The sequence below is a fragment of the Rhodococcus sp. F64268 genome (genome assembly GCF_023015605.1).
Classification (GTDB): Bacteria; Actinomycetota; Actinomycetes; order Mycobacteriales; family Mycobacteriaceae; genus Rhodococcus.
Genome location: NZ_JALKAI010000005.1, coordinates 1 through 114,440 on the forward strand (window position 1 = coordinate 1; position 114,440 = coordinate 114,440).

Annotated in this window: 110 protein-coding genes (1 of these 110 running past the window's edge); 77 read left to right on the forward strand and 33 right to left on the reverse strand. The window is 65.7% G+C overall.

Features of this window, described 5'->3' with window-relative positions; all coding sequences use genetic code 11:
* Positions 1-238: 238 nt before the first annotated feature.
* Positions 239-1,234 carry an ABC transporter ATP-binding protein gene (locus MWU77_RS14925; RefSeq protein WP_169688692.1) on the forward strand — a complete coding sequence of 332 codons (996 nt, stop codon included), beginning with the start codon at positions 239-241 and terminating at the stop codon, positions 1,232-1,234.
* Positions 1,235-1,249: 15 nt separating this feature from the next.
* Here MWU77_RS14925 and MWU77_RS14930 read toward each other — a convergent pair whose 3' ends face one another.
* Both MWU77_RS14930 and MWU77_RS14935 read right to left on the reverse strand, forming a co-directional pair.
* Positions 1,250-2,026: an SDR family NAD(P)-dependent oxidoreductase gene (locus MWU77_RS14930; RefSeq protein WP_247274141.1), complete on the reverse strand. Its 777-nt coding sequence runs from the start codon at positions 2,024-2,026 to the stop codon at positions 1,250-1,252.
* A gap of 91 nt (positions 2,027-2,117) precedes the next feature.
* Positions 2,118-3,629, reverse strand: coding sequence for a class I adenylate-forming enzyme family protein (locus MWU77_RS14935; protein ID WP_247274142.1), 1,512 nt, complete (start codon positions 3,627-3,629; stop codon positions 2,118-2,120).
* Between the two features lie 106 nt (positions 3,630-3,735).
* Between MWU77_RS14935 and MWU77_RS14940 the strand changes: the two genes are divergently transcribed.
* The 3 genes from MWU77_RS14940 to MWU77_RS14950 are packed head-to-tail and all read left to right on the forward strand — an operon-like array spanning position 3,736 to position 6,948.
* Complete coding sequence (locus tag MWU77_RS14940) at positions 3,736-4,914, forward strand: CaiB/BaiF CoA-transferase family protein (RefSeq protein ID WP_247274143.1); 1,179 nt, start codon at positions 3,736-3,738, stop codon at positions 4,912-4,914.
* Complete coding sequence (locus MWU77_RS14945) at positions 4,911-6,179, forward strand: acetyl-CoA hydrolase/transferase family protein (protein ID WP_247274144.1); 1,269 nt, start codon at positions 4,911-4,913, stop codon at positions 6,177-6,179. Before MWU77_RS14940 ends, MWU77_RS14945 begins: the two co-directional genes overlap by 4 nt.
* A gap of 1 nt (position 6,180) precedes the next feature.
* Positions 6,181-6,948, forward strand: coding sequence for an enoyl-CoA hydratase/isomerase family protein (locus MWU77_RS14950; RefSeq protein WP_169688695.1), 768 nt, complete (start codon positions 6,181-6,183; stop codon positions 6,946-6,948).
* Between the two features lie 113 nt (positions 6,949-7,061).
* Here MWU77_RS14950 and MWU77_RS14955 read toward each other — a convergent pair whose 3' ends face one another.
* Positions 7,062-7,307 carry a DUF2631 domain-containing protein gene (locus MWU77_RS14955; RefSeq protein WP_247274145.1) on the reverse strand — a complete coding sequence of 82 codons (246 nt, stop codon included), beginning with the start codon at positions 7,305-7,307 and terminating at the stop codon, positions 7,062-7,064.
* Between the two features lie 154 nt (positions 7,308-7,461).
* Here MWU77_RS14955 and dxr point away from each other — a divergent pair, with 154 nt between their 5' ends.
* From dxr to MWU77_RS14980, 5 genes are all read left to right on the forward strand, one after another.
* The gene (dxr, locus tag MWU77_RS14960; RefSeq protein WP_247274146.1) at positions 7,462-8,616 is read left to right on the forward strand and encodes a 1-deoxy-D-xylulose-5-phosphate reductoisomerase; all 1,155 of its coding nucleotides are present in this window, start codon (positions 7,462-7,464) and stop codon (positions 8,614-8,616) included.
* A 15-nt stretch (positions 8,617-8,631) separates the two neighbouring features.
* Positions 8,632-9,849: an RIP metalloprotease gene (locus tag MWU77_RS14965; RefSeq protein ID WP_247274147.1), complete on the forward strand. Its 1,218-nt coding sequence runs from the start codon at positions 8,632-8,634 to the stop codon at positions 9,847-9,849.
* 45 nt (positions 9,850-9,894) lie between these two features.
* Entirely contained in the window at positions 9,895-11,046 is a 1,152-nt protein-coding gene (ispG, locus tag MWU77_RS14970; protein WP_169688699.1) for a flavodoxin-dependent (E)-4-hydroxy-3-methylbut-2-enyl-diphosphate synthase, read from the forward strand.
* A 123-nt stretch (positions 11,047-11,169) separates the two neighbouring features.
* A complete protein-coding gene (locus MWU77_RS14975) occupies positions 11,170-12,006 on the forward strand; it encodes a GNAT family N-acetyltransferase (RefSeq protein ID WP_169688700.1) in 837 nt (278 codons plus the stop codon).
* A gap of 117 nt (positions 12,007-12,123) precedes the next feature.
* Positions 12,124-13,890 carry a penicillin-binding transpeptidase domain-containing protein gene (locus MWU77_RS14980; protein WP_374229885.1) on the forward strand — a complete coding sequence of 589 codons (1,767 nt, stop codon included), beginning with the start codon at positions 12,124-12,126 and terminating at the stop codon, positions 13,888-13,890.
* Positions 13,891-13,908: 18 nt separating this feature from the next.
* Here MWU77_RS14980 and MWU77_RS14985 read toward each other — a convergent pair whose 3' ends face one another.
* Positions 13,909-14,763: a LuxR C-terminal-related transcriptional regulator gene (locus MWU77_RS14985; RefSeq protein ID WP_247274148.1), complete on the reverse strand. Its 855-nt coding sequence runs from the start codon at positions 14,761-14,763 to the stop codon at positions 13,909-13,911.
* 113 nt (positions 14,764-14,876) lie between these two features.
* Between MWU77_RS14985 and MWU77_RS14990 the strand changes: the two genes are divergently transcribed.
* The 3 genes from MWU77_RS14990 (at position 14,877) to MWU77_RS15000 (ending at position 18,194) form a co-directional block, all read left to right on the forward strand.
* The gene (locus MWU77_RS14990; RefSeq protein ID WP_169688703.1) at positions 14,877-16,502 is read left to right on the forward strand and encodes an AMP-binding protein; all 1,626 of its coding nucleotides are present in this window, start codon (positions 14,877-14,879) and stop codon (positions 16,500-16,502) included.
* An 87-nt stretch (positions 16,503-16,589) separates the two neighbouring features.
* Positions 16,590-17,447: a type I methionyl aminopeptidase gene (gene map / locus MWU77_RS14995; protein ID WP_169688704.1), complete on the forward strand. Its 858-nt coding sequence runs from the start codon at positions 16,590-16,592 to the stop codon at positions 17,445-17,447.
* Positions 17,448-17,627: 180 nt separating this feature from the next.
* A complete protein-coding gene (locus tag MWU77_RS15000; protein ID WP_206040023.1) occupies positions 17,628-18,194 on the forward strand; it encodes an alpha/beta fold hydrolase in 567 nt (188 codons plus the stop codon).
* 75 nt (positions 18,195-18,269) lie between these two features.
* Here MWU77_RS15000 and mtr read toward each other — a convergent pair whose 3' ends face one another.
* Both mtr and MWU77_RS15010 read right to left on the reverse strand, forming a co-directional pair.
* Positions 18,270-19,643 (reverse strand): mycothione reductase, encoded by a 1,374-nt coding sequence (gene mtr, locus MWU77_RS15005; protein WP_247274149.1) that lies wholly within the window; start codon positions 19,641-19,643, stop codon positions 18,270-18,272.
* A complete protein-coding gene (locus MWU77_RS15010; RefSeq protein ID WP_169688706.1) occupies positions 19,640-20,695 on the reverse strand; it encodes an alpha/beta hydrolase in 1,056 nt (351 codons plus the stop codon). Before MWU77_RS15010 ends, mtr begins: the two co-directional genes overlap by 4 nt.
* Before the next feature lie 215 nt (positions 20,696-20,910).
* Between MWU77_RS15010 and mqo the strand changes: the two genes are divergently transcribed.
* From mqo to MWU77_RS15025, 3 genes are all read left to right on the forward strand, one after another.
* Positions 20,911-22,434 (forward strand): malate dehydrogenase (quinone), encoded by a 1,524-nt coding sequence (mqo, locus tag MWU77_RS15015; RefSeq protein WP_169688707.1) that lies wholly within the window; start codon positions 20,911-20,913, stop codon positions 22,432-22,434.
* A 90-nt stretch (positions 22,435-22,524) separates the two neighbouring features.
* Entirely contained in the window at positions 22,525-23,757 is a 1,233-nt protein-coding gene (gene cobA / locus MWU77_RS15020; protein ID WP_247274150.1) for a uroporphyrinogen-III C-methyltransferase, read from the forward strand.
* Between the two features lie 22 nt (positions 23,758-23,779).
* A complete protein-coding gene (locus MWU77_RS15025) occupies positions 23,780-25,228 on the forward strand; it encodes an MFS transporter (protein WP_247274204.1) in 1,449 nt (482 codons plus the stop codon).
* A gap of 51 nt (positions 25,229-25,279) precedes the next feature.
* Here the strand turns inward: MWU77_RS15025 and yaaA are convergent, their stop codons facing one another.
* Positions 25,280-26,023: a peroxide stress protein YaaA gene (yaaA, locus tag MWU77_RS15030; RefSeq protein WP_169688709.1), complete on the reverse strand. Its 744-nt coding sequence runs from the start codon at positions 26,021-26,023 to the stop codon at positions 25,280-25,282.
* A gap of 54 nt (positions 26,024-26,077) precedes the next feature.
* On the opposite strand from yaaA, the gene MWU77_RS15035 reads away from it, so the two are divergent.
* From MWU77_RS15035 to MWU77_RS15050, 4 genes are all read left to right on the forward strand, one after another.
* Positions 26,078-27,820: a proline--tRNA ligase gene (locus MWU77_RS15035; RefSeq protein WP_247274151.1), complete on the forward strand. Its 1,743-nt coding sequence runs from the start codon at positions 26,078-26,080 to the stop codon at positions 27,818-27,820.
* Positions 27,821-27,868: 48 nt separating this feature from the next.
* Complete coding sequence (locus MWU77_RS15040; protein WP_247274152.1) at positions 27,869-28,522, forward strand: O-methyltransferase; 654 nt, start codon at positions 27,869-27,871, stop codon at positions 28,520-28,522.
* A 79-nt stretch (positions 28,523-28,601) separates the two neighbouring features.
* Positions 28,602-29,693 (forward strand): dihydrodipicolinate reductase, encoded by a 1,092-nt coding sequence (locus tag MWU77_RS15045; RefSeq protein WP_169688712.1) that lies wholly within the window; start codon positions 28,602-28,604, stop codon positions 29,691-29,693.
* Complete coding sequence (locus tag MWU77_RS15050) at positions 29,690-30,169, forward strand: carboxymuconolactone decarboxylase family protein (protein WP_247274153.1); 480 nt, start codon at positions 29,690-29,692, stop codon at positions 30,167-30,169. The genes MWU77_RS15045 and MWU77_RS15050 overlap by 4 nt, the downstream gene beginning before the upstream one ends.
* A gap of 16 nt (positions 30,170-30,185) precedes the next feature.
* Here the strand turns inward: MWU77_RS15050 and MWU77_RS15055 are convergent, their stop codons facing one another.
* The gene (locus tag MWU77_RS15055) at positions 30,186-30,620 is read right to left on the reverse strand and encodes a VOC family protein (protein ID WP_169688714.1); all 435 of its coding nucleotides are present in this window, start codon (positions 30,618-30,620) and stop codon (positions 30,186-30,188) included.
* A gap of 185 nt (positions 30,621-30,805) precedes the next feature.
* On the opposite strand from MWU77_RS15055, the gene MWU77_RS15060 reads away from it, so the two are divergent.
* Positions 30,806-31,999, forward strand: coding sequence for a serine hydrolase (locus MWU77_RS15060; RefSeq protein WP_247274154.1), 1,194 nt, complete (start codon positions 30,806-30,808; stop codon positions 31,997-31,999).
* Between the two features lie 43 nt (positions 32,000-32,042).
* On the opposite strand, the gene MWU77_RS15065 is transcribed toward MWU77_RS15060, so the two are convergent.
* Positions 32,043-32,489 carry a ferritin-like domain-containing protein gene (locus MWU77_RS15065; RefSeq protein WP_169688716.1) on the reverse strand — a complete coding sequence of 149 codons (447 nt, stop codon included), beginning with the start codon at positions 32,487-32,489 and terminating at the stop codon, positions 32,043-32,045.
* Positions 32,486-32,905 (reverse strand): hypothetical protein, encoded by a 420-nt coding sequence (locus tag MWU77_RS15070; protein WP_374229881.1) that lies wholly within the window; start codon positions 32,903-32,905, stop codon positions 32,486-32,488. The genes MWU77_RS15065 and MWU77_RS15070 overlap by 4 nt, the downstream gene beginning before the upstream one ends.
* Positions 32,906-33,132: 227 nt before the next feature.
* Between MWU77_RS15070 and rimP the strand changes: the two genes are divergently transcribed.
* The 11 genes from rimP to truB all read left to right on the forward strand — a co-directional run bounded on the left by rimP (position 33,133) and on the right by truB (position 44,021).
* Positions 33,133-33,750 carry a ribosome maturation factor RimP gene (gene rimP / locus MWU77_RS15075; RefSeq protein ID WP_169688718.1) on the forward strand — a complete coding sequence of 206 codons (618 nt, stop codon included), beginning with the start codon at positions 33,133-33,135 and terminating at the stop codon, positions 33,748-33,750.
* On the forward strand, positions 33,747-34,775 hold the full coding sequence (nusA, locus tag MWU77_RS15080) for a transcription termination factor NusA (protein WP_169688719.1): 1,029 nt from the start codon (positions 33,747-33,749) through the stop codon (positions 34,773-34,775). The genes rimP and nusA overlap by 4 nt, the downstream gene beginning before the upstream one ends.
* A 44-nt stretch (positions 34,776-34,819) precedes the next feature.
* Entirely contained in the window at positions 34,820-35,203 is a 384-nt protein-coding gene (locus MWU77_RS15085) for a YlxR family protein (RefSeq protein WP_169688720.1), read from the forward strand.
* A gap of 92 nt (positions 35,204-35,295) precedes the next feature.
* On the forward strand, positions 35,296-38,199 hold the full coding sequence (gene infB, locus MWU77_RS15090; protein ID WP_169688721.1) for a translation initiation factor IF-2: 2,904 nt from the start codon (positions 35,296-35,298) through the stop codon (positions 38,197-38,199).
* 87 nt (positions 38,200-38,286) lie between these two features.
* Positions 38,287-38,577 carry a DUF503 domain-containing protein gene (locus MWU77_RS15095; protein WP_169688722.1) on the forward strand — a complete coding sequence of 97 codons (291 nt, stop codon included), beginning with the start codon at positions 38,287-38,289 and terminating at the stop codon, positions 38,575-38,577.
* Between the two features lie 61 nt (positions 38,578-38,638).
* Complete coding sequence (gene rbfA / locus MWU77_RS15100; RefSeq protein ID WP_169688723.1) at positions 38,639-39,088, forward strand: 30S ribosome-binding factor RbfA; 450 nt, start codon at positions 38,639-38,641, stop codon at positions 39,086-39,088.
* A 7-nt stretch (positions 39,089-39,095) separates the two neighbouring features.
* Positions 39,096-40,088, forward strand: a complete 993-nt coding sequence (locus MWU77_RS15105; RefSeq protein ID WP_169688910.1) for a bifunctional oligoribonuclease/PAP phosphatase NrnA — start codon at positions 39,096-39,098, stop codon at positions 40,086-40,088.
* Positions 40,088-41,452 (forward strand): MATE family efflux transporter, encoded by a 1,365-nt coding sequence (locus tag MWU77_RS15110; RefSeq protein WP_169688724.1) that lies wholly within the window; start codon positions 40,088-40,090, stop codon positions 41,450-41,452. Before MWU77_RS15105 ends, MWU77_RS15110 begins: the two co-directional genes overlap by 1 nt.
* 5 nt (positions 41,453-41,457) lie before the next feature.
* Complete coding sequence (locus MWU77_RS15115; protein ID WP_169688725.1) at positions 41,458-42,396, forward strand: metallophosphoesterase; 939 nt, start codon at positions 41,458-41,460, stop codon at positions 42,394-42,396.
* Between the two features lie 41 nt (positions 42,397-42,437).
* Positions 42,438-43,100: a 4'-phosphopantetheinyl transferase Npt gene (gene npt, locus MWU77_RS15120; protein WP_169688911.1), complete on the forward strand. Its 663-nt coding sequence runs from the start codon at positions 42,438-42,440 to the stop codon at positions 43,098-43,100.
* A 3-nt stretch (positions 43,101-43,103) separates the two neighbouring features.
* Entirely contained in the window at positions 43,104-44,021 is a 918-nt protein-coding gene (truB, locus tag MWU77_RS15125) for a tRNA pseudouridine(55) synthase TruB (protein ID WP_247274155.1), read from the forward strand.
* Between the two features lie 7 nt (positions 44,022-44,028).
* Here the strand turns inward: truB and MWU77_RS15130 are convergent, their stop codons facing one another.
* Positions 44,029-44,676: a response regulator transcription factor gene (locus tag MWU77_RS15130; RefSeq protein WP_169688727.1), complete on the reverse strand. Its 648-nt coding sequence runs from the start codon at positions 44,674-44,676 to the stop codon at positions 44,029-44,031.
* Positions 44,677-44,681: 5 nt separating this feature from the next.
* Positions 44,682-45,857, reverse strand: a complete 1,176-nt coding sequence (locus MWU77_RS15135) for a sensor histidine kinase (RefSeq protein WP_247274156.1) — start codon at positions 45,855-45,857, stop codon at positions 44,682-44,684.
* A gap of 108 nt (positions 45,858-45,965) precedes the next feature.
* Here MWU77_RS15135 and MWU77_RS15140 point away from each other — a divergent pair, with 108 nt between their 5' ends.
* On the forward strand, positions 45,966-46,892 hold the full coding sequence (locus MWU77_RS15140) for an ABC transporter ATP-binding protein (protein ID WP_247274157.1): 927 nt from the start codon (positions 45,966-45,968) through the stop codon (positions 46,890-46,892).
* Between the two features lie 2 nt (positions 46,893-46,894).
* Complete coding sequence (locus tag MWU77_RS15145; protein ID WP_247274158.1) at positions 46,895-47,638, forward strand: hypothetical protein; 744 nt, start codon at positions 46,895-46,897, stop codon at positions 47,636-47,638.
* A 7-nt stretch (positions 47,639-47,645) separates the two neighbouring features.
* On the opposite strand, the gene MWU77_RS15150 is transcribed toward MWU77_RS15145, so the two are convergent.
* Genes MWU77_RS15150 through MWU77_RS15165 form a run of 4 tightly spaced genes read right to left on the reverse strand, consistent with a single transcriptional unit; the run spans position 47,646 to position 50,895 of the window.
* Positions 47,646-48,338 carry a metal-dependent transcriptional regulator gene (locus MWU77_RS15150; RefSeq protein WP_169688731.1) on the reverse strand — a complete coding sequence of 231 codons (693 nt, stop codon included), beginning with the start codon at positions 48,336-48,338 and terminating at the stop codon, positions 47,646-47,648.
* 9 nt (positions 48,339-48,347) lie between these two features.
* Positions 48,348-49,223 (reverse strand): metal ABC transporter permease, encoded by an 876-nt coding sequence (locus tag MWU77_RS15155; protein WP_247274205.1) that lies wholly within the window; start codon positions 49,221-49,223, stop codon positions 48,348-48,350.
* A complete protein-coding gene (locus tag MWU77_RS15160; RefSeq protein WP_206040105.1) occupies positions 49,223-49,948 on the reverse strand; it encodes a metal ABC transporter ATP-binding protein in 726 nt (241 codons plus the stop codon). Before MWU77_RS15160 ends, MWU77_RS15155 begins: the two co-directional genes overlap by 1 nt.
* Before the next feature lie 50 nt (positions 49,949-49,998).
* Positions 49,999-50,895, reverse strand: coding sequence for a metal ABC transporter substrate-binding protein (locus tag MWU77_RS15165; RefSeq protein WP_247274159.1), 897 nt, complete (start codon positions 50,893-50,895; stop codon positions 49,999-50,001).
* 111 nt (positions 50,896-51,006) lie between these two features.
* On the opposite strand from MWU77_RS15165, the gene MWU77_RS15170 reads away from it, so the two are divergent.
* The 12 genes from MWU77_RS15170 to MWU77_RS15225 all read left to right on the forward strand — a co-directional run bounded on the left by MWU77_RS15170 (position 51,007) and on the right by MWU77_RS15225 (position 66,576).
* Complete coding sequence (locus MWU77_RS15170; RefSeq protein WP_247274160.1) at positions 51,007-51,972, forward strand: bifunctional riboflavin kinase/FAD synthetase; 966 nt, start codon at positions 51,007-51,009, stop codon at positions 51,970-51,972.
* A 153-nt stretch (positions 51,973-52,125) separates the two neighbouring features.
* Entirely contained in the window at positions 52,126-52,395 is a 270-nt protein-coding gene (rpsO, locus tag MWU77_RS15175; RefSeq protein ID WP_054713197.1) for a 30S ribosomal protein S15, read from the forward strand.
* 310 nt (positions 52,396-52,705) lie between these two features.
* Positions 52,706-55,006, forward strand: coding sequence for a polyribonucleotide nucleotidyltransferase (locus MWU77_RS15180; protein ID WP_247274161.1), 2,301 nt, complete (start codon positions 52,706-52,708; stop codon positions 55,004-55,006).
* A gap of 253 nt (positions 55,007-55,259) precedes the next feature.
* A complete protein-coding gene (locus tag MWU77_RS15185; RefSeq protein ID WP_308198809.1) occupies positions 55,260-56,507 on the forward strand; it encodes a nitrate/nitrite transporter in 1,248 nt (415 codons plus the stop codon).
* Complete coding sequence (locus MWU77_RS15190; RefSeq protein WP_169688735.1) at positions 56,504-60,202, forward strand: nitrate reductase subunit alpha; 3,699 nt, start codon at positions 56,504-56,506, stop codon at positions 60,200-60,202. Before MWU77_RS15185 ends, MWU77_RS15190 begins: the two co-directional genes overlap by 4 nt.
* Complete coding sequence (narH, locus tag MWU77_RS15195; protein ID WP_169688736.1) at positions 60,202-61,875, forward strand: nitrate reductase subunit beta; 1,674 nt, start codon at positions 60,202-60,204, stop codon at positions 61,873-61,875. Before MWU77_RS15190 ends, narH begins: the two co-directional genes overlap by 1 nt.
* Positions 61,872-62,564: a nitrate reductase molybdenum cofactor assembly chaperone gene (narJ, locus tag MWU77_RS15200; RefSeq protein WP_247274163.1), complete on the forward strand. Its 693-nt coding sequence runs from the start codon at positions 61,872-61,874 to the stop codon at positions 62,562-62,564. Before narH ends, narJ begins: the two co-directional genes overlap by 4 nt.
* Positions 62,561-63,292: a respiratory nitrate reductase subunit gamma gene (gene narI, locus MWU77_RS15205; protein ID WP_247274164.1), complete on the forward strand. Its 732-nt coding sequence runs from the start codon at positions 62,561-62,563 to the stop codon at positions 63,290-63,292. Before narJ ends, narI begins: the two co-directional genes overlap by 4 nt.
* 127 nt (positions 63,293-63,419) lie before the next feature.
* Positions 63,420-64,754: a pitrilysin family protein gene (locus tag MWU77_RS15210; protein WP_247274165.1), complete on the forward strand. Its 1,335-nt coding sequence runs from the start codon at positions 63,420-63,422 to the stop codon at positions 64,752-64,754.
* An 85-nt stretch (positions 64,755-64,839) separates the two neighbouring features.
* Positions 64,840-65,598 (forward strand): 4-hydroxy-tetrahydrodipicolinate reductase, encoded by a 759-nt coding sequence (gene dapB / locus MWU77_RS15215; RefSeq protein ID WP_169688740.1) that lies wholly within the window; start codon positions 64,840-64,842, stop codon positions 65,596-65,598.
* A complete protein-coding gene (locus MWU77_RS15220) occupies positions 65,595-66,086 on the forward strand; it encodes a hypothetical protein (protein WP_169688741.1) in 492 nt (163 codons plus the stop codon). The genes dapB and MWU77_RS15220 overlap by 4 nt, the downstream gene beginning before the upstream one ends.
* 22 nt (positions 66,087-66,108) lie before the next feature.
* On the forward strand, positions 66,109-66,576 hold the full coding sequence (locus MWU77_RS15225) for a flavodoxin family protein (RefSeq protein ID WP_247274166.1): 468 nt from the start codon (positions 66,109-66,111) through the stop codon (positions 66,574-66,576).
* Between the two features lie 18 nt (positions 66,577-66,594).
* On the opposite strand, the gene MWU77_RS15230 is transcribed toward MWU77_RS15225, so the two are convergent.
* Both MWU77_RS15230 and MWU77_RS15235 read right to left on the reverse strand, forming a co-directional pair.
* Positions 66,595-67,035 carry an SRPBCC family protein gene (locus tag MWU77_RS15230; protein WP_169688758.1) on the reverse strand — a complete coding sequence of 147 codons (441 nt, stop codon included), beginning with the start codon at positions 67,033-67,035 and terminating at the stop codon, positions 66,595-66,597.
* A gap of 87 nt (positions 67,036-67,122) precedes the next feature.
* Positions 67,123-67,716 carry a toxin-antitoxin system HicB family antitoxin gene (locus MWU77_RS15235; RefSeq protein ID WP_169688759.1) on the reverse strand — a complete coding sequence of 198 codons (594 nt, stop codon included), beginning with the start codon at positions 67,714-67,716 and terminating at the stop codon, positions 67,123-67,125.
* A 126-nt stretch (positions 67,717-67,842) separates the two neighbouring features.
* On the opposite strand from MWU77_RS15235, the gene thyX reads away from it, so the two are divergent.
* The 6 genes from thyX (at position 67,843) to MWU77_RS15265 (ending at position 76,189) form a co-directional block, all read left to right on the forward strand.
* Positions 67,843-68,598 (forward strand): FAD-dependent thymidylate synthase, encoded by a 756-nt coding sequence (gene thyX / locus MWU77_RS15240; RefSeq protein WP_247274167.1) that lies wholly within the window; start codon positions 67,843-67,845, stop codon positions 68,596-68,598.
* Positions 68,599-68,669: 71 nt separating this feature from the next.
* Positions 68,670-69,575 carry a 4-hydroxy-tetrahydrodipicolinate synthase gene (gene dapA, locus MWU77_RS15245; protein ID WP_169688761.1) on the forward strand — a complete coding sequence of 302 codons (906 nt, stop codon included), beginning with the start codon at positions 68,670-68,672 and terminating at the stop codon, positions 69,573-69,575.
* A complete protein-coding gene (locus tag MWU77_RS15250) occupies positions 69,575-71,386 on the forward strand; it encodes a ribonuclease J (protein ID WP_169688762.1) in 1,812 nt (603 codons plus the stop codon). The genes dapA and MWU77_RS15250 overlap by 1 nt, the downstream gene beginning before the upstream one ends.
* A 55-nt stretch (positions 71,387-71,441) precedes the next feature.
* Positions 71,442-72,065 carry a TIGR03085 family metal-binding protein gene (locus tag MWU77_RS15255; RefSeq protein WP_169688763.1) on the forward strand — a complete coding sequence of 208 codons (624 nt, stop codon included), beginning with the start codon at positions 71,442-71,444 and terminating at the stop codon, positions 72,063-72,065.
* A 117-nt stretch (positions 72,066-72,182) separates the two neighbouring features.
* Entirely contained in the window at positions 72,183-74,972 is a 2,790-nt protein-coding gene (locus MWU77_RS15260; protein WP_247274168.1) for a DNA translocase FtsK, read from the forward strand.
* 191 nt (positions 74,973-75,163) lie between these two features.
* Positions 75,164-76,189, forward strand: coding sequence for a TerC family protein (locus tag MWU77_RS15265; protein ID WP_169688764.1), 1,026 nt, complete (start codon positions 75,164-75,166; stop codon positions 76,187-76,189).
* Here the strand turns inward: MWU77_RS15265 and MWU77_RS15270 are convergent.
* Both MWU77_RS15270 and MWU77_RS15275 read right to left on the reverse strand, forming a co-directional pair.
* Complete coding sequence (locus MWU77_RS15270; RefSeq protein ID WP_169688765.1) at positions 76,179-76,463, reverse strand: YciI family protein; 285 nt, start codon at positions 76,461-76,463, stop codon at positions 76,179-76,181. The genes MWU77_RS15265 and MWU77_RS15270 overlap by 11 nt on opposite strands.
* Before the next feature lie 58 nt (positions 76,464-76,521).
* Positions 76,522-77,049, reverse strand: coding sequence for an amino-acid N-acetyltransferase (locus tag MWU77_RS15275; protein ID WP_206040028.1), 528 nt, complete (start codon positions 77,047-77,049; stop codon positions 76,522-76,524).
* Positions 77,050-77,091: 42 nt separating this feature from the next.
* Between MWU77_RS15275 and pgsA the strand changes: the two genes are divergently transcribed.
* From pgsA to MWU77_RS15295, 4 genes are all read left to right on the forward strand, one after another.
* Entirely contained in the window at positions 77,092-77,760 is a 669-nt protein-coding gene (pgsA, locus tag MWU77_RS15280; RefSeq protein WP_169688766.1) for a CDP-diacylglycerol--glycerol-3-phosphate 3-phosphatidyltransferase, read from the forward strand.
* Between the two features lie 233 nt (positions 77,761-77,993).
* Positions 77,994-78,428 carry a helix-turn-helix domain-containing protein gene (locus MWU77_RS15285; RefSeq protein WP_169688767.1) on the forward strand — a complete coding sequence of 145 codons (435 nt, stop codon included), beginning with the start codon at positions 77,994-77,996 and terminating at the stop codon, positions 78,426-78,428.
* A 209-nt stretch (positions 78,429-78,637) separates the two neighbouring features.
* Positions 78,638-79,450: a PspA/IM30 family protein gene (locus tag MWU77_RS15290; protein ID WP_169688768.1), complete on the forward strand. Its 813-nt coding sequence runs from the start codon at positions 78,638-78,640 to the stop codon at positions 79,448-79,450.
* Positions 79,451-79,483: 33 nt separating this feature from the next.
* A complete protein-coding gene (locus MWU77_RS15295; protein WP_169688769.1) occupies positions 79,484-80,293 on the forward strand; it encodes a hypothetical protein in 810 nt (269 codons plus the stop codon).
* A 38-nt stretch (positions 80,294-80,331) separates the two neighbouring features.
* On the opposite strand, the gene MWU77_RS15300 is transcribed toward MWU77_RS15295, so the two are convergent.
* The 3 genes from MWU77_RS15300 to MWU77_RS15310 are packed head-to-tail and all read right to left on the reverse strand — an operon-like array spanning position 80,332 to position 82,226.
* On the reverse strand, positions 80,332-80,937 hold the full coding sequence (locus MWU77_RS15300; RefSeq protein WP_169688770.1) for an energy-coupling factor transporter transmembrane protein EcfT: 606 nt from the start codon (positions 80,935-80,937) through the stop codon (positions 80,332-80,334).
* Complete coding sequence (locus MWU77_RS15305; protein WP_169688771.1) at positions 80,934-81,614, reverse strand: energy-coupling factor ABC transporter ATP-binding protein; 681 nt, start codon at positions 81,612-81,614, stop codon at positions 80,934-80,936. The genes MWU77_RS15300 and MWU77_RS15305 overlap by 4 nt, the downstream gene beginning before the upstream one ends.
* A 15-nt stretch (positions 81,615-81,629) precedes the next feature.
* Positions 81,630-82,226, reverse strand: a complete 597-nt coding sequence (locus MWU77_RS15310; RefSeq protein ID WP_169688920.1) for a biotin transporter BioY — start codon at positions 82,224-82,226, stop codon at positions 81,630-81,632.
* A gap of 246 nt (positions 82,227-82,472) precedes the next feature.
* On the opposite strand from MWU77_RS15310, the gene MWU77_RS15315 reads away from it, so the two are divergent.
* The 8 genes from MWU77_RS15315 (at position 82,473) to recX (ending at position 89,101) form a co-directional block, all read left to right on the forward strand.
* Positions 82,473-82,649 (forward strand): hypothetical protein, encoded by a 177-nt coding sequence (locus tag MWU77_RS15315; protein WP_169688772.1) that lies wholly within the window; start codon positions 82,473-82,475, stop codon positions 82,647-82,649.
* Between the two features lie 21 nt (positions 82,650-82,670).
* Complete coding sequence (locus MWU77_RS15320) at positions 82,671-83,393, forward strand: PIG-L deacetylase family protein (RefSeq protein WP_169688773.1); 723 nt, start codon at positions 82,671-82,673, stop codon at positions 83,391-83,393.
* A gap of 66 nt (positions 83,394-83,459) precedes the next feature.
* Complete coding sequence (locus MWU77_RS15325; RefSeq protein WP_206040112.1) at positions 83,460-84,605, forward strand: glycosyltransferase; 1,146 nt, start codon at positions 83,460-83,462, stop codon at positions 84,603-84,605.
* A 47-nt stretch (positions 84,606-84,652) separates the two neighbouring features.
* Complete coding sequence (locus tag MWU77_RS15330) at positions 84,653-84,847, forward strand: DUF3046 domain-containing protein (RefSeq protein WP_169688775.1); 195 nt, start codon at positions 84,653-84,655, stop codon at positions 84,845-84,847.
* 191 nt (positions 84,848-85,038) lie between these two features.
* Positions 85,039-87,168: an intein-containing recombinase RecA gene (recA, locus tag MWU77_RS15335; protein WP_247274206.1), complete on the forward strand. Its 2,130-nt coding sequence runs from the start codon at positions 85,039-85,041 to the stop codon at positions 87,166-87,168.
* A 156-nt stretch (positions 87,169-87,324) separates the two neighbouring features.
* A complete protein-coding gene (locus MWU77_RS15340; RefSeq protein WP_169688777.1) occupies positions 87,325-87,810 on the forward strand; it encodes a hypothetical protein in 486 nt (161 codons plus the stop codon).
* A 33-nt stretch (positions 87,811-87,843) separates the two neighbouring features.
* Entirely contained in the window at positions 87,844-88,476 is a 633-nt protein-coding gene (locus MWU77_RS15345) for a GDSL-type esterase/lipase family protein (RefSeq protein ID WP_169688778.1), read from the forward strand.
* Positions 88,477-88,486: 10 nt separating this feature from the next.
* Positions 88,487-89,101, forward strand: a complete 615-nt coding sequence (gene recX / locus MWU77_RS15350; protein ID WP_169688779.1) for a recombination regulator RecX — start codon at positions 88,487-88,489, stop codon at positions 89,099-89,101.
* Positions 89,102-89,118: 17 nt separating this feature from the next.
* Here the strand turns inward: recX and MWU77_RS15355 are convergent, their stop codons facing one another.
* The 4 genes from MWU77_RS15355 to MWU77_RS15370 form a co-directional block, all read right to left on the reverse strand.
* Entirely contained in the window at positions 89,119-90,024 is a 906-nt protein-coding gene (locus MWU77_RS15355; RefSeq protein ID WP_169688780.1) for an amino acid ABC transporter permease, read from the reverse strand.
* A complete protein-coding gene (locus MWU77_RS15360) occupies positions 90,021-90,701 on the reverse strand; it encodes an amino acid ABC transporter permease (RefSeq protein ID WP_169688781.1) in 681 nt (226 codons plus the stop codon). The genes MWU77_RS15355 and MWU77_RS15360 overlap by 4 nt, the downstream gene beginning before the upstream one ends.
* A gap of 102 nt (positions 90,702-90,803) precedes the next feature.
* Positions 90,804-91,637, reverse strand: coding sequence for a glutamate ABC transporter substrate-binding protein (locus tag MWU77_RS15365; protein ID WP_169688782.1), 834 nt, complete (start codon positions 91,635-91,637; stop codon positions 90,804-90,806).
* A 71-nt stretch (positions 91,638-91,708) separates the two neighbouring features.
* On the reverse strand, positions 91,709-92,437 hold the full coding sequence (locus MWU77_RS15370) for an amino acid ABC transporter ATP-binding protein (protein WP_169688921.1): 729 nt from the start codon (positions 92,435-92,437) through the stop codon (positions 91,709-91,711).
* Between the two features lie 235 nt (positions 92,438-92,672).
* On the opposite strand from MWU77_RS15370, the gene miaB reads away from it, so the two are divergent.
* A complete protein-coding gene (gene miaB, locus MWU77_RS15375) occupies positions 92,673-94,202 on the forward strand; it encodes a tRNA (N6-isopentenyl adenosine(37)-C2)-methylthiotransferase MiaB (protein WP_169688783.1) in 1,530 nt (509 codons plus the stop codon).
* Complete coding sequence (locus MWU77_RS15380; RefSeq protein WP_169688784.1) at positions 94,190-94,822, forward strand: hypothetical protein; 633 nt, start codon at positions 94,190-94,192, stop codon at positions 94,820-94,822. Before miaB ends, MWU77_RS15380 begins: the two co-directional genes overlap by 13 nt.
* Positions 94,823-94,904: 82 nt before the next feature.
* Here MWU77_RS15380 and MWU77_RS15385 read toward each other — a convergent pair whose 3' ends face one another.
* Positions 94,905-96,308: a DUF349 domain-containing protein gene (locus MWU77_RS15385; protein ID WP_247274169.1), complete on the reverse strand. Its 1,404-nt coding sequence runs from the start codon at positions 96,306-96,308 to the stop codon at positions 94,905-94,907.
* A gap of 148 nt (positions 96,309-96,456) precedes the next feature.
* Here MWU77_RS15385 and MWU77_RS15390 point away from each other — a divergent pair, with 148 nt between their 5' ends.
* From MWU77_RS15390 to MWU77_RS15420, 7 genes are all read left to right on the forward strand, one after another.
* Entirely contained in the window at positions 96,457-97,179 is a 723-nt protein-coding gene (locus MWU77_RS15390; RefSeq protein WP_247274170.1) for a hypothetical protein, read from the forward strand.
* The gene (gene miaA, locus MWU77_RS15395) at positions 97,176-98,102 is read left to right on the forward strand and encodes a tRNA (adenosine(37)-N6)-dimethylallyltransferase MiaA (protein ID WP_374229882.1); all 927 of its coding nucleotides are present in this window, start codon (positions 97,176-97,178) and stop codon (positions 98,100-98,102) included. The genes MWU77_RS15390 and miaA overlap by 4 nt, the downstream gene beginning before the upstream one ends.
* Positions 98,103-98,203: 101 nt before the next feature.
* The gene (gene dapF, locus MWU77_RS15400; RefSeq protein ID WP_247274171.1) at positions 98,204-99,070 is read left to right on the forward strand and encodes a diaminopimelate epimerase; all 867 of its coding nucleotides are present in this window, start codon (positions 98,204-98,206) and stop codon (positions 99,068-99,070) included.
* 73 nt (positions 99,071-99,143) lie between these two features.
* Positions 99,144-100,607, forward strand: coding sequence for a GTPase HflX (hflX, locus tag MWU77_RS15405; RefSeq protein ID WP_169688788.1), 1,464 nt, complete (start codon positions 99,144-99,146; stop codon positions 100,605-100,607).
* Positions 100,607-101,671, forward strand: a complete 1,065-nt coding sequence (locus tag MWU77_RS15410) for a hypothetical protein (RefSeq protein WP_169688789.1) — start codon at positions 100,607-100,609, stop codon at positions 101,669-101,671. The genes hflX and MWU77_RS15410 overlap by 1 nt, the downstream gene beginning before the upstream one ends.
* 134 nt (positions 101,672-101,805) lie before the next feature.
* Positions 101,806-103,062, forward strand: a complete 1,257-nt coding sequence (locus tag MWU77_RS15415; RefSeq protein WP_169688923.1) for a solute carrier family 23 protein — start codon at positions 101,806-101,808, stop codon at positions 103,060-103,062.
* Between the two features lie 105 nt (positions 103,063-103,167).
* Complete coding sequence (locus MWU77_RS15420; protein ID WP_169688790.1) at positions 103,168-104,310, forward strand: acyl-CoA dehydrogenase family protein; 1,143 nt, start codon at positions 103,168-103,170, stop codon at positions 104,308-104,310.
* Between the two features lie 124 nt (positions 104,311-104,434).
* Here the strand turns inward: MWU77_RS15420 and lexA are convergent, their stop codons facing one another.
* Entirely contained in the window at positions 104,435-105,142 is a 708-nt protein-coding gene (gene lexA, locus MWU77_RS15425) for a transcriptional repressor LexA (RefSeq protein ID WP_169688791.1), read from the reverse strand.
* Positions 105,143-105,350: 208 nt separating this feature from the next.
* Between lexA and MWU77_RS15430 the strand changes: the two genes are divergently transcribed.
* Positions 105,351-105,692 carry a hypothetical protein gene (locus MWU77_RS15430; protein WP_169688792.1) on the forward strand — a complete coding sequence of 114 codons (342 nt, stop codon included), beginning with the start codon at positions 105,351-105,353 and terminating at the stop codon, positions 105,690-105,692.
* Positions 105,693-105,882: 190 nt separating this feature from the next.
* Positions 105,883-106,359 carry a transcriptional regulator NrdR gene (nrdR, locus tag MWU77_RS15435; protein WP_169688793.1) on the forward strand — a complete coding sequence of 159 codons (477 nt, stop codon included), beginning with the start codon at positions 105,883-105,885 and terminating at the stop codon, positions 106,357-106,359.
* A 27-nt stretch (positions 106,360-106,386) separates the two neighbouring features.
* Here nrdR and hrpA read toward each other — a convergent pair whose 3' ends face one another.
* Complete coding sequence (gene hrpA, locus MWU77_RS15440) at positions 106,387-110,280, reverse strand: ATP-dependent RNA helicase HrpA (protein ID WP_247274208.1); 3,894 nt, start codon at positions 110,278-110,280, stop codon at positions 106,387-106,389.
* Between the two features lie 124 nt (positions 110,281-110,404).
* Between hrpA and MWU77_RS15445 the strand changes: the two genes are divergently transcribed.
* Positions 110,405-111,664 carry an aspartate aminotransferase family protein gene (locus tag MWU77_RS15445; RefSeq protein WP_247274172.1) on the forward strand — a complete coding sequence of 420 codons (1,260 nt, stop codon included), beginning with the start codon at positions 110,405-110,407 and terminating at the stop codon, positions 111,662-111,664.
* Between the two features lie 9 nt (positions 111,665-111,673).
* Here MWU77_RS15445 and MWU77_RS15450 read toward each other — a convergent pair whose 3' ends face one another.
* Complete coding sequence (locus MWU77_RS15450) at positions 111,674-111,937, reverse strand: hypothetical protein (RefSeq protein WP_169688795.1); 264 nt, start codon at positions 111,935-111,937, stop codon at positions 111,674-111,676.
* A 67-nt stretch (positions 111,938-112,004) separates the two neighbouring features.
* Here MWU77_RS15450 and MWU77_RS15455 point away from each other — a divergent pair, with 67 nt between their 5' ends.
* Positions 112,005-112,727 carry a hypothetical protein gene (locus tag MWU77_RS15455; protein WP_374229883.1) on the forward strand — a complete coding sequence of 241 codons (723 nt, stop codon included), beginning with the start codon at positions 112,005-112,007 and terminating at the stop codon, positions 112,725-112,727.
* A gap of 84 nt (positions 112,728-112,811) precedes the next feature.
* On the opposite strand, the gene MWU77_RS15460 is transcribed toward MWU77_RS15455, so the two are convergent.
* Entirely contained in the window at positions 112,812-113,351 is a 540-nt protein-coding gene (locus tag MWU77_RS15460) for a carboxymuconolactone decarboxylase family protein (protein WP_169688796.1), read from the reverse strand.
* On the reverse strand, positions 113,348-113,938 hold the full coding sequence (locus tag MWU77_RS15465) for a peroxiredoxin (protein ID WP_169688797.1): 591 nt from the start codon (positions 113,936-113,938) through the stop codon (positions 113,348-113,350). Before MWU77_RS15465 ends, MWU77_RS15460 begins: the two co-directional genes overlap by 4 nt.
* 176 nt (positions 113,939-114,114) lie before the next feature.
* Between MWU77_RS15465 and MWU77_RS15470 the strand changes: the two genes are divergently transcribed.
* A protein-coding gene (locus tag MWU77_RS15470) for a LysR substrate-binding domain-containing protein (protein WP_169688798.1) crosses the window boundary here: on the forward strand, positions 114,115-114,440 show its beginning. The gene runs 604 nt beyond the window's last position; only the first 326 of its 930 coding nucleotides appear in the window; it begins with the start codon at positions 114,115-114,117; its stop codon lies off the right edge, out of view.

Sequence of the window (114,440 nt, forward strand, 5' to 3'; positions counted from 1 at the left end):
ACGTGCCGCAACATTGCGGTCGGTCTTTTGCGCCTGGCTGGATGGGACAACATCGCTGCCGGGTTGCGGCACCATGCCCGCCATCCCGATCAGGCGCTCGCGCTGGCCTTGACCTCATGAAACCGACAATTCCGGGGCCCTGGGGAGAGCGCCCGTGCAGCAAACATCGCCGCAGGTGTCACCGCGGCGGGCACACTCGTCGACTCGAAGGACGTGAACTGATGGCGGGCAGTAACTGATGGCAGGCAGCGGAGTGGCGCACCTGCGAACCGATGACGACGTGGTGCTGAGCGTCCGGAACCTCACGGTGGAATACGCGGGGCGGGGGAGTGAGCGGGTCTTCGCGGTGTCTGATGTGAGCCTGGACGCCAAGCGGGGGGAAACGATCGGTCTGGTCGGCGAATCCGGATGCGGAAAATCGAGTGTCGCCAAGGCGATCATGCAGCTACCTGCGCCCACGTCGGGATCTGTGGTCGTCGACGGATCGGACATCGCCGGGCTCCGTCCATCCGCACTGCGCGGACACCGGCGGAAACTGCAGATGATCTTTCAGGACCCGATCTCCTCACTGAACCCGCTGCGCAAGGTCAAGGACATCATCGCGGAGGGGCTGAGGATCCAGGGAGACGTGAGCAAGGCCGACGTCGTCAAGCGGACCAGAGACATGATCGAACGGGTCGGGCTCGACCCCGAAACCGCCCCGGATCGCCGACCTCACGAGTTTTCCGGTGGCCAGTGCCAGCGGATCTCGATCGCCCGAGCGATGGTCCTGGACCCGGAGATCGTGATCTGCGACGAACCTGTGTCGGCTCTCGATGTCTCGGTACAGGCGCAGATCATCAACCTCCTCGCCGAGATGAAACAGCGTTACCGACTCACCATGGTGTTCATTGCGCACGATCTGGCGGTGGTGAAGAACGTGAGTGACCGCGTGGTCGTCATGTACCTCGGAAAGGTCTGTGAGGTCGCCGGTTCCGACGACCTGTTCACCGCACCTGTGCACCCCTACACTCGTGCGCTGATCGACTCGATCCCCGATCCGGATCCCGACGCGCAGTTGCCGTCGGCCGTCCTGAGCGGCGACCTACCGTCGCCGTCGAATCCACCGAGCGGATGCCGGTTCCGCACCAGGTGCCCGGCTGCGCAGGAGCGGTGTGCGGCCGAGGAACCGGAGATCCGTGAGCTGCGACCGGGACATTTCGCTGCATGCCACTTCCCCGTCGGAGTGGAGTGAGGAGCCCCGGCTCGGCTATCGCGCTGTCCAGCCACCGTCGACAACGATGGTCTGGCCCGTGACATAGCTTCCCGAGTCGCCGGCCAGCCATACGACGGCGCCTACGATGTCGTCGGGGGTGCCCTCTTTCGGGAGCGGGGTGTTGTGGCGCAGGTACTCGGTCGCGCGTTCGCTCTCGTAGAGGGGGCCTGTGATCTCGCTGCGGAAGAAGCCCGGCGCTACCGTGTTGACGCGGATCGAATGCCGTGCCCACTGCACGGCCAGTTCGGAAGTGAGGCCGGACAGTCCGAGTTTGCTTGCTGCATAGGAAGCCTGGGGGATTCCGGGGACGCCCACGCGGCCGCTGATCGACGAGATGTTGATGATCGCGCCTCGCCCGACGGTGCGCATGTGCGGGAATACGTCCTGGGCGAGTCGGAACGGGGCGAGCAGGTTGAGGTCCATGGTGCGCCGGATCGCGGCGAGCGGCTCGGCCTCGGCTCGCTCTTCGGTGAACATGCTGCCCGCACCGTTGACGAGGATCTCCGGTGGGCCGAGCAGTTCGGCCACGGCCGGTACGACGGTGTCGACCTGATCGAGATCCGACAGGTCGCACGCGACCGCGACACCCCCGATCCGCTCGGCGAGCTCCTCGAGCCGATCCTTCCGCCGGGCCACCACGGCAACCCTCGCGCCGAAGGACGCGAGCGTTTCGGCCACCGTCGCGCCGAGACCCGACGATGCGCCGGTCACGATCGCAACCCGGCCCTCGAGACCGAACATTCGTGCGGCGGTGTCGGGGTTCAGTGCCACAGGGGTCTCCTCGGATTCGAACTGCAAGACGAATTCTTGCAGTGTTGGGCGGCGGTGCAGGCCGATCGTCGGATCGCGTCGGAACGACCGGTCAGGACACGCCGGAACGTCGGTGCGCGTCGATCAACTCGGGAAGCCCGGCGCGCTGGATCTTGCCCATCGCGTTGACGGGTAGCGCATCGACCCGCGTCCAGACCTCCGGAACCTTGTACGGTGAGAGTTCCCGACTGCACAGTTCGGTGAGTGCCTCGAAATCGGGTTCCTCGACCGGGCTTTCGATCACCGCGGCGACCCGCTGTCCGAGTCGATCGTCGGGGATCGGATACACGGCGACCTTGGTGACGTCCGGGTGGGTGCCGATGACCCGCTCGACCTCGAGCGGGTACACGTTGGCGCTGCCCCGGATGATGACGAGCTTCTTGCGGTCCAGCACCGTCAGCCGGCCGTGCTCGTCGACCGTTCCGATATCGCCGGTGGCAACGGGGCCCGGTTCCGGTGGGCTGATGACGCCGTTCTCCAGGTATCCGAGCATGGGTGTCCACACGCGCGCCCACGGACCGTTGTTCGCCGCGGTCAGTTGCAGTTCACCCAGCTCACCCGGAGCGAGGCGCTGTCCCGCGTCATCGTAGGCTGCCACGTCGAGATGCGGTAGGACAGTTCCGCTCGAGCGCGGCTGCCCCTCGACACCCACGGGATCGATCGACACGACGGTAGGTGCCTCGGTCAGGCCGTAGGTGACGCGGGGTTCGAGATGATGTGCGTCGGCGAATGCACGGCGCAATTCATCCGGCGTGTCGCTGCCGCCGCTCCAAACCTCTTGCAGGGAGCCGAGGTCGAGGTCGGGGCGCGCGGCGAGATCATAGATCTGAGCGGGGGCTCCGTTCCACACGGTCACCTCACGTGTGGCGATCCATTCGGCGACGCCCTCGAGATCTCGCCGGTTCATGACGACGGCGCATCCGCCGGCCTGCGCGGTGAGCAGAGTGGACAGCACCATGAGGTTGAGGATCGTGAAGGGGAAGCTGTCGCCCTTACGCAGATCCGGGCCGTACCCACGGGTGGCGACGAGAACCGCGCCCGGAAGCAGGAGATTGCGCTGGCTGTGGACCACTGCCTTGGGCTTTCCGGACGTGCCGCTCGTGAAGGCGATTCCGGCGGGTGCATCGATGTCGAGGTCGAGTGCGGGTGTCTCGCCCCCGCGTGCGAGCAGTTCGGCCCACCTGTCCGGATCTATTCGGCCGGGAGTGCTGAGCTTGCAGTGTTCACCGGCGAGGACAACTGTCGGTGTGCTGAGGTCGTAGAGGTACTGCTGTTCGGCGGCGGGTAGGGCTTCGCCGATGCCGGCCCACACGGCTCCGATTCGTTGGGTGCCGTGGAAGGCTGCGACGATGTCCAGATCGTTGGGCAGGCACGCCGCGACCCGGTCTCCGGGGCGCACCCCGAGTGACCACAGGGCGCCGGCGGCCCGACGGGCCTGGTCGTCGAGGTCCGAGTACGACCAGGTTCCTGAGGCGGCGTCGACGGCGGGCGCATTCGGGCGCTCCGCGAGCGCGGCGTCGAGGACTCTGTCGATCGTTCCCGGGATGGCGGTGTTTTCGTCCACCCACCAGTCATACCACTATCCTTGTAAAGATTCATCTGATAGTTTGGCGCCCACCCGGACGGATGCGCATCCGGGACTTCCGACCCGACGCAGCGAGGTTTCGCCGATGAAACACCCAGGTCCCCTGTCCGGAGTGCGTGTCGTCGATCTCACGGCGATGGTGATGGGTCCGTACTGCACCCAGATCATGGCCGACATGGGAGCGGACGTCGTCAAGATCGAACCGCCGGCCGGCGACAACACTCGATACATTTCGGTCGGGCCGGAGCCGGGAATGGGTGGCGTGTTCGTCAATGTCAACCGGGGCAAGCGCAGCGTCGTCCTCGATCTTCGATCCGACGAGGGTGCAGCGGCCCTGCGCGAACTCATCGCCGATGCCGACGTGTTCATCCACTCGATGCGCGCTACCGCGATCGCGCACCTCGGATTCGGATACGACGAGGTGACGGCCCTGAACCCGTCGATCGTGTACACGAATTGCTACGGGTACGGACGCGGCGGCCCCGACTCGAATCTCACCGCATACGACGACACCATCCAGGCGGAATGCGGGCTGCCGTCCGTGCAGGAGCAGCTGACCGGCGAATCCGGCTACGTCGGAACCATCATTGCGGACAAAGTGGCCGGACTGACCGCCCTGTACGCCACCATGATGGCGCTGTTCCACCGTGAACGGGCAGGGGAGGGTCAAGAGGTCGAGGTCGCCATGTTCGAGACCATGGCGGCCTTCATGCTCGTCGAACACGGCAACGGGGCGATGTTCACGCCGCCATTGGGTCCCGCAGTGTATCCCCGAGTGGTGGCGCCCAACCGGAAGCCATACCGCACCAAGGACGGTCGGATCGCAGCGCTCGTCTACAACGACAAGCAGTGGAGCGCGTTCGTCGACGCTGTGAAACCATCCTGGGCCGGAGAACATTTCGCGACGCTTGCCCAGCGAGCCGAACGCATCGACGAGGTCTACCGGCTGCTCGGCGACACCTTCCTCGAACGCACGACACAGGAATGGCTCGATCTGCTGCGCTCCCATGACATTCCGGCGGCGCCCGTCCGAACACTCGACGAGCTGTTCGAGAACCCGCATCTCGAGGAAGTCGGCTTTTTCGAGGAGGTCGAATCGCCCTACGGCACAGTTAGATTCCCCGGGCCCCCGGCCTGGTTCTCGCGCACACCCGGCCGCATCTCGGGACCCGCGCCCAGGCTCGGTGCACATACCGACGAGATCGTCGACGACCTTTGTGCTCCCGCCTCGGTGCCGAATGCGAATGCCGAGCGCGACGCATGAACGTCCTGGCCACACCGGACATCGACCTCCGCGAGTTCCTGCGCCCCGGCGACCACATCGTCATCGGGCAGGCATGCGGCGAACCCACGACCCTCATCGAAGCCCTGGTCGCCCAGGGCAACGATATCGGCGACCTCACGGCGTTCGTCGCGACCAGCTTCTCCGGGATCTTCTCCCCGGAGACAGCAGGCAGCTTCAGGCTGTCGAGTATGGGCGCGATCGGCGCATTGCGGTCGATGACGAAGGCACATTGCCTCGACGTCATTCCGTGTCACGTCAGCCAGGTCGGGCCGATGATCGAGGCCGGCATCCTGGGATGCGACGTGGCCTTCGTCCAGGTGAGCGAAGCCGATGCCGACGGGAATCACAGCTACGGACTCATCAGCGACTACGTGCAGGCAGCGGTGGGCAAGGCTCGTGTCGTGGTCGCGGAAGTCAACGACCAGGTGCCGTTCACACAGGGCCTGATGCTGCCCGCGTCGAGGATCGACTACGCCGTGCACACTTCGCGCCCGCCGGTCGAGGTGCCACCGGCCCGGATCAGCGACGTCGACGCGGCCATCGCGCGACATGCCGCCGACTACATCGGCGACGGCTCCGTCATCCAGATGGGAGTCGGCGCGGTCCCCGACGCGCTGCTGCGACTGCTGGCAGACCGCAGGGACCTCGGCGTCCATTCGGGCATGCTCGGGGACGGCCTCGTCGATCTCGTCGAAGCGGGTGCGGTGACCAACGCGCGCAAGCGAATCGACCAGGGGGTGTCCATCACCGGAGCGCTCATCGGCACCCGGCGCCTCTACGATTTTGCGCACGACAACCCGCAGATCAGAATGTGCCCTACCTCGTATACACACGACGCGGCCGTGCTCGCGCAGTTGGAGCGGCTCGTCACCATCAACTCGGCGATGGAAGTGGATCTGACCGGGCAGGTCAACGCGGAGCAGAGCGGTGCTGCCTATCTCGGTGGGACGGGAGGCCAGGTCGATTTCGTGCGCGCGGGTTCCCGGTCGCCGGGTGGCCACGCCATCATCGCGTTGCCGGCTACCGCGAAGGGCGGCACGATCAGCCGTATCACCACGGCGCTGTCGGGGCCGGTCACCACCGCCCGCAGCGATGTCGACGTGATCGTCACCGAGTTCGGCGCGGCGGATCTTCGAGGCCGCTCGCTCGCCGAGCGGGCCCGGCGACTGATCTCCGTCGCCCACCCCGACTTCAGAGAAGACCTGGCGCGTGACGCCCACACGATCGAGCAGCGAGGATTCTGAGATGAACGACGCCGTACTGTTCGATGCCCGCAACGACGGTATCGCGATCATCACACTCAACCGTCCCGAGGCGCGGAACTGCCTCGCCAAGGATGTCCGCGAGGGCCTGTACGCCGCGTGGGAACGGTTCGAATCCGACCCCGCGCTGCGCGTCGGGATCCTCACCGGGGCGGGCGACAGGGCGTTCTGTGCCGGCGGCGATCTCAAGGAGATGGTGCAGACCGGGATGCGGGTGCCGCCCCGCGATCTGATTCCCGTGCCGTACGACAACGTCGAGCTGACCAAACCGACCATCGCGGCAGTCAACGGTGCCGCGTTCGCCGGCGGTTGGCTCATCGCCCAGTCCTGCGACCTGGCCGTCGCGAGCACGACCGCCACATTCGCGGTGACCGAGGTGAAGGTAGGGAGGAGCTCGCCGTGGGCGTCGCCCCTGATCCACATGATCCCGCAGCGGATCATGATGGAAATCCTGCTCACCGGCAAGCCCATCACGGCGCAGCGCGCCTACGAAATCGGGCTCGTCAACCGGATCGCGGAACCGTCCGCACTGCTCGACACCGCACTCGAACTCGCCCGCGAGATCCTCGCCGGAGCACCGTTGTCCGTCAAGGCGGCGCGGGAGACCGTGATGCTCGCGACGGAGATGGGCCGAACGGCTGCGCTGCAGGCCGCGCGGCACGCGTCCGAGTACTGCTACAACAGCGACGACGCCCAGGAAGGACCGAGGGCGTTCGCGGAGCGGCGTGCACCCGAGTGGTCGGGGCACTGACAATCAGGTCGGGTTGCTGACGGGAGAACCGTCCCGGTGACAACAACACCCGAGGTGCACGTGTGCACCTCGGGTGTTCGTGTGTGCGTCCTTCTCGGACGGGCCCCGCCGGTCTACCGCGGCTTGCGGCGCCTGACGATGTCGCGAACCAGGATGAAGACGATCGCGGCTGCGAAGCCGATCAGGTAAAGGTTCTCGACCCAGCCGCTGTGGTTGCCGATCATCATCAGCAGCAGGAACACTGCGAAGATCCAGCCCAGGGCGCGGAACAGCCGCGGAGCTTCACCGCTCCATCCCCACTCGGCCGACGGCACCTCGGCCGTGTCGACATGAGTGGACTGCAACTCGGTACCGGCCACCGTTGTTCCTCCTGCTCGCCAGATTCTGGTGTTGCCGCTAATCGTGACATACGACCGCCCGTCGTATGAAGCGGGGGCTGCACTCCGCGCGTCGGATTCGTCCCGGTCCGTCACCGCGGGGCGGAACACTCGGTGCATCAGCAACAATGTGTGGGTGGCCGACACAGAGAACTCTGACCGCACGCGGGTGCTGCTCCTGGGCAGCACCGGCTCCATCGGAACCCAGGCGCTCGAGGTGATCGCCGCGAATCCCGACAAGTTCGAGGTCGTCGGCCTCGCGGCCGGGGGCGGGAACATCGATCTGCTGCAGGAACAGATCCGCGCGACCGGTGTCACGGACGTCGCGGTCGCCGATCCCGCCGCGGCATCCCGGCTCGACCTCCCTGTTCGGAGTGGATCCGACTCAGTCACCCGGCTCGTGCAGGAAACCGAGGCTGACGTCGTCCTCAACGCATTGGTCGGTTCGCTCGGCCTCGAGCCGACCCTTGCGGCCCTCGCGACCGGTGCCCGGCTGGCATTGGCCAACAAGGAGTCGCTGGTCGCGGGTGGGGGATTGGTGACCGCGGCGGCAGCACCCGGGCAGATCGTCCCCGTGGACTCCGAACATTCCGCGCTCGCGCAGTGCCTGCGGGGCGGGACCGGCGACGAGGTCGCGCGGCTGGTGCTCACCGCATCGGGCGGACCGTTCCGCGGATGGACGGCCGCGCAGCTCGACTCCGTGACGCCCGACCAGGCGGGGGCGCACCCGACCTGGTCGATGGGACCGATGAACACGCTCAACTCGGCATCGCTCGTCAACAAGGGTCTCGAGCTCATCGAGACCCACCTGCTGTTCGGAATCGACTACGACCGCATCGACGTCACCGTGCACCCGCAATCGATCGTGCACTCGATGGTCACCTTCGTCGACGGCTCGACTCTCGCGCAGGCGTCCCCTCCGTCCATGAAACTGCCGATCGCGCTCGCCCTCGGATGGCCCGATCGGGTGCCCGGTGCGGCGCAGGCGCTCGACTTCGCGACGGCGTCCACATGGCACTTCGAACCCGTCGACAACGACGTCTTCCCTGCGATCGAACTCGCGCGTGCGGCCGGACGGGGTGGCGGTTGCCTGACTGCGGTGTACAACGCGGCCAACGAAGTGGCAGCCGAGGCATTCCTCGGCGGTGCGCTCTCGTTCCCGCGAATCGTCGGTACTGTGGACGCGGTGCTCAGCGACGCCGACGAGTGGTCGGCCGAACCCGCTACCGTTGACGATGTGCTCGCTGCCGACAGCTGGGCCCGTGAACGGGCCCGCACACTCGTCAAGTAGGAGGATCGGCCACACATGCTGTTCGTATTGGGCGTCGTGCTCTTCGCCCTCGGCATCGCCGTCTCCATCGCCTTGCACGAGGCCGGTCACATGTGGACCGCGCAGAAACTCGGGATGAAGGTCCGCCGCTACTACATCGGCTTCGGACCCCGTGTGTTCTCCTTCCGGCGCGGGGAGACCGAGTACGGCCTCAAGGCCATTCCCGCCGGTGGCTTCTGTGACATCGCCGGGATGACCGCGCTCGACGAACTCGAGCCCGACGAGTACGACCGCGCGATGTACAAGCAGAAGACCTGGAAACGCCTGGTCGTCATGTCCGGCGGTATCGCGATGAACTTCCTGCTCGGCATCGTGCTCATCTACGGGCTCGCCGTCACCGGGGGGCTTCCCAATACCGACAACCGCGCTGTGGTCGGGGCGCTGGACTGTGCCGCGCCGAGCCAGGACGGGCCACCGGACTACAAGCCTGCCGAGTGCTCGGGAACTGGTCCCGCTCAGCAGGCGGGCATCGAGGTCGGCGATGTGATCGTGGCAGTCGACGGCACCCCGGTCGAAACCTTCGGTGATCTGGTCACGGAGACACAGGCGCTGACGGGCACCGCCGAGTTCACCGTCGAACGCGGCGACGAGACCCTCACCCTTCCGGTCACGGTGGAGCCGGTTCAGCGCTGGGTGATCGACCGTACCGACCCGGACGCAGAACCCGTGTCGAAGGAAGTCGGCGCGATCGGTGTCGGGGGCGAGCCGACGGTCCTCGAGTACACTCCGCTGTCGGCGGTGCCCGCCACCTTCGAGTTCACCGGTTTCCTTGCCGCGCGCACCGCCGAGGCGCTGGTGTCGCTGCCGAGCAAGGTCGCAGACCTGTGGACTGCGGTGACCGGCGGAGAACGCTCCATCGACACTCCCGTGAGCGTCGTCGGTGCCAGTGTCATCGGCGGCCAGTTCGCCGAACGCGGAATCTGGGAGTCGTTCGTGCTGCTGCTCGCGCAGCTGAACTTCTTCCTCGGCGCGTTCAACCTCGTGCCCCTGCTCCCTCTCGACGGTGGGCACATGGCCGTCGCGATCTACGAGAAGATCCGCAACTGGGTCCGCGGTCTGCGCGGCAAGCCGGTGGGCGCGCCCGTCGACTACATGAAACTGCTCCCGTTGACCTATGTCGCTGTCGTCATCGGCGGTGCATTCATGGTGCTCACTCTCACAGCAGACATCGTCAACCCCATCCAGCTGTTCTGATCTGCGCCGGTAGAATCGCGCAGTAGCTACGAAAGAAGGCGAACTGTGACCAGCCCCGTTGGATTGGGCATGCCCGAGATTCCAGCCGTCCTCGCACCGAGGCGTAAGACCCGGCAGCTCATGGTCGGCGGTGTGGGTGTCGGAAGCGACCATCCCATCTCGGTGCAGTCGATGTGCACCACCAAAACGCATGACATCAACGCAACCCTGCAGCAGATCGCAGAGCTCACCGCTGCAGGATGCGACATGGTCCGCGTCGCGTGCCCGCGTCAGGAAGACGCCGATGCGCTGTCCGCGATCGCGAAGAAGAGCCAGATCCCGGTCATCGCCGATATTCACTTCCAGCCCCGCTACATCTTCGCGGCCATCGATGCCGGGTGCGCGGCGGTCCGCGTCAACCCGGGCAACATCAAGGAGTTCGACGGCCGCGTCAAGGAGGTTGCAAAAGCGGCAGGCGACGCAGGCATCCCGATCCGCATCGGTGTCAACGCGGGGTCCCTCGACCCGCGGATCATGGCCAAGTACGGCAAGGCCACACCCGAGGCCCTCGTCGAATCGGCGATGTGGGAGGCGGGTCTGTTCGAGGAACACGGCTTCGGAGACATTAAGATCTCCGTCAAGCACAACGATCCCGTCGTCATGGTCGAGGCCTACCGGCAACTCGCCGCCCAGTCCGACTACCCGCTCCACCTCGGTGTCACCGAGGCGGGCCCGGCATTCCAGGGCACTATCAAGTCGGCCGTCGCATTCGGTGCGTTGCTGTCGCAGGGTATCGGCGACACGATCCGGGTGTCGTTGTCCGCCCCGCCCGCCGAAGAGATCAAGGTCGGCGGCCAGATCCTGCAGTCGCTGAACCTCAGACCACGCAAACTCGAGATTGTTTCGTGCCCGTCGTGCGGTCGCGCGCAGGTCGACGTCTACAAGCTCGCGGACGAAGTCACCGCCGGACTCGAAGGGATGGAGGTCCCGTTGCGTGTCGCGGTGATGGGTTGCGTCGTGAACGGTCCCGGCGAAGCCCGCGAAGCCGACCTCGGTGTCGCCTCCGGAAACGGCAAGGGCCAGATCTTCGTCAAGGGCAAGGTCATCAAGACCGTGCCGGAAGCTCAGATCGTCGAAACGCTCATCGAAGAAGCGATGCGTATCGCGGAGGAGATGGAAGGCGCAGGAGCGGGCTCCCCGACCGTGTCCATCTCCTGATACGGATGGGGCGCTCGAGACGTCTGTGGCGTACTCGGATCCGTGGATCGGGACACGATTTCCCCGACGGCGTGACACGTGGCACTCTGATTCCGTATCGGCTTGTCGACGGGTGGTGAGCGAGTGCTCAAGCTTCTTGGTGTCCGGTCGTTGGGAGGCCGCGACACGGCCGCGGTGCAACGGGTGCTCGCCCGCGACCCCGTGGCGTCGTGCATGGTGGCGGGGCGTGTCGAGGAGTACGGCCTCGACCACCGCTCGTTCGGCGGGGAAATATGGAGCCGCGGCGGTCCCGACCAATCGTTGTGTTTCTCCGGCGCAAATCTGATTCCGCTCCTGGGCGACCCGGACGACATCCACGCCTTCGCCGAGCGGGCCGCCCGCGGACCACGGCTGTGCTCCTCCGTGGTGGGGCGCGCTGAGTACGCACTGCCGATGTGGGAGCTGTTGGAATCGACGTGGGGACCGCCGCGTGAAGTGCGGGCGGAGCAACCGCTGCTCGTGCTCGACCGCGAACCCCTCATCCAACCCGACTCGCGCGTTCGGCGAGTCCGGCCGGAAGAACTCGACCGGTATCTGCCCGCGGCGATCTCCATGTTCATCGAGGAAGTCGGCGTCGATCCGCGGGCAGGCGACGGGGGAGCAAGCTACCGGCGTCGTGTCGCGAGTCTCATTGCCGCCGGACGCGCGTGGGCGCGATTCGAAGGCGGCCGTGTCGTGTTCAAGGCAGAGGTCGGGTCGGTGTCGTCGGCCGTGGGGCAGATCCAGGGTGTGTGGGTGGAGCCGGAGATGCGCGGGCAAGGCCTCGGTACCGCAGGCACCGCCGCGGTGGCTGTTGCGGTCACCGCGAGCGGTCGTCTCCCGAGCCTGTACGTCAACAGTTTCAACGTCAGGGCGCGAGCCGCTTACGCGCGTGCGGGGTTCCGCCAGGTTGCGACATTGTCCACGGTCCTCCTGGACTGAGGTGGCGCCTGAGCCGAATTCGGCTCCTGAGCCCTTACGATGGCGGCGATGAGACCTCGATCCGCTCCGTCGTGCCGTGCCGCGGGGAGATCCGCGGCCGCCGTCACGGCGCTGCTGATGCTCCTCGGGCTCGTCGCAGCCTGTACCCCGCGCGCCGCGGGCCCGGAACCGGCGGCCCAACTGTTCTTGAACGCCTTTGCCGAGCAGGATTTCGCGGCGGCGGCCACCCGCACCGACCGACCGGACGATGCCGAGAGCTCGCTCGTCGAGGTCTGGGACGGACTGCAGGCGGAGTCGCTCACGGCAACCACTACGGGAGCCCGGCTCGACGGTGACTCTGCCGTGGTCGACTACAGCTACGAATGGCGCCTTCCCAAGGAACGAGTGTGGCAGTACACCGGACAGCTGCACATGGGTCGCAGCGGCGAGGACTGGGTGGTGCGCTGGTCGAAATCCGTCGTGCACCCGCAGCTCGGTGATCGTCAGACGATGTACCTCAGGAGTGATCCTGCACCCCGGGCGCGGGTCAATGAGCACGCAGGAAGCGACGTGCTCGTGCCGGGCATCGTGTACGGCATCGCGTTCGACGGGTCCCGGAGCCCCGATATTCCGGCTGCGGCGCGCTCGCTGTCGGCGGCGATCTCTCGGTTCGACCAGTCCTTGACTGCCCAGTCGATCGCCGAGTCGGTCACGGCAGCCGACGGACCGCGTGCGGTCGTGCGTCTTCGCGAAGATGACTACGAGCTCGTCGCCGACGCGCTCGCGGCCATTCCCGGTGTTGTCGTCACCGAGCAGGCAGACATGGTCACGACCGATCGGACCTTCGCGCCCGACCTGATCGGTCAGGTCAAGAAGACCGTCATCGACCAGGTCGACGGCACTGCCGGCTGGAGCGTGGTGCTCGTCAACCAGTACGGCGTCGAAACCGGTGTCCTCACGGAGACTGCGCCGCAGCCGGTGCCGTCGTTCTCGATCAGTCTCGACCGCCCGATCCAGGTGGCTGCCCAGGCTGCGGTGGACGGTCGTACCGAGCAGGCGATGATGGTCGTCCTCGAGGCATCGACGGGAGCCGTGCTCGCGGTTGCGCAGAACAAGGCGGCCGACAAGGACGGTCCGGTTGCGCTCATGGGTCAGTATCCACCCGGATCCACATTCAAGATCATCACATCGGGCGCTGCGATCGCGAGCGGACTCGCGACCCCGGAATCGATGGTGCCGTGCCCCGGCCGCATCACGATCGGCGAGCGGAGCGTTCCCAACTACAACGAATTCGCGCTCGGCACGGTCTCGATGGCCACTGCATTCGCGCGCTCGTGCAACACCACATTCGCCAAGCTCGCGTCCGAGATGCAGCCCGATGCACTCACTGTCGCCGCGGCGCAGTTCGGCATCGGCGTCGGCCACGACGTGGTGGGCATGCCGACCGACTCGGGATCCGTACCTCCCGCAGAAGATCTCGTCGAGCGGACCGAGGACGGTTTCGGGCAGGGCAAGGTGGTCGTCAGCCCGTTCGGGATGGCACTCGCTGCGGCGACGGTTGCGAGTGGGCGGACCCCGATCCCGTATCTCATCGAGGGTCGGGACACCGCGGTGGAAGGCGAGGCGCCACCGATCTCACCCGAGGTGGTCGACGGACTGCGGGGCATGATGCGACTGGTCATCACCAGTGGTACCGCCGATCGGATCCGTGATCAGGGCGACGTCTACGGCAAGACGGGCGAAGCCGAGGTCGAGGGTGGGTCGCACTCGTGGTTCGTCGGATATCGGGGCGACCTCGCCTTCGCGACGCTCGTGGTTCGGGGAGGAAGCTCGGACAACGCGGTGGGCGTCACCCGCGACATGTTTGCTGCACTGCCACCCGAGTATCGGGAGGACGGGGCGTGATTCGCACCCGCAACACCGTCAGGGCAGCAGACCCAGTTTTCTCGCGACGATTACTGCCTCGTGGCGGGAATTCACATCCAGTTTGTTCATGGCGCTACGCAGGTAACTCTTGACGGTCTCGGATCCCACCGCCAAGCGCCGGGCGATCTCGGCGTTGGTGCAGCCCAACGCCACATACGACAGGACATCCGTCTCACGCGCAGACAGCGTGACCACGGTGTCCGACGACGACTTGCCGACGAGCGCCGACGCGAGACGATCGGACAGGCCCCTGAGTTGCTGCTGGAGTCCGGCGTCGTCGACATTCCGCGCCAGCGCGCGCAATTCGGCGTGGATCTCCCGCACCTCGGTACCCGCGATGGGTTTCTTCGTGTCGGAGCAGAGGTAGCCGAGCATCGCGACCCGCCGATCCACTTCGTCGCGCACGGTGATCTCGCTCGCAAGCCTGGTCGCGGCGTGGACGAAGGCGCTCACGACGCGATCGCCGAAGCGGCTTCGCTCGCGCACCGCGCCGTACAACACGGCCCGGGCAGCGCCGCCGACCACCACCGGTACCGCCAGGATCGAGCGCAACCCCTCACTGAGCACCGGACGGTCGAAATGATGGGTGATCGACGAGGCGCTTGCGTAATCGGCGACGGTTACCGGACGTGCCTCGTCGAGTGCACGGCCACCGAGTCCTGCGCGCGGCGGTACGACGACCCCCGACAGACCGTTCGTCCGCGTGCCGAGAAACTCGCTCAGGTGCAGGTGGCCGTTCTTCACCTCGCCGGCGAAGACAACGGGGACCTGTGCCTGCGAGGCAGTTCGGCGCAGTTCGCTCCGTAGCGCGTCGCCGTCTCGGGGACGAAGCAGGGAGGAAGCAGTGGACACTGTCGGCCACCCCTTTCCGGGGGTATCGGGAGGGTTCTGTGACAGGAATCATAAATGTGTCAGGGTCGAGTGGGCCCGGGCCCTATGCCGATGCGCGACGAGAGGACGGACCGATGGCCGACACAGCAGCCCGTGTGCAGGAACTTCTGGACCGATACGCCACAGCCGACGCCACCGCTGCCCGCTTGTTGTGCGACGACCACCCGGCCGATGCGGTGGCGTTCACGGTGATCGACGCCGATCTCGCATCGGTCGACTTGACCTACGGCGACCTGTCCGAGCGGTCGGCGCGATTCGCGGCGGCGCTTGCTGATCTCGGTGTGGAACCGGGCGATCATGTCGCCACCTTGATGGGAAAGTCCGCGGACCTCGTGGTTGCGTTGCTCGGCATCTGGCGTCGCGGTGCCGTGCACGTACCGCTGTTCACGGCGTTCGCACCGCCCGCCATCGCCTTCCGGCTCGGCGCGAGCGGCGCGAAGGTCGTCGTCGCGGACGGTGATCAGATGGGCAAGCTCGCTCCCGGCGACGACATCCCTCACGATGCCCCGTGGCAGGTGATCGTCGCCGGTGACGGGGACGGTGTCGGTCTGGACTTCGCCGAGCTCGTCGAATCCCATTCCGCACACGATCCGCGAGGTGAGGCGGTGGCGGTGGGTGGCGAGGGGGGCCTCGTCCAGCTCTTCACATCGGGCACCACCGGCACTCCCAAAGGCGTGCCGGTGCCGGTCAAGGCCCTGGCATCGTTCCACGCCTACCTCGAATTCGGTCTCGACGTCCGTGAGGACGACGTGTTCTGGAACGCGGCCGATCCGGGTTGGGCGTACGGGCTGTACTACGCACTCCTCGGGCCCTTGGCTGCGGGTCGGCGGAGCCTGCTGCTGCACGCCGGATTCTCCCCGGCCCTGACCTGGCAGGTACTCGACACCTTCGGCGTCACCAACTTCGCGGCAGCACCGACTGTGTATCGATCGTTGCGAGCCGACTCGGCACCGCATACCAGGATCCGCCTGCGCCGGGCATCGTCGGCGGGGGAACCGCTCACTCCCGACGTGCTCGCCTGGTCGCGTGAGGAACTCGGCGTGGTGGTGCGCGATCAGTACGGTCAGACCGAGCACGGCATGTTCGTCGTCGACGCGTGGGCCGACGGGCTCCGCGAAGATGTGCCGGAGCGTTCGATGGGAAAGCCGTTGCCGGGATGGACCTGCGCGGTGTTGCGCGACGACAACGACGATATCGCCGCACCCGGCGAGCTCGGCCGGGTTGCGATCGACGTCGAGAAGAGCCCCCTGGTGTGGTTCACCGGTTACGTCGATGCACCGGAGAAGACTGCGACTCGATTCACCGATGATGGGCGCTGGTACCTGACCGGCGATGCCGGAAAGATCGACGAGAACGGCTTCTACTTCTTCTCCTCGCGCGACGACGACGTCATCATCATGGCCGGCTACCGCATCGGACCGTTCGACGTCGAATCCGTGCTCGTGATGCATCCGGACGTCGTCGAGGCGGCGGTCGTCGGACTACCCGACGAGTTGCGCGGTGAGGTGCTCGAGGCCTTCGTGGTGCTTCGTGACGGTGTCGACGGCGACGATGCACTCGAAGCGGACCTGCAGCGGCTCGTGAAGACGAAATTCGCGGCACACGCCTATCCGCGAGTTGTCCATTTCGTCCCTCACCTGCCCAAGACTCCGAGCGGCAAGGTACAGCGGTTCCTCTTGCGGCAGGGAAGTAAATCGTGATCGGCGAGAGACGGTTCGTGGACCGGCGAGCGAGGGTGTGCGGGGCGCGAGCCCGTGGCGGGGTCGGGGGCGACTAACCTGGAACGCATGTCTACCCGTGCCCCGCTCGTCCCAGGAACCCCGACCCCCATCCGCGAGGTCCCCAAGTCCATCGAGCGCCCTGAGTACGTCTGGAAGCCCACGGCGAACGAAGGCAACGAGCCGTGGGTGCAGACTCCGGAGACGATCGAGAAGATGCGCGTTGCATCGAAGATCGCGGCGCAGGCGCTCGTCGAGGCAGGCAAGGCGGTCGCCCCCGGCGTGACGACCGATGAGATCGATCGCATCGCACACGAATTCATGTGCGATCACGGCTCCTACCCGTCCGACCTGGGTTACCGAGGGTTCTCGAAGTCGGTCTGCGTGTCGCTCAACGAGGTGATCTGCCACGGAATTCCGGACACCACCGTGATCGAGGACGGCGACATCGTCAACATCGACGTGACCGCCTACATCCACGGTGTGCATGGCGACACCAACGCCACCTTCCTCGCGGGAGACGTGTCCGAGGAGGCGCGACTGCTCGTCGAGCGCACGCGTGAGGCGACGATGCGCGCGATCAAGGCGGTCAAGCCTGGCCGGGCGCTCAACGTCATCGGCCGGGTGATCGAGTCGTACGCCAACCGGTTCGGATACGGCGTGGTGCGCGACTTCACCGGCCACGGCATCGGAGAGACATTCCACAACGGGTTGGTGATCCTGCACTACGATCGCCCCGACATCGACACGATCATCGAGCCGGGCATGGTGTTCACGATCGAGCCGATGATCAACCTCGGCACCCCGGACTACGAGATCTGGGACGACGGCTGGACCGTGGTCACCAAGGACCGCAAGTGGAGCGCCCAGTTCGAGCACACGCTCGTCGTCACCGAGACCGGTAGCGAGATCCTCACACTGCCCTGAGTGGAGCGGCCGTCGCGAATCGAGCTTGCGAATCCCGCAGTGAAGGTTCGGCCCCGTCGGTCGATGTGAGATCGAGGTGAGATCGGTCGGACTGTTCCGCACACGTGCAGTCGATCAGGAAACGAGTCGGGCGGGTGCGATGCCGGATGCGGGATGCTCCGGCGTGTAGCGTTTGCGCGCATGGAAACCAGGACGGTGAGCGCCCCAGGGGGGAGCGTTCGGGTGTATGTCGGGGGGCCCGACAGTCGGCATACAGTGCTGTTGCTTCCCGACGCGGGAGAGTCTGCACAGGTGTACGACGTCGTATGCGAGCGTCTGCACAACTCGGATCTTCGTACGATCGTCGTCGACGACATCACCGGTCTCGGCCCGGCCGACGTGTTCGCGATCCTCGACGACCTGACTCTGCCGTGGGTGCATCTGGTGGGCAGCGGTGCCGGCGCCGAACTCGCGTGGGCGGTCGCGGCAGGCCGGTTCGGCCGGTTCGCGAGTCTCGTCGTCGCCGAACGCGGGCACCCGGCTGTCGCAGCCGCCGACGGCACCGTGCGAGATGAGTCGGCACCGGCCGCGGAGGTCCCGACGACCATCGTGATCGGGAGCGCCGCGCGGCGGGCGGAGGCGGAGGGCTCGATGCGTTACGTCACCGGCGAGTTTCGCGTTGTCGAACTCGACGGTGTCGAGAACATCCCGGCGCACGCACCGGCAGACTTCGCGTCGGCGATCGCGCTGCGCACCGGAAGCTGGTAGACGAAACGACGCCACCTCCCGGGTTCCGAAGAACCGAGAGGTGGCGTTCGCCGGACCGGTCGGAGACCGAGCCGATCAGAGACCGAGGAGGGCGTTCTCGACGAGCTCGGGCAGCGCCGGATGGATCCAGTACTGGCCGGAGGCCATTTCCTGTGCTTTCAGCCCGAAGCTCATCGCCTGGATCAGCGGCTGGATCACGGTCGACGCCTGCGCCCCGATGATGTGCGCCCCGAGCAGCAGTCCGGTGGACCGATCGGCGATCAGCTTGCAGAAGCCTTCGGTGTCCTCCATCGCCCAGCCGTACGCGACATCCCCGTAGTTCTGGACCTTGACCGAGATGTCGTATCCCTCGGAACGGGCCTGTTCCTCGGTCAGTCCGACGGTCGCGATCTGCGGATCGGTGAAGACCGCCGCCGGCACGAAGCGGTGATCGGCGCGTCGCAGTCCGGATGTGTCGTCGCTCCACGCGTCGTGGAGGAGGTTGTGCTGCACCACCCGGGCTTCGTGGTTTGCGACATGCTTGAGCTGGTACGACGACGACACGTCTCCGAGAGCGAACACACCGCGCGCGGTGGTGCGCTGGAACTCGTCGACGACGATGCGGCCCTCGTCGTCCAGCTCGATCCCTGCCTTCGCTACATCGAGCAGGTCCCCATTGGGCTCGCGGCCGGTCGCTACCAACAGTGCGTCCCCGGACACCACGGTGCCGTCTCCGAGTTCCACCTCGACTCCGTCGCCGACGGGCCGGAACCGGCGTGCAGGAGCGGTCAGATGCACGTCCCATTTCTCGCGGGCCAGCGACGTGAAGCGCTCGGATACCTCGGTGTCGAGATGACGAAGTAGTGCGCCGCTGCGCGCGATCACCGACACTCGGGTGCCGAGTGCCGAGAACACATGTGCAAACTCCATGGCAATGAATCCGGTACCGAGAATCACCAACGACTCGGGGAGCTTCGACAGACGCATGATGTTGTCGCTCGTGTAGTAACGCACGCCGCTGTCGAGAACGCTGTGGGGGACCGCCGCCCGTGAGCCCGCGGCCACGACCACCTGGTCGGCCGTGATGGTCTCGCCGGTTCCCGTGTCGATGGTGCGTTCACCGGTGAACCGGGCATGCCCGTCGTACACGGTGACGTTGTCGCAGTCCTCACGGCGGTAGCGCTCGCCGCCCGCAGCGATCGGATCGATGCGCCCGAACACTCGATCGACGATGTCGTTCCACCGCACCCCGTCGATCGAGGCATCGATGCCGTACTTGCCCGCGGTGCGCACAGTCCGTGCAACCTCGGCGGCGTAGACGTACATCTTGGTCGGGATGCACCCGACGTTGAGACAGGTACCGCCGAAGGTGCCCTCTTCGAGGAGCGCGACGCGCTTGTCGTCGTAGCGTCCGTCGATGAGCGAGTTACCCGATCCGGTGCCGATGATCGCGAGGTCGTAGTGGGTCACGCATGCTCTCCCGTGGTTCGTTGCCGGGCGCCGTCTGCCCGGGCGCCGGTCTCGTCGCCGGTCCTGTGACCGTCCAACCATTCCAGCCACAAGTCCAATTCCCGGAACGCCTCACCAAGGGGTCCGGGTGTGGAAAGGAACACATCGTGGCGAGCGCCGTCGATGGGCACGATCGTCGTGCGGTTGCCGAGGCACCCCGCCCACCGGGCGATCTGCCGGACGTCGAGCACTGCGTCGACGGTGTCGATCGCCGGGTCGTACTTCGGTGCCGAACCACTCCTACCCGAACGCAGGACGAGCGAGGGCACCCCGATATCGAGGCCATGGTGCAGCTGCGCATGCCCGTGTCGGATTGCGCGGATCCATCCGAACCTGATCGGAAACCCGGCCAGCGGCTTCCAATCGAGGTCATAGGTCCAGCCGCCCTGCTGGAGGCTCGCCCCGTAGGTGTCGAGCTTCGGCCCGGGTATCGCGTCTTTGGGCCGGAGCCGGCCGATGAGATCGACCGCTGCTGTGCCGATATTGCGCAGGTAGGACGGTCCCTGCAGGTCGAACCACGGACTGTTGAGAATCAGACCCATCACTCCGGCCCCGTGAGCCCCGCCGGGACGCCGCTCGAGACGGTCGAGCCACAGCGGCAGCACGAGACCGCCGGTGGAGTGGGCGGCGAGCAGTACATTCCCGGTCGTGTCGTCACCACCGGTCTCCTCGCGCACGAGACGCAGGGCCTGATCGAGTTCGGAGTCGTAGAACCTCAGATCGGTGACGAAGTGGGGAGTGTGCCCATGACCGCGCGAACGACCGCATTTTCGCAGGTCCAGGGCGTAGAATCGATAGCCCCGTGCGGCGAAGTGCTCGGCCAGGTGCTGTTGGAAGAAGTAGTCGGTGAAACCGTGGACGTAGAGAACCGCACGATCGGGAAGATCGAAGTCGTCCGGCTGGTACCGAACGACTGTCGCACTGATCTGGCCTTCCCCGTCCGGGTCGGTGCCCAGAGGTAAACTGAGCTGCTGGTATCCATCGCCGAGAATGTCGGGCTGCCAAGTTGTCACTATCACACTGTATTGGTGACCGAGGTAGGCGGAAGTGGGTACACAATTGGGTGAAGTGAAACGCCGGTCAACATCCGGGTAACCTGTTCGTCGCAGTCGGCACGATCGTGGTGATCTCGGTATACGAGAGCGTCCATGTCCGTGTACGGGACACTCACGCGGGCGGACCACCACCGCGGCGGCGCGTGCGAACAGACAAGGAAGTCGATTTCCCAGTGTCAGAGAACGTAGAGGCGAAGACCGATGTAGTGCTCGTAGGCGCGGGCATTATGAGCGCGACCCTCGGAGCGCTGCTCCGTCAGCTGCAGCCGGAGTGGTCCATCACGGCATTCGAGCGGCTCGACGCCGCCGCCGCGGAGAGCAGCGACCCGTGGAACAACGCCGGTACCGGGCACTCCGCCCTGTGTGAGCTGAACTACACCCCTGCCAAGCCCGACGGCTCGGTCGACATCACCAAAGCGATCAACGTCAACGAGCAGTTCCAGGTTTCGCGCCAGTTCTGGGCTTACGCGATCGACAAGGGAATCCTGTCGGACCCGAAGAACTTCATCAACCCGATTCCGCATGTCAGCTTCGTCCACGGCGCCGACAACGTGAAGTACCTGCGCGCCCGCTACGACGCTCTCGCCGGACACCCGCTCTTCGCCGGTATGGAGTACTCCGAGAGCCCCGAATGGTTCTCCGAGCGCCTGCCGCTCATGGCCGAGGGCCGCGACTTCTCCGACCCGGTCGCACTGAACTGGACCGAGACCGGCACCGACGTCGACTTCGGTGCGCTCACCAAGCAGCTCGTCAACAGCGTGGCTGCGTCCGGTGGCACCGTGTTCTTCGGCCACGAGGTCACCAACCTCTCCAAGCAGTCCGACGGCAGCTGGATCGTCAAGGTTCGCAATCGCCGGACCGGTGACACCCGCAAGGTTCACGCAAAGTTCGTGTTCGTCGGTGCGGGCGGCGGAGCGCTGCACCTGCTTCAGAAGTCGGGCATTGCCGAAGCCAAGGGCTTCGGCGGATTCCCGGTGTCGGGGGCCTTCCTGCGTTGCACCAACCCCGACGTCATCGCTCGGCACAGCGCCAAGGTCTACGGCAAGGCCGCTGTCGGCGCGCCCCCCATGTCGGTGCCCCACCTCGACACCCGAGTGATCAACGGTGAGCAGGGCCTGCTCTTCGGTCCGTACGCCGGTTGGTCACCGAAGTTCCTCAAGCAGGGCGGCGTGATGGATCTGCCCAAGTCGGTCAAGCCCAACAACCTCATGTCGATGCTCGGTGTGGGCATGACGGAGCTCGGTCTCGTCAAATACCTCGTCAGCGAGCTCAGTCAGTCGCCCGCCGACCGCATCGTGACACTGTCCGAGTTCGCCCCGGAAGCCCGCCTCGAGGACTGGGAGCTCATCGTCGCCGGTCAGCGGGTGCAGGTCATCCGCCGTAAGGGTGCGGGTGGGGTACTCGAATTCGGTACCGCAGTGGTCAACGCAGCCGACGGGACCATCGCGGGCCTTCTCGGTGCGTCGCCCGGAGCGTCCACCGCCGTCCCTGCGATGCTCGATGTACTCGAGCGGTGCTTCCCGCAGCAGTGGGCGGGCTGGCAGTCGAAGCTGAAGGAAATGGTGCCCTCGCTGGGCGTCAAGCTGTCCGACAACCCGGCCCTGTTCGAGCAGATGTGGGACTGGAGCACCAGGTCTCTCGAACTCGACGTTGCATCCGACCCGGTGCCGACCGCTCCGGTCGAAGCTGCTGTCTGACCCTCGCATACATCGTCACAGGCCGGTCCGCACCCAGTGGGGAGCGGACCGGCCTGTGTTCACACCGGACCGGAAAGTGGGGACCACCGAGTGCCAACCGAGAACGCCGACGAGACGAATTATCTCGTCGGCCTGAATCTGTCCGGACGCCGCGTCGTCGTGGTGGGAGGTGGTTCCGTCGCCCAGCGCAGACTCGGGTTGCTCGCCTCGTCGGGTGCGGACATCCACGTGGTGGCGCGTGCCGCGACGCCGGTGATCGAGAGCTTCGCGGCAAAGGGCCGGATCACCCTCGAACTCCGTGACTATGTCGACGGTGACCTCGACGGCGCATGGTACGCAATGGCGTGCACTGACGAACCCGGCACCAACGCCGCGATCGTCGAGGAAGCCGAACGACGCAGGGTGTTCTGTGTTCGCGCCGACAATGCGCGCGCGGGAAGTGCAGTGACGCCGGCAACGGCACAGCACGACGGACTGGCCATCGGTGTGTTGGCGGGAGGCGATCACCGGCGTTCCGCCTCCGTGCGCACCTCGATTCTCGATGCACTTGCGGGTTCGGGAGTCCTCGGGATCTCCGACCCCGGTGACAAACCGGTCGGTGTGGCGCTCGTCGGAGGCGGCCCAGGCGATCCGGATCTGATCACCGTCCGCGGCCGCCGACTGCTCGCGCAGGCCGATGTCGTCGTCGCCGACCATCTGGCACCGCAGCCGCTCCTCGCCGAACTCGCCCCGCACGTCGAGGTGATCGACGCCGCGAAGCTGCCCTACGGACGGGCGATGGCGCAGCAGGCCATCAACGACATCCTCGTCGACCGCGCGAAGGCCGGGAAGTTCGTGGTGCGGCTCAAGGGCGGCGATCCGTATGTGTTCGGTCGCGGCTTCGAGGAGCTCGAAGCGTGCGCAGAGGCGGGCGTGCCGGTAACGGTCGTGCCGGGCATCACCAGCGCGATTTCGGTGCCGTCAGCGGCCGGTATCCCGGTCACCCATCGCGGCGTGACACACGAGTTCGTGGTGGTCAGCGGTCATGTCGCACCCGGCCATCCGGATTCGCTGACCGATTGGGATGCGCTCGCGAAACTTCGGGGAACCCTCGTGCTGCTGATGGCTGTCGCGCGCATCGGGCAGTTCGCCGACGCTCTCATGGCCGGGGGACGTCCCTCCGACACTCCAGTGGCCGTCGTGCAGGAAGGAACTTTGCGCAGCCAGCGAGTTCTCCGCGCCGACCTCGCGACAGTCGCTGCACGCGTCGACGAGGAGGACATCCGCCCGCCCGCGATCATCGTGATCGGCCCGGTTGCCGGATTCACGACGGAAGGTGCGTGACGTGACCGACACGTCGAAACAGATGACCACCCGCGCGGTCGCCATCGCGATGCTCGTCCTGAGCGGACTCCAGCTCATGGTGGTGCTCGACGGCACCGTCGCGAACCTCGCGCTCGCACCGTTGCAGTCCGAATTCGGAATGTCCGACTCCGGTCGCAACTGGGTCCTCACCGCGTACGCATTGGCCTTCGGTGGCCTGATGCTGCTCGGCGGGCGCCTCGGCGACAGTTACGGTCGCAAGAAGATGTTCATCGCCGGCGTCTCGATCTTCACACTCGCTTCGCTGTTGTGCGGCATCGCGAGCAACGACGTGATGCTCATCGGCTCGCGAGCCCTGCAGGGTGTGGGCGCAGCCGTCGCATCACCCACCGCGCTCGCACTGGTGGCGACGACATTCGCGGCGGGCCCCGCGCGCAACCGGGCGATAGCGGTGTTCGCGGCGATGACAGGTGTCGGATCCATCGCGGGTCTGATCCTCGGCGGCGCGCTCACCCAGGTGTCGTGGCGATGGATCTTCCTGATCAACGTGCCGATCGGTGTGCTCATCGTGGTGCTCGCGGTGATCTCGCTCCGGGAGACCGCGGGTGAGCGGCTCGCCCTCGACGTACCCGGGGCGATTCTCGCGACGCTGGGATGCACAGGGCTGGTGTTCGCCTTGACCGAGGGGCCCAGTTTGGGGTGGGGCAGTTACGCGGTGATCGGCGCACTCGTTGCCGGTGTCGTGCTGCTCGGAGCATTCCTGCTGGTCGAGCGTCGCGCCGAGAATCCGCTTCTGCCGTTCGTGTTGTTCCGCAACAAGGACCGTGTTGCGGTGTTCGTATCGATTTTCTTCGCGGGCGCGGTGATGTTCAGTCTTGCCGCATTCGTTGCCCTGTTCGTGCAGGACGTGCTCGGCTACACCCCGCTTCAGGCCGGCCTCGCGTTCGTTCCATTCGCCTTCGGGCTCGGTGGGGCTGCTGCGGTGGCGTCGAAACTGGTTGCGCGGATCCAGCCGCGCTGGCTGGTCGTCACGGGCACGGCCATCGTGGCTGTGAGCCTGGTGTACGGGTCGGGGATGAGTCAGGACGTCGCGTACTTTCCGACCCTGTTCATCCTCGTGCTCGTCGTCGGGTTCGGTGTCGGACTTTCTTCGGTGCCGCTGCCGTTGTGCGCGATCGCCGGTGTGGGCTCGCACGAGATCGGGCCACTGTCGGCGATCGCGCAGGTCGCCCAGACGCTTGGTGGTCCCGTGGGGCTCGGCATCATCGGTTCGCTCGCGACGTCCAGGGCGTTGTCGCTCGGCGGCACATCCGGCCCGGTCACCGCTATGACGGACGCGCAGCTCGCGGCCCAAGGAGAGGGCTACCTGTTCGCTCTCTTCGGCTGCGCGGTGTGCGCGGTCATAGCGGGTATCGCGGCGCTGTTCATCCGGTTCACTCCTGAACAGGTCGCACAGGCACAGGAAGCCGAGAAGACAGCCCAGACGATCTGAGGTCTCGGCACATACGCGACCCTGCCCCTTCAGGAGCGGGGTCGCTGCGCGTCAGGTCAAGACGATCAATTCGGTCGGCGACGCGACCTCGACCCGCAACCCTGCCTTCGACGCGACCCGTGCCACGCCTTTGATGTCCGTCGGCTCGGCGCGTGTGAGCACCAATGCTCTCGCAAGCAGACCCTTGTGATGCTTGTTGAAGTGGCTGACCACTTTGCGGGTGCCGTCGGGTTGCTCGGTGAGCACCGTGGCGGTCACGGCACCGGGTATCGGACCGAGCTGCTGATAGACGCCCGATCGCAGATCGACCATGAGATCGCCGTCCGCCTCCGCCACGAGTGTGTCGGACAACTCCGGTCGCCACAGTGCCGCGAGTGTCCCGAAACCGGGCAGTTTCGATCCCCCCGACAGTCGGTAGGCGGGCACCGGGTCGGCCGCACGGATCGCCCCGAAGAGCGCGGATCCGATGCCCAGTCGCCGATAGGCCTTGTCACGCTGTGCCCTTGTGAAGGCACCGGCGTCGAGTGCGTCGAACAACACTCCCGTGTAGCGGAAGAGCGCGGGCGTGGTCGGGGAGACCCACAGTTTTGCGTTCCGCTCGACCTCGTCGAACTGGGTGGCACCCAATCCGAGGGCACGGGCCGACGCCTCCGGATCCGCTGCGAGGTCGACGAGGGCATTGACGAGGAGTTCGCGTGTCTCGGTCAGTTGCGGCATCGACAGGTCCCCGAGATCGAGTGGGGCGCCGTCGCCGCCCTCGGACTTCGTCTCGGACGGGGGGAGAAGTACCAGCACAAACGACAACCGTACCGATCGGGTCGATCGGGTCGCGAGGTAGGCTGACCGATCGTGATCACCCGCATGTCGCACCTGTTCCTCCGCACGCTCCGCGACGACCCGGCCGATGCCGAGGTCGCCAGCCACAAGCTGCTCGTCCGCGCCGGCTACGTGCGCCGCATCGCGCCGGGCGTGTACTCGTGGCTGCCACTGGGACTGAAGGTGCTGCGCGAGGTGGAACGGGTGGTCCGCGAGGAGATGAACGGCATCGGCGCGCAGGAGATCTCCCTGCCTGCGCTGCTCCCGCGCGACCCCTACGAGACGACGAACCGCTGGACCGAGTACGGCCCCGGCCTGTTCCGCCTTCAGGATCGCAAGGGCGGCGACTACCTCCTCGGCCCGACCCATGAGGAGATGTTCGCGCTCACTGTCAAGGGTGAATACAACTCGTACAAGGACTTCCCGGTCACGCTATATCAGATCCAGACCAAGTACCGCGACGAAGAACGGCCGCGCGCCGGCATTCTGCGCGGCCGCGAATTCACCATGAAGGACTCGTACAGCTTCGATCTCACCGACGAGGGGCTCGCCGAGTCGTACCGCGCACACCGCGACGCATACGAGCGGATCTTTGCGCGCCTCGGCGTGAAATACGTGATCGTGTCCGCGACGTCGGGTGCGATGGGCGGCAGCGCGTCGGAGGAGTTCCTCGCCGAGTCGCCCGCCGGTGAGGACACCTACGTGCGGTGCGTCGAATCCGGGTACGCCGCGAACGTCGAGGCCGTGAAGACCCTGGCCCCCACCCCCGTTCCGATCGAGGGGCAGCCGGAGGCGGTCGTCCACGACACCCCCGACACGCCCACGATCGACACTCTCGTCACGGTGTCCTCGCAGATCCTCGGCCGCGAGGTCGACGCCTCCGAGACGCTCAAGAACATCCTCGTGAAGGTGCGGCAGCCCGGCGGCGAATGGGAACTCCTCGGTATCGGTGTCCCCGGCGACCGCGAGGTCGACGACAAGCGTCTCGAAGCCTCCCTCGAGCCGGCCGAGGTCGCGCTGCTCGGCGAGGCCGACTTCGCCGCCAACCCGTTCCTCGTCAAGGGCTACATCGGGCCCAAGGCGTTGCTGGCGAACGGCGTGCGCTACCTCGTCGACCCCCGGGTGGTCGACGGCAGCTCCTGGATCACCGGCGCCGACGAGCACGGCAAGCACGTGTTCGGATTCGTCGCCGGCCGCGACTTCACCCCGGACGGCACGATCGAGGCGGCAGAGGTGCGCGACGGCGACCCGTCGCCCGACGGAGCGGGACCGCTCGTCTCGGCCCGCGGCATCGAGATCGGTCACGTCTTCCAGCTCGGCAGTAAGTACACCGATGCATTCGACGTGAATGTTCTCGGGGAGAACGGCAAGCCGGTGCGCCCCACGATGGGCTCCTACGGCATCGGTGTCTCACGACTCGTTGCCGTGGTCGCCGAGCAGCAGCACGACGACAAGGGCCTGCGCTGGCCTGCCGAGATCGCACCGTTCGACGTGCACCTCGTCATCGCCAACAAGGACGAGCAGGCCCGCGCGGGCGCCGAGGCACTCGCGCAGGAACTCTCCGACGCCGGCGTCGACTTGCTCTTCGACGACCGCAAGGCATCGCCGGGCGTGAAGTTCAAGGACTCCGAGCTGCTCGGTATGCCGCTCGTCGTCGTGGTCGGCCGCGGTTTCGCCGACGGTCACGTCGAACTGCGCGACCGCTTCACCGGTGAGGCCCGCGAGGTGCCTGTCGCGGATGCGGTGAGCGAGGTTCTCGCAGCGACCCGCCGCTGACCCGACCGACGGCTGCCGATGAGGTGGTGACGGGGGAGACTGTGTTCCATGGCTGCTGATTGGGAACGTACAGACACCTATCTCTCCGACCTCCTCATCGGCAACGACCGTGCCACCGAGGCTGCGCTCGTGGCGAACGCCGAGGCAGGCCTACCCGCCATCGATGTCTCGCGCATGCAGGGCAAGTTCCTGCACCTGCTTGCGCGAGCGATGGGTGCGCGGGCAGTTCTCGAGATCGGCACGCTCGGTGGATACAGCACGATCTGGCTCGCGCGGGCCGTCGGCGACGAAGGACGGGTGGTCACACTCGAGTTCGAGCCCCGTCACGCAGAGGTTGCGCGTGGGAACCTGGACCGGGCCGGGGTCGGCGGAGTGGTCGATATCCGCGTCGGTCCCGCCCTGGAGTCGTTGCCGCATCTCGAGGGCCCGTTCGATCTCGTGTTCATCGACGCGGACAAGGAGAACAACTCCAACTACGTGCGTGAAGCACTGCGGCTCACCCGCCCGGGCAGTGTCATCATCGTCGACAACATCGTCCGCGGCGGTGCGATCGCGGATCCGGATCAGGACGATGAACGCGTCCGTGCGTCTCGGGATGTCCTTGCTCTGTTCGCATCCGAACCTCGCCTCGACGCGACAGCGCTGCAGACGGTAGGGGTGAAGGACTGGGATGGTTTCGCGATGGCGCTGGTCGTCCGCTGAGGGCGCTGCCGGACAGGTTCTCTCCGAATTGTCCTGATCCGCCACGAGAACCTGTTCCAGTGTCGTAATGTGCGCAGCCATGATCTCCACGGTCGTCTGGGGTACAGGAAACGTCGGGCGCGCGGCTATTCGCGCTGTCGATGCTCACCCCGCACTCGAGCTGACAGCGGTTCTCGTCCACAACCCGGACAAGGTCGGGCGCGACGCCGGGGACCTGGCTGATCTCGGCCGTGAGATCGGCGTCAGGGCGAGAGCGGACATCGACGCCGTGCTGTCCGAGGGGCCCGCCGCCGTCGTGTACGCGGCGACCGGCGACATCCGGCCCGACGATGCCTTCGCCGACATCCTCCGTGCGCTGCGCACCGGTGCCGTCGTCGTCACACCCGCGCTGTTCCCGCTGTACGACCACCGCAGTGCACCGCCCGAGATGAGAGAACCGATCCTGGCGGGGATCGCGGAGGCCGGCGGGTCGCTGTTCGTGTCGGGTATCGACCCGGGGTGGGGCAACGACGTGCTGCCGTTGCTGCTCAGCGGACTCGGCACGACAGTCGAGGGCATCCGCTGCCAGGAGATCTTCGATTACTCGACCTACGACCAGCCCGACTCGGTGCGGTACCTCGTCGGGATGGGGCAGCCGATGGACTACGAACCACCGATGCTCGCGCCGTCGATCCCGACGATGGTGTGGGGCGGACAGGTGCGGTTGATGGCGCGAGGCCTCGGCGTCGAACTCGACGAGATCCGTGAGGTCTTCGACCGGCGTGCCCTCGACACCACAATCACTACTGCGACGATGGGCGACTTCGAGGCGGGCACACAGGGCGCGGTGCGATTCGAACTGCAGGGCATCGTCGGCGGACAGCCTCGAATCGTCATCGAACACGTCACCCGCATCCACCCGAAATGTGCGCCGGACTGGCCCGTTCCACCCGACGGCGGTGCGGGTGCACACCGGGTGATAATCGAGGGACGACCGCGGATCGAAGTCAGTATCGAGGCCGACGACGAAGGCGGGAGCCGGGCGGCCGGCGGCAATGCGACGGCGGTGGGTCGGCTCGTCGGCGCGATCGACTGGCTCGTCGAGCACGAACCCGGCCTCTACGACGCACTCGAAGTTCCGCTGCGCCCCGCGATCGGCAAACTCACCGCTCCGGAAGGAGCCCCCGCATGATCATCGACATCCCCGAGGGCAAGGACCCGATCGGCTATGTCTGGGCCGAGATGGTCCCCGGGATAGGGATCCCCGCTTCCCAGTTCTCGCTTTCCGTGTACGAGCACTCGACCATCGACCTGCGTGCGTTCGAAGCCGCGCGGCTGCGGATCGCGCAGATCAACGGATGTGTTTTCTGCCAGGACTGGCGTACCGAACGGGACGGAGTCAAGGTCGAGCCCGGTTTCGACCGAGACGTCGAGAACTGGCGCACCACCGAACACTTCGACGAGCGAACACGACTCGCAACCGAGTACGCCGAGCGATACGCGCTCGATCACCACGGTCTCGACGACGCGTTCTGGATTCGGATGAAGGCCCAGTACACCGACGCCGAGATCGTCGAGTTGTCGATGAGCATCGGATCGTGGCTGGCGTTCGGCCGACTCAATCACGTGCTCGGGTTGGACTCCGCCTGTGTACTACCCCGGCACTGATCGACACGACGAATGATCAGGGTGCGCCGAACACCACGTTGCCCGTGTAGCCGATCATCCACTGCACGCCGTACTTGTCGGTGCACATGCCGAAGCGCTCCGCCCATTCCACCTTCCCCAGTGGCATGGACACCTCACCGCCCTCGGACAGTCCGCCGAACACCCGGTCGGCTTCCTCGGCGCTGTCGGCGTCGATCGAGATCGCGAAATTCGTTCCGGCGGTGACGGTACCCATCGCCTCGGGTACGTCGGATCCCATGAGCATGCTGTCGCCCAACGGGAGCGCGACGTGGGCGACGCCGTTCTTCTGTTCCTCGGTCAGCTCCATGTCGCCGGTGTCCATGTCGCTGAAGCGTGCCAACTGTAGTTCGCCGCCGAAGACGGATCGGTAGAAGGTGAATACTTCTTCGGTGTTGCCGTTGAAATTCAGGTACGGGTCGACTGATTTCATGGTGTGCTCCCATGTCGCTGTACGGACGGTCGAGCACCCGCAGTCTAGTGCGCCGATACCCCACACAACAGCCGACGCCTCGAGGCCGATGGCGTGAACCGCATATGGAAACCTCGCCGACACGTCATGCTGAAAGCGCGCCGCTGTCCCAGCGCCTTGGTGGACGACACGACTGGGGATGTCGCATGACCATCGATCTGCACGGTACGGTGCGACTCTCGCGCTCACTGATCACCCTCGCCTCCGCGGCGACGGTCGCCGTCCTCGCCGCGGGGTGCCTGCCGTCCCCGGCCGACGACCGGGTACCAGACCGGTCGGCCACTGTCACCCGTCCGGCTGCGCCCGAGGGGACGCTTCCCGACCCCCTCCGGACAGCACTGCAGGGCGCACTCGATCGGACGATGACCGAATACGGGGTGCCCGGAGCCGCCGTGGGCGTATGGGTTCCGGGTGAAGGCACCTGGATTGCGACGGTCGGCACCGCAGACATCGAGGGGGAGGTCGCTGTCACCACCGAGATGACCTGGCCACTGCGGAGTATCACCAAGTCGTACACCGTCACCCTCATCCTCCAATTGGTGGACGAGGGCACGATCGGTCTCGACGACACGATCGATCAGTACGTCGACGGCGTCACGGACGGAGACAGAATCACTCTCCGAGAACTTGCCGGGATGTCCAGTGGCAACGCCGACTACACCGACGACAGATTCGTCGAGGTGTTCTCCGAGGACCCCGCGAGGATCTTCACGCTCGATGATTTGAACAGTTTCGTGCTCGGGGCGCCGGCGCAGTTCGCACCCGGGGAGAAGAAGGTCTACACCAACGCGAACACCAACCTGCTCGGCGCTGTCGTCGAGCAGGCAACGGGGCAGCAGTTCGCCGACGTCCTCGACGAGCGCATCCTGAGACCCCTCGGGCTGGAAGGCACCGAGTACGTCCTCGACGCCGCGCAGTGGGCCGACCCACATCCGATCGGGTACGCGGCGGGTACGGGAGGTCTCGAGGAGCATCCCGACAATCTGTCCATCTTCGGGCCGGCCGGTTCCATGATCAGCAACCTCGACGACGGTCGAGTGTGGGGCGAGGTCCTTGCCACCGGCACGCTCCTACAGCCGGAGACCCAAGCCGAGAGGCAACAAGGGGCGCCGTTGGACGTGGGGCCACCGTACGACATCTATGCTCTCGGAATCGGCGAGACGGCGGGATGGTGGGGGCACAACGGCGAGGGCCTCGGTTTCACGGCGGCCATCTTCCACAACCCCGATTCGGGTGCGACCGTCGTGGTCTATATGAACGAATCCGATGTCGTGCCGGAAGCCCACCCTGCCGATCAGATGTTCCGCCGTACGGCCGAGATCCTCGGATCGGGCCGGTAACCCATGGTCCGCGACGCCTACGTCATGTGACACCTCGAGGTCCTCAGGACCTACCGGGGAACGGCACCGACGGCGGAACGATGCCGAGGTGCGTCCGCCAGTGTGCGGCCCGCACCGCAGTGTCCGTGAGTGCCTCGATTGCGTTCGCCCGGACCGGTTCGCTTCGAGCGCGCTCGACCACCGAGCGCCACGCGACCGCGGTGTCGGTTTCGATCTGCAGTGCGAGTTGTGCGGCACTCGCCGGGTCGGTGACAGGAAACGGCACCGTGTATCCGGGTGCCGCGACCGGCGGTTCGACACCGACAGAGATCAACGCGTCGATCGTGGCGTCGCGCCGCGCACGATGCGCTGCGGTGTCGTTCGCGACGTCGTCGGCACGCGCCGGGTCCGCGAATGCGGACACGACGCCGTACCCGAACACAGCGGAGTGTTCGGCCGCGAGGGCATCGACGAGGGATTGCTGTTCGGGACCGAGCTCGGGCGATGTCACGGCAGCAGCACCGCCGTCTCGACCGCGCACGCGGCACTGACGGAGGCGAGCAGTCCCGCGCGGAACCCTTGGAGGCTGCGGCCGACCTCAGCCGCGCTGCGCTGCGACTGGCTCAGGCGCTCGCGTAACAGTTCGACGGTCGGACCTTCTCCGGCCGCAGCGGTCGTGGTCGTCGACGAGGGAGGGGTGTAGCTCGTGGTGGCACCTGCCGCGCGAGCGATCTCGGCTTCGAGCGCGTCGGCGTGTGCCGTGCGCTCGGAGCTGATCGTGGTCAGTGATTCCGCGAGGTCGGGGGCGAGAGCAACCAGGGCGGTCGCGGTCGACGCATCGGTGCGGGCACGCACAGCCTGGGAGAGCAACGGGTCGGGTTCCTGCTCGCCGTCGTCGGTGATTCCACACCCGGTGACGACCGCCACCGAAACTCCTCCTGCTGCAGCCGAGCACCATCGCAACAGTGTTCGTCGGGACATCGAGGATCGCGTCACTGGCATCGGCACCGGACCATCCTGCCAGCCGGGTGTGACGGATATCGACCCCGGGCTGGTCACGGAGCGGCGAAATGCACGTTAGGCTGGATATCTGCCGGTGCGTCCGTCCGGCCGCTGTCCGCTGCGATCACAACTGAACGAGGAGCCCGCTCACCATGCCTGTGCCACCCCCGGAGAGGATCGTCGAGCTCGTCACCGATCTTCTCGACAACGAGGGCTACGACCTCGAGGACGTGGTCGTGACCGCCGCCGGAAAGCACAGCACCGTTCGTCTGATGGTCGACAGTGATGCGGGCCTCGGACTCGACGAGGCGGCCCGCCTGAGTCGTCTGGTGTCCGAAGCGTTCGATTCCGTCTCCGATTTCGGGGAGTCCCCGTACGTCCTCGAAGTGACGAGTCCGGGCATCGGCAGGCCGTTGACGCTCGATCGGCACTGGCGGCGCGCTCAGGGGCGCAAGGCTCGGATCGAGACGGCCGACGAGACGTTCGTCGCCCGGGTCGGCGAGCTCGTCGGCGACACCATTCGAGTGGTGGCCTCCGACAAGCAAGGCCCTTTCGTTCGGTCCTTGCCGCTGTCCGACGTACGCAAGGCGGTGGTCGAGATCGAGTTCTCACCCCCGAATGCGCGCGAGCTGGAACTGGCCGGTGGACTGCCGGACGGGCGCGTGCAGGCCGGTGAGATCGACGAGAACGCGGTCGGCGACACGGCAGACGACGACGAGAACACGGTGGACGACGGCACCGAAAGCAACGAACAGAGGATGGATAAGTGAATATCGAAATTGCGGCTCTGCGGATGCTGGAGTCGGAGAAGAACATTCCGTTCGACGAGCTCATCGAGACGCTCGAGACGGCGTTGCTCACCGCCTACCGGCATGTCGACGGACATCAGCCGCACGCGCGGGTCGTGGTCGATGTCAAGACCGGAGCGATCCAGGTGCTCGCCGAGGAGCGCGACGAGGACGGCAACGTCATCGCCGAATGGGACGACACCCCCGAGAACTTCGGGCGCATCGCCGCGACCACCGCCCGCCAGGTGATCATGCAGCGGATCCGCGACGCGGAGCACGAGCAGCGGTTCGGTGAGTTCTCCACTCACGAGGGTGAGATCGTCAGCGGTGTCGTCCAGCGCGACTCCCGCGCCAACGCCCGCGGCATGGTGGTCGTCAAGATCGGCGGCGACACCAGTGCCACCGAAGGGCTGATCCCGCCGGCCGAGCAGGTCCCGGGAGAGAGCTACGAACACGGCGACCGCATCAAGTGCTACGTCGTGGGTGTCTCGCGCGGCCAACGCGGACCGCAGATCACGCTGTCCCGTACGCACCCGAACCTGGTTCGCAGGCTGTTCGCACTCGAGGTTCCCGAGATCGCCGACGAGTCCGTCGAGATCGTCGCGGTCGCGCGGGAGTCCGGCCACCGTTCGAAGATCGCTGTGCATTCGGTAGTGCCCGGGCTCAACGCGAAGGGCGCGTGCATCGGACCGATGGGTCAGCGCGTGCGCAACGTGATGCGCGAACTCGGCGAAGAGAAGATCGACATCATTGACTTCGACGAGGATCCCGCGAAGTTCGTCGGCAACGCATTGTCGCCGTCGAAGGTGGTTTCCGTCACGGTCGTGGACCCGGATGCGCGCGCCGCACGGGTGGTCGTTCCCGACTTCCAGTTGTCGCTCGCGATCGGTAAGGAAGGGCAAAACGCACGTCTCGCGGCGCGCCTGACCGGGTGGCGAATCGACATCCGGAGCGACGCCGCACCCGTCGAGGCGGAGGATGCCGGTGACTCCCCGACAGGCAGGTGAAGGTGGGATGCGGGATTTCGGGCAAAACAGCGGTACAGTGGTCGATGGTTCAGCATGACCTGCCCTCCGTCGGCTCGGAGCGCACCGGCCCGGTGCGCACTTGCGTCGGATGTCGGCAGCGAACGCTGGCTGCCGAACTGCTGAGAGTCGTGGCGCGAGGCTCGGAACCGGAAGGTTTCGTGGTCGTCCCCGATTCGGGGCGCAGGCTTTCAGGGCGAGGTGCATGGATGCATCCCACCGTGGAGTGTCTGAACCTGGCCGTTCGGCGTCGAGCATTCGGCAGAGCACTGAGGGTGTCCGGAGGTCCGGATATCTCAGCGCTGGATCAGCTGGTCGGGTCCATGGCGGAGAGGTCGCACAACGACCCCGACGGCAGGACACCAACAGTGACATCGAACTCTGAGAAGAACAGGCACGAACACTCATGAGCACACCGTGAAGCACCAGCGATGAACGTCCATCGGAGATAACCCGAGGTCGTGCGGGCATTGGCCGCTCGACCTCATCAGTGAGGAGAGCAGTGGCAGGCAAGGCCCGCGTGCACGAGTTGGCAAAAGAACTCGGTGTCACAAGTAAGGAACTACTCGCAAAGCTCAAGGAGCAAGGCGAGTTCGTGAAATCAGCATCCTCGACGGTGGAGCCGCCCGTGGCCCGCCGTCTTCGCGAGTCGTTCGGTAAGGCGCAGAGCGCCGATGCGCCGGCCGCGAAGGCCGCACCCACCCCGGGCCCCCGCCCCGGCGCACCGCGCCCGGGCCCCCGCCCGGCAGCGCCGACGCCGGCCGCACCGACTCCCGCGCCTGCAGCTCCGGCGCAGGACGCAGCGGCGAAGGAAACCCCCGCGGCACCGACTCCTTCGGCACGGCCGAAGCCGGGCGCCCCCAAGCCTGCAGCTCCCACGCCCGCAGCTCCGGCTCCCACGCCTGCGGCTCCGGCTGCGAAGGCGGCTGCACCCGCGCAAGAGCAGGCTCCCGCTGCGACGCCGGCACCGAAGCCTGCTGCGCCGGGTCCCAAGCCGGCTCCGCGTCCGGGTCCGAAGTCCCCGCGCGTCGGTAACAACCCGTACTCGTCTGCTCCTGCCGAGCGGCCTGCTCCGCGTCCGGCAGGTCCCCGTCCGGGTCCCGGCGGACCTCGTCCGACTCCCGGTCAGGGTGGCCCCCGTCCGACTCCCGGTCAGGGACGTCCGGCGGCCGGTGGCCAGCGTCCGGCACCGGGACAGGGCGGTCCCCGTCCGGCTCCCGGTCAGGGTGGACCTCGTCCGTCTCCCGGCTCCATGCCTCCCCGTCCGAACCCGGGTGCGATGCCGCAGCGTGCTGCACGCCCGGCTGCTTCCGGTCGTCCGGGTCGTCCGGGCGGCGCGCCCGGGGGTCGTCCCGGTGGTGGCGGCGGTTACCGCGGCGGCGGTGCCGGTGGTGGCGCAGGCGGCGGCGCGGGTGCCGGTGCAGGTGCTCCCGGTGGCTTCCGCGGCCGTCCGGGCGGTGGTGGCGGCGGTGGCCGCGGACGCGGCGGTGCAGCCGGTGCGTTCGGTCGTCCCGGTGGCGCTCCGCGTCGTGGCCGCAAGTCGAAGCGGCAGAAGCGGCAGGAATACGATTCGATGCAGGCGCCCGCCGTCGGCGGCGTGCGGTTGCCGCGCGGCAGCGGTGAGACGATTCGTCTCGCCCGCGGAGCATCGTTGTCCGACTTCGCGGAGAAGATCGATGCGAACCCGGCAGCACTCGTGCAGGCGTTGTTCAACCTCGGCGAGATGGTCACCGCCACTCAGTCGGTGAACGACGAGACGCTCGAGCTGCTCGGCTCGGAGATGAACTATGTCGTGCAGGTCGTCTCGCCCGAGGACGAGGACCGCGAGCTGCTCGAGTCGTTCGACATCCAGTACGGCCAGGACGAGGGCGGCGAGGAGGACCTCCAGCAGCGTCCGCCGGTGGTCACCGTCATGGGCCACGTCGACCACGGTAAGACCCGACTGCTCGACACGATCCGTAAGGAGAACGTCGGCGAGGGCGAGGCCGGTGGCATCACGCAGCACATCGGTGCCTACCAGGTCATGACGCACCTCAACGGTGAAGACCGCCTGATCACGTTCATCGACACGCCGGGCCACGAAGCGTTCACCGCCATGCGTGCCCGCGGTGCGAAGTCGACGGACATCGCGATTCTCGTGGTCGCAGCCGACGACGGTGTCATGCCTCAGACGGTCGAAGCGATCAACCACGCCCAGGCGGCCGACGTGCCGATCGTGGTCGCGGTCAACAAGATCGACAAGGAGGGTGCGAACCCTCAGAAGATCCGTCAGCAGCTCACCGAGTACGGTCTGGTCACCGAGGAGTACGGCGGCGACACGATGTTCGTCGACATCTCCGCCAAGCAGGGTCTCAACATCGACCAGCTGCTCGAGGCCGTGCTGCTCACCGCAGACGCATCTCTCGATCTGCGGGCGAATCCCGACATGGAGGCGCAGGGCGTCGCCATCGAGGCCCACCTCGACCGCGGTCGCGGTCCGGTCGCTACGGTGCTCGTTCAGCGCGGCACCCTGCGGGTCGGCGACTCCATCGTTGCCGGCGATGCGTACGGCCGCGTTCGTCGCATGGTCGACGAGCACGGTGAGGACGTTCTCGAAGCGTTCCCGTCGCGTCCGGTTCAGGTCATCGGCTTCACGTCGGTGCCCGGCGCCGGCGACAATCTCGTCGTCGTCGACGAGGACCGCATCGCCCGCCAGATCGCCGACCGGCGCAATGCGCGCAAGCGCAATGCGCTGGCCGCCAGGAGCCGCAAGCGGATCAGCCTCGAAGATCTCGATGCGGCTCTCAAGGAGCACAACGAGCTCAACCTCATCCTCAAGGGCGACAACTCCGGTACCGTCGAGGCCCTCGAAGAGGCCCTCATGGGTATCCAGATCGACGACGAGGTGCGCCTGCGAGTCATCGACCGCGGTGTCGGTGGCGTCACCGAGACCAACGTCAACCTGGCGTCCGCATCGAACGCCGTGATCATCGGCTTCAATGTCCGCGCCGAGGGCAAGGCAACGGAGCTCGCGAACCGCGAGGGCGTCGATATCCGCTACTACTCGATCATCTACCAGGCGATCGACGAGGTGGAGAAGGCCCTCAAGGGCATGCTCAAGCCGGTCTACGAGGAGGTCGAGCTCGGCCGCGCCGAGATCCGCGCGATCTTCAAGTCGTCGAAGGTCGGTAACATCGCTGGTTGCCTCGTGCAGTCGGGGATCGTCAAGCGCAACGCCAAGGCACGTCTGCTCCGCGACAACAACGTGATTGCGGAGACCGTCACGATCTCCTCGCTGCGGCGTGAGAAGGACGACGTCGTCGAGGTGCGTGAGGGCTACGAATGTGGTCTGACGATCACCTACTCCGACATCAAGGTCGGCGACGTGATCGAGGCCTACGAGTTGCGCGAGAAGCCGCGCGACTGACACATCTCGGCCGGTGGCGGTGGACGACCATGTCGTCCGCCGCCACGGGCGTGTCGAGAGATCAGCATCCGGCGGGGAAGGTCGACGATGTATCTGGGAGCGCTCGAACTGGACATCCTCCTGGGCGACGTCCATTCGCTCAAAGGCAAGCGATCGTTGATCAAGCCGGTGCTCGCTGAGCTGCGTCGCCTGGGTGTATCTGCATCGGAGACCGGCGACCAAGATCTGCATCGACGCACGAAACTCGGTGTGGCGGTCGCGGCACCCGATCTTGCGCACGTACGGGAGATACTCGACAAGTGCGAGCGCCTCGCCGCGGACCGCCCGGAACTGGAGTTGCTCTCCACCAGACGAAGAGTGTTCGGTCCGGAAGACTGACGGTCCGAAACAACACAGAGAGTGGTCGCCGGAGACCGGCGACCGAGGAGGAACGAACGACATGGCCGATCCAGCACGCGCGCGCCGCCTTGCGAAGCGCATCTCCACTATCGTGGCTACCGCGATCGACCATGAGATCAAGGATCCACGGCTCGAGTTCATCACCATCACCGACGCGAAGGTCACGCCCGATCTGCATGACGCGACGGTCTACTACACCGTGCGCGGCGCCGATCTGAACACCGAGCCGGACCTCGAGTCGGCAGCAGCAGGGCTCGAGAAGGCCAAGGGGATCCTCCGATCGAAGGTCGGTGCGGCAACCGGTGTCCGGTTCACCCCGACACTGACGTTCGCCACCGACACCGTGCCGGATACCGCCCGTCACATGGAAGAACTCCTCGCGCGTGCGCGTGCGGCGGACGACGAAGTGGCACGGGCACGAGAGGGAGCGGTACCGGCCGGTGACTCCGACCCGTACAAGGAACCTCGCGAACGTGACGACGACGAATAGCGGCCCCATGCCCGACTTCGAAACGTCGACCGTCCCCGGAGGCGCGGTCGATCTCGACGGTGCCGTCGCGTTGCTCTCTGCTGCGCGGACAGTGACCGTGCTGTGCCACGTCCAACCCGACGCCGACACTCTCGGCAGCGGGCTGGCCCTCGGCCTCGCTCTCGAGCGACGAGGAGTTTCCGTGCAGGTGGCGTTCGCGGCGCCGGATACGGTACCCAAGTCGATGCGAGGCCTGCCGGGCGTCCATCTCGTCGTCGCGGCGGAGCAGGTCCGGGACGAGGTAGATCTGCTCGTTGCCGTGGACTGCGGCACCGCCGGCCGCCTCGGCAGCTTGCGGACCCGTCTCGAAGGTGCTCGGAACTCGCTGGTCATCGATCACCACCGATCGAATACGCGATTCGGGACCCACAATCTCATCGATGCGGACGCCGAGGCCACCGCGGCAGTTCTCGCTGACGTATTCGACGCGTGGGGCGTCGAGATCGACGCGAGTATCGCCCATTGCCTGTTCGCCGGTCTGGCCACCGACACCGGATCCTTCCGATGGGTGCGCCCGGGTACGCACTCGCTCGCGGAGCGCCTGCTCTCGACCGGGATCGACGGTGCGAACATCACCCGCACGCTTCTCGACACCCACCCGTTCGGCTGGTTGCCGATGCTGTCGTCGGTCCTGGCGTCCGCGACCCTGATACCCGAGGCCGCGAACGATCGCGGATTGGTGTACGCCCTGGTGCGTCGTGCGGACTCCTCCCATCTCGGCGCCGAAGAGATCGAAAGCGTCATCGACATCGTGCGCACCACCCTGGAAGCAGAGGTTGCCGCGGTGTTCAAGGAGGTCGGCCCGCAGGAATGGACGGTCTCGTTGCGTTCCAAACGCGATGTGGACGTCTCACTCGTGGCGACCACCCTCGGAGGTGGCGGACATCGATTTGCGTCCGGATATACCGCGCTCGGCGACTCCGAGGAGATCGTCGCTGCCCTTCGCGCTGCGCTCGGGTGATGGCGTCGGCCGAACCCACGACCCCAGGCGACGTCTCCGGGCGGCGGATCCTCGGACTCGCGCTGCCCGCGCTCGGAGTGCTGGCGGCAGAGCCCCTCTATCTCCTGTTCGACATCGCGGTGGTGGGGCGACTCGGTGCACTTCCGCTCGCCGGACTGGCGATCGGTGGTCTCGTCCTTGCTCAGGTCACGACACAGTTGACCTTCCTGTCGTACGGGACGACAGCCCGGGCGGCGCGGTTCCACGGTGCCGGTCGGCGCGACGACGCCGTCACGGAAGGGATCCAGGCCACCTGGCTCGCGGTCTGTGTCGGTGCCGTGATCGTCGTGGTCGGCCAGTTGCTTGCCGCCCCGGTCGCGGGTCTGATCGCCGGTGACGAGGAGATCGCGGCTGCCGCGGTGTCCTGGCTGCGTGTCGCGCTGTTCGGTGCGCCGCTGATCCTCATCAGCCTGGCGGGTAACGGGTGGATGCGAGGTGTGCAGGACACCGCACGACCCTTGCGGTATGTGGTGCTGGGATTGGGACTCTCGGCGGTACTGTGTCCGATTCTGGTCCACGGTCTGCTCGGTGCTCCACGTTGGGAGCTCGTCGGCTCCGCGGTTGCCAACGTCGTGGGGCAGTTCGTTGCGGCAACGCTGTTCGTGGTGGCGCTGGCGCGGTCAGGGGTGTCGCGCCGACCGCGCCGCGCCGTGATCGTCGCCCAGTTGCAACTCGGTCGCGATCTCATCGCCCGGAGCCTGGCGTTCCAGGCGTGTTTCCTGTCGGCAGCCGCGGTCGCAGCGCGGTTCGGTGCCGCTGCCGTCGCGGGGCACCAGGTGGTCCTGCAGTTGTGGAACTTCGTCACGCTCGCCCTCGACTCACTTGCCATCGCCGCACAGGCGCTCGTCGGCGCCGCACTCGGTGCCAAGGACACCCGCGGGGCAACTCGGATTGCCTGGCGAGTGACGGCGTGGTCGGCCGTGTTCGCAGTGGCCCTGGCCGTGCTCTTCCTTGCGGGGCGGACACTGCTCCCAGGTCTGTTCACTGCAGACGCCGCGGTACTCGATCAGATCGAGATCGCTTGGTGGTTCTTCGTCGCGATCATCCCGCTGGCCGGAGTCGTATTCGCGCTCGACGGAGTACTACTCGGCGCAGGCGACGCCGCGTTCCTTCGTACTGCGACACTTGCCGCCGCATTGCTGGGTTTCCTCCCTCTGATCTGGTGCTCGCTCGCCTTCGACTGGGGCCTCGCGGGAATCTGGACCGGGCTTACGGTGTTCATCGTGTTTCGGATGATTGCCGTCGTGTGGCGCACTCTGTCGGGGCGCTGGGTAGTGACGGGCGCGGACCGACAGGTCCACGCAGGCAACGGAACGGGAGGATAGAAACCGTGGCAGCGAAGTTGTGGGCGGTCAGTGACATCCATGTGGCACATCGGGGAAATCGGCCTGTCACCGAGGACCTGTTCCCAGAATCACCCGACGACTGGCTCATCGTCGCAGGTGATGTTTCGGAGAAGACCGACGATATCCGCTGGGCACTGAAGCTGCTCAGCGATCGCTTCGCGAAGGTGATCTGGGTTCCCGGCAATCACGAACTGTGGACCACTGCGAAAGATCCGGTGCAAATGCACGGGGTGGCGCGCTACGACTATCTCGTGACGATGTGCCGGGAACTCGGTGTGATCACTCCGGAGGATCCGTATCCGGTCTGGGAGGGCGACGGCGGACCGGTCACGTTGGTGCCGATGTTCCTGCTGTACGACTACTCGTTCCTGCCGGACGGTACCGCGACGAAAGCAGACGGCCTCGCACTGGCGCGCTCGCGCAACGTGGTCGCCACCGACGAGTTCCTCTTGAAGCCCGACCCGTACATCACCCGCGACACGTGGTGCCGTGCACGGATCGAGCAGACGAAGGCTCGGCTCGACGCACTCGATCCTGAGGTGCCGACCGTATTGATCAATCACTTCCCGCTCGTGCGCGAACCCACTCGAATGCTGTTCTATCCTGAGTTCGCGCTGTGGTGCGGCACCACCGAGACCGCCGACTGGCACTTGCGGTACCGGGCATTGTGCAGTGTGTACGGGCATCTCCACATCCCGCGCACCACGTACTACGACGGGGTGCGCTTCGAGGAGGTATCGGTCGGATACCCACGCGAATGGCAACGACGCGGCCTCCCCGACAATGTGCTGCGCCAGATCCTGCCCGTCCCGGACTACCCGCCGGGCACGCTCAACAAGTGGGGCGGTCATTTCACGGTGACGCCCGAGATGGAAGCCGAAGCCGAGAAGTTTCGGGCTCAACGAGAGAAGGAACTGCGGTGACGGAACCGGCGACGAACCCCATGGTCGGTGCACGAGAAGGTTTGATCGAACGGATCGTTCCCGACGGTGTCGCAGCCGCGGAACTGTTCTCCGACCCGCCGGGCCTCGTAGCTCATCCTCAGGAGGAAGCCCTCATCGCCAGGTCTGTCGAGAAGCGTCGCCGCGAGTTCATCGGTGCGCGGCACTGCGCACGTCAGGCGATGGGTCGTCTGGGTGTGGAGCCGGCACCGATTCTCAAGGGGGACAAGGGCGCACCGATCTGGCCGCGCGGAGTGGTGGGTAGTCTCACGCACTGCGACGGCTATCGCGGTGCCGTCCTCGGCTACTCGCTGCAGGTGCGTTCACTCGGAATCGACGCGGAACCGCACGATCACCTCCCGGACGGTGTTCTCGATGCAGTCAGCCTCGACGTCGAACGCACATGGCTCGCGTCGACCGACGACACCGACGTGCACTGGGATCGGGTGCTGTTCTGCGCTAAGGAAGCCACATACAAGGCGTGGTTTCCGCTCACCGGTCGCTGGCTCGGATTCGAGGATGCCCACATAACCTTCGAACGCGACGACTCCGGTGCGACCTCCGGCACGTTCCGGTCGGAGTTGCTGGTTCCCGGCGACACCCGCGACGGCGCGCCGCTGACCGCATTCGACGGTCGGTGGCTTGTCGCCGACGGCCTGGTGCTCACCGCAATCACGGTGCGCTGAACTATGACCGAATCCGCTTCCGATAATCCCGCCCTCACTCGTGCCGGCTTGCTCATCGTCGACAAACCGGCGGGCATGACCAGCCACGACGTCGTTGCCCGATGCCGGAAACTGCTCGGGACCCGAAAGGTAGGCCACGCAGGCACCCTCGATCCGATGGCGACCGGAGTGCTGGTGCTCGGTGTCGAACGCGCCACCAAGTTACTCGGGTTGCTGGCGTTGACCACCAAGTCGTACGCCGCGACGATCCGGTTGGGGCAGCGCACCGTGACCGATGACGCAGAGGGCGAGGTGCTCGAGACCCTGGACGCATCGTCCGTGAGCGACGACAGGATCACTGCGGGCGTTGCCGCGCTGACCGGAGACATCGAGCAGGTCCCGGCGAGCGTGAGTGCGATCAAGATCGACGGAAAGCGTGCGTACGCGCGGATGCGCGAAGGTGAAGCGGTGGAGATCCCCGCGCGGCCGGTCTCCGTGTCGCGGTTCGAGGTTGTCGCGCGCCACGAGACCACGGAGGAAGGATTCGTCGATCTCGACGTCGAGGTCGACTGTTCATCCGGGACCTACATCCGTGCTCTTGCACGAGATCTGGGAGCAGCCCTGGGCGTCGGTGGGCATCTCACGGCGTTGCGGCGTACCACGGTCGGCCCGTTCGGTCTCGAGCATGCGCGCACCCTCGAGCAGTTGGCGGACGATCCGGCACCGAGCCTCGATCTCGACGCGGCTGTCCTGGCTGCGTTCGAAACCCGTTCGGTCACGGCCGACGAGGCCGTGGTGCTCTCGCACGGGCGCTGGCTCGACCCGATCGGTATGTCAGGTGTGTATGCGGCGATCGACCCGGAGGGGCGGGCGGTGTCGTTACTGCAGGAGAAGGGAAAGCGGGCGTCATCGGTATTCGTGGTGCGTCCGTCCAACATCTGAGGTGCGCTCAGGTCGTGACGAATCCCGATTCGTAGGCCACAATCACCGCCTGGGTTCGGTCGCGAACACCGAGCTTTGAAAGTACGGCACTGACATGGGATTTGACGGTCTCGGCGCCGACGAACATGTGCGTGGCGATCTCGGCATTCGACAGGCCGCGCGTCATCAATCGCAGCACGGTGGACTCGCGTTCGGTGAGCGCGGCACGCTCGAGTTGCTCGCGTGCGGGCGCGTTGCCATGGCCTGACGCGAGCGTGCGGACGGCAGCGGGGTACAGGAGTGAATCTCCTTCGGCCACGGTGCGGACGGCATTTGCGATCTCGGCGGGGCGGGCACGTTTGAGCAGGAATCCGTCCGCGCCTGCCCGCAAGGCCCGGTAGACATACTCGTCGTTCTCGAAGGTCGTCACGATCACGATCTTGGGCGGTGACGGTACGGTCCGTAGGATCACCCGCGTCGCGTCGATCCCGTCCATCAGCGGCATCCGTACGTCCATCGCGATCACGGTCGGCCGTAGCCGCCGCAACAGCGGGACGACCGCGGCACCGTCCCCGGCCTCGCCCACGACCTCGATGTCGGGCTGCGCGTCGAGGATCGCGCGCAGTCCAGCGCGGGCAAGTGGTTCGTCGTCGACGAGCAGTACGGTGATCGTCATCCGTATCACTGAGTTCCGTCGAACGGGAGCGTGACGTGGACCTGCCAGATCCCGCCGGCCGGTCCGGTCGCCGCGTGGCCACCGAGTAGTTCCGCGCGTTCGTGGATGCCGCGCAACCCGCTTCCGCGACCGGTGGTCGGCGCGACGACAGGCAATGCGCTCGTCACCTCCAACTCGAGTTGATCGGTATCCACCTGAACTCGGACGAGGACGGGCCCGGGACCGGAATGACGCAGCACGTTGGTCAGCGATTCCTGCAGGATGCGGTAGCCCTCTCGGGAAAGTGGCCCGGGTACACGATCGATGTGGCCGGCGACCGAGACGTCGATGTCGGCACCCGCCGATCGTGCAGACTCGACAAGGCGAGAAGCATCGGCGAGGGTGGGACGCTCACCTGGCCCCGTGGAGTCGCGCAGCACGAGAAGGACCCGATCGAGGTCGTCGAGCGCGTCGCGTCCGGTTTCTTCGATGGCGCGCAGTGCCAGCGCGGTGAACTCGGGATCATCGGCAGCGCGGGCCGCACCGGCCTGCAATACCGCGACGGTGAGGGCATGACCGATCGAATCGTGCAGCTCGCGAGCGAGACGGGTGTGTTCGAGGAGCAGGTCGGTGCGTTGTTCCAAGGCTCGCATCCGATCCGCGGCAGACGGGCCGAGCAACCGGCGCGCAACGGCGGTGACCAGCGCCCCGAGCCCGAGGACCGTTGTGAAGATCACGATGATGGGCAGTGGGATCAGCAGGGCGTACCACCACTGGGGTTGCTCGATCCTCACGAGGGCATCCTCGCCCGGCGCTCCTCCCACCGCTGCACCGACGAGATCCGCGCACAGCAGTATCATCGGCACACAGACCGCGCACAGTATCGCGCTGAGCGCGAGCCTGACCTCGAGCCAGAGCACGGTGCGCCACCGGTCGGACCAACTCGCCGACGACGCGGCGCCGATGGACGGCTCATCAGCAGAGGTTCCTTGACCGGGAGTGAGGAACAGTCGCGCCTGGACCCCTTCCGCGAGCCGCATTGCCGGGAGCAACCCCACTGGCACGACGAACAAGGCGAGCATGTACGGGTGGTCGTCGTCGATGAAGAGCCACACCGCAGCGAACGTCAACGGAATGCACAGATGTAGCCCGCGGGTGTAGGTCGCCGGGCGGGTCGAGAGCCGGCCTATCTCGCGGAACATGTATTCATACTGCCAGCTGCGCGATCGCCGGTGACTCCCCGAAATGGGGGAGACGGATCCCACCCGAGGGGGGAGATCACGCGACCGGTTCGGATGGACGCTGAGTGCATGACGACAATCGAAGTGCACGAGCTGACCAAGGTATACGGATCGATTCGTGCGGTCGACGGCGTGACGTTCACTGTGCGTCCCGGGATGGTGACGGGGTTCCTCGGCCCCAACGGCGCCGGGAAGTCCACCACGATGCGCACCATCCTCGGCCTCGACCGACCGACCACCGGGACTGCCGTGATCGGCGGTAGGCCTTTCGTCGAGTCCGAGCAACCCCTGACCCTGGCAGGTGCGCTCCTCGACGCCGACGCCGCGCACCCCGGGCGGACCGCCCGGAATCACCTGCTGGCGCTCGCGAGGAGTAATCGGCTCCCGGTCGACCGTGTCGGAGCGGTCCTCGACGAGGTCGGGCTGTCCGGTGTCGAGCGTCGACGCGTCTCGTCCTTCTCACTCGGAATGCGCCAGCGCCTCGGGATCGCCGCCGCACTGCTCGGTGATCCGCAGGTATTGATATTGGACGAGCCGTCGAACGGGCTGGACCCGGAGGGCATTGTCTGGATCAGGGAAGCGTTGCCGAGACTCGCCCGCGAGGGACGCACGGTCCTCGTCTCGAGTCATCTGATGTCCGAGATCGCCTCGTATGCAGATCACCTCCTGGTTCTCGGCGAGGGCCGCATTCTCGCCGATGCTTCCACGGACGACTTCGTCCGCGCCCATGCCGAATCGACCGTGCGCCTGCGCACCCCGCACGGCACGCGCCCCGACGAGGTGCTTGCACGCTTCGGATGCACTGCCGTCGAGGACGACCGCGGCAGATGGATGGTCCGCGGCGGCCGGATCGACGAGATCGGAGCGCTGCTCGCCGACGCGGGTATCCCCGTCCTCGAGCTGACCGATCAACAGGCCTCGCTCGAGGAGGCCTATCTCGCCTTGACATCGAACGCGAAGACCCGCGTGACCGGCACGACGCACCAGGAGGCCTAGCCATGTCGTACGCATCCGCCCTCCATTCGGAGTGGATCAAGACGCGGTCGCTGCCGTCACTCGGTGGGGTGCTCGCGCTCCTTTTTCTTGTCACCGTCGGATTCTCCCTGGTCGGCAGTGCAACGTTGGGTAGAGAGGAGGCGGGGCAGCCCGATTTCGACCCGCTGCTGATCTCCTTCTTCGGTGTCAACTTCGGCCAGGTGGTCGCAATCACCTTCGGTGCCCTCGCCGCGGCGGCACAGTTCAAGAACCACGGCACGAGAGTCTGGCTCGTCGCAGTTCCCCGCCGCGGTGTGTTCTACGGGGCCGGTCTCAGCGTTGTCGCGAGTCTCACCTTCGTTGTCGGCCTGGCGACAGCTCTGGCGTGTTTCGTCGGTGGTCAGTTTCTGCTCGGTGAGCACCGGCTGGAATGGACCGATGCGGCTGCCGGCCGCGCAATCCTCGGGTGCGCGGTCTATCTGACCGCGATGGCACTGTTCGCGTCGGGAATGGCAACTCTGTTACGAAGTGCTGCAGCGACACTGGGCGTCCTCGTCCCGCTGGTGTTGTTGTTGTCGTTCGTTCTCGGCGACGTGGCCGGCAGCAGCGGTGTCGCCGACTATCTGCCCGATCGTGCGGGTCGTCAGGTGCTCGTCTTGGATCCGCTCGGTTCACCGGGACCGTGGGCGGGCCTGGTTGTGACAGGGGTGTGGTCGGGCGCGGCCGTCCTCGCCGGTTGGTGGGCGTTCCGTCGTCGCGACTGCTGACCGGGGGTCAGACGAGCCAGATAGCTTCGGCCGCAAGGTTTCCGAGGTCCACGGGGGTGCGGTCCGGGCTACCGATCCGGACCGAGACGGTGCCGGCGAAGTCGCGGCGTTCGACTACCTGGATGTCGGTGTCGAGAGCGATGCCGACCTCGTCGAAGTAGCGCAGCATTGCCGGGTCCGAGTCGGAGATCCGGGCGACACGTCCGCTTTCTCCGTCGCCGAACTCGCTGAGCGCGCGGGCGGGAGGCGCGGGAATCGAGCCTCCCGCAGTGGGGATCGGATCACCGTGCGGGTCGCGTTCGGGGTGGCCGAGTTTCGCGTCGATCGCGGCGATCATGCGCTCGGAGACCGCGTGCTCGAGGACTTCGGCTTCGTCGTGCACCTCGTCCCAGCCGTAGCCGAGTTCACGGACGAGGAACGTCTCGATGAGGCGGTGTCTGCGCACCATGGCGACGGCGGCGTCGCGGCCGTTGTCGGTGAGCGAGATGGACCCGTAGCGTGCGTGGTCGACCATTCCCTGGTCGGCGAGTCTGCGGACGGCTTCGGACACCGTCGACGCCGAGACACCGAGACGCTCGGCAAGCAGCTTGGTCGACACCTTCTCGCCGGACCATTCCTGAATGGTCCAGATGATCTTCAGGTAGTCCTGGGCAACCGACGACAACGTGTCGGTCACGGAGGGCTCACGAGTCTCAGGCACGTGACCAGCTTAGGTAACCGTCAGCGAAGAATCACCTTCTCGGGACGGTCTGCGGCGCAGTGCGGCGGTTACCAGGCCTTGTCGCGGTGCGAAGAGGTACGCGGCAGCGAACAGGGTGGCCTGGGTCAGCACCACCACGCCACCGGTCGCAGCATCGGTGTAATAGCTCGTGTACACGCCCGCCACCGAACCGAGTGCACCGAGCATCGGCGCGATGACCAGCATTCGAGACATCCTGTCGGTCAGCAGGTACGCGGTGGCGCCCGGGATGATGAGCATCGCAACCACGAGGATCACGCCGACGGCCTGGACTGCACTCACGATCGTGATCGCCAGCAGTGCCAGGAGCAGCGCCGACAGCGCGGCAGGGGGGATGCCGAGTGCGTGCGCGTGGACGCGGTCGAACGCGAACAGGGTCAGGTCCCGACGCTTGACCACGAGCACCACGAACACGGCGGTGGCGAGCCCCGCGATCTGCCAGACGTCCGATTGCGAGAGCCCCAGCAGGTTTCCGAACAGGACGTGGTGCAGGTCGATCTGGCTGGGATTCTTCGAGATGAGGACCACGCCCAGTGCGAACAGTGTGGTGAAGACCGTTCCGATCGCAGCGTCTTCCTTGATTTTCGTGGTCCCGCGGACCAGCCAGATCAACGCCACCGCGAGACCTGCGAACAACAACGCGCCCAGGGTGAACGGCGCACCCACGAGGTAGGCCAGGACAACTCCGGGGAGGACCGCGTGCGACACCGCATCGCCCATGAGCGACCAGCCGATCAACACGAGCCAGCAGCTCAACAGGGCACATATCACCGTCGTGACGACCGCGACGACGAGAGCCCGCTGCATGAAGCCGTACTGCAGTGGTTCGAAGATCAGATCGAGCATCACGACACTTCCTGTGACTCGGCGCTCGCACCGAACGCGCGGGCAAGGTTCTCCGGGCGCAGTACCTCGTCGGGCGTGCTGTGCAGGATGACCTGCCTCTGCAGCAGAACCGCCTCGTCGCACAACTGCGACAGACCTGCAAGGTCGTGGGTGGCCACGAGCAGCGTGTGCCCGTCTGCGGCGAGGTCTCGAAACACGTCGGTGAGCGCTGCCTGGGTGGTCGTGTCCACTCCGGCGAAGGGCTCGTCGAGAAGCAGCAGTGGTGCGCGCTGCGCGATCGCTCGCGCGACGAATACGCGTTTGCGTTGACCTCCGGACAGCTGGCCGATCTGGCGGTGGGCGAACGGAGTCAGGCCGACGCGATCGAGTGCCTCGGCGACCGCCTCGTGGTCACCGCGTCGGGCTCGGCGCATCCACCCCTGGCGTCCGTAGCGTCCGGTCATCACGACGTCGCGTACCCCGATCGGGAAGTCCCAGTCGACAGCCTCGGCCTGCGGGACATACGCCACGGCGCCGGACTTCCGTGCCGCGCTGATTCCGACGCCGCCGATGGAGATGTCACCTTCGGTCGGTTCGACCAGCCCCATGATGCTCTTGAACAGAGTGGATTTTCCCGAGCCGTTGGTGCCGACGAGCCCGCACACTCTGCCGGGGGCTACTTCGAGACTCGCCCGGTCGAGCGCGACGACGGAGTCGTACCGGACCGTGACGTGATCCAGGCTCAGCGCAAGGCCGGATGACCGGGCGTGGTCGAGGTGTGCGGTGCCGGAAAGCGTCACGGGTTCAGTCCTGACGTGATGGTTGCGACGTCGTGGCGGAGAAGTTCGAGATATGTGGGCACCGGGCCGTCGGGATCGGATAGGGAATCGACATAGAGGGTGCCTCCGTACGCGGCGCCGGTGTCGGCGGCGACCTGCCGCTGTGCCTTGTCGGAGACGGTGGATTCGCAGAACACCGCCGGAATATCGTTCTCGCGTACGAAATCGACTGTGCGGGCGATCTGTTGCGGAGTGCCCTGCTGGTCGGAGTTGACCGGCCACAGGTAGGCCTCGCGCATTCCGGCGTCGCGCACGAGATGACCGAAGGCGCCCTCACAGGTGACCAAGGCTCGCTGGTGCTCGGGAACGGCCGCCAGCGTCGTGGTCAGTTCGTCGTGCACGGCCTGGAGTTCGGACCGGTATGCGTCGGCGTTGGCCGCGAAATCCGCGGCGTGCTCGGGAGCGAGGTCGCTGAGCGCGGCCTCGATGTTGTCGACGTAGATCTGTGCGGTCAGCGGTGACATCCACGCGTGAGGGTTGAGTTGTGTGGAGGAATCGTCGCCGATCGGCAGGGGCTCGACACCCTCGGTCAGCACTACGTGTGCGGCGTCGGTGTCGGCGAGGAACTGCTCGAACCAGCGTTCGAGACCCAGTCCGTTGTCGAGGACGAGATCTGCCTCGGCTGCGTGCCGCAGGTCGCCGGGCGTCGGTTCGTAGCCGTGCACTTCTGCGCCGGGTTTCGTGATCGATTCCACCCGTACGTGGTCACCTGCGACGGTGCGCGTCATATCGGCGAGCACGGTGAACGTGGTCAGTACGAGGGGCTCGTCGTCGGACTGCGCGGTGCCACACGCGGTGAGTGCGACGAGTGCAGCGAGTGAGGTCGCTCCGAGGACTGATTTGGGTGGTCTCATCGAAAAGTTAGGCACCCCGAAATTATGCCGAGCATCGCTTCGGGTTGTCTACCCGGGGTGAGTGCGAGGGCGAGGATGCCGGTCCGTCCGCGGGGTCGTAGGCTTTCCGCTGTGCAGAGATGGCGAGGTCTGGACGAGATACCCGCGGACTGGGGTCGGTGCGTGGTCACGATCGGTGTGTTCGACGGAGTGCATCGAGGTCACCAGCAGCTGATCACCCGTGCGGTGAAGTCGGCGAAGGAGCGGGGCATCGCCAGTGTGTTGATGACATTCGACCCGCACCCGATGGAAGTGGTGCGTCCTGGGAGTCATCCGGCCCAGCTGACCACATTGGCCCGGCGCGCCGAACTCGCCGAAGAACTCGGCGTCGACGTGTTCTGTGTCATGCCCTTCACCCCCGAGTTCATGAAACTCTCGCCCGAGCGTTACGCCCGAGAGATCCTCGTCGAGCGGCTGCATGTCGCCGAGGTGGTCGTCGGGGAGAATTTCACCTTCGGCAAGAAGGCTGCGGGGACCGTGGAGATGCTCCGCGGCATAGGCGAACGATTCGGTTTCGCGGTGGACGGGCAGACTCTGCTCGCCGAACATGCCGTGACGTTCTCGTCGACCTACATCCGTTCGTGTGTCGATGCGGGCGACATGACCGCCGCTACCGATGCGCTCGGTCGCCCACACCGTGTGGAGGGTGTCGTTGTGCACGGCGACGGACGAGGCCGGGGGCTCGGGTTCCCCACGGCGAACATCGCGCCCCCGATGTATGCCGCCATCCCTGCGGACGGTGTCTACGCCGCATGGTTCACAGTCCTCGACTCGGGCTCTCCCGTGGACGGCCTCGAGGCCGGCCTGCGCTACCGTGCCGCGGTGTCGGTGGGGACGAATCCCACCTTCTCGGGCCGTAATCGCACGGTCGAGGCGTTCGTGCTCGATGCTGAGGCCGATCTGTACGGGCAGCACGTGGCTGTCGACTTCGTCGAGCGGCTCCGCGGCATGGAGAAGTTCGACTCGGTCGAAGCGCTGGTCTCCGCGATGCATCGTGACGCAGACCGGGCCCGGGAGTTGCTTGCGGACGACGCATAGTCCGCGCTGTCGCGCGTCCGAACTTGCGGTGAAATGTGCCTGCTGAGCATCTGGTATTGTCGACCGTCGGTGTGTGCTGCGGTTCGCGGCGGCCTCACCGCCGGGTCCAGGCCCGTTTCCATCACGCGGACGTCAGTGATCAGGAGTACGACAGTGGCATTGACCACCGAGCAGAAGAAGCAGATCCTCGGCGAGTACGGTCTCCACGAGACCGACACCGGTTCGCCGGAGGCGCAGGTGGCGATGCTCACCAAGCGCATCACCGATCTGACCGAGCACCTGAAGCAGCACAAGCACGATCACCACTCCCGCCGCGGCCTGCTGCTGCTGGTCGGTCGTCGTCGCCGTCTGCTCAAGTACGTCGAGAAGGTCGATGTCGAGCGTTACCGCTCGCTCATCCAGCGTCTGGGCCTGCGCCGCTGACGCAGTCCGGAAGCGACACGATCTGCATTCGCTGATCTTTTCCGATAGCCAACGGGGTACCCCTTAGACTGGGCCTCGTTGGCTATCGGTGTATGCGCCGGAATTGCCGGCGCATCACATCGCCGCCGACGGCGATGATCCGTACGCACCGACGGTGTCGGTCTTCGGTAGTGACCCTCCGGCCGCACGAGAAGTGCCGGCGGGTTTCGATCGATGGCCGCCTCCGTGAGTCGGTGCGCAGCCGTGGCCAAGGGGGCCCGGCGCCCGCGTGGGTACGGCGAAGACGAAGAGGGAAGAGAAGATTTCACAGATGACCAGTAACACCGCAGTCGAGGTCGACGAGGGCGTGTTCGAATCCGTCGCCACACTCGACAACGGGTCTTTCGGCACCCGCACCATTCGATTCGAGACCGGACGCCTTGCTCAGCAGGCCGCCGGCTCCGTCGTCGCGTATCTCGACGACGAAACCATGCTGCTGTCGGCCACCAGCGCCTCGAAGCAGCCCAAAGAGCATTTCGACTTCTTCCCGTTGACGGTGGACGTCGAAGAACGTATGTACGCAGCGGGCCGCATCCCCGGGTCGTTCTTCCGTCGTGAGGGTCGCCCCTCGACCGACGCGATCCTCACCTGCCGCCTCATCGACCGGCCGCTGCGCCCGTCGTTCGTCGACGGCCTGCGCAATGAGATCCAGGTCGTGGTCACGGTCCTGAGCCTGAACCCGAGCGATCTCTACGATGTCGTCGCGATCAACGCTGCTTCGGCATCCACTCAGATCGCGGGTCTGCCGTTCTCCGGTCCGGTTGGTGGCGTGCGCGTCGCACTCATCACGTCGGAGGAGAACAAGGCCGGCCAGTGGGTGGCGTTCCCGACGGTCGAGCAGCTCGAGAACGCTGTGTTCGACATGGTCGTCGCCGGCCGCATCGTCGGCGGAGGCGACAACCCGGATTCTGCTGATGTCGCCATCATGATGGTCGAGGCCGAGGCCACCGACAAGGTGATCGCACTCGTCGAGGGCGGCGCACAGGCGCCCACCGAGACGGTCGTCGCCGAGGGGCTCGAAGCGGCGAAGCCGTTCATCGCACGCCTGTGCATCGCTCAGCAGCAGCTTGCCGCTGCCGCCGCGAAGCCGACCGGTGACTTCCCGCTGTACCCGGCATACCAGGACGATGTGTACGCCGCGGTCGAGGCCGCTGCGTCCGCCAAGCTCGCCGAGGCTCTCACCATCGCCGGTAAGCAGGAGCGCGACGACCGCACCGACGAGGTCAAGATCGAGATCCTCGAACAGGTCGCGCCGTCGTTCGAAGGTCGCGAGAAGGAGATCGGCGCAGCATTCCGCTCGCTGACCAAGAAGCTCGTGCGCCAGCGCATCCTCCGCGATCAGTTCCGCATCGACGGTCGCGGCATCACCGACATTCGCGCACTGTCTGCCGAGGTCGCGATCGTTCCGCGCGCCCACGGTTCCGCATTGTTCGAGCGCGGCGAGACCCAGATCATGGGTGTCACCACCCTCGACATGGTCAAGATGGCGCAGCAGGTCGACTCGCTCGGTCCTGAGACGACCAAGCGCTACATGCACCACTACAACTTCCCGCCGTACTCGACCGGTGAGACCGGCCGGGTGGGTTCGCCGAAGCGTCGCGAGATCGGCCACGGTGCACTCGCCGAGCGCGCCCTCATTCCGGTGCTTCCGAGCCAGGAAGAGTTCCCCTACGCGATCCGGCAGGTGTCCGAAGCCCTGAGTTCCAACGGCTCGACGTCGATGGGCTCGGTATGTGCATCGACGCTGTCGCTGCTCAACGCGGGTGTGCCGCTCAAGGCGCCGGTTGCCGGCATCGCAATGGGTCTGGTGTCCGACGAGATCGAACTCGAGGACGGCAGCCGCGAGACCCGGTACGTCGCCCTCACCGACATCCTCGGTGCCGAGGACGCTTTCGGTGACATGGACTTCAAGGTCGCGGGTACCAAGGACTTCGTCACGGCGCTTCAGCTCGACACGAAGCTCGACGGCATCCCGTCGCAGGTCCTTGCCGGTGCGCTCTCGCAGGCGCACGACGCCCGCGCCACGATTCTCGAAGTCATGGCCGAGGCAATCGACACCCCCGACGAGATGAGCGCGTTCGCGCCGCGCATCACGACCATCAAGGTCCCCGTGGACAAGATCGGTGAGGTCATCGGCCCCAAGGGCAAGATGATCAATGCGATCACCGAAGAGACCGGCGCCAACATCTCGATCGAGGATGACGGGACCGTCTATGTCGGTGCCGCCGATGGTCCGTCTGCGCAGGCTGCGATCGACAAGATCAACGCGATCGCGAATCCGCAGCTGCCCAAGGTCGGCGAGCGATTCCTGGGCACAGTGGTCAAGACCACGGCGTTCGGTGCGTTCGTCTCCCTGCTGCCCGGCCGCGACGGTCTCGTGCACATCAGCAAGCTGGGTAACGGCAAGCGCATCGCCAAGGTCGAGGACGTCGTGAGCGTCGGATCCAAGATCCGCGTCGAGATCGCCGACATCGACAACCGCGGCAAGATCAGCCTGATCCCCGTAGAGGAAGAAGCCGCCGCTGAGCCGGCCGCTGCAGGAGAGGCCGCCACAGAGGCTGCCGAATCCTGATTTCTCGCACACACGCCCGCGTGTGGTTCTCCCACTAGAGGAGAACTGCCCGCGGGCCGTGTTGTCTCCGGACGAGGTATCCTCGAAGAAAGTCCCTGTGAGCAGGGGGCTTTCGATCCACCGGCACCTTATGCGGTCTACATCCGCGACAGCCAGGGTCTTTCGTACTCGGGTTCGAATTCACAAATTGCACCCGTTGTAACGTTTACCCAAATATGCGCGCGAGTACCCCTCGGAGTGGTTATCTGAGGGTGTGAACACGGTTGCAGCGACTGGCATCGGGGCACGCCCCGGGTTCAACTTGGCACTGGCCACCTGGGTATCTGCCATAAACTTCTGGGCCTGGAACATGATCGGCCCTCTGTCCACCACCTATGCGGGCAACATGTCCCTCAGCAGTAGTGAGGCGTCGATGCTCGTCGCGACGCCCATTCTCGTGGGATCGCTCGGCAGGATCGCCATCGGACCACTCACCGACCGGTACGGCGGTCGGTTCATGTTCATCCTGGTCACCGTCGCCTCGATCATCCCGGTGCTCGCGGTGGGTTTCGCGGGTGAAGCCGGGTCTTATCCACTGCTCCTGGTATTCGGGTTCTTCCTCGGAATCGCGGGCACGATATTCGCTGTCGGGATCCCGTTTGCGAACAGCTGGTACGACGCTTCCCGCCGAGGATTCGCAACCGGCGTCTTCGGCGCGGGTATGGTCGGCACCGCTCTGTCCGCGTTCTTCACTCCGCGATTCGTCGGCTGGTTCGGGACGATCACCACTCACGTGATCATCGCGATCGCGCTCGCACTCACAGCTGTGGTGTGTGTCGGAACGATGAAGAATTCACCGACCTTCACCCCGAACACCGACAAGGTCACTCCGAAGCTGATCGCGGCCTGCAAACTCCGCGTGACGTGGGAGATGTCGTTCCTCTACGCCATCGTCTTCGGCGGCTTCGTGGCGTTCAGCAACTACCTGCCCACATACATCAAGACGATCTACGATTTCTCGGCTGTCGACGCGGGGACGAGAACGGCAGGGTTCGCGGTCGCCGCAGTGATCGCTCGGCCCATCGGCGGTGCTCTCTCCGACCGGATTCCGCCGAAATACGTTGTGCTCGCCTCATTCGCCGGTACCGCGGTCACGGCATTCATCGCCACCCTCAAGCCTCCGCCGGACATCTGGTCGGCCACCGACTTCATCACGATGGCGGTCTTCCTGGGGATCGGCACCGGCGGCGTCTTCGCGTGGGTTGCACGGCGGTCACCGGTGAAGTCGGTCGGTAGCGTTACCGGAATCGTTGCTGCTGCAGGTGGTTTGGGTGGATACTTCCCACCGCTGGTAATGGGTGCGACGTACGACCCCGTCGACAACGACTACACGGTCGGCCTGCTACTGCTCGTCGTGACGGCCTTGGTCGCGCTGGTTTACACCGCGCTGAAACTGAAAACACGTGAACCGGCGACCGAAGCGGCAGCCGGTGCACCACAGCCACAGGAGGAATCAAAGTGACCACAGAGAAGACCGGCACGGGCGGAGCGCTCGAGGATCTCCTGGTTCGAAGTGGTCGTTTCTTCACTCCCGGAACGGGTTCCGAGGACGGCCGTACGGTCACCCGCCAGGGTGGTCGTGAAGGCGATGTGTTCTATCGCGACCGCTGGAGCCACGACAAGGTGGTTCGCTCCACCCACGGAGTCAATTGCACCGGTTCGTGCTCGTGGAAGATCTACGTCAAGGACGGGATCATCACCTGGGAGACGCAAGAGACGGACTACCCGTCGGTCGGCCCCGACCGTCCCGAGTACGAACCTCGAGGATGTCCCCGGGGCGCCGCGTTCTCGTGGTACACCTACTCGCCGACCCGGGTGCGGTACCCCTACGCGCGTGGTGTCCTCGTCGAGATGTATCGCGAGGCCAAACAGCGTCTCGGCGATCCGGTCCTCGCGTGGGCCGACATCCAGAACGACCCCGAGCGGCGCACGCGCTACCACCGGGCCCGCGGCAAGGGCGGTCTCGTGCGCGTGACGTGGACCGAGGCCACCGAGATGATCGCGGCTGCGCACGTGCACACGATCAAGGAGTACGGGCCCGACCGCATCGCGGGTTTCTCGCCGATCCCGGCGATGTCGATGGTGTCGTTCGCAGCGGGTTCGCGATTCATCGAACTGCTCGGCGGCGTCATGACCTCTTTCTACGACTGGTATGCCGACCTTCCCGTTGCATCTCCGCAGGTGTTCGGTGACCAGACGGACGTGCCCGAGTCCGGCGACTGGTGGGACGCCGCATACCTCATGATGTGGGGCTCGAATGTCCCCGTGACCCGGACACCGGACGCGCACTGGATGGCGGAGGTCCGCTACCGCGGTACGAAGGTCGTCTCGATCAGCCCCGACTACGCCGACAACACCAAGTTCGCCGACGAATGGATGCCGTGTGCGGCAGGGACGGACGGCGCCCTCGCGATGTCGATGGGCCATGTGCTGCTCAACGAGTTCTACGTACAGCAGCGGGTCCCGTTCTTCGTCGACTACGTGCGTCAGTACACGGATCTGCCGTTCCTGGTGAAACTCGAGGACCGCGACGGCGCGCTCGTGCCGGGTAAGAACCTCACGGCGGCCGACCTCGGTCACGAGGTCGAGAACGCCGCGTTCAAGCCGGTCCTGCTCGATGGCGCTACCGATACCGTCGTCGCGCCGAATGGCTCTCTGGGGCACCGTTACGGTGACGACGGCGTCGGGAAATGGAATCTGGATCTCGGCGACCTCGTACCGACATTGACGGTCGCTCCGGCCGGCGGCGCCGCGGGGGAGACCGCCTCGGTGCATCTGCCGAGCTTCGATTCGATCGACGGGCGCGGTGAGAGCATCGAACGCGGTGTCCCTGTGCGAAAGGTCGGAGAACACCTCGTGTGCACGGTGTTCGACCTCATGCTCGCGCAGTACGGCGTGAACAGGCCCGGTCTGGATCTGCCCGGGCAGTGGCCCAGTGGATACGACGATGCGGACTCGCTCTACACACCGGCATGGCAGGAATCGATCACCGGAGTCTCCGCAGAGCAAGCCATCCGGATTGCGAAAGAGTTCGCGCGCAACGCCGAGGAATCCAACGGGCGCTCGATGATCATCATGGGCGCGGGTATCTGCCAATGGTTCCACGGCGACGCCACCTACCGCGCTGTGCTCGCGTTGCTGTTGCTCACAGGGTCGATGGGCCGCAATGGCGGAGGTTGGGCGCACTACGTCGGTCAGGAGAAGTGCCGTCCTGTTACCGGGTGGTCGGCGATGGCGATGGGTACCGATTGGAGTCGGCCCCCGCGGCAGATGGCGGGTACCTCGTACTGGTATGTGCACACCGACCAGTGGCGCTACGACGGCTACCGCGCAGACGCCTTGGCGAGCCCGCTCGGGCGCGGCCGATTCCGTGACAAGCACACGATGGATGTGATGGCCTCCGCCGTCGCCATGGGATGGACTCCATTCTACCCGCAGTTCGACCGGAACAGTCTCGACGTCGCAGACGAGGCGCGTGCCGCAGGCAAGGAGATTCCGGCGTACATCGCGGAGCAATTGGCGAGCGGGGATCTCGGACTCTCCGTCACCGATCCCGACAACCCGAAGAACTGGCCCCGCGTCCTGAGTGTGTGGCGCTCGAACCTGCTCGGCTCCTCGAGCAAGGGCAACGAGTACTTCCTGCAGCATCTGCTCGGAACGGACTCGAACCTGCAGGGTGACTCCACCACCGACGGCCTGCGACCGGGGGAGGTGACGTGGACCGACGCAGTACCGGAGGGCAAGCTCGACATGCTGATGTCGATCGACTTCCGCATGACGTCCACCACGCTGTTCTCGGACGTCGTACTGCCCGCTGCGACATGGTACGAGAAGGGCGACCTGTCGAGCACGGATATGCACCCGTACATCCATGCGTTCAGTCCGGCAATCGACCCGCCCTGGGAAACACGTTCGGACTACGAAGCATTCGGTGCCATCGCGAAGGCCTTCAGTGCACAAGCGCGCACGCACCTCGGCACTCGCACCGATGTCGTGATGGGCACACTCCAACACGACACCCCGGGAGCGATGGCGTTCCCGTCCGGTACCGAGAACGATTGGCGCAAGACCGGTGAGGTTCCGGTTCCGGGAAAGACGATGGGCCCGCTCGTGGTCGTCGAGCGTGACTACGCCGCTGTCGCGGACAAGTGGTCCACACTCGGCCCTCTCGTGGACGAACTCGGGCTGACCACCAAGGGGGTGACCACCCATCCGACCGAGGAGGTCGCCGAGCTCGCCGCGAAGTTCGGTGTGATGAACACGGGCGCCGGTGCTGGGCGCCCGGCCATCACCACCGCGGAACGGATGGCCGACGTGATCCTGTCGCTCTCCGGAACCTCCAACGGCCGACTTGCGGTCGAAGGATTCAGGGAACTCGAGAAGCGCACCGGCAGACGTCTCGTTCATCTGGCCGAGGGCAGCGAAGAGCGCAGAATCACCTACGCAGACACCCAGGCCAGGCCCGTTCCGGTGATCACCAGCCCCGAATGGTCCGGCAGCGAGACCGGTGGCCGGCGCTACGCTCCGTTCACCGTGAACATCGAGGAACTCAAACCGTTCCATACGCTCACCGGTCGCATGCACTTCTATCTGGATCACGACTGGATCGAAGAGGTCGGCGAGCAGTTACCGACCTACCGGCCGCCGCTGGACATGTCGAGACTGTTCGGGGCGTCCACCATCGGGACGACGGACGGAGTCGGCCTGACGGTGCGGTATCTGACACCGCACTCCAAGTGGTCGATCCACTCCGAATACCAGGACAACCTGTTCATGCTGTCCCTGTCGCGTGGCGGACCGACGATGTGGATGAGCCCCGCCGATGCAGCGAAGATCTCGGTCCGGGACAACGATTGGGTCGAGGCCGTCAACCGCAACGGGGTGGTGGTGTGTCGCGCGATCGTCTCGCACCGTATGCCCGAAGGAGTCGTGTACGTCTACCACGCCCAGGAACGCACGATCGACGTTCCTCTGACCGAGACCACCGGCAAGCGCGGCGGTATCCACAACTCGATCACGAGGATTCTCATCAAACCGACACACATGGCAGGCGGTTACGCGCAGACGTCGTACGCCTTCAACTATCTCGGGCCCACCGGGAATCAACGCGACGAAGTGACGGTGGTCCGCCGCCGTAGCCAGGAGGTGACGTACTGATGAAGGTCATGGCGCAAATGGCGATGGTGATGAACCTCGACAAGTGCATCGGGTGCCACACCTGTTCGGTTACCTGCAAGCAGGCGTGGACAAATCGGTCGGGCACCGAGTACGTGTGGTTCAACAACGTCGAAACCCGTCCTGGACAAGGGTATCCGCGCAGGTACGAGGATCAGGAGAAGTGGCGGGGCGGTTGGGTCCGCGACAAGAAGGGCCGACTGCGCCTACGCGACGGCGGGCGCCTCCACAAGCTCGGCCGCATCTTCTCCAACCCGAAGATGCCGTCGATCGACGACTACTACGAGCCGTGGACCTACGACTACGAGAACCTCACCACCGCGCCCCTGGGCAACGACATCCCTGTGGCGGCCCCGCGCAGCCTCATCAGCGGCAAACCGATGAAGGTGGAGTGGTCGGCGAACTGGGACGACGACCTCGGGGGTTCCCCCGAGATCGTGCCGCAGGACCCGATCCTGCAGAAAGTCAACGAGGAGGTCAGACTTCAGCTCGAAGAGACCTTCATGTTCTATCTCCCGCGAATCTGCGAGCACTGCCTGAACCCGTCGTGCGTGGCGTCCTGCCCGTCGGGTGCCATCTACAAGCGCAGCGAAGACGGGATCGTGCTCGTCGACCAGGACCGCTGCCGCGGCTGGCGGATGTGTGTGTCGGGCTGCCCGTACAAGAAGGTGTATTTCAACCACAAGACCGGCAAGGCCGAGAAGTGCACATTCTGTTACCCGCGGATCGAGGTCGGGTTGCCGACGGTCTGCGCGGAGACCTGCGTCGGCCGGCTCCGATACATCGGTCTGGTGCTCTACGACGTCGACAAGGTGCTCGAAGCCGCATCCGTCCCGGACGACAAGGATCTGTACGAGGCGCAACGGCAGCTCATCCTCGACCCGAACGATCCGGAAGTCATTGCCGGTGCACGGGCCGAAGGGATCTCCGACGAGTGGATCACGGCAGCGCAACGGTCGCCGATCCACGCGCTGATCAACAAGTACAAGGTGGCGTTGCCGCTGCATCCGGAATACCGGACCATGCCGATGGTCTGGTACATCCCGCCGCTTTCGCCGGTCGTCGACGCGGTCAGCCGTGACGGCCATGACGGTGAGGATCTCGGAAATCTCTTCGGGGCACTCGAATCGCTGAGGATCCCGGTCCGATACCTCGCGGAGCTGTTCACAGCGGGCGACACCGACGTGGTCGAGGGTGTGTTGCATCGGCTCTCGGCGATGCGCTCGTACATGCGCGACGTCAACCTCGGACGCGACACCCAACCTCACATCCCGCAGGCGGTGGGCATGACCGAGGAAGAGATCTACGAGATGTACCGGTTGCTTGCGCTCGCCAAGTACGACGAGCGGTACGTCATTCCGACCGCGTATGCGGCTGAGGGGCACAAGCTCGAGGAGACCGCCACAGACTGCTCGTTGTCGTTCGACGGCGGACCGGGTATGTACGAATCGGGGCCGTTCGGTGAGTCCAGCGGGGGGCCGGTACCGGTCGCCGTCGAGACCTTTCACGCGCTGAAGCAACGACAGACAACGGAGGGTATGGCCGCGAACGCGAGCCATCCGTCGCGAGTGAACCTACTCAACTGGGACGGCAAGGGCGTGCCCGCGGGCATTTTCCCGGATCAGCACCGCGACGAAACAGAGGAGAACCGATGAAACTGCTGCGCCGCTCTGCGCGACGAGACTCGGCGGCGATTCGGTTGCAGCATCGGGCGATCCGGCAGGCGGCGTCGTTGTTGCTCGCCTATCCGGACGAGCGGACCCCTGGCCGCCTCGTGACCGTCGGCGCCCTGCTCGACCACATCACCGGGCCCGAACGCGACGCCCTGGACCGTACTGCGTCGTATCTTCACGCGACAGATCCCCTCGTGGTGGCACGCGATTACGTCGAGACGTTCGATATGCGCCGCCGTTCGACGATGTATCTGACCTACTGGACCGGAGGCGACACACGGAACCGAGGCGCGGAGATCCACGCCTTCGCGAGTGCCTACCGTGGCGCGGGAGTCGAGCCACCCGTCGGGGAGGCCCCCGACCACCTACCTGTGGTGCTCGAGTTCGCGGCGACGGTAGATCCGGAGATCGGGGAGCAGTTGCTCGCGGCACACAGGGCGCCGCTGGATGTGCTGCACACCGCGCTCGTCGAATGCGGATCGCCGTACGCCGACACCCTGACCGCGGTGTGTGCCACGCTGCCTCCCGTCACAGATCAGGAGGTGCAGCGAGCCCGTCACCTGGCAGAGACAGGGCCCCCGGCAGAGGCGATCGGTTTGCAACCGTTCACTCTCACAGTGCCGCCGCGACGCGACGGTAGTCCAGCTCGAGAAGGAGATCGACCGGCATGAGCGCGGGCGAGATTTTCTGGGACATCGTGCCGTACGTGGCCCTTGCCATGATCATCGTCGGCACGTGGTGGCGATACCGATACGACAAGTTCGGGTGGACCACCCGATCTTCACAGCTGTACGAGAGTCGGTTGTTGCGGATCGGCAGTCCGCTGTTCCACTTCGGCATGCTCGTGGTGATCCTCGGACACGTCATCGGGCTGCTGATCCCGGAGTCCTGGACGGAAGCCGTCGGTATCAGTGAGCACATGTACCACTGGGGCGCCGCGATTCCGGGGGTCATCGCGGGTGTCGCGACGCTGATCGGCGTGGCCCTGTTGGTCTACCGGAGGCGCACCAGTGGTCCCGTCTTCAGCGCGACCACCCTCAACGACAAGATCATGTATCTGGTGTTGGTTGCCGCGATCGTCGCAGGACTGGCCACGACGATGATCGGCGCGTTCGAAGGCAACGAGGCGCACAATTACCGCGAGACGGTGTCTCCGTGGTTCCGGTCGATCTGGATACTGCAGCCCCGGGGCGATCTGATGGCAGAAGCACCGCTCTCGTTCCACATCCATGTGATGATTGCGCTGGTGCTGTTCGCCATCTGGCCGTTCACGCGACTCGTCCACGCTTTCAGCGCGCCTTTCGCGTATCTGTTCCGTCCCTACATCGTCTACCGCGGGCGTGACGAAGCGTCGAAGGGCCAGCTGGTCGGATCCCAGCCTCGACGTCGAGGCTGGTGACGCGAACGTAGCAGTGATCGTCGACGGCGGCGCAGCGGTACTCGCGTGTAGTGTGTGGTGTTCCGTGCCTTGAACACAGCTCTCACCACAGGCGAATCACCGACAGCGCAGGACCGTAGAACACCCCATGGCCACAACCTTCGATTCTCTTTCATTCGACAGCCCGCCGGCTGCCGCGGACACCGGCGTACGGCGCACTGTTCTGCCGGGCGGCGTGCGAGTCGTCACCGAACATGTGCCCGGTGTGCGATCGGCAGCAGTGGGCGTGTGGGTGGGTGTCGGCTCCCGCGACGAGCAGCCCTCGGTTGCGGGAGCTGCTCATTTTCTCGAGCACCTGCTGTTCAAGGCGACCCCCACGCGCACAGCCCTCGACATTGCCGAACTCATCGACGGGATCGGTGGCGAGCTCAACGCGTTCACCAGCAAGGAACACACCTGCTTCTACGCGCACGTACTCGACGACGATCTGCCGATCGCGGTCGATGTCGTCGCGGACGTGGTGTTGCGCGGTAAGTGCCGCAGCGTCGACGTCGATGTCGAGCGTCAGGTGGTGCTCGAGGAGATCGCCATCCGCGACGACGACCCCGAGGATCTGCTGGGCGATGCTCTGTTGACTGCGCTATACGGTGATCATCCCGTGGGCCGTCCGATCATCGGTTCGCCGGAATCGATCGAATCGATGACCCGCAACCAGTTGCACTCGTTCCATGTGCGCCGCTACACGCCGCAGCGGATGGTGGTCGCGGTGGCGGGCAACGTCGATCATGCACACACGGTCGAGCTCGTCCGCAGGGCATTTGCAGGCCATCTCGATGAGTCCGCCCAGGCGGCACCGCGTCGCGAAGGGACATTGCGGTTGCGCACCGCACCCACTTTGAGCATCACCGATCAGGACAACGAGCAGGCGCACTTGAGCCTCGGCGTCCGCGCATTCGGCAGACACGATCCTCGACGTTGGGCGCTGTCGGTCCTCAACACTGCGGTCGGAGGAGGCCTGAGCTCACGGTTGTTCCAGGAGGTGCGGGAGAAGCGAGGGCTCGCGTACTCGGTGTACTCGGGTGTCGACACGTTCGCCGACACGGGTGCCTTCTCGACATATGTCGGGTGCCAGCCCGAGAATCTCGGCGACGTCGCCTCGGTGGTGCGTGAAGTCCTCACCGAGGTTGCCGAGCACGGCATCACCGACGCGGAGTGTGCGCGCGCGAAAGGGTCACTGCGGGGCGGACTCGTACTCGGACTCGAGGACACCGGCGCCAGGATGCATCGGATCGGACGTAGCGAACTGAGCTATGGGCGGCATTGGGGGATCACCGAGACTCTGGAGCGCATCGCCACCGTCAGCACCGAGCAGGTGCGTGAGGTCGCCGGTGAAGTGCTCCGGCGTCCCTACGCGGCGGCGGTCGTGGGGCCCTATCGGCGACCACGCGACCTCCCGGCGTCCGTGCGCAGTGTCGTGGCCTGAGCTCGCGACTCATCCCGCCATCCCGACGATCGTGCCGGTTGCGTAGGCTTTCTCGAGAGTACGGCGACGGGAAGGGCGTGGATCGGTGGCGGACAAGACAGGTCTTCGAGTAGGGGTCCTCGGGGCGAAGGGCAAGGTGGGTCAGGCCATCTGCGACGCGGTGGATGCCGCACCAGACCTCGAACTCGCTGCGAGGGTCGACAAGGGCGACGACCTCGATACCTTTGTCACGTCAGGAACCCAGGTCGTCGTCGACTTCACCCATCCCGACGTTGTGATGGGCAATCTGCAGTTCCTGATCGAGAACGGTATCCACGCCGTTGTCGGCACCACCGGTTTCGACGACGCACGCCTCGAACAAGTCCGCGGATGGCTCGCCGCGAAACCGGAGGTCGGCGTGCTCATCGCACCCAATTTCGCGATCGGCGCCGTACTGTCCATGCGATTCGCGCAGGCCGCCGCGCGCTTCTTCGATTCCGTCGAGGTCATCGAACTCCACCACCCGAACAAGGCCGATGCGCCGTCGGGCACCGCGTACCGCACCGCCCGGTTGATCGCCGAGGCCCGTGAGGCAGCCGGAGTGGGGCGCAGCCCCGACGCCACCAGCACCGAACTCGAGGGCGCGCGTGGAGCGGACGTCGACGGCGTCCGGGTTCACTCTGTGCGGTTGGCGGGTCTGGTGGCACATCAGGAAGTGCTGCTCGGCACGCAGGGGGAGACGCTCACGATCCGGCACGATTCGATCGATCGGTCGTCGTTCGCTCCCGGTGTGCTCCTCGGCGTCCGTGAGGTCGGCTCCCGGCCCGGGCTGACCGTCGGAATCGACCCCCTGCTCGACCTGTGAGTTCGTCAGCATCCACCGGTCGCGATGTCGCGAAGGTGGTCCTCGCGATCGCCTTCATCGTCGCGGCACTCGCGTTCTACTTCGTGAGACTCGGACACACCGGGATCTCGCTGATCACCAGTGGTGAGGCGGTCTCGATCGTCTTCGGCATCGGCGTGTTCCTGCTCCCGCTCGTGGGTGTGTGGATCGTGTACGCGACGCTGCGTGCGGGACTGGACCACCAGCGACTGTCCCGGCGCATCCATGAAGAAGGCCTCGACCTCGATGTCGGCGACCTTCCACGGATGGCCTCGGGACGGATCGAGCGCGACGCTGCGGACGAGTTGTTCCAGTCGGTGAAAGCGGAGTGGGAATCCGACCCCGACAACTGGCGTAACTCGTATCGCCTCGCCCGTGCGTACGATTTCGCGGGCGATCGCAGCCGGGCGCGCGAGACGATGAAACGTGCTGTGGCCCTGGAGAAATCCGAGCGCCACGGTGAGGTGTAGCGGACCGCCGTAGTCTGCGGGCATGACCGAAGAGAATTCTCGCACCCTGCTCGTGGTCCACCACACCCCGTCGCCGTTCATGCAGGCCATGTTCGAAGCAGTGCTGGCGGGCGCGACCGACCCCGAGATCGAAGGTGTGACCGTGATCCGACGGCCTGCGCTCACCGTCTCGCCGATCGACATGCTCGAAGCGGACGGTTATCTGCTCGGCACACCCGCCAACCTGGGGTACATCAGCGGTGCACTCAAACACGCGTTCGACGTCTGCTACTACCCGTGCCTCGATTCGACACGTGGCAGGCCCTATGGGTTGTACGTTCACGGCAACGAGGGCACGGAAGGCGCCGAGCGCGCCGTCGACAGCATCACGACGGGACTCGGCTGGGTCAAGGCCGCCGACTACGTTGTCGCGTCGGGTAAGCCGAGCAAGAGCGATCTCGAGGCGTGCTGGGAACTCGGTGCGACCGTGGCGGCCCAGCTGATGGATTGACCGTGGCGGCCGGGCTCACTACCGGAAGTTCTTCTCCACGAATTTCGTCAGGCCCTTGCCCGCGGTCTCGATCGCGGTCTTTTCCGCACGGCGTACCAGGAATCCGGGCACGGGGATCTTGGGATCGATGGTGAGAGCGAAGTCGACCGTGGTCCCGTTGTCGGTTGCGGTGAGCGTGTAGGCGCCGTCCTGCACGTTCTGCTGGGCGCTCTCCACAAGGGTCCACGACATCGACTCGTTGCCATTCCACGAGTAGTCGACGACCTGCTCGTCGGTGATGCCGATGATGGACACGGTCATGCGGACGCGGTGCGGCCTGCCGTCGGGGTGGGTGCTCTCGATCGTCACGGACTTGTGCGTCGACGACCATTCGGGGAGTCGCTCGACTGCTGCGATACCCGCCATCACCTGCTCCGGTGTCGCCTTGATCTCGAAGCTTCTGGTGCTGCTGACGGCCATGACTACTCCACCCCTCGGGTCCGCATCTTCGCGGACTGTGCCTTCGCGTGCGACGGAAATCTACCCCACCGGCACGCCGGGGGCGCGTCAGTCGGTCGGCCGGTCGTCGGTGCTGCCGGTGGGGTCGTCGCCGGCGGAATCGGCCGGTGCGGGTTTCTCGGTGTCGGCCGGAGCTTCGGCGGGGGGCTCGGGTGCCGGGGGTGTGGTGGTGGGTTTGGCGGTGGGCCAGCGCCATTCGTCGGCGCGGCGCTGGTAGCGCATCTGCTCGCGCAGCGCGCCCTGGACTGCTTGTCCCACCCACGAATTGAGCGAAACCCCGCTCTGCGCGGCAGCTTCCTCGGCGCGGGTCTTGATCTGCTCGACGAGGCGCAGCGTGACGCGGCTGATGTCGCCGGTCATCTCCTCGAAGGTCGGGGGAGTGTCGTCGGGTTCGGATGCGTGGCCGTCATGGACCTCGACGACCGCGTCGGCTCCGTCGAGGCGGACGGTGACTCTGCGGTCGCCGAGTTGTTCGGACACCTGGGAGGCCAGGTCGGACAGTGCGCTCAGGACTGCGAGCCGGGCGGGGGCGGCAACGGCGGTGGCGAGGGCAGCGGCAGTGCGACGAGTCTGCTCGTCGCCCAGTTCTGCGGCGTTCCGCACGGAGTCGGCGATGGCATCGGTATAAACATCGATATTCATGACGTCAGTGTGACGTCATGAATGATGTCAGTCAACCGTCGGGGTTGATGTCACTCGGGAGAGTTGCTCGACCGAGCGCTAAGGTCGAGCAGCAACACCGTGCGGAACCGCGGAAGGGAGACGAGCGTGGCGCCGGAACCGATCGGACCGAGGGTCAGGCTCATCGCCAAGACGGAATTCCTGCCGCCCGACGACGTGCCGTGGAGTACCGATGCCGACGGCGGGGAAGCGCTCGTCGAGTTCGCCGGCCGCGCGTGCTATCAGAGCTGGTCGAAGCCGAACCCTCGGACTGCCACCAACAGTGGGTACCTCAACCACCTTCTCGCCGTCGGTCACGATTCGGTGCTCGAACATGCGACGGTCACCTTCTACATCACCGGTATCTCCCGGTCGTGCACGCACGAACTGATCCGGCATCGACACTTCTCCTTCTCTCAGCTCTCTCAACGGTTCGTCCCGGGTGGGGATGCACCGGTCGTCGTCCCCCCTGCCATCGAGGACGACCCTGAGCTCGAAGCCTTGTTCTTTCGCGCAGCAGAACGCAGCCGCGACGCGTACGTCGAACTCATCGACGCGCTCGACGAGAAGCTTGCGCACCTCCCGCCCGGACCTCTGCGAGCCAAACAGGTCCGTGAAGCCGCGAGAGCCGTCCTGCCGAACGCGACCGAGACCCGGATCGTGGTGACCGGCAACTATCGGTCGTGGCGGCACTTCGTGGCGATGCGCGCCACCGAACATGCCGACGTCGAGATCCGGAGGCTCGCCGTGGAATGTCTGCGGCAGCTCACCGAGGTGGCACCGAACGCCTTCTGCGACTTCACGATCAACACGCTCTCCGACGGTACCGAAGTTGCCTCCGGGGGCTTCCAGATCGACGGCTGAAAACGCTGCCTGCCCGTGTCGTACACGAGCCGTGTTCCGGGTGGCAGCTTCTACGCGGTAGCCTTCTGACCATGACCAACGGTGATTCCGCAACTGCTGTCGAGCTTCCGTTCGGCACCATCGCAACAGCGATGGTGACCCCGTTCACTGCCGAGGGCAAGCTCGATATCGATGCGGGTGTGCGCCTCGCGAGCTATCTCGTCGAGGGTGGCTGCGACGCACTGGTTCTCGCCGGCACCACCGGCGAATCGCCCACCACCACCGAGAACGAGAAGATCGAACTGATGCGGGCGGTGCTCGCCGCTGTCGGCGACCGCGCGAAGATCATCGCGGGCGCAGGAAGCAACGACACCGCCCACAGCGTCGAGCTTGCCCGCGACGCCGCTCGTGCGGGGGCCCACGGTCTGCTCGTCGTCACCCCGTACTACTCCCGGCCGCCGCAGGCCGGCCTCTACGCGCATTTCGTTGCGGTGGCCGATGCCACCGATCTTCCGGTCATGATCTACGACATTCCGCCACGCTCCGTCGTCCCGGTCGAAACGGAGACTCTGCGCCTGCTGGCGGAACATCCCCGCATCGTCGCGGTCAAGGACGCCAAGGGCGACCTCAACGCCGGTGCAGAATTGATCGGTACCACCGACCTGAAGTTCTATTCCGGCGACGACCCACTGAATCTGCCGTGGCTCTCCGTCGGAGCCGTCGGTTTCGTGAGCGTCATCGGACACCTGGTCCCCGGACGCCTACGCGAACTGCACGCCGCATTCGTCGAAGGCGACCTCGAACTCGCACGGAAGATCAACCTGTCGTTGATCCCCATCTACCGTGCGGTCGCGCGGCTCGGCGGGGTGAGCGCCTCCAAGGCCGGCTTACGCCTGATGGGAATCGATGTCGGGGAACCACGTCTACCGCAAGTGGCCCCGGTGACCGCCCAGATCGACGCGCTGGCCGCGGATCTGCACGCAGCGGGGGTGCTGTGATGAGCCGTCCCAACCGTGGCCGTGGTCGCGCGACCCGCAACGCCGGGCCTCCGACATCCAAGCCCACCCGTCGCGTCCCTCAGAACTCCGCCGCTACCAAGCGCCCCGACGCGAGACCAGCGACCGATCCCACCGCCCGCCTCGGTACGCCGCCGAAGGCCCCGAAGACCGGCCTGCGCGTCGTCGCACTCGGCGGCATCGGCGAGATCGGCCGCAACATGACGGTGTTCGAGCACCAGGGCCGTCTGCTCATCGTCGACTGCGGTGTGCTGTTCCCCGAGGACCAGCAGCCGGGCGTCGACTTGATCCTCCCTGACTTCCGGTACATCGAAGACCGCCTGGACGACATCGACGCGGTCGTCCTGACCCACGGACACGAAGATCACATCGGCGCGCTGCCGTTCCTGCTGCGACTGCGTCCGGACATCCCGGTCGTCGGCTCGAAATTCACGCTCGCGCTCGTTTCCGCCAAGTGTCGCGAACATCGGCTGCGCCCGAACCTCACCGAGGTCACCGAAGGGGAGCGGACCACCCACGGACCGTTCGAGTGCGAGTATTTCGCCGTCAACCACTCGATCCCGGACGCGATCGCGGTCGCGATCCGCACCACAGCCGGCGTCGTGCTGCACACCGGCGACATCAAGCTCGACCAGCTTCCGCTCGACAACCGGCTCACCGATCTCGCCGGGTTCTCACGCCTCGGCGACGAGGGCGTCGACCTGTTCCTCGTCGACTCCACCAACGCGGAGGTTCCCGGGTTCGTGACCCCGGAACGCGAAATCGGCGGCGTGCTCGACAACGTCATCGGCAAAGCGAAGAACCGTGTCATCGTCGCCTCGTTCGCGAGTCACGTGCACCGCATCCAACAGGTCGTCGACGTTGCACACCGCTACAACCGTCGGGTCGCGTTCGTCGGGCGTTCGATGGTGCGCAACATGCAGATCGCGCAGGATCTCGGCTACCTCAACGTGCCGGACGGCCTCGAGGTCAACATCGACACAGCGGCGTCGCTGCCGGACGATCGGCTCGTGCTGGTCTCGACGGGTTCGCAGGGCGAACCGTTGTCGGCCCTCTCGCGAATGGCGCGCGGCGAACACCGCCAGATCAACGTCAAGGAGAACGACCTCGTAGTCCTTGCCTCGTCGCTGATCCCGGGCAATGAGAACTCGGTGTTCGCGGTAGTGAACGGGCTCGCCAAACGCGGCGCCACTGTCGTCACGCAGCAGAACGCGAAAGTTCACGTCTCGGGCCACGCCTCGGCCGGTGAGCTGTTGTACCTGTACAACGCGGTGCGACCGACCAATGCGATGCCGGTGCACGGCGAGTGGCGTCATCTCCGTGCCAATGCGGCGCTCGCGGAAGCGACAGGTGTACCGAAAGAACGGATCGTGCTCGCGGAGGACGGCGTTGTCGTCGACATGGTCGACGGGCTCGCGGAGATCGTCGGCCGGGTACCGGTCGGCCATGTGTACGTCGACGGTCTCTCCGTCGGCGACGTGGGCGAGTCCACCCTGTCGGACCGGTTGATCCTCGGCGAAGGTGGCTTCATCTCGATTTCTGTCGCCGTCGATGCCACGACCGGTCGTGCGGTGAGCGCACCGGAGGTGTCGGGGCGAGGGTTCTCCGACGATCCGACCGCGCTCAACGAAGCAGCGCAACTGGTGGACAAGGCACTCAACGAACTCGCCGCGGAAGGCGTGACCGAAACGCACCGTATCGCGCAGGGCATCCGTCGTGTCGTCGGTCGGTGGGTCGCCGACACATACCGGCGCCGGCCGATGATCGTTCCCACGGTCATCGCGGTCTCCTGAGGCACCTGCCTGGATCGGTGGTGCCGTCGTTCTAGTTGCTCGTTAGAGTGGCGGAATGAGCCTTGCCCGACGTGAACGGCATGCCTTGGTCAAAACGATGTCGGAGGTCGGTCCGGAAGCCCGGACGCTTTGTGGTGACTGGACGACACGCGACCTCGCGGCGCATCTGCTGGTGCGCGAACGACGCATCGACACGATGCCCGGAATCATGATCCCGGCGTTCGCAGCGCACACGGAGAAGGTCCGCCGCGAGGTGACCGACCGTCAGTGGGCGCACCTGCTCGCCGACATCGATTCCGGGCCTCCCAAGTGGTCGCCCCTGTATCTCGTCGACTCGGTGGCGAATGCCACCGAGATGTTCGTGCACCACGAGGACGTGCTCCGGAGCGTTCCGGGATGGGAACCGCGTCCCCTGCCCGCGGACGATGAAGATCAACTCTGGAAGTATGCGCGGACCATCGGTCGCACAAGCTACGGAGGCACCGACATCACCGTCGTGTTCGAGCGCGTGGGCGGTGAGCGAGTGACCGTGCGCAAGCGAGGGCCGCGCACCGTCGTATTGAGCGGACGACCGTCCGAATTGCTCCTCCACGCGTTCGGGCGTGACGAGGTGCGCCTCGAACAAGACGGGGCCGAAGCGGATATCGCCGAGCTCGCGGGTTCGAGAAGGGGACTCTGAGCAGCACGCATCGTCGCCGGGGAGCAGTCTTCCGGTTCGGTGCTGTGACCAGTGCCGCCGTGTGGGCCCCGTGTTGCTGATGGTTCGCCAGTGGGCCATGCGGCTACCCTGGCGGATATGGCAGGAAAGTCGGGTAGCCGCGCATCGTCCGCCGCGACCTCTCGGTCGCGGTCGGGTACGCGCGCGTCGACCTCATCCGGTCGAGCGGAGGCTGCCGCCACCAGATCGACCTCGTCTGCGAGAAAACCCGCCGCGCGTTCCGCGAAGGGTTCGTCTGCGAAGAAGTCGGCACCGAGGAAACCTGCCGCGAAATCCTCGAGTTCCAAGTCGCCCAGCAAACGTCAGCCTCAGGCTTCCGGTGCGCGTGCCTCGTCCGCGGCGCGCCGAACCCCCGCGAGGCGCCCGCGGGGAGGTTCCGCCGCGCCACCTCGCCGAGCATCGGGAGGACTGCTCACAGCGATCGGCAAGAGCGTCGGTGCCACCTGGTTCATGATCGCCAGGGGACTCGGTGCCACCACTCGAACAATGGGACGCGCGACCGATATCGAACACGGTCACCGTCGTGACGGAATCGCACTCGGTCTCGTCGCGTTCGCGGTGGTTGTCGCAGGTTCCGTGTGGTTCGGCGTTGGCGGCCCGGTCGGGGAGTGGATCGAAACCGGAGTGCGGGCGGTCACGGGAGGGGCGAGTGCCGTATTACCTCTCGTCGCCGTCGGTGTGGCGGTGGTTCTCATGCGGACCGAACCCTGGCCCGAAGCGCGCCCGCGCCTGGTACTCGGGTCGTTGCTCGTCGCGCTTCCTGCGCTGGGACTCTGGCACATCGCGTCCGGCTCACCCACCGACGCCGACGGGCGCTCGGAGGGCGCGGGATTCGTGGGTGCAGCGGTCGGCGGTCCGGTCACCGCCGGCCTGACGGTGTGGTTGTCGGTACCGCTGATGTTGATGGCCATGGGTTTCGGGATCCTGCTGATCACCGGCACCACAATCCGTGAACTACCCGAACTCTTCCGCGACTTCTTCGGCCTGCCCTACCGCGAGGACGACGGGTACGGGCATCACGACGAGTACGGTCCATACGACCCCGAGCACGACGGCTACTCCGACCATCTCAATCCCCTGCTCTACGAGGACGACACCGAGAAACCGCGGTCGCGCCGTCGCCGGACCCCCAGCGAGAACTACCCGACCGACGAGTTCGACGGCGACGCACGCACCGAGGTCCTGCCGCTGTGGGACGAGCCGGATACGTCGCAGGCACCCGAGCCGGAACCGGAGCCGGAAGCTCCGAAACCGCGAGCCCGCGCCAAGCCGAAGGCGTCCACAGCCGCGGCGGCCGTGCCGACGCCCGCCCCGCCGGAGCCCGCTTCCGACGTCATGGAGCCTCTCGTTCCGGACCGGGTCGTCGAGGGCGACTACACACTGCCGTCCCTGTCCCTGTTGATGGAGGGCGACCCGCCCAAGACTCGCTCGGCGGCCAACGATCAGATGATCGAGGCGATCACCGAGGTCCTGGAGCAGTTCAAGATCGACGCAGCGGTCACCGGTTTCACCCGAGGCCCGACCGTCACGCGATACGAGGTCGAACTCGGGCCCGGTGTCAAGGTCGAGAAGATCACTGCCCTCGCACGAAACATCGCGTACGCAGTCGCGACCGACAACGTCCGGTTGCTCGCACCGATTCCCGGGAAATCCGCGGTCGGCATCGAGGTACCCAATTCCGATCGTGAACTCGTACGCCTGTCCGACGTACTGGGGGCCGCTTCCACTCGGCGCGATCACCACCCGCTCGTCATCGGTCTGGGTAAGGACATCGAAGGCGACTTCGTCTCTGCGAACCTTGCGAAGATGCCGCACCTCCTTGTGGCAGGTTCCACCGGCTCCGGAAAGTCCAGTTTCGTCAACTCCATGCTGGTGTCGCTGCTCATTCGTGCGACACCGGAGGAAGTGCGAATGATCCTCATCGACCCGAAGATGGTCGAACTGACGCCGTACGAGGGCATTCCACACCTGATCACACCGATCATCACGCAGCCGAAGAAGGCTGCAGCCGCACTGGCGTGGCTCGTCGAAGAGATGGAGCAGCGCTACCAGGACATGCAGGCCAACCGAGTACGGCACATCGACGACTTCAATGCGAAGGTGAAGTCGGGCGAGATCACCGCGCCGCTGGGCAGTGAGCGTGTCTACCGCCCGTATCCGTACATTCTGGCCATCGTCGACGAGCTCGCGGACCTCATGATGACCGCGCCGCGCGACGTCGAGGACGCGATCGTGCGGATCACCCAGAAGGCTCGTGCCGCCGGTATCCACCTCGTATTGGCCACCCAGCGGCCATCTGTCGACGTCGTGACCGGCCTGATCAAGACGAACGTGCCCTCACGGCTCGCGTTCGCGACGAGCTCGCTGACCGACTCGAGGGTCATCCTCGATCAGCCCGGCGCCGAGAAGCTCATCGGTATGGGCGACGGACTCTTCCTGCCGATGGGTGCAGGCAAACCGATCCGCATGCAGGGCGCCTTCATCACCGACGAGGAGATCTCGGCGGTGGTCGAGTTCTCGAAGACTCAGGCCGAGCCCGAGTACAACGAGGGCGTCACGGTTCCGAAGGCCGGCGAGAAGAAGGATGTCGATCCCGACATCGGCGACGACCTCGATGTGTTCCTGCAAGCGGTCGAACTCGTGGTCACGAGTCAGTTCGGATCGACGTCGATGCTGCAGCGCAAACTCCGCGTCGGGTTCGCGAAGGCCGGCCGTTTGATGGATCTCATGGAGACCCGAGGCGTGGTGGGCCCGAGCGAAGGCAGCAAGGCTCGTGAGGTACTCGTCAAGCCGGATGAGCTCGACGGTCTGCTCTATTCGATTCGGGGCGGTGGCGATGCGGCCGAAGGTGACGACGGCGGCATGTGACGTGTCGCGGCGTGCGCCGCGTGGTGCATGTGGCACAATCGTGACAGCTGTGGAGGGGAGTATCCCCTTATTCGCGGCAGTCTCGTCAACACGTTCGGCACCGCTGTCGCTCCGGGACTGCCGGTCCGGGATTCGTTCCCGGGCGGGAGAGACCTCCGGCAGGTACATACCTACCGGAAGGCCGAGTGCATATGCACGTCACATTGGCGACCTGGTTGATCACGATCGCAGTGATCATCGGGCTGTTCGTCTTCGATTTCTTCGCTCACGTCCGCAAACCACACGCGCCGACCCTTCGGGAATCCGGTTTCTGGTCCGCGGTGTTCATCGCCATCGCGATCGTCTTCGGTGTCGTCGTGTTCCTGGTGTGGGGACCGACCTACGGCGGCGAGTACTTCGCCGGCTACATCACCGAGAAGGCGCTGTCGGTCGACAACCTGTTCGTCTTCGTCATCCTCATGGCGACGTTCGCAGTACCACGTGAATTTCAGCAGAAGGTCCTCACGATCGGGATCGTGCTGGCGTTGGTGATGCGCGGCATCTTCATTGCGGTCGGAGCCGCCGCGATCAACGCCTACAGCTGGGTGTTCTACCTGTTCGGATTCTTCCTGATCTACACGGCCGTCAAGCTCATCCGAGACCACGGCGATGAAACCGAGAGTGTGTCCGAGAACAAGATGGTTGTTCTCGCCCGCAAGTTCCTGCCGGTCCACGACGAATACGACGGCGACAAGCTCGTCACTCGGATCGACGGCAAGAAGATGGTCACCCCGATGCTGCTGGCGTTGCTCGCGATCGGCTTCACCGACATCCTCTTCGCGCTCGATTCGATCCCGGCGATCTACGGACTGACCAGCGAGCCGTATCTGGTGTTCACCGCCAACGCCTTCGCTCTGATGGGGCTACGCCAGTTGTTCTTCCTCATCGGTGGTTTGCTCGAGCGCCTTGTCTTTCTCTCGTACGGCCTGTCGGTGATTCTCGGCTTCATCGGCGTCAAGCTCATCCTCCACGCTCTGCACGAGAACACACTCGGATTCATCAACGGTGGCGAACACGTGATGGTCCCGGAGATCTCGACTGCGGTGTCGCTGATCGTGATCGTCGGGGTGCTCATCGTCACCACGGTCGCGAGCTTGATCAAGTCTCGACACGACGACAGGCGGCAGAACGACGAGCCCGGTGACCACACGTCCGGGGCGAAGGGCCTCAGTCGTTGAACACACCCATCACCGGATTCCAGCCGGTGATCCGGACGGCGTCGATCAGCGTCAGCTGAGCGAACGGATCCTGCGCCATCAGTTCGTGCGCTGATGCCTCGTCGGCGACGTCGATGAGGATCAGCGCGCCGGAACCGTCTGCCCAGGGCCCAGTTGCTCGCACCGTGCCTTTCTCGACCAGATCTCCGAGCCAGGCACGGTGCTTCGGGCGGTGCTCGTCGCGGGCCGCGGTGGTGGCATCGGAGTAGGTGTATTCGACAGCAAACAGGGCCATGGGTTCTCACTTCCGTACAGGGTCGACGGTTCGGGATTCTCGGATCGCGGGGTCGAACTCACAGGGTCAGCAACATCCGGGTGTTGCCGAGCGTGTTGGGCTTCACGTAGCTCAAGTCCAGGAATTCCGCGACGCCCGTATCGTACGACCGGCACATTTCTGCGAAAACCTCGGAGGTGACCGGCGTTCCGTCGATCTCCGCGAACCCGTGGCGTGCGAAGAACGAGACCTCGAAAGTGAGGACGAAAAGCCGTTCGAGTTCGAGTTCACGTGCGACCTCGATCAAGCGCGAGACGATGAGGTGCCCTGTGCCGCGTCCGGTGACTTGGGGGTCTACCGCGATGGTGCGAATCTCGCCGAGATCCGACCACAGAACGTGGAGAGCCCCGCACCCGACCAGTTTGCCTCCGAGTTCGGCGACCCAGAACTCCTGAACGGATTCGTACAAGGTCACGAGATTCTTCTCGAGCAGAATCTTCCCGGCGTAGATGTCGATCAGCTGTTTTATCCCCGGCACGTCGGAGGTTCGGGCGCGCCGCACGACAATCCGGTCGTTCGTGTCCTGTTCGTGGGCCGGTGAAGTCATGCGGTGAACAGTAGCGCGTGAGTGTACCGATATTGTGGGCGCATGAGCACGCCCCGCCAGTCCGTTGCCGCATCGGGCGGGAGCGGCGCCGCACCGGGACCGAATGCCGGTTCCGCGCACGACCCGGTCCCGCTGTGGAACATCGCCAACATACTCACGGTGCTGCGTATTGCACTGGTACCGGTGTTCCTCGTCTTCTTGTTCATCGGCGATGGACAGGAGACTCTCTGGCGGCTCGCGGCAGCAGGGGTCTTCGCGATCGCCGCGATCACCGACCGTATCGACGGGCAACTCGCCCGGAGGTTCGGGCTCGTCACGGACTTCGGCAAAATGGCCGATCCGATCGCGGACAAGGCGCTCATCGGGGCTGCCCTGGTCGGGCTGTCGCTGCTCGGAGATCTGTCGTGGTGGATAACCGGCATCATCGCCGTGCGCGAGCTCGGTATCACCGCATTGCGCTTCGCGGTACTACGGCACGCAGTGATACCTGCCAGCCGTGGCGGCAAACTCAAAACTCTGGTGCAGACCGTCGCAATCGGCGTGTATCTGCTTCCGCTGCCCGACGTCGTGGCACCGTTCGCTATGGCTTTGATCGTGCTGGCGGTAGCGCTCACGGTCGTCACCGGGCTCGATTACATCGTCCAGGCGGCGAGGCTGCGCGCCGGTGTACGTCGCGCCGAACAGGAGCACCTCAACGGTGAGCCCGCGTGACAGCGCGTCAGGCTCCGGCTGAGGACACTGCGACGCGAGCTGCCTGATGACGAAGCGAACTGGGATGTTCAGGTTTGCCCACCGGAAGGCAACGGCTACTCACGCGCTCGGGTTCCCCGGCGGCGATGTAATGTCTGTGCACCGCGGTATTCGAAGTCCGGTGGATGCCCGGGAACCTCGCGACCGTGTCGCGCGTTGTCGAGGTATAGGCACGACGGACGAAGGAGGATGCGATGGCGCTGTTGTTGCGTGAGGCACTCGGTGACAGCCTTCGGCGCACCCGTGTTTCGCAGAGCCGCACCCTGCGTGAAGTCTCCAGCAGCGCCAGGGTCAGTCTCGGTTATCTCTCGGAGGTCGAACGAGGGCGGAAGGAAGCGTCGAGCGAACTGCTCGCCGCGATCTGCGACGCACTCGACGTGCCCCTGTCCGACGTGCTTTTCGACGTCAGTGAGTCGCTTGCCGACCGGGCTCTGCAGCCTGCCGGCGCGGACGTGATGATGCCGGGTGGCTATGCGGGCCCGGACGCTGCGCACTCCGAGTCGGGTGTCGAAACGGTCGACGCAGCCCTGCTGAACTCGGACCCGCTGCTTGCCCAGGAGTCGCTCATCACGCAGGAGACTCGCGTGGTGATTCCAGCACCGGCGGCACGGGCGCTCGCCGCGGCATAACATGGATCGCGACCGTGTCGGCCACGCCGAATACGGACGATAGCGACACAGCGTGGGTCACCGTCCCGGGGGGTGGCTCGAGTCGCCAGGTGGGATCGCCGGATCGGTCGAGTCGAAGGTGACCGGCACGGCGAACCGGAACCGGTGCGCGAGGGTCGCGCACCGGGTCGCGTTCGGCGCGGCGTACAGATGGAGGCGGGATCACACCCATGGCTAATCCGTTCGTCAAGGGTTGGAAGTACCTCATGGCGCTCTTCAACTCCAAGATCGATGAGAAGGCCGATCCGAAGGTTCAGATTCAGCAGGCGATCGAGGACGCACAGCGTCAGCACCAGGCGCTGTCACAGCAGGCAGCATCGGTGATCGGCAACCAGCGCCAGCTGGAGATGAAGCTGAACCGGCAGCTGGACGAGGTCGAGAAGCTCAATGCGAGCGCTCGTCAAGCCGTGATGATGGCCGACCAGGCCAGCAACGCCGGCGACACGGAGAAGGCGATCCAGTACACGAATGCAGCCGAGGCCTTCGCCGCGCAGCTCGTCACCGCCGAACAGTCGGTCGAGGATCTGAAGGTCCTGCACGACCAGTCGCTGCAGGCCGCGGCTCAAGCCAAGAAGGCCGTCGAGCAGAATGCCATGGCGCTACAGCAGAAGGTGGCCGAGCGCACCAAGCTGCTGAGCCAGCTCGAGCAGGCGAAGATGCAAGAACGCGTCAGTGAATCGCTGCGGTCCATGGACTCGACGCTCTCCGCACCGGGCAGCACGCCCAGCCTGGATGCCGTGCGCGAGAAGATCGAGCAGCGCTACGCCACCGCACTCGGCTCGGCCGAGCTTGCCCAGAACTCGGTGCAGGGACGCATGCTCGAAGTGCAGCAGGCCACCGTTCAGATGGCCGGCCACAGCCGTCTCGAGCAGATCCGTGCTTCGATGAAGGGCGATGCACTGCCGGGCGGCGCACCGGCGAATCCCGCCGTCAACACTGCAAAGGAGCCTCCGAACGCTGCAGGCTCTGCAGGGTCCCAGTAGTCGCGCAACCTCCATCGAGCGAACTCGACAACCATGAGCACACCCGACGACGGCCGGACCGGAATGACTCCCGGTCCGGCCGTCGCCGCGCTCAGAGAGGTGACCGACGCTGCGGTGGACGTCGCCCGTCGATGGCGTGATCCGGCGGCGAAGCTCCGACGAAAGAAGCGCCGTGCACGGCGTCGTGCCGGATTCTTCGGTATGACCGCCGGAACGTGGGGGATCGGCACCGCAACTCTGGTCGCGGCGTCGGCGCCCGAGTGGACGGTCGTGGCTACCGGCGGTGCAACCGCTGTGTTCGCGGTACCGGCGATCTTTGCGTTGCGTACCTTCCGTCGTCTCGACGCGGTTCCGCTCCCACCGGCCTCTCCAGCGCGCCGGTCCTTACCGCCGCCCGGATCGGTGGCCCGAGCTGCAATGCAGCGGCTGTCGAGTAACGAGCAGGGCCTCGAGCGACTACTCGCCGTCGTCTCCAAATCCGGTGCCGTGGCGGGTGACGACCTCGAGGAGATCGGAGAGGCCGCACGGTCGGCGTCGTCGGCGCTCGACAGCGTCGTCGAAGACATCGTGGCGCTCGAATCCGCTGCCCGAGCCAGCGAGGCGGCCGGCGTTCACCTGGGTCCCGCCATCACGGCGGCGGGGCAGCGGCTCGACTCGGGCGTCGATCAATACGAACAACTCGTCTCCGCTGCTGCGAAACTGGCCGCAGCGCCTGAAGGTACACGGTCGATGGCGTTCCTCGACCGGCAGCGGACCGAACTCATAGATGCGTCGGAACGGCTGGAGAGCTGGGCGCAGTCCTGGCGTGAGATCGAGCAGATCCAGGAACGCCACCGACACTGACCCGCTACTGCATCGGCGAGAGTCGGTCGTCGACCCTGTCAGTCGTCGACACCGCGTGCCGCGAGCGCCTCTCCCATCGCCTCTGCGGTCATGAGCGCGCCCACTACGATCGGCACGACCAGAGCCCGCAACGAGAAGCCCAGCCCTCGTGCCTTACGAGCCTCGGTGACACGTGCGACCATCGATCCCAACAGCGGGATGCAACGAATCGTCATCACGAGCACGAGACCGACCCGGTCCGGGTCCACTCCCACCCGTCGAAGGGGTCGTACAGCCGCAACGATCGCGTCGAGCATGTCCGTCATACGAGTGGTCAGTGTGATCAGCAGGGCCAGAGCAATCGCCAGAAACAGCGATCCACAGATGACTACGGCGCGTTCCCATCCAGCCACGATCACCTGGAAAACCGCGATGACCGCGAGCATCCACAGCAGCGGCCGCAATTGCGTTGCGGCGAGCCGTACCGGGATCCGGGCGAGGGCGTAGGCACCTGCCACGGCGACCGCACAGGGAAGGACCTGCCACGGCTGTCGGATCCACAGCGTCATGACGACGATCGTCAGTGACACGACAATGAGCTTGGCCCCTGCAGGAAGTCGGTGCAGCGGGGAGTGCCCAGGGTGGTGCAGGCCGACGATGCTCACCCGATGAGGTCCCGGTAGAACGTGATCGCCGGACCCGGTGCATCGTCGGCAACGATGCGTCCTGCATCGACGACGAGGACCCGATCGAAGTCGCCGAGCAGATCGAGTTGGTGGGTCACGACGATCAGCTGCTGTCGGAGGTTCGAGAAAGTCCGGGCGATCAGTTTGGTGTTGCGTAGGTCGAGGAGAGTGGTCGGTTCGTCCGCGACCAGGATCTGCGGGTCGGTGACCATGATCGCGGCGAGCGCGAGCAACTGTTTCTGTCCCCCGGACAGGAGGTGACTCGGGTGGTCATGATGCGCGGCGAGGCCGAAGTCGTCGAGCACCTGCCGGACTCGCTCGTTGCGCTCGGCCTTACCGAGGGAGCTACGGCGCAGGGAGAATGCAACGTCCTCTGCGACTGTCGGCATCACGATCTGGTGGTCCGGGTCGGTGAAGACGAATCCGACGCGTTTACGGACCTCGCGCCCCTTGCGGCCGGTGTCGAGTCCGTCGACGGTCACCGAACCGGAGGTGGGGACGACCAACCCGTTGATCATGCGTGCGAGTGTCGACTTGCCGCTGCCGTTCGCGCCGACGATGCCGATGCGGGGCTCGGTCAGGACGACGTTCACGTCGTCGAGGACCGCACGCTCACCGTAGGCGTGGCGGACCTGCTGGAAACGAATCTCGCTCATCGGGTGGTGCAGCGTTCAGTGTGCGGGGTCGGCGGTGGGCGTGTGTCTGATCGGGGACATGAGCAGGGCGGGATAGGCCCGATGCACCTGGGCGGCCACTGCGGCGGCCACTGCGGCCTTGAACAGATCGCCAGGAAGGAACGTGACGTTGGCTGCGAGCGCGGCCCACACGGTCAGATCGGTTCGCAACACCATGCCTGCGATTCCGAACACGTACAGCACCACAATGCCGCCGAGTACATTCGCCGCGATACCCGGGAGAACGCGATAGCGGGGAAGCATGCGAGCGCTGAGCCATCCGATCACCGCGACTGCCGGGATCCAGCCGAGCAGGAAGCCTGCCGTGGGGCCGGCAAGTGAGGTGAGTGTCGTCCGTCCCCCTGCGAGTACCGGAAGTGCAAGCCCGAGAAGGATCACGGTCGAGACCGACAGCATGCCCTTGCGTGCGCCGAGCAGTGCACCGGCGAGCATGACGCCGAGGGTCTGCAGGGTGATCGGGACGCCCGAGGAGCCGATCGTGATCTGCCCTGGCAGGCCGAGAGCGATGATGAGGGCGGCGAACACCGCGATCTGCGCCAGGTCGCGGGCGGGGGTAGGGCGGCTCGGGGACACGTTCACTCAGCTTCCGACAGTCGACTTCCGAATTGAGGACCAAACCCGTCGAGCGTAGGCGGGTACGGAGAGTTCCGCACCACCACCCTGGGTGAACGGCGACCCCGAGTGGTCCCCCCGGCTTCTGCGGGTATCCCCTGATCTTTCCCTGATCTATGCTCTGAGCTGGTGTTTTCTCGGCAGTGTCGTGTCAGGATCGTGTGAGTACGACACGGAACGTGCGCAGGCACGAGGCGGGAGAAGACGATGTTCTGGAAGATTGTCGGTGTAGTGGTGCTGGTATGGATCGGGCTTGCGGTGATCGGCGCAGTCTTCGACCACCTGTTCGGGATCCTGGTGCTGGGTGCGATCGCGTTCGGCGGTTACATGCTGTACAAGGCCATCTCCGGAGGGAATCGGCGCGACGACATCACGCGGGTCTGAGCGAGACCGCATAGTGGACGTATGGAACCTGTGCCGGAGGACTGGACGAGGGGAATCGTCGTCGTTGCTCATCCCGACGACATCGAGTACGGCGCGGCTGCGGCGGTGGCCCGGTGGACTCGGCAGGGCAAGGACCTCCGGTATGTCCTCGCTACCAGTGGGGAAGCCGGGATAGCGGGCTTGCCGCCCGCAGAGTGCGGTCCGCTCCGGGAGGAAGAGGAGCGGGCATCAGCGGCGATCGTCGGTGTCGAGTCCGTCGAGTTCCTCGGCCACCCCGACGGGCGTCTCGTTGCGGGACCCGACCTGCGGCGTGATGTGGCAGGAGCGATCAGGAGGCATCGGCCCGAGATGGTGGTGACCGCGAATTTCGGGCTCACGTGGTTCCCGGGCATGCTGAACAGCGCCGACCATCGTGCGTTGGGGTTGTGTGTGCTCGATGCCGTCTCCGACGCCGCCAACGAATGGATCTTTCCGGAACTCAGCGTGGAGCAAGGACTCGCGCCGTGGCCCGGAGTGCGGTGGGTAGCGGTCAATACCCCCGCCGCGTCGCACGCAGTCGATGTCACCGGCACTGTCGACGTGGCGGTGGAGTCACTCGCCGCGCATCGCCGGTACCTCGAGGCACTCTCCGACATCGACGTCGTCGAGCAGGCCCGAGCGCAGGTCGACATGGCGACAGGACCGTTGGCAGGGTTTCCGGCGACCCGCGCTGTCGGTTTCGACCTCTATACCTTCGCCGGATAGGCACCGGGCGTAGGGTCGGGCGCCCGCGCGCTCGAGATGATCACGCTCATGTGGCAGTCTGGCCCGATGCGAGTGGCGTTGGTGGCAGGGCCGGATGCGGGACACGCAATTCCCGCCATTGCGCTGGGTAAACGGTTCGTCGATGCGGGTCACGAAGCGGTGCTCTTCACCGGCCGGCGTTGGTTCGACATCGATGTGCCCGGCGTGACGGTGGCGCCGCTCGAAGGGCTGACTCCGAGGGCCGACGACGACGACGGCGATGCGGGTGCGAAGATCCACGCGCGGGCCGCGCACATCGCAACACTTCTGCTACCCGCTCTCAGCGCGCTTCTGCCTGATCTTGTCGTTTCCGACGTCATCACCGCGGGCGGCGGAATGGCCGCCGAGCGGCTCGGGATTCCGTGGGTCGAGCTGTCTCCGCATCCGCTCTACCGGCCGTCGCGCGGCCTGCCTCCGATCGGCAGTGGTCTCGAGCCCGGGGTGGGGCTCCGCGGACGGGCCCGTGACGCGGTGTTGCGCGGCCTCACGGCGCGATCCTTACGGCAGGGGGAGCGCGAACGTTCCGCCGCGCGCGTCGGGATCGGTCTACCTGCGCAGGACCCAGGACCGATCGCGAGACTCGTCGCGACCGTGCCTGCCCTCGAGGTACCGCGGCCGGATTGGCCGTCGAACGCCCACGTCGTGGGCCCGCTGCATTGGGAGCCGACCGCGACCGTTCTCGAACCTCCTCCGGGCGACGGACCTCTGGTGATGGTTGCTCCGTCGACGGCGACCACCGGAGTCGTCGGGATGCTGGACGCGGTGTGTGAGGGCCTGGATGGGCTCGGGATGCGCGTTGCGGCCACGATGCTCGAACCGCCGGAGAGTGTGCTCCCGGTATGGGCGGTCGCGGGGAGCGGACGTCAGGACGTTCTTCTGAGCGATGCCGATGTCGTTGTCTGTGGGGGCGGGCATGGAATGCTTGCCAAAGCCTTGAGCGCGGGGGTGCCCGCGGTGATCGTGCCGGGTGGAGGCGATCAGTGGGAACTCGCGAACCGGGCTGCGCGACAGGGGAGCGCGGTGGTGGTCCGGCCTCTCGACGCCGCGTCGGTCCGGATTGCGGTCACAGAAGTGCTGGCAGAGCCGCGGTTCGCGGAGGCGGCCAGGCGCGCCGCCGCGACAGCAAAGGACGTCGAGGACCCGGTCGCGGTGTGTGTGGGCGCAATTCGCTGATCGGATCGTCACTGCGGGCAATTCGGTTCGGCCGTTACGGTGGTGCCGTGCGATTGACAGAGTTCCATGAGATGGTCCGAGACGAATTCGGGCAGGTATACGGCGATGCCCTGTTACGGGACCACATTCTGCTCGAGCTGGATGGACGGACCGCGGAGCAAGCGATCGAGGCAGGTCAGGAACCTCGCGAGGTATGGCGGGCGCTGTGTGAGGAGTTCGGCGTGCCCGCCGCACGTCGTTGATCGAACACATTTGCATGCGTTCGAACAAATGTTCCCCTATGCTGAGGATGTTCGATGGCGAAAGGCGTCCGTCCACAGGCGGCGATTTTCTCCACAGTTTCGGCGGGTCCGCGGTCATGGCAGCGAAAGATGTCGGTGCCCGGTTGTAGCGTCGTCGACAATCAGGACGGGACACGATGAAGGGGACCAAGATGGCAGCACAGGCACACGATCGCGAGAAGGCGCTCGAGCTTGCTCTGGCGCAGATCGACAAGAATTTCGGCAAGGGATCCGTGATGCGCCTGGGGGAGGATGCCCGTCCTCCCATTGCTGTGATCCCGACCGGGTCGATCGCACTCGACGTGGCGCTCGGTATCGGTGGCCTGCCTCGCGGCCGGGTGGTCGAGATCTACGGGCCGGAATCCTCGGGTAAGACCACGGTGGCCCTCCACGCTGTGGCCAACGCTCAGGCTGCAGGCGGCATCGCCGCGTTCATCGACGCGGAGCACGCCCTCGACCCGGAGTATGCGCGCAAGCTCGGTGTCGACACCGACGCCCTGCTCGTGTCGCAGCCCGACACCGGCGAGCAGGCCCTCGAGATCGCCGACATGCTGATCCGCTCCGGCGCGCTCGACATCCTCGTCATCGACTCGGTCGCAGCCCTCGTGCCCCGCGCCGAGATCGAAGGTGAAATGGGCGACAGCCACGTCGGCCTGCAGGCCCGACTGATGAGCCAGGCGCTGCGCAAGATGACGGGTGCGCTCAACAACTCGGGCACCACCGCGATCTTCATCAACCAGCTGCGAGAGAAGATCGGAGTCATGTTCGGCTGCTTCAACTACTCCACAAGGGTGCAGTTGGCCGACGGCACGACCGAGAAGATCGGCAAGATCGTCAATCGGAAGCTAGACGTCGAGGTCATGTCCTACGACGCCGACACCGACAAGATCGTGCCCCGCCGTATCGTCAACTGGTTCGACAACGGCCCGGCCGACCATTTCCTGCAGTTCACCGTCGAGAAGTCCGGTGGAAACGGTCGTTCCCAGTTCGCTGCGACGCCGAACCACCTCATTCGCACGCCCGGTGGTTGGTCGCACGCAGGCGACATCATCGCGGGCGACCGCGTTCTCGCGATGGAACCGCACCGTCTGAGCGATCAGCAGTTCGAGGTCGTTCTCGGATCGTTGATGGGCGACGGTAACCTGTCGCCGAACCGTCGAGACCGCAACGGTGTTCGCTTTCGGATGGGTCACGGTGCGAAGCAGCACGAGTACCTCGACTGGAAGTCCGGGCTGCTCGGCAACATCGGTCAGTCTGTGCGCACCAACGACAAGGGTGCCAAGTTCGTCGACTTCACTCCGTTGCCCGAGCTCGCCGAGCTTCAGCGCGCGGTCTATCTCGGCGACGGCAAGAAGTTCCTGTCAGAGGAGTACCTCAAGGCACTCACGCCGCTGTCGCTGGCCGTCTGGTACATGGACGACGGCTCCTTCAGCGTGCGCTCGAAGGGGCTGCAGCAACGGACCGCGGGTGGGAGCGGCCGCATCGAGATCTGCGTCGAGGCGTTCAGTGTAGGCTCCCGAGAACGAGTGCGAGACTACCTGCGCGACACTCACGGTCTCGACGTGAAGTTGCGCAGTGCGGGCGCCCGCGGAGTTGCGGTTCTCACGTTCACCACTGAAGCGAGCGCGAAGTTCCAGGAGATCGTGGCGCCGTACATGGCCCCGTCGATGGAGTACAAGCTCCTGCCGCGGTTCCGCGGTCTCGGCACCGTGACGCCGCAGTTCGTCGACACCACGCAGCGTTTGGTTCCTGCTCGGGTGCTCGATGTCCACGTCAAGCCCGATACTCGTTCGATGCATCGTTTCGATATCGAGGTCGAGGGCAATCACAACTACTTCGTCGACGGCGTGATGGTGCACAATTCTCCTGAAACCACCACGGGTGGAAAGGCTTTGAAGTTCTATGCCTCCGTCCGGCTCGACGTTCGGCGCATCGAGACGCTCAAGGACGGCGGCGACGCGGTCGGCAACCGCACCCGCGTCAAGGTCGTCAAGAACAAGGTGTCGCCGCCGTTCAAGCAGGCCGAGTTCGACATCCTCTACGGGCAGGGCATCAGTAAGGAAGGCTCGCTGATCGACATGGGTGTCGATCAGGGCTTCATCCGAAAGTCCGGCTCCTGGTACACGTACGAAGGCGATCAGCTCGGTCAGGGCAAGGAGAACGCCCGCAAGTTCTTGCTCGAGAACACCGACATCCGCGACGAGATCGAGAAGAAGATCAAGGAGAAGTTGGGTATCGGTGCTGTGTTGACCGACCCTGAGGCGGAGGAAGCCGACTTCTAGCCGCCGAGCCGATGAGAAGGAGGCACGGATCGAGCGATCCGTGCCTCCCTTCCGATCCGACGTGGGGCGCCGTCGGGCAGCCGAGACAGTCCGGGCGGCCGCGACAATGCGGACAGACCCTGCGGAAGTCGATGCCGAAAAGTAGTGTCCTGTCGCGTGACCACACGACATTCAGCAAGGATCGCAGCTTTGGCCGGACTGAGCGCCGCAACGATTCTCGGTGTCACCGGAACTGCCGCCGCCGATCACACCGACTACATGATCGTCCCAGGCCACACTCACACCCTCGGTGAAGGCAACGACCCGTTGTGCGCCGGCCAGATCACCACGAGTATCCGATCTCCTCACGATCATCCCGGCGCCGCACTCGTATCGATGACCTTCGCGCCGTACCTCGGTACGGCAAGCGGAGGGAAGCCGACGTGCGCCGTGACCGCGTTGGTGAACTGGAACAACCTCGATACCGGCGCTTCGGGTTCGGTTCCGGAGTACATGGTGAACCATTCGAGGGGGCTCGCGCCGAGTCGTCAGGACGGCGGATACGTGGATATCTCCACGGGGCCGGGGCGAGTCCTGTTCTCCGTCGCCACCACGAGTCTGCACCATGTCGTCCCAGCGCCCCTCGAGGTGTTCGTTCCCTGAGCGCTTCACTGATCGTCTGGCAGCATCGGTGGGATGACGGTGCGTCCCATACGGTTGTGTGTCTTCGGTGATTCCTTCGTCGCGGGTGTCGGAGATCCCGCGTTTCGCGGTTGGGTGGGACGAGTCGCCGAGCTTGCGCTCCGCGAGTTGTCCGTCGACCTCACGGTCTACAATCTCGGTGTCCGGCGCGACACGTCCTCCGATGTGCGGGCACGTTGGCAGGGCGAAGCGCTCGCCCGGTTTCCCCGCGAGTGCGACAACCGGGTGATCGTGTTGTTCGGTGTGAACGACACGACTCTGCAGGACGGCGCACTTCGCGTCGAGCCCGCGGAGTCCGAATCCAATCTCGCCGCGATCCTCGATGATGCTGCGTCCCACGGGTGGCCCACACTCGTGGTCGGGCCACCACCGATTGCAGACGGACAGCAGAACACCCGTACAGCGGCCCTCGACGAGCGGCTGGCGGCGGTGTGTCAGGGGCGCACTGTGCCCTACCTCCGCACGTTCTCGCATCTCGCGGGCGCGACCTCGTGGATGAGAGAAGCAGAGCAGGGCGATGGTGCGCATCCGTCCGCGCAGGGCTACACCGACCTCGCCGAACTCGTGCGCGCGGACATCGCAGCGTGGCTCGGGACGCCGGCGGAATCGGTCGGTGGCCGCGTCTAGGGTTTTCAGCATGGACGATCCTGAAGATGTCGGACCATCCGAGAGCGACACGGCCACCGCACCGGGAGGTCGCGGGCGTCGGGCCCGCCCCGAACCGGGTGGTGGCACCGAAGCGCAGGCCAAGGACGTGTGCCTGAGGCTTCTCACCGATCGTGCTCGGAGTCGTGCCGAACTCGCCACCAAACTCGAACAGAAGGGCTTCACGGCTGAGATCGCCGAGCGCACTCTCGATCGTCTCACCGAGGTCGGGCTGATCGACGACGCCGACTTCGCCCACCAGTGGGTGCGCTCGCGGCATCTGTACTCGGGGAAGGGTAAGCGTGCGATAGCACTGGAGTTGCGCCGCAAGGGCATCGACCAGCAGGACGCGGCCGATGCCCTCGACGCGATCGACAGTGATTCAGAACGCGAACGGGCCGTGGAACTGGTCAGAAAGAAGCTCCGCACCCAGGCGCCGTTGCCTACGGAGGGCGACCGGCGTGAGATCGCGGCCGAGCGCGACAAGCTGGTTCGACGACTCGTCGGGATGCTTGCCCGTCGCGGCTACGCGCAGGGGATGGCGTTCGAGGTGGTCCGCGACGAACTCGGGGCTTTCGAAGCTGACGCGAACGAGCCACTCGACTGAACTTTCTGCTCGTCACCTCACCGAGGGGGACCGGTGATGTCCATCCCGGGTACTGCCGTCACGGGCACCGGGGCATCCGGCTCACCGTCGGTGGTCGAACCCCGGCGCCTGCTCGACCGCAACCGCTTCTCGAGCCACGTTGCGAAGCGGGTCAGGGCGCTGTTGAGGATGATCATGATTGCAGCCACCACCAGCAGCGACGGCAGGTAGTTCTGGAAGTAGGCACCGAGCTGCTGCCCCGACCGCACCACTTCGACATAGCCGATGAGGTAGCCGAGTGCGGAGTCCTTGAGCGCGATCACCATCTGCGACACGATCGCAGGCAGCATCACGGTCACCGCCTGCGGCAGGAGGATCAGCCGCATGGTCTGCCCCTTGCGCAGACCGATGGCCGACGCTGCTTCGGTTTGTCCCTTCGGGAGTGAATTGATGCCTGCGCGCACGATCTCGGCGATCACGGACCCGTTGTAGAGCGTCAGACCGGTCACGACTGCGGCGAGCGCAAGGTAGTCGGACTTGAACAGTCGATACTCCGCGAACACCTGGTACGCGAAGATCATCAGGATGAGGACGGGAATCGCGCGGAACAGCTCGACGATGAACCCGGACACCATCCGAATGGAACGGTGTTCCGACAGTCGGCCGATGCCCAGTATCGCCCCCAACGCCAAGGCCAGCACGATCGACAGGGCGGCGGCAATCAGCGTGCCCCGGATACCGGGGATCAGGTACGTCGTCCAACTCGACGACTCGAGGAACGGCTCCCACTTGGCTGCGGTGAGCTGGCCCTGGGAATCCAGTGCGCGGTACACGACGTATGCAATGACCACGAGAACGACCGCCACGACCACGGACAGCACCCGGTAGAGCGCGCGGGCCTTCGGGCCGGGAGCGTCGTAGAGAACAGTGCCTTCCGAACTCATCGCGCTACCTCGAATCGCTTGCTGAGCCAGCCGAACAGCAGGCCGGTGGGGAGGGTCAGGATCACGAAGCCCAGAGCGAAGATTCCACCGATGACGAAGATGGCTGCCTCGTTCTCGATCATCGTCTTCATCAGCAGCGACGCTTCGGCCACACCGATCACCGATGCGATGGTCGAGTTCTTGGTGAGGGCGATGAGCACGGAACCGAGCGGTGCGATGACTGCGCGGAATGCCTGCGGCAGCACGATGAAACGGAGATTCTGGCCGAACGTCAGACCCAGCGAGCGTCCGGCTTCGGACTGCCCGAGGTGGACGGTGTTGATGCCGGATCGCAGCGACTCGCACACGAAGGCGGCGGTGTAGACGGTCAACCCGAGGACCGCGAGACGGAAGTTGTTGTCCACCAGAAATGTCGGCGAGGACTGCGGTGCGAGATGGATCTGGAGGGTCTGTGACAGGCCGAACAGGCAGAAGATGATGATCAGGGTCAGCGGGGTATTGCGGAAGACCGTCACGTACGCGGTTCCGACTGCTCGGGCGACGGGGATCGGTGACACCCGCATGGCGGCGAGGATCGTGCCGAGGATCAGCGAACCGATCGCGGACAACACTGTCAGCTGGATTGTCGTCCAGAATGCTTCGAGCAGCTGACTGCCGTACTTGCTGAACAGATCCACAGGTCAACTCCGGGATCGACGGGACGGGACTGTGAGGGTGGAACCGGCCGGTCCGTGAACTCGTCACGAACCGGCCGGACGTACCTCGGGAGCAACGCCGGATCAGTACCGATCGACGGTCGGCGGCTCGGGCAACGGGTATCCGGACGCGCCGACGGTTGCCTCGAAGGCCTCCGCCCAGGCTCCGCTGTCGATCATCTCCTGGATCGCATCGTTGATAGCAGCGCGCGAAGCGTCGTCGCCCTTCGCCAGGCCGATGCCGTACCGCTCCTCGGTGAAAGGTTCACCGACCACCTTGAAGGAGCCGGGACTCTGGGCTGCATAGCCGGCGAGGATGATGTCGTCGGTGGTCACCGCGTCGACCGCACCGTTACGCAACGCCTCGACGCACGCGGAGTAGGTGTCGAACTCCTGCAGCTGCACATCTTGTGCATAGGTGTCCTTGACGTTCTGTGCCGGGGTCGACCCCGTCACAGAGCACAGACGCTTGCCGCCATTGAGCGATTCCGGACCGGTGATCTCGGTTTCGTCTGCGCGCACCAGCAGCGACTGGCCCGCGATGAAGTACGGACCGGCGAAATCGACCTTCTCTTTGCGGGAATCGGTGATCGAGTAGGTTGCGACGATGTAGTCGACCTCGCCGTTCTGGATCAGCGTCTCGCGCTGAGCCGACGGCGATTCCTTGAACTCGATGTTCTCCTCGGACACGCCGAGCTGCCCGGCCACATACTTGGCCACCTCGACATCGAAACCGCTGAAGGTGCCGTCGGGATTGCGCAGGCCGAGTCCGGGCTGATCGAACTTGATGCCCACCACCAGGTTTCCGTTCTCGGCAGAGGACGTGACACTGCGGGATTCGTCGCCACCGCACGCTGTTGCGGCGAGAGCGACGGCGATCGCGCCGATGCCCAGGCGGATCGAGCGAGACATTTTCATCGAGTACCTCCGGTTGTGGTGTTCGATCGGGCTGTCGTGGAACGGGGCTGGTGGCTGAGGATCTTGCCCCCTCAGTGGCTGAGAATCTTGCCGAGGAAGTCCTTGGCCCGATCGGAGGACGGTGCGGTGAAGAAGGTGGTGGGGTCGGTGTCCTCGACGATGCGGCCGTCGGCCATGAACAACACGCGGTCGCCGGCCTTGCGGGCGAAGCCCATCTCGTGCGTGACGACCACCATCGTCATCCCCTCCTTCGCGAGCGAGGTCATCACGTCGAGAACTTCCTGGACCATCTCGGGATCGAGCGCGGAGGTCGGCTCGTCGAACAGCATCACCTTCGGACTCATTGCCAGGGCGCGGGCAATCGCGACACGTTGCTGCTGACCGCCGGACAACTGGGCGGGATACTTGTCGGCCTGGTTCGCGATACCCACTCGTTCGAGCAAGCGCAGCGCGTTCTCCCGTACGGTTTCCTTCTTCTGCTTGCGGACCTTGAGTGGGCCCAGCATCACGTTCTCGAGGATCGTCTTGTGAGCGAAGAGATTGAACGACTGGAACACCATGCCGACGTCGGCGCGCAGCGCTGCCAGGGCTTTACCTTCGGCCGGAAGAGTCTTGCCGTCCACCCGGATCTCGCCGGAGTCGATCGGCTCGAGCCGGTTGATGGTTCGGCACAGTGTGGACTTTCCGGATCCCGACGGGCCGACCACGATGACCACCTGACCACTCGGAACCTCGATGTCGATGTCCTGGAGGACGTGCAGCGCACCGAAGTGCTTGTTCACGTTCGTCATCGTGATCATCGGAGTGGAGCTGCTCGATACCTCCGAGGGCTTCGCCGAACCCGCATCCGCTGCTGTCATGATCAAGACCCTATGCGGTCGTTCTCCGAAACCCCCACATTTCGTCCCATCGACATTCAACTTTTACAGCGGCAATCGGGCGAGGCCGGACCGTGGCCGTCCTCGGCATGGGTGCGGCGCGGCGCACACTGTCACCGCCGGGACGGTCGGTTACTCTCGTGAGCTACCCTGAGACGTGTCATTGATCGACGATGTTGCCCCGAACACAGGTGCTCGGACGTATGAGGTCCGCACTTACGGCTGCCAGATGAACGTGCACGATTCGGAGCGTTTGTCAGGCCTGTTGGAAGACGCCGGCTTCACCCGCGCCGAAGCGGGTGCATCTCCCGACCTTGTCGTCTTCAACACGTGCGCAGTGCGCGAGAACGCCGACAACAAGCTGTACGGCAACCTCAGCCATCTCCGGCCTGTCAAGGACGAGAACCCGAACATGCAGATCGCAGTCGGGGGTTGTCTCGCGCAGAAGGATCGCGCCACCGTCGTGAAGAAGGCGCCGTGGGTCGATGTGGTGTTCGGCACTCACAACATCGGCAATCTCCCGGCGCTCCTCGACCGCGCACGCCACAATCGGAAGGCCGAAGTCGAGATCCTCGACTCGCTCGAAGCGTTCCCCTCGACGCTCCCGGCGAAGCGCGAGTCGCCCTATGCAGGATGGGTGTCGATCTCGGTCGGATGCAACAACACATGCACCTTCTGCATCGTCCCCGCCCTGCGCGGCAAAGAGGTCGATCGTCGACCCGGCGACATTCTCGCCGAGGTGCAGGCACTCGTCGACGAGGGTGTCCTCGAAGTCACCCTGCTCGGACAGAACGTCAACTCGTACGGACGGTCCTTCGCCGACCCGGAACAGCCCCGCGACCGCGGCGCGTTCGCGTCGTTGCTCCGCGCCTGTGGCGACATCGACGGCCTCGAACGCGTGCGGTTCACGTCGCCGCACCCCGCCGAATTCACCGACGACGTCATCGAAGCGATGGCGTCGACGCCCAACGTCTGCCCCCAGCTCCACATGCCGCTGCAGTCGGGCAGCGACCGGATCCTGCGCGCAATGCGCCGGTCGTATCGCAAGGAGAAGTTCCTCGGCATCATCGAGCGGGTCCGTGCGGTCATGCCGCACGCGGCGATCACCACCGACATCATCGTCGGATTCCCCGGTGAAACCGAAGAGGATTTCCAGGACACCCTCGACGTCGTCGAGAAGGCGCGATTCACCAGTGCCTTCACGTTCCAGTATTCCAAGCGCCCCGGCACACCCGCTGCAGAGATGGACGAGCAGCTCCCCAAGGCTGTCGTGCAGGAGCGGTACGAGCGCCTGATCGCGCTGCAGGAGCGCATCACCCTCGAGGAGAATCGCAAGCTCGTCGGTACCGAGGTCGAATTGCTCGTCGCGGACGGTGAAGGCCGAAAGAACGCGGCAACCGCCCGAATGAGCGGCCGCGCCCGCGACGGGCGACTCGTGCACTTCCGGCCCGAAGGCAACGTCGACACCGCGGTTCGGCCCGGTGACATCGTCACGATCGTCGTCAGCGATGCTGCGCCGCATCATCTCGTCGCCGATACCCCGATCCTCACCCACCGCCGCACCCGCGCGGGCGATCACTTCGAACAGGGGCGCCTGCCCAAGACGAAACCGATCGGTGTGGGACTCGGCCTGCCGAGCATCGGTGCCCCCGAACCCCTACCGACACAGATGGGATGCAACGCATGACCACGGGCGAGAACAGTCCGAACACCCACCGGGGCACGGATGGCAACACCGACCGGCTGAGCGACCACGGACTCAGGGAGGCCCGCGCCGACCTCGAGGCCGCCGAACGCAAGATTGCGGGTGAAATCGACCCCGGGGCCCGCGCGATGTTCGTCGCCGTCGCAGTGCTCGTGCTGCTCGGTTCGTTCAGCCTCCCACACGCCGGTGCCGCGAACGGGTGGGAGGTGCTCTCGTTCGCCTCCGACGCGACAGCGGAATCCATTGCGCTTCCGTCCCGCATCTTCACGTGGCTTGCGCTCGGCTTCGGCGCGGTCGCCTCGATTCTCGCACTCGTGACCCGAAAGTGGTTCCTGGCATGGGCCGCGGCTGCCGGCTCTGCTGTGTCGATCATCTTCGGGTTGCTCACCGTGTGGTCACGTCAGACGCTCCCGGTCGACTCCGGCGCGTCCGGACCCGGAATCGGTCTGTTCCTCGGCTGGGTCGCCGTGATGGTCCTGACCTTCCATTGGATCCGCGTGGCCTGGTCCAGAACGTCCGCACAGCTCGCGGCCGAGGCCGAGCTGCGGCGTATTGCCGAGGAGGACGACCGCCGGGGGATGTTCGGTGGACATCTGAAATAGACCACCTACAGCGACGAGACGAGCCCCGTTCGGGCCGGATGCCTTTCGGACCGAACGGGGCTCGTGGTCACAGCGGACGCGATCAGCGCTCGCCGACGGCGCTCTCTGCAGCTTCCGCCCACTCCCGCCACTGTGCAGCCTGGGCGAGTGCCGCGTCGGCGTCCTTGGTGCGGCCCTTCGCCTGCGCCTTCTCCGCCTGCTCCTCGAACTGCTGGACCCGCTCGCGGAACTGAGCGGCGCGGGCAAGGGCTTCGGGGTCGGTCCGACGCCACTCGCTGTCGGACGCTTCACGGACGCGCTTCTCGATCGCGCGGAGGCGACCCTCGAGATCGTGCATCCGGTCGCGGGGAACCTTGCCGATCGCCTCCCACTGTTCCTGAAGTTCGCGCAGCCGGGTACGCGCGGCTTCCAGGTCGGCCGCAGGGTCGATCGTCGATGACGACTCCAGCAGCGCCTCTTTGGCGCGGGCGTTCTCCTCGAACTCGGCGTCGCGTTCGGCGGACGCGGCATTGCGCGCGGCGAAGAAGACGTCCTGCGCGCCCTTGAAACGTTTCCACAGTTGGTCGTCGGCTTCCCGAGGTGCGCGCCCCGATGCCTTCCATTCGGCAAGCAGATCCCGGAACGCTGCGGCGGTTGCGCCCCAGTCGGTGGAGTCCTGCAGAGCTTCGGCGCGTGCGACCAGGTCCTCCTTCTTGGTCTTCGCGGAGGCACGTTCACGATCGAGTTCGGCGAAGTGAGCGCCGCGCCGACGATTGAAGGCCTCTCGTGCCTTCGAATACCGGCGCCACAAGACGTCGTCGGTCTTGCGGTCGACCCCGCGGATCGACTTCCACTCGTCGAGGATCTCCCGCAGACGATCGCCCGCGGTCTTCCAATGAGTCGAGTCGGCGCCGATCTCTTCGGCCTCTGCCGCCAGCGCTTCCTTGCGGGCAGTGGATTCCGCGCGGTGCCGTTCCTTCTCCTGTTTCTGGACGATCGCCGCCTTCTCCGATTCCTCGATCACGCCCGTGAGCCGCGTCGAGAGTGCGTCCAGGTCGCCGATCACCGCCGCGGTCGGTAACGATTCGAGGATCGCTTCGGCCGCCGCGCGGGTTTTCTTGACGTCACCGGAGCCCGATGTCAGACGTGTCTCCAACAGCGCGACCTCGGTTGCGAGATCGTCGTAACGCCGACCGAAATGCTCGAGGCCTTCGGCAGCGTCGCCTGCCTGCCACGAACCGATGCAACGCTCACCGTCAGCGGTCAGAACCCACGCGGTGCCGTCATCGTCGACCCGTCCGAACCGGCTCGGATCGCTCGCCGGTACCGCAGGGGCGTGCGGATGCGTCTGTCCAGGGGCCGGATGAGGCTTGGGGGCGTGCTCCGACTCGGTCGGGGCGGGCTTCGGCGCGCCGGGGCGTGGGCTTCCCGGCTTCGGGGGACCAGGACGCGGCGGTGTGCCGGACACCTGCTCGGGCGTCGGGTCCTGTGCGTTCGGGTCGGTCATCGCTACCTCATCTCTGCCGCGCGGCACGGCTGCCTGATCGCATCGCTTACCGCAGGTCCGGTCACGGCATCCGTGATCACGTCCGCCCCCTATTGAAACAGGTCGCGCGCCTGCGGGGCTCCCGGTCCGGTCGACTACCGTTGCCGATGTGTTGATTGCCGCGGTGTTCGTGCCTTCCCCGCCTCTTCTCGTGCCCGAATTGCTCGGACTCGCTGCCGCCGAGACCGACGAGCTACGACACGCCGTGCTCGCTGCGGCGCGTGTGGTCGGCGATGTCGACGAGTGGATAGTGGTGGGTACGGGGACCGAGTCCGAGGAAGTCCCGTCCGACGCCGTCGGCACCTTCCGCGGATACGGTGCCGACGTCCGGATCTCACTCGGTCCCGCAGGGGATCCGGCCTCAGGGTCTCCGGACGTCGACATGCCGCTAACTGCGTTGATTGCCGGATGGCTGCGCGAGCGTGCAGCGCCTGGAGCCCGCGCCGAGGTACACGTCCTCGCCCGCGATACGGATCCGGCCGAATGTGCACAGCTGGGCAAGACTCTGCGAGCGCAACTCGACGAAGGCGCCGCGCGGCGCGGGCTGCTCATCGTCGCCGACGGCGCTGCCACCCTGACCGCCAAGGCTCCTGGCGCATTCGACGAGAGATCCGCTGCAGTCGAGCAGAGTCTGGGCGGAGCGCTCGCTGCCGGTACTCCCCAGACGCTGGCTGCGCTCGACGCCGGACTGTGCGCGGACATCGCACTCGAAGGTCGTGCTGCATGGCAGGTGCTGGCAGCGGCGTTCGCCCAGCCTCCGTCCGAGGCCACGATCGAATACAGCGCCGCACCGTACGGGGTGGGCTATCACGTGGGGACCTGGCGCCCGTGAGTCTCCCGGTGCATCGCCGCCCCATCGCGGTGGTGGGTCCGACCGCCACAGGGAAGTCGGATCTCGGACTGGATCTCGCAGAGGCGCTCGGCGGCGAGATCGTCAACATCGACGCGATGCAGCAGTACCGCGGTATGGACATCGGCACCGCGAAACTGCCGGTAGGCGAACGACGCGGGATTCCGCACCACCAGCTGGACGTTCTCGACGTCACCGAGACCGCGACCGTCGCGCGCTATCAGGAGTCCGCCACCGCTGACGTCGAACGCATCCTGGCGTCGGGCCGGGTGCCGGTCGTCGTGGGCGGGTCGATGATGTACGTGCAGTCTCTGCTCGACGAGTGGCAGTTCCCGGCGACCGACCCCGACGTCCGCGCGAAATGGGAAGCCGTCCTCGCCGACGGGGGCGTGGCCGCCGTGCACGAAGCCCTGCGCCATGCCGACCCTGCCGCGGCCGCCACGATCCTGCCTACGGACGGGCGGCGTATGGTGCGCGCGCTGGAAGTCGTCGAGCTGACCGGTCTTCCCTTCGCTGCGTCACAACCGACCGTCGGCGACCCACGCTGGGGCACGATCATCCTCGGTGTCGACCGCGACACGACAGATCTGGACGAGCGCATCGAGAAACGCACCGATCTCATGTTCGAACTCGGTCTCGTCGACGAGGTCCATGCCCTGATCGAGCAGGGACTCCGCGAGGGTGTGACTGCGCCCCGCGCTATCGGATACTTCCAGGTCCTCGACTATTTGGAAGGCAAGTGCGACCTCGACTACGCGCGGGAACGGACGTTTATCGGAACCCGCCGGTATGTCCGGCGGCAGCGTTCGTGGTTTCGCCGCGATCATCGGATCCGCTGGCTCGACGGCGCCGACCCGAACTTGGTCACCGAGGCGCTGCGAGTCGTCGACTCCGAAATGCTGTGATTCGTCGACGCTGAAGTGCTGTGGAGTCGTCGACTCCGAAGCGTTGTGAGTCACCGACTCCTGGAGCCGAGCGCAGCGAGGCCCTCGCTAAGGTTGACGGCATGGAGTTCAGCAAAGGCCACGGCACCGAGAACGATTTCGTCATCCTTCCGGATCCCGATGCCCGGCTGACTCTCACATCCGACCGCATCGCGGCCCTGTGTGACCGACGACGCGGTCTCGGAGCCGACGGCGTGCTACGCGTAGCGCGGACCGGAGCATTGGTCGAGTCGGGTCTGCTCGATGCGGTCCCTTACGGGGCGAGCGTCGGCGACTGGTTCATGGACTACCGCAACGCCGACGGATCGATCGCCGAGATGTGCGGCAACGGGGTGAGGGTCTTCGCTCACTACCTCACCGCGGAAGGGCTGGAGACTCGGGAGAGCTTCGTCGTGGGGTCGAGAGCCGGCGGCAAGCCCGTGCGGGTCCACTCTGCCGGACCGGTTACGGGCGAGGTCACCGTGGAAATTGGACGGGTTGCACAGCTCGGTGAGTCGTCCGCCACGATCGACGGCCGCGTGTATCCGGGGATCGGCATCGACGTCGGAAACCCGCATCTGGCCTGTGTCGATCCGAATCTCACCGGCGCGAGCCTCGCCGCACTCGACCTCACGTCGCCCGGTTACGATCCAGGCTTCTTCCCGCAGGGCGTCAACATCGAGTTCCTGAGCCCGATCGAATCAGGAGCCGTTCAGATGCGCGTGCACGAGCGGGGGGTCGGCGAGACCCGCTCGTGTGGAACGGGCACGGTCGCGGCGGCCGCAGCGGCGCTGCGGTACGACGGTGCCGACGCCGGTGTCGTGCGGGTGCGGATTCCCGGCGGTGCAGTGGAGGTGCGGATCGAGGACGAACATGCCTGGTTGAGGGGGCCCTCGGTGCTCGTTGCGCGCGGCACCATCAGCGACGACTGGTGGTCGTCGCTCGGGTGAACGCATACCTTCTCGGGGTGGTCCGAAAAACTCGAATGCACCGAATCGGACTTCGTGGGACGATGAAACCTGTATGACGAACACATCGCGCACTCGCAACACGACAGACGACACCGATCGCACAGGATACGACGGACCCGCAGGCTGGGCTCACGACGATCCATCGGTGGGCGAGATGCAGCTCGAAGACCGCAGCGCCCTGCGGCGCGTCGCGGGTCTGTCCACTGAACTCGAAGACATCACCGAAGTCGAGTATCGACAACTCCGCCTCGAACGGGTTGTGCTGGTCGGCGTATGGACGGGAGGCACCGCCGCACAGGCCGACGCGAGCCTCGCCGAACTTGCCGCACTTGCCGAAACTGCCGGCTCCGAGGTGCTGGAGGGGATGGTGCAGCGCCGCGACAAGCCGGACGCCGCCACCTATATCGGCTCGGGTAAAGCCGACGAGCTCCGCGAGATCGTGCTCGCCACCGGCGCCGATACCGTGATCTGCGATGGCGAACTCACGCCTGCTCAGCTCACAGCGCTGGAGAAGGTGGTCAAGGTCAAGGTCATCGACCGGACGGCACTCATCCTCGACATCTTCGCCCAGCACGCAACCTCTCGTGAGGGCAAGGCGCAGGTCTCCCTCGCGCAGATGGAGTACATGTTGCCGCGACTGCGTGGCTGGGGTGAGTCGATGTCTCGCCAGGCAGGTGGCCGTGCCGGCAGCAACGGGGGTGTGGGACTCCGCGGACCCGGTGAAACCAAGATCGAAACCGACCGTCGTCGGATCCGTGAACGGATGGCGAAGCTGCGCCGCGAGATCAAAGGGATGAAGGCAGCGCGAGATACGAAGCGGACACGCCGGCTGCGCAACCGGATCCCGTCCGTCGCGATCGTCGGCTACACCAACGCGGGCAAGTCGAGCCTGCTCAATCGGCTCACCGGTTCCGGAGTCCTGGTGGAGAACGCTCTGTTCGCGACCCTGGACCCGACGACACGACGCGCAGCGCTACCCGACGGCCGGGAGTTGGTTCTGACCGACACGGTCGGTTTCGTACGTCACCTGCCGACTCAGCTCGTCGAGGCCTTCCGGTCGACCCTCGAGGAGGTCGCCGATGCCGATCTTCTGCTGCACGTGGTCGATGGATCCGATCCTCTCCCGACAGAGCAGATCAAGGCCGTCCGCGAGGTTCTGACGGACGTGTTACGTGAGTCCGACGGACCGCCGCCGCCCGAATTGATCGTTGTCAACAAGGTCGACGCGGCCGATCCGGTCACGCTGACCCAACTCCGCGGGCTCCTGACCGATTCGGTGTTCGTTTCGGCGCATACCGGTGAGGGTGTCGACGAGTTGCGTGAGCGGCTCGGGCGCATGCTCGAGGACCCCGACGTCGAGGTGAAGGTACTTGTGCCCTACACCCGCGGCGACCTGTTGTCCCGAATCCACTCGGACGGCCAGATACTCCACTCCGCGCACGAGGCGGACGGAACACGCGTGCATGCCAGAGTTCCTCGGCCGCTCGCCTCCGTGCTGGACGAGTACGTCGTCTGATGAGTCCGCTGCGCGGCGCCGGGGTCGTCGCTGTCGTCGCGCTCGCCTGTGCTCTACCCGGTGCGGCGCTCGCCGAGGCGGATACCGCGGGCGTCCCAGTCGCGGAGTTTCCATCGGAAAACCTGTGCACACCGGACGACCCCGCACTCGACGAGCTGTCGGGCCTCGCCGCGGTCGGTGGGCGGCTGTTCGCGACCCCCGACGCGGGAGTCGACGAATCGGTGGTCGAGCTCGACCTGGATTGCACAGTGATGCAACGGTTCCCGGTTCCGGTCGACCCGTATGACATCGAGGACCTCGCGGCAGGTCCCGACGGCAGACTGTGGCTCGCGGACATCGGCGACAACACGTCAGCACGACAGACCGTGGCTCTGATCTCGCTCGACCCGGACAGCGGGGCCGGCGACCTGTACCGCTTGACCTACCCGGACGGTCCTCGCGACGCCGAGGCCGTGCTGGTATCGGCGAGCGGAGAGCCGGTGATCGTCACCAAGACGTTGTTCGGTGCGAGCGGTGTCTATCGGCCGGCTCGCGGTCGAGCACTCGAGCAGCTCGCGACACCAGGACCGACACCGCTGGAAAAGGTCGGGTCGCTCGCTCTCGGTCCTACCGACACCCCCGGCGGACCTCTTCCGGGTGCGTCGTCCACGTTGATCACCGGTGGTGCGGTGAGCCCGGACGGAACTGTCGCGGCGGTCCGCACCTACACGGACGTCTACCTGTTCCACGCGCCCGACACCGACCTGGTAGCAGCGTTGACTGCGGGCCCCGCACTGCGAATCCCGGTGCCCGACGAACCACAGGGGGAGGCGGTGGCCTTCACCTCGTCGGGCGATCTGGTGACGGGCTCCGAAGCGGTCGTTCAGGGCGGCACCCTTACCGAAGCGCGACCTCCGATCCGGGTGTGGCGTGGTGTCACCGACCATTTCGGTGCGAAGCCGGTGTCGGACACAGAATCGAACTCGGACTCGTATGCCGGGCCGATCGGAGTCGCCGCAGGTGTTGCCGTGCTCGTGGCGGTCGGCGCCGTGATCCTGAGGTTTCTGCGGACGCGACGGTCCTGAGTCGGAGGTTCCGGAACACCTGCTCCCTCTCGACCGGAACGGCAGGAAGATCTCCGGGGCCGACATCACATGCACCTGTCGTGAGTCATACGATCTCCGTCGTGAATGAACGCGTGCGACCTACGAGTCGCAACATGGGATTCGGCTGGGAGCTGCACGGAGACGGGCGGCAGATCGATGCCGGGGCGGTCGTTGCTCCCGACGAGCGGCTTTCGTGGCCGCGAACCATCGGCATCGGGATGCAGCATGTGGTCGCGATGTTCGGTGCCACTCTGCTCGTGCCCACGATCACCGGCTTCCCGGTGACCACCACGTTGCTGTTTTCCGGCATCGGCACCGTGTTGTTCCTGCTCATCACCCGCGGGCGTGTACCGAGTTATCTGGGATCGTCCTTCGCGTTCATTGCGCCCTTGACGGCCTCGGCGGGGAGCGGTCCGGCCGCGCAGCTCGGCGGTATCGTGGCGGCAGGCGTCGTGCTCGCCGTCATCGGACTGATCGTCAAGGCGCTCGGCTCGCGGGTGATCGATGCCGTGATGCCACCCGTCGTGACCGGCGCTGTGGTCGCGCTGATCGGGCTCAATCTTGCACCGACCGCTGTCGGATCGTTCGAAGCCCAGCCGTTGATCGGTGCGGTGACGCTGATCGCGATCCTTGTGGTGACGGTGCTCGGCCGCGGCCTTCTCGGCCGGCTCGGCATCCTCGTCGGTGTGGTCATCGGATGGCTCTTCGCATGGATCACCGGAGGTCTCGCGTCCGACCGCGTTGACGCGCTGAAGGAAGCGGCCTGGTTCGGCTTGCCCGAGTTGCGCGCCCCCACCTTCGAGTTGTCGGTCGTCCTGCTTGCCCTGCCGGTGGTCGTCGTCCTCGTCGCAGAGAACGTGGGTCACGTCAAGGCTGTTGCCGCGATGACAGGCCGCAATCTCGACAGTGTCGCAGGCGACGCGCTGCTCGCCGACGGTCTGGCCACCACGCTCGCGGGCGCAGGCGGAGGATCGGGAACCACCACATATGCCGAGAACATCGGCGTGATGGCCGCTACCCGGGTGTATTCGACCGCTGCGTACTGGGTGGCGGCGGTGACTGCAGTGGTGCTCGCGTTCTCCCCGAAGTTCGGGGCGCTCGTGTTCACGGTGCCCGAGGGCGTTCTGGGCGGAGCCACTCTCGTCCTCTACGGATTGATCGGCCTTCTGGGCGTGCGGATTTGGATGGACGCAAAGATCGACTTCACCGACCCCGTGAATCTCACGGTGGTCGCGGCGGCACTCGTTGCAGGGATCGGTGACCTCACGCTGTCGATCGGATCGGTGGAGCTGGGCGGCATCGCGTGGGGGTCGATAGGAATACTCGTGGCCTATCCACTGCTGCGCCGATTGGCAGAACTGCGCAGCTGATCCGCGAGTTGTCGCGGTCACAAAATCTGCTCGCTCCTGTCAGCGTCATCGTTCACGCGCGTGCATACCGTGGGTACGTCCACGTCGTCACTGACAGGAGCGCAGATGGAACGCACCCTTTTCGAGCCCGAACACGACCTGTTCCGTGAGTCGTACCGGAAGTTCCTCGAACAGGAGGTGGCCCCTTTCCACGAGCAGTGGGAGAAGGACAAGATTGTCGACCGCGAAGTATGGAAGAAGGCCGGTGCACAGGGCTTTCTGGGCATGGCAGTGCCTGAAGAGTTCGGTGGCGGCGGCGTCGACGACTTTCGTTACAACGTTGTCCTGACCGAGGAAACCACCCGCGGCGGATACAGCGGTGTCGGTTTCATGCTGCACAACGATGTCGTGGCGCCCTACCTGCTGAACCTCGCGAACGAGGAACAGAAGAAGCGGTGGCTCCCCGGATTCTGTTCCGGTGAGATCATCACCGCCATCGCGATGACCGAGCCGGGCACCGGCAGCGATCTCCAGGGCATCAAGACCCGGGCGGTTCGTGACGGTGACGACTGGGTGCTCAATGGGTCCAAGACATTCATCACCAACGGAATCAACGCCGATCTGGTGATCGTGGTTGCCTGCACCGACCCGGAGAAGGGCGCCCAGGGATTCTCCCTGCTCGTCGTCGAGCGCGGAATGCCCGGCTTCGAGCGTGGCCGCAATCTCGACAAGATCGGTCTCGATGCGCAGGACACCGCCGAGTTGAGCTTCAACGACGTGCGTGTTCCGGCGGCCAACATGCTCGGCGAAGAGGGAATGGGCTTCATCTACCTGATGCAGAACCTTCCGCAGGAGAGACTCTCGATCGCGGTCGTCGCGGCTGCCGCAATGGAGCAGGTCCTCGAGGACACCATCCAGTACTGCCGCGACCGCAAGGCCTTCGGCAAGCCGATCGGACGTTTTCAGAACACCCGATTCGAACTCGCCGAACTGTCGACGGAAACCCTGCTTGCCCGGGTGTTCGTGGACCGATGCGTCGAGTTGCTCAATGCCGGTGCGCTCACCGTCCAGGAGGCCGCGATGGCCAAGTACTGGACCACGGACAAGCAGGTCGAACTCATCGACCGCTGCCTCCAGCTGCACGGCGGCTACGGATACATGCGCGAATACCCGATTGCCAAGGCGTACCTCGATTCTCGGGTCCAGAAGATCTACGGCGGTACGAACGAGATCATGAAGGAGGTCATCGGCCGCGGGCTGAACCTCTGATCGCTGCACGTTCGTAGCGGGCGCATTACCAGAGGCCGGTAGGGCTCCATATCGATGGAGCCCTACCGGCCTCGGCGTGTAAGTAGGTCGACGACGGTCTGTGATGCGCGACGGAAATGTGCGGTCAGAGCTTGCGGATGACTGTGACCACCTTGCCGAGTACGACCGCGTCGTTGCCCGGAATCGGTTCGAACATGGGGTTGTGTGGCATGAGCCAGACATCGTTCTTCACGCGCTTGAAGGTCTTGACCGTGGCTTCGCCGTCGAGCATGGCGGCAACGATATCGCCGCTCTCGGCCACATTCTGCTGACGAACCACGACCCAGTCTCCGTCGCAGATCGCTGCGTTGATCATCGATTCGCCCACGACTTTCAGCAGGAACAACGATCCCTGGCCCACGACCTCCCTGGGCAGCGGGAAGACGTCCTCGATGGCCTCTTCTGCGAGGATCGGACCGCCTGCTGCGATCCGCCCGACGACGGGAACCAGGGCAGCCGAGGGGATGTCCTCGGAGGACGCCGCCGTGAGCTCCTCGCCGACGACGTCGGACGCGACCTGAGGGTCGTCGAATCCGCGTACATCGACTGCGCGGGGACGGTTCGGATCGCGGCGCAGCAGGCCTTTGCGCTCGAGGGTGCGAAGTTGGTGCGCGACCGAGGAGGTGCTGTTGAGGCCGACCGCGTCTCCGATCTCTCGGATGCTCGGTGGGTAGCCTCGCTCGGCAACCGAGGTGCGAATCACCTCGAGGACGCGGCGTTGACGCTCGGTGAGCGTGGTGCCGTCGGTGCCGGACGACTTCTTCCGGCTGGTCGCGGAGTTGGCGTCCGTCATGCTCGTGACCTCCGTGCGTCGAGTTTCTGATGTGTTGTGTGTGATCTATCGAATCTATCCGCATCGGTGCGGTATATCAAACATCTGTTCGAGATTGTTTCGAACAAACGGACGACAAGAATGCCGAAGCGTGATAGAAACTTCGAACAGGCATTCGTTCGAATGAATGGGCGAACCCACCCGGCTCATGACTGCCACGGAGGACCCGATGGGCACAACACTGTTGACGGAATTCCGAACGACCGATGCGGGCGGGGCTGTCGCTCTTCCGCGGCGGGCGTCCACGCTGCCGACCGGAGTCGACGGGCACCCGCCGCGGAGCGAGGGAAGGTCCTGCGCCCACCCGCCCACGCCGCGAATCGGGCTCGGGTACTCGCTGGTACAGATGCTCGCGACGGTGATGTTCACAGCCGTCGCGGTGACGGCGATCCTGTGTGTCGCACACGTTCGCACGAGCCAGGTCGCGGCGGAAGCCGTCGGCACGATACCGGTGATGACCGACTCGGCACCGCCTGCGGACGGAGTAGGGGCGGTCACCGATGGAAGATGACGACGCGGTGCCGACCTACCCGGACTCCCGGAGCACACCACACGTGCGGGTATTGTCTGAATCTGTCAGTCACACCACCCCGTGTGGTCGCGTCGGGAAGACCCTGCCCCCGGGCAGGATCGATCCTTCGAACACGACATCGTTTCGTCGGCGACGTCGCGGTCACCACGGCAGCGACGAAGGAATCGACATGTACTGCCCGTATTGCCGGCACCCCGACTCCAGGGTCGTCGATTCGCGTGAAGCCGACGAGGGCGCCGCGATTCGTCGCCGTCGGGCGTGTCCGGAGTGCGGTCGCCGATTCACCACGGTCGAAGCCGCGGTGCTGTCCGTGGTCAAGCGCAGCGGCGTTACCGAACCCTTCAGTCGTGAGAAGGTCGTGCGCGGTGTCGCGCGAGCCTGCCAAGGCCGCGATGTCGACAACGACGCCCTGAACAAGCTGGCGCAGCAGGTCGAAGACGCAGTGCGGGCCAAGGGTGCACCTGAGGTCCCCAGTCACGAGGTCGGGCTTGCGATTCTCGGGCCGCTGCGCGACCTCGACGAGGTCGCTTACCTCCGATTTGCCTCGGTGTACCGGTCATTCAGCTCCGCTGAAGATTTCGAACGCGAGATCACGGAACTGCGCGAACACCAACGCACCCGCGACGTCGCCGCCGGCGCGGAGTGACCCGTCAGGGTCGAGCCGGTCGCGACGTCAGCGGATCGAGCCGATGGCCTTGAGGATCCGTTTTTCCGACACCGGAACCCGTGTACCCATCCCTTGGGCGAACAGGCTCACACGTAGTTCCTCGATCATCCAGTAGACATCCAGGACGTCGCGCGCGTCTCGGCGTTCCTCCGGCAACCGCGCGAGCAGCTTGTCGTACGCCGCATACACCCGATCGAGGACATCCATCGCCTGGGCATCGCGATTCGCGCTCGCCGGGAGTGATTCGAGACGGTGAGCTGCAGCGGCGAGATACCGAGGCAGTTCGGCCAGCCGACGAGAACCCAGGTCGGTGACGAACCCGGCGAAGAGCAACGAAGACAGCTGCTCACGGACGTCGTCCGCCGCCTCGCCGCGCACCCGATCCAACTGCACACCCACCTCGTGAGCCTTGCTCAATACAGGCACGACGGATTTCAGCAGGTGCGCGACGCGCCGGGGAAGCTCGCTGCGCACTACCACGGCGAGTGCTTCGAATTCGTCGGGTGTCCGCACCGACTTCCCGTTGGCTGCGATCAATTCGTCGACCGCGCATGCCCGGCAGTCTTCGATGAGTGCGTCGAACGAGCCATCCGGATTACGCCCGAGTGTCAGCCGTTCCGAGTTCGTCAGCCCTGAGGTGACGACCTTCGCCTTGGTCGGCGCGGCAGCGAGAAGGAGCGCTCGCACTCCGGCGCGGGTGGCGGAACGTTGTGCCTGAGGAGTGCTCAGAACTCGTACCGCCACACCCTCGTTCTCGGGCACCAAGGCGGGATAGCCGGTCACCTGCTGGCCACCGACCTCGCGCGTGACCGTCTGCGGAAGGGTGCCGAGGGTCTCCGCCGTCCATGCGAGGGCGGGCGCCCGTTCGGTGCCCGAGGCCGCGCGGGCGACCTCGGCGTCGACCCGCGTAGCGAGTTGCTTTCGCAGTGCGGTGAGACTCTTGCTGCGGCCCAGCACCTTTCCTTGCTCGTCGATCGCTGCGAAAGTCATCTTCAAGTGATCGGGCAGCGCGGCCGGAGTGAAGTCACCCGGTTCGATCCTGCAGTTTCCGAGCCGCGACAGCTCCCGGGCGAGTGCGTTGACGAGAGGTTCACTACGCGCGGTCACCGAGGCGAGGGCAGCCTTCGCGAAATCGGGTGCCGGAACCACCTGGCGTCGAATCTGTTTCGGCAGTCCCTTGATCAGGGCGGTGACGAGTTCGTGCCGAAGTCCCGGGACGAGCCAGTCGAATCCGACGGGTCGGACTCCTGCGAGCAGCGCCAACGGGATCCTGGCGGTGACCCCGTCGTCCTCGGTGCCGGGCTCGAACTGGTAGGTCAGCGGGAATTGCAGCTCGCCCTGACGCCATGCGTCGGGATAGTCGCCTTCCAGAACCGTGGCCGCGTCCTGGTTGACCACCGTCTCGGGTGTGAAGGTCAGCAGATCCGGTTGCTCCTGCCGGGCTTTCTTCCACCAGGTGTCGAAATGCCTGGCCGAGACGACCTCCCGCCCCACACGCCGGTCGTAGAACTCGAACAGTGTGTCGTCGTCGACGACGAGGTCCCGCCGCCGCGCGCGGTGTTCGAGTTCTTCGACGTCGTCGAGCAGTGCCCGGTTCTCGTGGAAGAACTTGTGACGAGTCTGCCACTCGCCCTGTACGAGTGCGTGCCTGATGAACAGCTCGCGCGAGACCTCGGGATCGATCCGTCCGTACTGCACCCGTCGTTGCGCGACAAGCGGTATGCCGTAGAGCGTGACGCGCTCGTACGCCATCGCCGCCTGCTGCTTCGTCGACCAATGCGGCTCGGAGTAAGTGCGCTTGACCAGGTGCGGCGCGAGCTTCTCCGCCCACTCGGGTTCGATCCGCGCCGCCATCCGGCCCCACAGCCGCGACGTCTCGACCAGCTCGCCGGCCATGACCCACCGCGGTGGCTTCTTGAACAGGGACGAGCCGGGGAAGATCGCGAAGCGTGCCCCGCGCGCGCCGAGGAAGTCGCGTTTGTCGCCTTCGCGCAGCCCGACATGTGAGAGCAGGCCAGCGAGTAGCGACTGGTGGATCGCGTCGTCGGAGACCTCCTGATGTGCGGTCTCCCAGCCCAGGCCCAGCGTGATCTGGCGAAGCTGGCCCTGGAGGTCCTGCCACTCCCGGATACGCATCCAGTGCAGAAACTCGCTGCGGCACAGTTTTCGGAACTGGTTGGACGACAGCTCTCTCCGCTGTTCCTTGAGGTAGTCCCACAGGCGGAGGAAGGCGAGGAAATCCGATCCGTCGACGTTGAACCGCGCATGCTTCTCGTCTGCGGCCTGCTGATGTTCGGTGGGCCGCTCGCGGACATCTTGGATCGACAGCGCCGACACGATGATGAGGACCTCGCGCAGACATCCGTTGCGGTGACCCTCGACGATCATGCGCGCCATGCGGGGATCGACGGGCAGCCGCGCGAGTTCCCGGCCGGTACCGGTCAGGCGCGGGTTTTCGTCCTTGCCGGCGGGTTCGATTGCGCCGAGTTCGTGCAGCAACGCGATACCGTCGCGGATCGCGCGTGGGTCGGGCGGCTCGACGAACGGGAAGGAGGCAATATCGCCGAGACCGAGTGCCGTCATCTGTAGGACGACCGACGCGAGGTTGGTGCGCAGGATCTCGGGCTCGGTGAACTCCGGGCGCGACTCGAAATCGTCCTCCGAGTACAGGCGGATGCAGATGCCGTCGGCGACACGACCGCAACGACCGGCGCGCTGCCGAGCGGACGCTTGGCTGATCTCCTCGATGGGCAGTCGCTGGACCTTCGTCCTCACCGAGTATCGCGAGATGCGGGCGGTGCCGGGGTCGACGACGTAGCGGATGCCGGGCACCGTCAACGAGGTCTCGGCGACGTTGGTCGACAGCACGACACGCCGCCCGGTGTGCCCGGCGAAGACGCGATGTTGTTCGGCAGCCGACAGCCGGCCGTACAGGGGGAGGATCTCGGTGTTGCGCAACTTTCGGTCGCGCAGTGCGTCCGCAGTGTCTCGAATCTCGCGCTCGCCGGAGAGGAACACGAGGATGTCGCCGTCGCCGGCCGACTGCAGTTCTTCGACTGCCTCGCACACGGCGTCGACAGGGTCGCGGTCGACGAGTTCGTCGCCCCGCTCGACGGTCAGCGGTCGGTACCGCACCTCGACCGGGTAGGTGCGTCCCGAGACCTCGACGATCGGGGCCGGCGTCCCTTCCGCATCGGCGAAGTGCTTCGCGAATCGCTCGGGATCGATCGTGGCCGAGGTGATGATCACCTTCAGATCGGGCCGGCGGGGGAGCAGCTGCTCGAGATACCCGAGCAGGAAGTCGATATTGAGGCTGCGTTCATGCGCCTCATCGATGATCAGGGTGTCGTAGCGGCGGAGCATACGGTCGCGCTGGATCTCGGCGAGCAGAATGCCGTCGGTCATCAGTTTGACGAGAGTGCGCTCGGACACCTGATCGGTGAAACGCACCGTGTAGCCGACGGTATCGCCGAGTTCGGAGCCGAGTTCGTCGGACAGTCGCTCGGCGACCGCGCGTGCCGCGATGCGTCGGGGCTGGGTGTGTCCGATCAGACCCCGCACACCGCGTCCCAGTTCGAGACAGATCTTCGGGATCTGAGTGGTCTTGCCGGACCCGGTCTCGCCGGCCACCACGACGACCTGGTGGTCGCGGATCGCGTCCGCGATGTCGTTCTTGCGCTGGGATACCGGGAGATCATCCGGGTACCGAATCTGTGGCACCGACTCTGCGCGTCGCACGAGGCGCGAACGCGCGGAGTCGATGTCGTGGGCGATCCTGGTGAGCGCGTCGTCGCCGCGCGCTCGATCGAGGCGGCGACGGAACCGATGTTCGTCGCTGAGCGACACCTCGGTCAGCGCTGCGCGAAGTGCGCGACGGTTCGGGGCAGGAGAGATGGACATGCTGGTCACACAGCCTAGCGACTGTCGGTGCTCTCGTGCGACACCGGTGCGGAGCAAGCCGATCTGCTGAGAGGGCTGTCACTGCCGAACCGGAAAGCCGCCGCGCTCGCCGGGAACCCATACGATGGCTGGGACCGGTAGTCGTGGACAGGAGCTGACTGTGGGTGCGTTGTGGCACGGATTCGCCGACATGGGCGTCGTGGAGCGGGACGGGGCCTTCGTCGTGGCTCGTGGCGATGGCGCATACATCTGGGACGATGCGGGCACCCGCTATCTCGACGCGACGGCGGGACTGTGGTTCGCAAACGTCGGTCACGGTCGCACCGAGATCGGGGAGGCTGTCGCCGCGCAATTGGCGAAGGTCGCGCACTTCTCGAATTTCGGTGATTTCGCAGCGGAACCGACGATCGCGCTTGCGGAGAGGCTGGCGGAGATCGCGCCGATTCCCGGTAGCAAGATCTTCTTCACCTCGGGCGGCTCGGACTCGATCGATACGGCAGCGAAGCTTGCCCGCCGCTACTGGCAAGAGGTCGGCCGCACGAGCAAGACCATGATCGTCAGCCGCGAGAAGGCCTATCACGGGATGCATGTCGGCGGGACGTCGATGGCGGGGATCGCCGTCAATTCGGAGGGCTACGGCGCGCTGTGGACCGACACCGCCACCGTGCCCTGGGACGACGCCAAAGGACTGCTCGAGCTCATCGAGAAGGTCGGGGCCGACAACATCGCCGCGTTCTTCTGCGAACCGATCATCGGTGCCGGGGGCGTGTACCTGCCGCCCGACGGCTATCTCACTGAGATCCGAGACATCTGCAGAGATCACGACATCCTGTTCGTCCTCGACGAGGTGGTCACCGGGTTCGGCAGGATCGGCGGGTCGTGGTTCGCGGCGACGAGGTTCGATCTGCAGCCCGACATCGTGACGACAGCCAAGGGCCTGACGTCGGGATATCTGCCGATGGGGGCGGTGTTCGTGGCACCGTCTGTGGCCGAACCGTTCTTTGCCGGGGGTGTGTGGTGGCGTCACGGCTACACCTACGGGGGGCATGCAGCAGCAGCGGCGGCTGCACACGCCAACCTCGATATCTTCGAACGTGAGAATCTGCTCGCCGAATCCGCACGACTCGAGAAGACGCTCCACGAGAAACTCGCCCCGCTCGCGGATCATCCGCGTGTCTCGGAGGTGCGGAGCGGTCTGGGTGCGGTCGCGGCAGTGCAGCTCGCCGATCCCGGCGAGGCCCTCGGCTTCGTGAAGACTCTGCGGGAGCACGGCATCTCGGGCCGCGCAGCAGGTCAGGGGGCGATGCAGATCTCACCGTCGTTCGTCATGACGGACGAGCAGGTGCAAGAACTCGCCGATGGTTTCGCTGCGGCACTGGGCTGACCGAAGCACTCACAGCCGATTCCGGATCCGTCGCATCAGGCGGCGGATCCGGGTTGTCGGGCTCACCGGCACCTGGCGCAGCGGTACCTCCTCGGTGCCGTCCTGCGCTGCCACTGCTCGTGCGTACCGTTCATGGAGCACCGACCGGATCTCGTCGGGGCTGTAGTCGCGTCGCCTGCGCTCGTTGCGCAGGGTGATCGCGCCGGTTGCTGCGACACCCACGACGCCGGCGAGTCCGAGCAACTTCCACATCGTGCTGGTACGTAGGGCCATGCAGCGACCCTAGCGGTGAACTGCTCCTCGGGCTCCGGCTGTGCGCGGTCCATGGCACGCTTTCCCCATGCAACACGGAGACTTCTCCAGGCAACCCGGAGACGCCATGCAACCCGGTCCCGGACCATCGCGCATCACCTTGGACGAGGCGGTGGATCTCACACGCACGGGGGACATCTGGGTGTTCCGGGGTACCAGTGGGGCGGACAGGGCAATCCGAACCCTCACCAATGCCCCTGTCAACCACGTCGGCATGACGGTGGCATTCGCGGATCTGCCGCCGCTGATGTGGCATGCAGAATTGGGACGGAGCCTGCCGGACATGTGGACCGGCCGGCATCAACGCGGCGTCCAACTTCACGATCTGCGCAGCGCGGTGCAGGTGTGGGGAGTGCGCTATGGACAGCGCGGTTGGCTTCGTCAACTCTCCGACCCGGTCACCGCCGAGCAAGAGGATCAGTTGCTGCGTACCATCGCTCGCCTCGACGGAACTCCGTTCCCCTCGACAGCGAAGCTCGCCGGACGATGGTTCGCGGGACGCGTGCCGCGCCTGAAGCGACGCGAGTCCGGGCTCGAGAGTGCGTACTGCGCCGAGGTGGTTGCAGTGACGATGGAGGCAATGGGGCTGCTCGAACAGCGACGTCGCGGGAGCAGCTGGTACGACCCGGGGAGGTTCTGGAGCGGCGACAGGTTGCCGCTGGCCCCCGGTGTCGAGTTCGGAGGGGAGATCGAAGTAGCGCTCGAGGTCGCCGATGTCGCCGCGGGCGAGGCCCTCGGCGGAGATCAGTAGTCCGCGATCACATAAGTTCGCACGACGGGAGCACGCGCAACGGGGCCCCTCCGAAGAGGGGCCCCGTTGTGATGGTTCGAGAAATCAGGCGTTTGCGCCGGCGAGGATCTCGCTGGCCGTGATTGCCTGGGCAACGCCCTGGACGGTGGCGGCGACCTTGACGGCCTCCCAGACCTGCTCCTTGGTGAGGCCCTCCTTGCGCACAACGTTGTCGTGCGCTGCGGTGCAGTCGTGGCATCCGTTGATCGTCGACACTGCCAGCGACCACAGCTCGAAGTCGGACTTCTCCACTCCGGGGCTGCCGATGATGTTCATCCGAAGGCCCATGCGTACCTGGGCGTAATCGTCACCGAGGAAGCTCTTGGCCCGGTAGGCAACGTTGTTCATGCCCATGATCGAGGCTGCGCCGAGCGCGGCGTTGTACGCCTCCGCAGACAGGACGTCGGCGGCTTCCTCCGAGATCTCGGCGAGCACGGTCGCGGACTTGGTCGCGGCCGCGGCGGCGAGGAACGTGCCCCACAGCTGCTGCTCGTTGAGCTCGGTCGAGCGTGCGAGCGAACTCAGGTTGAGCTTGAGGTCCTTCGCGTACTCGGGGAGAGCGTTCTTCAGGTTGTCGACACTCACTGCAGCGCCGCCTTGACGAGCTCACCCGCATTGAGGGTCGGGTCGTTCTTCTTCCAGTTGCACGCGCACAGTTCGTCGGACTGCAGAGCGTCGAGGACTCGGAGGACCTCGTCGACGTTGCGGCCGACGGAACCGGCGGTGACGGACACGAACTGGATCTCGTTGTTCGGGTCGATGATGAAGGTGGCGCGATCGGCAACGCCGTCCGAGTTCAGGACGCCGGTGGCCGAGACGAGCTCACGGTTGAGGTCCGAGAGCATCGGGAAGGGGAGGGTCTTGAGATCCTCGTGCTGTGCACGCCACTGGAAGTGCACGAATTCATTGTCGACGGAGGCGCCGAGGACCTGCGTGTCGCGGTCCGCGAACTCCTCGTTCAGCTTGCCGAACGCGGCGATCTCGGTGGGGCAGATGAAGGTGAAGTCCTTCGGCCAGAAGAAGACGACCTTCCACTTGCCGGCGTAGTCATCGCTGGTGATGGTGGTGAAGTAGTCGTCGGGCTGTGCAGCGTCGACCTGCGACAGGTCGCCGCCGATGAGGGCCTTCAGGTTGAAAGCGGGGAACTGATCGCCGATGGTCAGCAATGCCATTTTCGGTCCTCTCGTTGGTGTCTCGTGAACAAGCGAGTCGATCACGCACACCACGCCCGATGACGTGGGTCTGTGCGTTACCGGAGGTTCCCGAGGGATCGTTCTCCGGTACGAGATTCATCCTGCCGGAAAATTTTCAAAAGGTAAAGGTGATGGCTCGCACTATACTGATAGGCGTGCCCGATCAGACTTATCATCCGACCCTGTCACAGCTGCGTGCGTTCGTGGCCGTCGCCACCTATAAGCACTTCGGCACGGCCGCAGCGCGTTTGAATGTGAGCCAACCCACACTGTCGCAGGGTCTCGCCTCGCTCGAGAACGGACTCGGGGTGCAATTGATCGAGCGGAGCACGCGTCGTGTGCTTGTGACCCCCGCAGGCGCGAGACTGCTCGCCCAGGCCAAAGCCATTCTCGACGCCGCAGACGGATTCGTCGCCGCGGCTGCGGGTGTCTCCGATGGGTTCTCGGGCCCGCTGAGGATCGGGCTGATTCCCACGGTTGC

What these genes read in the sequence shown, in the direction of transcription:
- MWU77_RS15285 (WP_169688767.1), top strand. Translation starts at nt 77,994, where the DNA reads ATGGCGCTGTTGTTGCGTGAGGCACTCGGTGACAGCCTTCGGCGCACC.
- MWU77_RS15410 (WP_169688789.1), top strand. Translation starts at nt 100,607, where the DNA reads ATGAGTCCGCTGCGCGGCGCCGGGGTCGTCGCTGTCGTCGCGCTCGCC.
- MWU77_RS15155 (WP_247274205.1), bottom strand. Translation starts at nt 49,223, where the DNA reads ATGCTCGATCTGATCTTCGAACCACTGCAGTACGGCTTCATGCAGCGG.
- MWU77_RS15180 (WP_247274161.1), top strand. Translation starts at nt 52,706, where the DNA reads ATGACCAGTAACACCGCAGTCGAGGTCGACGAGGGCGTGTTCGAATCC.
- hrpA (WP_247274208.1), bottom strand. Translation starts at nt 110,280, where the DNA reads ATGTCCATCTCTCCTGCCCCGAACCGTCGCGCACTTCGCGCAGCGCTG.
- dapF (WP_247274171.1), top strand. Translation starts at nt 98,204, where the DNA reads ATGGAGTTCAGCAAAGGCCACGGCACCGAGAACGATTTCGTCATCCTT.
- MWU77_RS15385 (WP_247274169.1), bottom strand. Translation starts at nt 96,308, where the DNA reads ATGACCGACCCGAACGCACAGGACCCGACGCCCGAGCAGGTGTCCGGC.
- MWU77_RS15455 (WP_374229883.1), top strand. Translation starts at nt 112,005, where the DNA reads ATGCAACACGGAGACTTCTCCAGGCAACCCGGAGACGCCATGCAACCC.
- recA (WP_247274206.1), top strand. Translation starts at nt 85,039, where the DNA reads ATGGCAGCACAGGCACACGATCGCGAGAAGGCGCTCGAGCTTGCTCTG.
- MWU77_RS15055 (WP_169688714.1), bottom strand. Translation starts at nt 30,620, where the DNA reads ATGAAATCAGTCGACCCGTACCTGAATTTCAACGGCAACACCGAAGAA.
- MWU77_RS15095 (WP_169688722.1), top strand. Translation starts at nt 38,287, where the DNA reads ATGTATCTGGGAGCGCTCGAACTGGACATCCTCCTGGGCGACGTCCAT.
- MWU77_RS15135 (WP_247274156.1), bottom strand. Translation starts at nt 45,857, where the DNA reads ATGTTCCGCGAGATAGGCCGGCTCTCGACCCGCCCGGCGACCTACACC.
- MWU77_RS15145 (WP_247274158.1), top strand. Translation starts at nt 46,895, where the DNA reads ATGTCGTACGCATCCGCCCTCCATTCGGAGTGGATCAAGACGCGGTCG.
- MWU77_RS15420 (WP_169688790.1), top strand. Translation starts at nt 103,168, where the DNA reads ATGGAACGCACCCTTTTCGAGCCCGAACACGACCTGTTCCGTGAGTCG.
- MWU77_RS15270 (WP_169688765.1), bottom strand. Translation starts at nt 76,463, where the DNA reads ATGGCCCTGTTTGCTGTCGAATACACCTACTCCGATGCCACCACCGCG.
- MWU77_RS15000 (WP_206040023.1), top strand. Translation starts at nt 17,628, where the DNA reads ATGGAAACCAGGACGGTGAGCGCCCCAGGGGGGAGCGTTCGGGTGTAT.
- MWU77_RS15130 (WP_169688727.1), bottom strand. Translation starts at nt 44,676, where the DNA reads ATGACGATCACCGTACTGCTCGTCGACGACGAACCACTTGCCCGCGCT.
- MWU77_RS15415 (WP_169688923.1), top strand. Translation starts at nt 101,806, where the DNA reads ATGGGATTCGGCTGGGAGCTGCACGGAGACGGGCGGCAGATCGATGCC.
- MWU77_RS15315 (WP_169688772.1), top strand. Translation starts at nt 82,473, where the DNA reads ATGTTCTGGAAGATTGTCGGTGTAGTGGTGCTGGTATGGATCGGGCTT.
- pgsA (WP_169688766.1), top strand. Translation starts at nt 77,092, where the DNA reads ATGAGCACGCCCCGCCAGTCCGTTGCCGCATCGGGCGGGAGCGGCGCC.
- MWU77_RS15275 (WP_206040028.1), bottom strand. Translation starts at nt 77,049, where the DNA reads ATGACTTCACCGGCCCACGAACAGGACACGAACGACCGGATTGTCGTG.
- MWU77_RS15365 (WP_169688782.1), bottom strand. Translation starts at nt 91,637, where the DNA reads ATGAAAATGTCTCGCTCGATCCGCCTGGGCATCGGCGCGATCGCCGTC.
- MWU77_RS15260 (WP_247274168.1), top strand. Translation starts at nt 72,183, where the DNA reads ATGGCAGGAAAGTCGGGTAGCCGCGCATCGTCCGCCGCGACCTCTCGG.
- MWU77_RS15110 (WP_169688724.1), top strand. Translation starts at nt 40,088, where the DNA reads ATGGCGTCGGCCGAACCCACGACCCCAGGCGACGTCTCCGGGCGGCGG.
- MWU77_RS14990 (WP_169688703.1), top strand. Translation starts at nt 14,877, where the DNA reads ATGGCCGACACAGCAGCCCGTGTGCAGGAACTTCTGGACCGATACGCC.
- MWU77_RS15085 (WP_169688720.1), top strand. Translation starts at nt 34,820, where the DNA reads ATGGTTCAGCATGACCTGCCCTCCGTCGGCTCGGAGCGCACCGGCCCG.
- nrdR (WP_169688793.1), top strand. Translation starts at nt 105,883, where the DNA reads ATGTACTGCCCGTATTGCCGGCACCCCGACTCCAGGGTCGTCGATTCG.
- MWU77_RS14925 (WP_169688692.1), top strand. Translation starts at nt 239, where the DNA reads ATGGCAGGCAGCGGAGTGGCGCACCTGCGAACCGATGACGACGTGGTG.
- MWU77_RS14950 (WP_169688695.1), top strand. Translation starts at nt 6,181, where the DNA reads ATGAACGACGCCGTACTGTTCGATGCCCGCAACGACGGTATCGCGATC.
- MWU77_RS15140 (WP_247274157.1), top strand. Translation starts at nt 45,966, where the DNA reads ATGACGACAATCGAAGTGCACGAGCTGACCAAGGTATACGGATCGATT.
- MWU77_RS15465 (WP_169688797.1), bottom strand. Translation starts at nt 113,938, where the DNA reads ATGGCATTGCTGACCATCGGCGATCAGTTCCCCGCTTTCAACCTGAAG.
- MWU77_RS15225 (WP_247274166.1), top strand. Translation starts at nt 66,109, where the DNA reads ATGACCGAAGAGAATTCTCGCACCCTGCTCGTGGTCCACCACACCCCG.
- MWU77_RS15305 (WP_169688771.1), bottom strand. Translation starts at nt 81,614, where the DNA reads ATGAGCGAGATTCGTTTCCAGCAGGTCCGCCACGCCTACGGTGAGCGT.
- MWU77_RS14945 (WP_247274144.1), top strand. Translation starts at nt 4,911, where the DNA reads ATGAACGTCCTGGCCACACCGGACATCGACCTCCGCGAGTTCCTGCGC.
- MWU77_RS15040 (WP_247274152.1), top strand. Translation starts at nt 27,869, where the DNA reads ATGGCTGCTGATTGGGAACGTACAGACACCTATCTCTCCGACCTCCTC.
- recX (WP_169688779.1), top strand. Translation starts at nt 88,487, where the DNA reads ATGGACGATCCTGAAGATGTCGGACCATCCGAGAGCGACACGGCCACC.
- MWU77_RS15370 (WP_169688921.1), bottom strand. Translation starts at nt 92,437, where the DNA reads ATGATCACGATGACGAACGTGAACAAGCACTTCGGTGCGCTGCACGTC.
- narJ (WP_247274163.1), top strand. Translation starts at nt 61,872, where the DNA reads ATGAAACTGCTGCGCCGCTCTGCGCGACGAGACTCGGCGGCGATTCGG.
- MWU77_RS15050 (WP_247274153.1), top strand. Translation starts at nt 29,690, where the DNA reads ATGATCATCGACATCCCCGAGGGCAAGGACCCGATCGGCTATGTCTGG.
- MWU77_RS15235 (WP_169688759.1), bottom strand. Translation starts at nt 67,716, where the DNA reads ATGAATATCGATGTTTATACCGATGCCATCGCCGACTCCGTGCGGAAC.
- MWU77_RS15290 (WP_169688768.1), top strand. Translation starts at nt 78,638, where the DNA reads ATGGCTAATCCGTTCGTCAAGGGTTGGAAGTACCTCATGGCGCTCTTC.
- MWU77_RS15165 (WP_247274159.1), bottom strand. Translation starts at nt 50,895, where the DNA reads ATGAGACCACCCAAATCAGTCCTCGGAGCGACCTCACTCGCTGCACTC.
- MWU77_RS15060 (WP_247274154.1), top strand. Translation starts at nt 30,806, where the DNA reads ATGACCATCGATCTGCACGGTACGGTGCGACTCTCGCGCTCACTGATC.
- MWU77_RS15355 (WP_169688780.1), bottom strand. Translation starts at nt 90,024, where the DNA reads ATGAGTTCGGAAGGCACTGTTCTCTACGACGCTCCCGGCCCGAAGGCC.
- MWU77_RS15345 (WP_169688778.1), top strand. Translation starts at nt 87,844, where the DNA reads ATGACGGTGCGTCCCATACGGTTGTGTGTCTTCGGTGATTCCTTCGTC.
- MWU77_RS15325 (WP_206040112.1), top strand. Translation starts at nt 83,460, where the DNA reads ATGCGAGTGGCGTTGGTGGCAGGGCCGGATGCGGGACACGCAATTCCC.
- truB (WP_247274155.1), top strand. Translation starts at nt 43,104, where the DNA reads ATGACCGAATCCGCTTCCGATAATCCCGCCCTCACTCGTGCCGGCTTG.
- MWU77_RS15320 (WP_169688773.1), top strand. Translation starts at nt 82,671, where the DNA reads ATGGAACCTGTGCCGGAGGACTGGACGAGGGGAATCGTCGTCGTTGCT.
- MWU77_RS15445 (WP_247274172.1), top strand. Translation starts at nt 110,405, where the DNA reads ATGGCTGGGACCGGTAGTCGTGGACAGGAGCTGACTGTGGGTGCGTTG.
- MWU77_RS15230 (WP_169688758.1), bottom strand. Translation starts at nt 67,035, where the DNA reads ATGGCCGTCAGCAGCACCAGAAGCTTCGAGATCAAGGCGACACCGGAG.
- MWU77_RS14980 (WP_374229885.1), top strand. Translation starts at nt 12,124, where the DNA reads ATGCTCCTCGGGCTCGTCGCAGCCTGTACCCCGCGCGCCGCGGGCCCG.
- hflX (WP_169688788.1), top strand. Translation starts at nt 99,144, where the DNA reads ATGACGAACACATCGCGCACTCGCAACACGACAGACGACACCGATCGC.
- rimP (WP_169688718.1), top strand. Translation starts at nt 33,133, where the DNA reads ATGCCTGTGCCACCCCCGGAGAGGATCGTCGAGCTCGTCACCGATCTT.
- MWU77_RS15025 (WP_247274204.1), top strand. Translation starts at nt 23,780, where the DNA reads ATGACCACCCGCGCGGTCGCCATCGCGATGCTCGTCCTGAGCGGACTC.
- MWU77_RS15380 (WP_169688784.1), top strand. Translation starts at nt 94,190, where the DNA reads ATGCAACGCATGACCACGGGCGAGAACAGTCCGAACACCCACCGGGGC.
- MWU77_RS15430 (WP_169688792.1), top strand. Translation starts at nt 105,351, where the DNA reads ATGGGCACAACACTGTTGACGGAATTCCGAACGACCGATGCGGGCGGG.
- rbfA (WP_169688723.1), top strand. Translation starts at nt 38,639, where the DNA reads ATGGCCGATCCAGCACGCGCGCGCCGCCTTGCGAAGCGCATCTCCACT.
- narI (WP_247274164.1), top strand. Translation starts at nt 62,561, where the DNA reads ATGAGCGCGGGCGAGATTTTCTGGGACATCGTGCCGTACGTGGCCCTT.
- MWU77_RS14965 (WP_247274147.1), top strand. Translation starts at nt 8,632, where the DNA reads ATGCTGTTCGTATTGGGCGTCGTGCTCTTCGCCCTCGGCATCGCCGTC.
- narH (WP_169688736.1), top strand. Translation starts at nt 60,202, where the DNA reads ATGAAGGTCATGGCGCAAATGGCGATGGTGATGAACCTCGACAAGTGC.
- MWU77_RS15450 (WP_169688795.1), bottom strand. Translation starts at nt 111,937, where the DNA reads ATGGCCCTACGTACCAGCACGATGTGGAAGTTGCTCGGACTCGCCGGC.
- MWU77_RS15045 (WP_169688712.1), top strand. Translation starts at nt 28,602, where the DNA reads ATGATCTCCACGGTCGTCTGGGGTACAGGAAACGTCGGGCGCGCGGCT.
- MWU77_RS15250 (WP_169688762.1), top strand. Translation starts at nt 69,575, where the DNA reads ATGAGCCGTCCCAACCGTGGCCGTGGTCGCGCGACCCGCAACGCCGGG.
- MWU77_RS15210 (WP_247274165.1), top strand. Translation starts at nt 63,420, where the DNA reads ATGGCCACAACCTTCGATTCTCTTTCATTCGACAGCCCGCCGGCTGCC.
- MWU77_RS15295 (WP_169688769.1), top strand. Translation starts at nt 79,484, where the DNA reads ATGAGCACACCCGACGACGGCCGGACCGGAATGACTCCCGGTCCGGCC.
- map (WP_169688704.1), top strand. Translation starts at nt 16,590, where the DNA reads ATGTCTACCCGTGCCCCGCTCGTCCCAGGAACCCCGACCCCCATCCGC.
- MWU77_RS15265 (WP_169688764.1), top strand. Translation starts at nt 75,164, where the DNA reads ATGCACGTCACATTGGCGACCTGGTTGATCACGATCGCAGTGATCATC.
- MWU77_RS15255 (WP_169688763.1), top strand. Translation starts at nt 71,442, where the DNA reads ATGAGCCTTGCCCGACGTGAACGGCATGCCTTGGTCAAAACGATGTCG.
- dapA (WP_169688761.1), top strand. Translation starts at nt 68,670, where the DNA reads ATGACCAACGGTGATTCCGCAACTGCTGTCGAGCTTCCGTTCGGCACC.
- MWU77_RS14940 (WP_247274143.1), top strand. Translation starts at nt 3,736, where the DNA reads ATGAAACACCCAGGTCCCCTGTCCGGAGTGCGTGTCGTCGATCTCACG.
- MWU77_RS15105 (WP_169688910.1), top strand. Translation starts at nt 39,096, where the DNA reads ATGCCCGACTTCGAAACGTCGACCGTCCCCGGAGGCGCGGTCGATCTC.
- lexA (WP_169688791.1), bottom strand. Translation starts at nt 105,142, where the DNA reads ATGACGGACGCCAACTCCGCGACCAGCCGGAAGAAGTCGTCCGGCACC.